This is a genomic window from Streptomyces sp. NEAU-YJ-81 (genome assembly GCF_017592595.1).
Taxonomy (GTDB): Bacteria; Actinomycetota; Actinomycetes; order Streptomycetales; family Streptomycetaceae; genus Streptomyces; species Streptomyces hygroscopicus_B.
In genome coordinates, this window is the sequence record NZ_JAGFNO010000023.1 from 1 (window position 1) to 112,170 (window position 112,170).

The following is a 112,170-nucleotide window of genomic DNA, read 5'->3' on the forward strand; positions in this document are numbered from 1 at the left end:
CATCACGGACGGCGGCATCACCGGTCCCGTGTTCTTCGACCATGTGCGTCGGAGCAGGCGGCCCATCCTCAACTCGCCCAAGGGCCAGACCACTCCACTGCCGCCCGATCTGGCCGCACGCCCCGTGATCGAGCCGCAGGTCTACTGGACCTGGTCACTCCTCTGGCGCCGGGACGAACTCCGCCCAGCCGTACTGAGCACCGTCGACGCCCTGACGGAAGGCGTCCGCGACTTCGGCATCCACGCGCCGGACGCATGGCTCCCTGACGGAGATCCACACAAGCGGTAGATCTCTTTACGCCGCTCTTCTGTCGATCACTCGCACGGCCTCTTCGAGCGTTGCCACGGTACGTCCGGCGACGGTCGTGGTGCGGTCGGTCGCGGCCAGCGCCGGTGACCGGTGGCGTCGTCAGGCGGTGGTTGCGGCGGCCGCGAGCATGTCGAGGGAGACCTGCCACAGGCGGGCCGCGTGCTGGGGGTTGAGGGCGTGGGCGGCCACTCCGCGCCGTACACCGGGCTGATGGGGTCCGGCTTCGTTGCAGTCTTCGAAGTATCGGCCGGTTGCGCCCTCGGCCAACGGGGAGGCGGCGAGCAGCGCGGAGGTCGCGGCGCCCTGCTCGATGTCCTTCCAGGACACGTCGGTGCTGGTGGGGTCGAACGAGGTAGGACTGTTGGAGATGTCTCCGATGTGGCGGCCGAGCCGGGTGCTGGTGATGCGGCCGGGGTTGAGGGCGTTGACGGCGATCAGGTCGGATGCCCAGCGGCGGCTCGCCTCGACGGCGAACAGGACGTTGGCGGTCTTGGACTGGCTGTAGGCCGCCCACGGGTCGTAGGGGTGCTGCTCGAAGTTGATGTCGTCGAAGAGCACGTCGCCGTTGACGTGTCCGACCGAGCTGACCGCGACCACACGTGCGCCGTGGGCTGCTGTCAGGGCGCTGTGCAGGCCGGTGGCGAGGGCGAAGTGGCCGAGGTGGTTGGTGGCGAACTGCATTTCCCAGCCCTCCTTCGTCCGCCGCAGGGGTGAGGCCATCACGCCTGCGTTGAGGACCAGGATGTGCAGGGGGCCGCGCCAGTCGGCCACGAAGGCGCGTACCGAGGTCTGGTCGGCGAGGTCGAGCATCGCGGTGCGCACCGTTCCCGGGCCGCTGACCGGGGCGATCTCCTCGGCGGCCAGTGTGCCCGCGGCCAGGTCGCGGACGCCGATGGTGACCTCCGCGCCGACGGCGGCCAGGACGCGCGCGGTTTCGCGTCCGATGCCGGAGGCTCCTCCGGTGACGAGGGCGCGTTTGCCGCTGAGGTCGACGCCGTCCAGTACCCCTGCGGCGGTTGTCTGGGCCCCGAAGGGGGTGGTGATGAGGTTGTCGGTCATGACGATCTCCATGCTGGCGGTGGAAATGGGCGGCGAGTACGCGGCTGGTGGCGCGATGGCGAGGGGTCGTCGTACGCTCGTATCCGGAACTGGTTCCGGTTTCGCTTTGCACAGTAAGCGGAACTGGTTCCGGTTGCAAGTGGCGGCGAGAAGGGACCCAGGAGTGACCGGCATCGAGGGGGACGCGGCGCGGCACCGCAGGCCGCTGCGCGCCGACGCGCAACGCAACGAGGACCGGCTGTTGGAGACGGCGGCAGCCGTCTTCGCCCGGGAGGGGGCGGGGGCCTCGGTCAAGGACATCGCCCGCGAAGCCGGTGTCGGCGTCGGCACGCTCTACCGCCGGTTCCCGTCCAAGGAGCTGCTGGTCGAGGCGGTCTACCGGCAGGAAGTGCAGCGCTTGTGCGAGGCGGCACCGCACCTCGCGGCCACGCTGCCACCGGTGGACGCACTGCGGGCATGGATGGAGCGCTTCATCGCCTTCATGGCCGCCAAGAGCGGTATGGCCGACGCGCTGCGGGTGGTGCTGACCGACGACAGCGAGCGGCTGCGGACCCGGGCTCTGCTCGCCGGGGCGATCGACCACCTGCTCTCCTCCGGGGAGGGCCGGTCAGCGGCGCGGCCGGAGGTCGAGGCCCAGGACGTGCTGATGGCCCTTGGCGGGATCAGTCTCATGGCCGCCAGCGAGGAGCAGCGTGACCTGGCCACCCGACTCATCGACCTGCTCCTGCGGGGCGTCGTGAGGAGCTGACACGACCAGGGGACTCCAGGCCGGGGAGTCGGCAAGCTGGGCCTTCTGCAGCGGCACTGGTGTGATCAAACCAGCACGCCGCCCGGCTCGGTCCGGCGGCCCGGCCGGCGGACGCGATGACCGCCGGTGGGGCGCTCAGGTGTTCGAGGGGGGGGGGAGCAGGATGCGGAAGGTGGCGCCCTCGTCCGGGCGCCATCGCCGACCGGCAGCTGGCCAAGCGCTGGTTCGGGCCGTCCTCGCGGATCTACCGCCCGGCCAGGGGCGCGAGCGGCAGTGCGTGCAGGTGTGCATCCCGTCCTGGGACGCGCTCGATGCCCGGCACGGCGCGCGGGCCGTCGGCCTCGCCGACGGCCACCGCGCGGTTGAGCCGGACGACCGGGCCGTCGGTCCGGCGCACGGGCACTCGGGTGTTCCAGCGGCGCGGCGGCGACTGGCAAATGATCCACCAGCACGCCTCCCACCCCTATGGCCCGGAAACCGGCGAGACGAAGACCGATCTGTGCCCCTAACCTTGTTCTTTATCTTCCGTCCGCGTCGTAGGGCGGGAACGGAAGGTTCCAGACGGCGTCTGACCGGCTGACGATCTTTCGAAGTTCGCGGGCGCTTCGTGGCGATATAGCCTGCATCACGGTGTCGAGGAGAGCTCGGGCTTCGAGAGGGTTGCCGCAGCAGTACCAGTGCACGTTGCCCCACTCGTAGTCGTGCCACAGATCACGCTCGGGCTGGTGGACGTAGTCCTTCCACAGGCCCACAGCCGCGCTGATGTCGCCTGGCTCCAGATAGTTGCGGGTGTGCTCGAGACGGATGATCTCGGACAGTGCACGCGAAGACAGGCCGTCGATGACTGGCCTTGCACCCGATGTCCGGTGGCCGCCGGGGGCGCCGGCACGGATCTGTCCTGGCCGTCTACGCGGCATGGACCTTTCGGTTCGTCGTCATGCGGTACATGGTGCCACGGTCTCGAATGGCGTCTCGAACGGATTCGCTCGCCTGGGGATTCGCCGGACGTGGGACGCTGTTGCTCGAGCACCGTCGTGGGCACGGAGCGATGTACGGCGGCCTGAACCACGGCCGGATCGACGTCGATCGGCTGCGGACGGTGGACGTCACCCGCCTGGCCTGGGTCCCGCGTGACCTGCCCGTCGAGTTGGTCGGCCGAGTCCGCCCCAACCGCGTCATGCGTCTGCCGAAACCACCCAGGACGCAAGGTGCCAACGGCCGGCCACCCAAGCACGGCCCGGAGTTCCGCTTCACCAAGCCGGAGACCTGGCCCGAGCCCGCGATCACCACAGTCACCGACACCACCAACTACGGCAAGACCGAAACCCAGGCATGGGACCGGGTCCACCCCCGACTCACTCACCGTTCCCCATGGCTCGAACATGGTGGTGAACTTCCGCTGGTGGTAGGAATGTTGATGCGGTTGAAGGTCGAGCATCTGTCGAAGGACCGGGATGCCCCGCCGGTGTGGTTGGGAGAAACCCGCCGCCTCCGACCGACTTACCCCGGCCCGGGTCCGCCAGGGGTTCGGGAACATCCGCGCTCACCGGGCGTCTCACGGTCCTGGCTCTACAACGAGCCGGACCTGAGAGCCGAGATCGAACGCCTCCGGGCCCGCCACCGTGTTCCCGCAGCGCGGCCGGTTCCCGACCGGCAACGAGCCTCCGACGCCTCCCTCCTGCGGCGCCTGGAGGCGGCCACCAAACGCAACCAGCAACTGGAAGCCGAAAACCGGGAGTTGCGCGAGGCGCTTGCCCACGCGCTCGGGGAACGACGCACCACCGACCTGCCAGACCGACCCCGCGACACGCCGAAGAAGAAATCTTCCGCCGTCATCGGACCTTGCTGAGGTCAGCGTCGAAGACACCGTCCACCACACATCGCCGCCCTGATCAGGCATGTGATGATCTTGGTGTGGGTGCGGTGGTGACGGCGGCTGAGCCGCATTGGGTGGACCTGTTCGCGGGACTGAACGGGCGGCAGTTTCGCAAGCTGGTCGGACTTGTGCGGCGGCGGGGCGGTGACAAGCCCACCGGCGGACGGCCATGGGCCCTGCCCCTGGAAGACCGCATACTGCTGGTGGCGGCCTACGGGCGGACGAACCTCACGACGCGGCAGCTCGGCCCTTTGCTCGGGATCTCCAAGTCGGCCGCCGACCGGGTCATCGACCACATCGCCCCGCTTCTCGCGCTGGCCCCCGTCCGGCGCCGACACCCGGCCGGCACGGTGCTGATCGTGGACGGCACCCTGGTCCCCACCCGCGACCGGAGCGTGGCCACCTCCAGCAAGAACTACCGCTACTCCACCAACCTCAGGTCGTCATCGACGCCAACACCCGACTGGTCGTAGCGGCCGGACGGCCCCTGCCCGGCAACCGCCACGACGCCCGCGCCTACCGGGAATCCGGCGTGCACCGTGCCGTGAAGAACGCGTCCGTCCTCGGTGACGGCGGCTATCGCGGCACCCCGGCCCTCGTCCCCGCACTGGCCGCGCGAAGACAGACCACTCACACCTGAGCAGCAGGCCGACAACATCGTCCTCGGCGTGGCCAGACTCCACAACCTGGCCCTCGCCGGGTAAGCCGGCACCCCGGCCCAAGCCCAGTCCAGGCCCAACACCCGCTTATGGGACATCGTTTAGTCGCGCGGGACAAATCGGCTGGTTATCGCTTGGACGTGTGGACAAAACTGCGCCGACTAACAGATCGAAGAGGACGGCCTGTTGGCCAAGCGCACAAACCATGCGCGGAATCCCTGGACAGGCACCGCATGCCCGCGGCCGGTCCATGCCCGATGCTGTGCGTAACCAGTTACGCCGTACGTAACCGCATTGAAGTAGGAGACGTGATGCGACGTAGGACAAGTGTTGTCGCGGCCTTGGCGGTCGTCGTCCCCCTGCTGGCCGCTCCCGCCGCGTCGGCCGCAACACCAGGTTGTGGCACAAAGCCCATGGAAAAGGCGCTGAAGGAACTGCGCGGCGTCGGCGCTTCGGGGATCAGCGTGACGGTGAAGAGCCCCCGCTGCGGCGTTCGGAACGACGGGGTCGGCCTCGCCGACCTGACGACGGGACGTGAGGTCGTCGGCAATGAGCACAGCCGCATTGCCAGCAACACCAAGACCTGGACGGCTACGGTCGTGCTCCAACTCGTCGGCGAAGGCAAGATCAAGCTCGATGACACCGTCGACCACTATCTGCCGGGTCTGATCCGCACCGAGCACTATGACGGGCGCAAGATCACGATTCGGCAGCTGCTGCAGCACACCAGTGGCCTGCCCGACTACCTGGAGGCACCATTCTGGGAAGACGAGGTTGCGCACCGCTGGGATCACATCGAGCCCCTGCAGACGGTCCTCCAGGCGTTGGCTCTGCCCCCGGCCGACGACAGCACTGCGCCCGGCTTCTCCTACTCCAACACCAACTACAACCTGGCCGGCCTGATCGTCACGAAGATCACTGGCCGCAGCATCGGCACCGAGATCAATGAGCGGATCATCCAGCCCCTCGGACTGCACGACACCTACTGGCCCGGCGACCGGACCACGCTCCCCAAGCCGGACCTGCGAAGCTACGTGAAGCGGTCCGGGAAACTGCTGGACTGGACGGAATGGAACACCTCCGGAGCCGACGCATCGGGCGCGCTGGTCTCCACCGGTGCCGACGTCACCACCTTCTGGACCGCCCTGATGTCCGGGAAGCTGCTGGCCCCGGCCCAACTGGCCGAGATGAAGCGAACCATTCCGGACCCCGAGGAGAGCGGCGGGCGCTACGGCCTGGGAGTCGAGCGCTATGAGCACACCCCAGGCTTCGTCACCTGGGGACACAGCGGCTTCATGGAGACCGGCCACAAGCTCAGGAACGCTGTCACCGATGACGGCCAGCGGGCCGTGACCCTGCTGATCGGCTCGGAAGAGTTCAAGGAGTCAAAGGTGGACTCCGTCCTCCGTGAACTCATCCGCGACCTCCGCTGACAGGGATCGGCCGTATGGGACCAGCTGACCAGGAGCACTCGGCCAGAGTCCTCAACTGCAGCCAGAGAACCAGCCGTTCATCGGGGTCCTCCAAGTCGATCCCGAGCTGCCGGCCGATCTGTTTCAGACGGTAGCGGCAGGTGTTGGGATGGACGGAGAGCGCCTTGGCCGCGCCCGCCACATCACAGCCCGCGTCGAACCAGGACACCAGGGTGCGGGCGTAGTCGGTGCCGTGCTCGGCGTCCGCCGCCAGCACCCGCCGCCAGGCGCCCGCCCTCAACCCCCGCCGCTCCCGCATCACATCGGAAAGCTGCAGCAGCGTCGCCCGGGGACGCACCTCCTCCACGGTGGCCACCGGCAGATCGTCGTCCAGCAGCCGCAGGACCATATCCGCATCCGCACGCGAGTCCGCCACCCCGTCGGAGCTGGGCACCACCTCGCCGAGCGCCGCCCGTACCGGCACCCGCAGCGACCGCGCGGCCTGGCGCACGGTGTCCTCCGCCAACTGCCGGTGCCGCCGGTCGTCCGCCCTCTGCTCCTGCGGCGCATGCCCTCCGCCGTGCTTCCCGGGCACGGGCAGCAGCGCGTACACCACTCCGTCCAGGAGCACACACGCATGCCGTCCGTAGCGGGCCTCGCACTGCAGGCGCACCACGTCCAGCAGCCTGAGCAGGGTCCGCTCGGCATCCGGCACGCTCGCCGCGGAATCCAGCACGAACGCGGCCACCCGGACCGCGTCCCACCCCAGGCGGTGTGCCGTCGAGGCATCCGCCGAACCGTCCAGCAACCGGCGCACCACGTCGATGTTCTGATCGCGAGCCAGCTCCTGGGCCAGGCGGGCCCGCAGCAGAAGCAGTGCCGCCGTGGAGGCGCCCTGAGCCAGGGTCCTCTCGGCGTCCGCGGCGAGCGTGCCGCCGTCAATCACCCAGATCGAGCCGAGAGTCTCGCCGCCGGCCCGCACCGCGACGGCGAGCCGCGGCAGTTCACCCTCGGCGAGCGGGGGGAGCCACACCGGTCCGCCCGAGCCGAACACCAGCCGCATCTGGTCCGTGTTCTCCACGCTGTCCAAGACTTGGAGGCCGAGGATGCCCTGGCGGCGGTCCTCGTCGACCGGCTGACCGGGCACGGTGGAGTAGGCCAGAATCCGCTTGCGCGGGTCCTCCACGGCCGTCGCCCCGCCGGTCGCCGCCGCGATCGCGTCGGCCAGCGCGAACAGGTCACCCAGCCCGCCACCGGGGGCGGACCGGGCGCCGGTCGCCGAGGCCAGCATCAGATGCACATGGTGCCAGGACGCTTCCTCGTCGACCGACAGCAACGCCACGCCATGTGTCTCGGCCTCCCCGACCGGCCCGTCCGCGCCCCGTACCACGACCCCGGTCATCCCGGCCTCCGCCGCGGCCCGCACCAGCGGCCCGGCCGCCGCCGGCCGCACGCCGACCGCGAGCAGCAGAGCCCCGGGTGCGTGCGGGAGCGGGGCGTGCGCGTCGTACAGCAACACCTCGGTGACCGGGGCGGCAGATCCGGCGGGCGCGGTGTGAAGCCGCAGGGCCAAGCTGCCGATGAGGTCGCCAAGCGTGCAGGCGTCCAAAAGTGCTCCTCACAGCCCCGGGGCCGGCCGGGCTGCGGCCCGGACAGCACAGTGCGTCCCCTCCCCCGCCGACCGGCCGACCCTACCCTCATGCCGACTGACCGGACCGCCAGACCTCGCCCCCGCACCGGCCCCCGCGGTACAGCCTCAGCACGCGCGCGTGAGGTGAAAACCCATATAGGCCGAGGTGAGGCCCGAGGCCAGCCAGAACGACCCGAGAGATACCGATGATGATCAGTACCGCCAGCGTGCTGTCCAACTTTTCCACCAGCGGGGAGGGCCGTCGGGGCTCAAGGTCGCAAGATTACACCCGTACAACGTATGTCAAGAAGTGGGCACGCGTGGTGCGGCACCCCCAAAGCCCACGCTCCTCGTTCGGCAGCGCCCCGCAGGGGCGCGGGGCTGTGTTGATATGCGGCTCCGCTGCACGGGCGCGACCAGCCACGATGGTGCCGCAGACGATTGACGGTGCAGCGCGGCACTTACAGCGGAGCGCTCAGCGGCTTCCTCTTCGCCGCCTTGGCCCGCGACTCTTCGACAGTCTCCTCAGTCGCCGGGCCGGGCTGCATGATCAACATCGTCGGACTTGCCGCCCGTCGTGAACGCCGACATGCCCGACGCCCACCGGCTCCGCCTCATCGGTCCGCCTTGGGTCAGCGGGTGTTGAGCAGGCCGGCGAGCAGTTGGAGTCGCTCGGCGTCGGGGCTGTCTTCGGCGGCGGTGCAGATGATGAGCACGGGGCCGGGAGCGCCCGGCATCGGGTAGGCGTCCCAGTCCAGGTTGAGTTCGCCGACCAGGGGGTGGTTGATGCGCATCTGCCCGCGGGTCGGTTCCTCCACATCGTGGCGGGCCCACAGAGCCGCGAACTCATCGCTGCGGACCGCGAGTTCACCCACCAGTTCGACGGCGCGCGGGTGCCCCGGATCGGCGGCGACCTGCGTCCGCAGCATCCCGATCAGCTCTGCGACCGTGGCCGCCCGCTCCGGGCATGCCTGGTCGGCCTCGGGGTGCAGGAGCAGCGACAGCAGGTTGCGCTGCTCCTGGGGCTGCTGGGTGAACTCGCCCAGCAGGGCACCGGCCAGCGGACTCCAGGCCAGCACGTCCAGGAAGCGACCGACCACCAGGGCGGGCGAGGTCATGGTGCGCAGCAGTCGTAGCGTGGTGTCGGGTACCTCCTCCGGCTCGTACGGACGCGGGCGGCGGGCCGGGGTACGCGCGGCGGCGGCGAGGCTGTGCAGGTGCCGGGACTCCTCGGCGGAGAAGTTGAGGGCGCGCGCGAGGGCGTCGAGGACCTGATCGGAGGGCCGTACGTCGCGCCCCTGTTCCATGCGCTGGTAGTAGTCCGCGCTCATCCCGGCCAGCAGGGCCAGCTCCTCCCGCCGCAGCCCGGCGACGCGCCGCCTGGGGCCGGGTTCCAGGCCAACGTCCTGCGGGCGCAGTCGAGTTCGGCGGGTTCGCAGGAACTCGGCGAGTTCGCGTCGGGGATCGTCGCTCATGGCGAGGGGGGCGTCGGTCACGGCGCCAGTATGCCGCCGACGCGACTCGTGAGGGTGGGTCTGCCAGTCCCAGGAAAAGGGGAACGACCGTGATGCCGCGTGCAAGGTCCAGCATCGGATCCACCACACAGCAGGCCGCGGAAGGACAGCGACATGAAGGCCGTTCAGATCACGAGTTTCGGTGCAGCGGACGTCCTGCGGGTCAATGACGTCGAGCGCCCCGTTCCCGGTGCGGGCGAGGTACTGGTGTCGGTCGAGGCGTCCAGTGTGAACGGACACGACGTGATCGTCCGGGCCGGGGAGTTGAAGATGGTGTCGGGACGCCGCTTCCCGATCGGTGTGGGGCTGGACTTCGCCGGCACCGTCGCCGCGAGTGGCGCCGATGTCGCGGGTTACCGGGTCGGGGACCGGGTGTGGGGCACGGTGCACCCCCGGCAGCGGCACACCACCGGTGGGGCGGCCGAGTACGTCGTGGTGTCCGCCGACCGCATCGCGCCCGCCCCGGCCGGCCTCTCACCGGCGGACAGCGCCTCCCTGGTCGTCGCGGGCGCCACGGCGTTGATCGCGCTGCGCGACAGCGTGCATCTGGCGACCGGGGAACGGATCCTGGTCCGGGGCGCGGCCGGCGGAGTCGGCACAGCCGCCGTGCAACTGGCACACGCCATGGGCTGCCATGTGACCGCGCTGGCCCGGGACCGCCACGCCAAGCTCCTCACCGACCTCGGTGCCGACGAGGTCCTGGACTACGGCTCCACCACCTCGGACCACATCGGCCCCTTCGACGTCATCGTGGACACGGTCGGCTCGCAACTGAACTGCTACCGGAGCCGGTTGGCCAAGCGAGGCCGGATGGTCACCGTGGGACTGTCCGCGTCGGCCCTGGCCGCGATCGCCGCGTCCAGCGTGCACGGTGCCCGCCGCATCCGTACCTTCAGTGCCAATCCCGACACCACCGTGCTGCGCGACCTGGCCGACCACGTCACGTCGGGTGCGCTGCGCCCGGTGGTCCACAGCGTGTACCCGCTCGCGGACATCGCCGCCGCGCACGAGGCGTTCGAACGCGGCGGCGTCGTGGGCAAGCACGTGGTCACGGTGGCCGCGTAACCCCGTCGTTCCCGTGGATCATCCGCTTCGGCGGACGCCATCACGACCGCATTGCAGCAGGACGGCCCTGACCGGCGCCATGGATCGCGGTCTTGCGGATGGGGTCCGGCCAGCGGGGAGTGGTGCGCAGGCCGATGCCTCGGCCATCGCGCCGCGCCGCGGCCTGCACATCCACACCATTGGCGCCCGAGGCGACATCCTCGACACCGGCGACCACGTCCGCAGCGCCTACGGGCTGTCGCCGAGCAGGGGGGTGACCGAGATACGTGTCAAAGGGGCAATGAGATGATCTTGGACGCATTGGTCTTCACCGCCCTGACCGGCGCCGGCACCGAGCAGGGCGACGGGGCGGCCGTGGACGGCGACGGTGAGGACGACGAAGACGATGTGGAGTCGGTGCTGGCCGACATCCCCCTCGAAGCGCAGTCGAGACCCGGTGGATCCGGCAGCAGCGCCACGTCGGCACGGTCACGGTCGGCGCCACGCTCGCCGAGGTGGGTCGGGTCGGGAGTGCCGGGAGCGTCAACTTCGCTGGCGTCTGATTCACCCTGCGCGGGGATGAGCGCGGGTAGTGCGACGGGCGCTTTCGGCCATGACCGGTGTGGTGGGCGAGAGCGGGGAGGGGTGTGTGGTGGGAGGGGTGCCGACCGGCGGCGTGTGGGGACAGCGGGGCGGGGGTGTCCGGGGCGGGGATCGCAAACCTGCTGCGCAGGGTTGGCCGGACTCAGTCGCTAATCACTTTACGTGTTTACATGAACGCGTTGTGCTACTCACTGTTTCGGCGCCGCCACGGCCCGGCGGTGCATTCCAGCAGCATCGACTCGAGGGACATCACCATGACCACACCTCCTGCTGCTCCGCTCCGGGTCGCCCTGTCCAACGGCAGCTTCGAAGAGCCCGCCGTAACCGGTGTGGAGATCCTGCCGGACGCCTCACAGACGCAGGCGGCCAAGCGGGTCCCGGGCTGGCTCACCACCGCCTCCGACCACAAGATCGAGCTGTGGCGGTCGGGCTTCAACGGTGTGCCGGCGGCTGAGGGCGCCCAGTTCGCCGAGCTCAACGCGAACCAGGTCTCCACGCTCTACCAGGACCTGCCGACCACGCCCGGCACGAAGCTGTACTGGCGGCTGTATCACCGTGGGCGCCAAGGCGAGGACACCATGGCGCTGGACATCGGCACGCCCGGCTCGGTGGTGGAGCAGAGGCGCTTCACCGACGGCAACACCGCCTGGGGTTACTACACAGGCACCTACACCGTCCCGGACGGCCAGACACTGACGCGCTTCGCCTTCCGTTCCATCTCTGCCGCCGGCGGCAACCGCAGCATCGGCAACTTCCTGGACGGCATCTTCTTCGGCACCGCTCCCTACCTGACGCTCGCCAAGACCGCCATTCCCGCAGGACCGCTGGAGGTGGGCGACGCCGTCACCTACCGCATCACCGCCAAGAACGAGGGCGGCGGCGGGGCCGAGAACCTCATCCTGACCGACGTCATCCCCAAGGGCACGACGTATCTGCCCGGTTCCCTGCGTATCGTCGAAGGCCCGAACGCCGGAGCGAAGAGCGACGCGAAAGGTGACGACCAGGCGTACTACGACGCCCAGGCGAACCAGGTCGTCTTCCATCTCGGCAACGGCGCTTCCGGCGTGGAGGGCGGCAGCCTGCCCAACACCGGGACCCTTCCGCCGGGGACCACGGTGGAGTACCGGGCCGTCATCGACCGGGCCAGCGGCGGCAAGCACATCAGCAACACCGCCACCGCCACCTACGAGAACCGGCTCGGCCAGACGCCGGAGCCCTTGACGGCCACGTCCAACGAACAGGTTACGGAGGTCAAGCCGGCTGCCGACCTGACCGTGGCGAAGGCAGCCGACGCGACCACCGTCACCGTCGGCCAGACCGTGACCTACCGCGTCACCGTCCACAACACCGGCCCGAACCAGGCCACCGGCGTCACCGTCACCGACCAACTCCCCGACGACCTCACCTTCCTGTCCGCCGACGGCACACCCGGAAGCTACGACCCGGCCACCGGGCACTGGACCGTGGGCGACCTGGCCGACGGCGCCACCGCCACCCTCGTGCTGCGGGCCAAGGCCACCAAGACAGGCCGGATCAGCAACACAGCCACCGCCACCGGCAACGAAAAGGATCCCGACACCACCAACAACACCGACACCGCCACCGTCTGCGTCGAACCCGCACCCTCCTGCTGCGACCCCTGCTCCCCCCGCAAGTAACCCACTCAGGAACACGCCGCGCCGCCTCCGCCAACCCCCGGCCACGCGACACGGTCGGGGGCACGGTTCCGGAAGGCGCTGCGGCCGAAGACGCGGCGCACCAGTTTGGCGGTTTTGCCCACGTCGTAGCGGGTGGCGGGGTGCCGGTTCCTCGAGCCGAGTGGCCTGCTGGGGCCGGGCCTAACCGCACCGGCCGACTGTGTGCATGTGCCGCAGCCCTTGCCGGTAGGAGTCGAGCAGCCCGGTCTCGGCGTAGGGGAGCTCGAGGTTGCGGCAGTGTTCCCGGACCAGCGGCTGTACGAGCCTGAGGTGGGGCCTGGGCATGTTCGGGAAGAGGTGATGCTCGATCTGGTAGTTCAGCCCGCCCAGGAGCCAGTCCGTGACCGGCCCGCCCCGGACGTTCCGCGAGGTCAGGACCTGGCGGCGCAGATGGCCCCAGCGCTCGCCCGCCGGGTCGGGCATCTCCATGCCCTTGTGGTTGGGCGCGAAGGCCATTCCCAGGTGGAGCCCGAAGAGCGCCTGGTGGAGCAGTGCGAACACGATGGCCTTGCCCACTGGCAGGCAGGTGAGCAGCAGGGCTCCGTAGCCGATGGCGTGCAGCGCCAGGAGGGCGCCTTCGACGGCCCGCTCACGAACGGGCTGCCGCCGCAGGTCCCGGACACTGCTCACCTTCAGGGCGATGCCTTCGAGCAGCAGCATCGGGAAGAACAGCCAGGCCTGATGGCGGGTCACCCAGCGGGCGAAACCGCGGCGCACAGCGGCCTGCTCGGTGGTCCACACCAGTGCGCCGGCGCCGACGTCGGGGTCCTTCTCGATGTGGTTGGGGTTGGCGTGGTGCCGGTTGTGCTTGTCGTTCCACCACGCGTAGCTCATACCCAGGAGCAGATTGCCGTGGAGGAGCCCGATGGCACGGTTCGCCCGGCGGCCGACAGCGATCTGGGCATGCCCGGCGTCATGGCCGACATAGGCGGTACGGGCGGACAGGACCGCGAGCGGCACGGCGAGCAGCAGCGACCACCAAGTGTCCCCGGCCAGGACGAACCCCGCCACCACAGCGGCCAGGGCAAGGAGATTCCCGCTGATCATCCGCGCGTACCAGCCCCTGCGACGCTCCAGCAACCCCCGTCCCCTGACCCTCCGCAACAGGGCAGTGAACTCACTCCCCTGCCGTGCGGTGGCGCCGACAGGCGCGGTGGACACAGACGGCGCGGCGGTCTGAGACATGGAGGGCTCCGGTCAGCGAATCGGGCAGCAACGCTCTGACCTGCTTAAACGTACGGACCGGAGACCATACGGCACCATGGCGTCAGCACCCCGACCACACGGGGGCCAGCCCCAGCACCCCAAAGGGGGGTCAGCAACACCCCCACCCCCACCCCCACCCCGCCCCCGGCCTCCAGCCGACCACCACACCGAAAAACCCAGGACACATCGCGCAGGAACCGCAGCCTGCGGCACCCGATGCCCTGGCCCACCGGCCCGGGGCGATCTCCAGCTCACGGCCGGCGAGCGGACCGCCCAGGAGCCGAACGCTCACCGCGGGACTCAGCGCCTCCGGCCAGGCGGGGGCTTTTCTGCAGGGACGGCAGCAGCTGGCAGCGGATGGGGGCGGCGAGAGCACGGCCGAACCGCGCGAGCACCTCGGCTCCGGGAACGATGGCCGGCACCCCAGGAGACTCGCGGTTTCAAAGGGGTCGCAGGTTCCTCGACTCTCCGGCCGGTGTGTTGCCGAGCGTGATCCGGTGGCGAAGTGGGGGTTGTGGCCACGGAGCGGTCGCTAGGTGACGGCCGCCCCCACCGCTTCCTTCGACATCTCCGACGCGACCACCTATACGAGGGGTGTGGTGACCTGGAACGACCGGTCCGTCACCGTGACCGGGGAACACTCCTCCCCGAGCGCGGACGACTGCCGGGCCACCTGGGTCTGTACCTTCGACATCGCCAGGAACAGACTGGGTTCCACGGTCTGTCTCGACGACCATGACCTGAACGATCTGAAGTGTGACTCCTTCTCCAAGCCCTGACCCACAGGCTGCCGGCGGACACGGACCCATACCTGGCCGAGAAGACCAGCCGGTCCCCGATACGCCGATCCGAACCAGGAGTTGAAGCCCGCATGGTGAACCTCTCCGCGCGGCGCGGTTGCCGGCGGCGCGCAGGGTGGTGTGACGGGTCGGCCCGGACCGACGGAATCCGTCGGTCCGGGCCGGGTGTGCTTCGCCTGGGTCCGTGCTTGTGCCCGCGGCCCTACCTGTCCAGGTGGGCGAGAATCAGGTTGGGGTCCTCGGCGGTGTTCCAGCCGGCGCTCAGCACGTAGACGGTGTCGCCGCGCAGGGCGATGGACGTGGGGTTCTGCAGACCGTCCACCGAGGTCAGCACGGTGGAATGGCTGCCATCGGGCTGGACGAGCGCGACTTCGTTCGGTCCGTCCAGGGCGGCCAGAAGCCGGTCGCCACGGCCGGTGAAGACGAAGTCGTCGATCCCCGGCATACCGCTGGCCCGAGTCTGGATTCCGCCCGCGCGTCCGTCCCGGAGGACGGGGATGCGCAGGATGGTGCCCTGGTCGAGATTGGTGGCCCAGACCGCGCCGTTGTGGATCTTCAGGCCGTTGGCGCCGAGGAAGCCGGTGGAGGCCAGTTCGGGAGCGGTGGACCAGGCGGTCGGGGTACCGCCGGTGGTGGGCACCGTCCAGATGGTGCCGAGCACGGAGTCGGCGACATAGAGGGTGTGGGTGCGCGCATCCAGCGCCAGACCGTTGGGCAGGCCGTCCGCCGGCAGCGCGGCGATCCGCTCCGGCCGGCCGCCGGGACGCATCCGCCAAACGCCGGTCAGGTCGGCGGTGCCGGTGGCATACAGGAAGTACAAGGTCCCGTCGTGGGCCCGGACGATCCCGGCAGTCAGCGGGAAGCCCATGGCCGGGGTGTGGACACCGCCGTCGGCGGGCCTGGGCAGGGTGGCCAGGATCCGGACAGTACCCCGAGGGGAGACCTCGGCGACCTGACGGCCCTTGGCGAAGGTGACGTACGCGCGGCCGCCCGGTGCCAGGGCGACGTTCTCCGGCATCTGCCCCCTGGCCAGGTCGAAGTGCGCGGCGATCCGCACGCTGCTCAACGGCGCGGAGACAGCCGAAGCCGGAGCGGGGCTGAGCGCCGAGGCAGCGGCCGCGGCCAGGACGACCGCCGCCACAGCGGACATGGAGAGCTTCTTGGACATGGTTTCCTTCTCGCTTTCGGGCATGCGGCAGCAACACACCGACGCATGGCTTGGGATACGTGGGTTCTTCCGGCGGGCGGCACCCCGCGACAGGGCCGGCCGCGGCCGTACCCGGGCGGGACGGGCGCCGGCTCCTCGCGGCAGCGCCCGGTGACGCTGTAGGGGGGTCAGTCCCTGACGGCGCGGGGCCGCGTCCGCGCCGCGTCCAAGGAGAGGCCGGCCTGCGTGGTGGCCTCGCTGGTGGCCTGGGCGAGCAGAGCAAGCGCGGCCCCCGAGGGCGAGCCCGCTTCCGTGGTGGCGACCACCACGACGGGACCCGGCCCGCTGCTCAGGGTCTGCTGGATGACGGTCAGGGGCCCGACCAGCGGATGGCGCATCTCATAGTCGGCGACGGTGCAGGCCTGGATACGGTGGTCGGCCCACATCGAGGCGAACTCAGCACTCTTCGCGGACAGTTCGCCCAGGAGCGCGTGCAGTGCCGTGTCCTGCGGCTGCCGGGCCGCCACCAGGCGCAGATTCCCGACCACCGCCCTGGCCTTGCTCGGCCAGTCCGCGTACAGATCACGGACATGGCAGTCGAGGAACACCAGCCTGGCCATGTTCGGACGCTGCGCCGGCAGGTCAGGGGCACCGGGGTCCAGATGCCCGGCGAACAACGCATGGCCCAGACGGTTCCACGCCAGCACATCGCTGCGCCGGCCGAGCACGATGGCGGGAACCTCGCCCAGCACGTCCAGCAACTGGTGCATCGCCTCCGTCACCCGTTCCGGCGCCGGCCGCCGACCCCGGGCGCGCTGCCTGCCCACTCGGGCCAGGTCGTGCAGGTACCGCCGCTCGGACTCGTCCAGCCGAAGAGCCCCGGCGATCGCATCCAGAACATCAGGCGACGCGCTCAGTGACTGCCCCTGCTCCAGCCGGGTGTAGTAAGAGGTGCTCACCCCCGCCAGCAGGGCCAACTCCTCGCGCCGAAGACCCGGCACACGCCGGCGCTCCCCGTAGGTGGGCGCCCCGACATCCTCCGGGCGCAGCTGGGAGCGCCGCGCCTGCAGGAAGTCCCCGAGCCGTGTTTTTCCGTCCATGGCGTTGAGTATGGACCGCCTCGCAGAACCCAGCCTGACCCAGCTGTGGATAGGCAACAGCGGGTCTGGATCCCCGCCGGCATCGCCGATGAAGTGGTGGCAGCCGAATCCGGCACCCCGCCCGCACCCAGGAGGCCGCCTTGAGTACCACCACCGACAACGACCGCTTCGAGGCTCTGGACGCGGCCGACTTCGCCTTCACCAGGCGCGCCTGGGTCGACGCCGCGCCCGCCCGCGTCTACGAGCTGGTCAGTGATGTGTCCGCGATCAGCCGCTGGAGCCCCAACGCCGACGACGTTGCCTTCGAACCAGGCGCCGGCCCCTGGGTCGGCGCCTGGTTCGGCGGCCGCAACCGCAGGAACGGCAAGGAGTGGACCACCCGCTCCCAGATCGTGCGAGCCGACCCCGGGGCGGCTTTCGGCTTTGTCGTCGGAGGCGCGGAGAACGGCATCGTGCGCTGGGAATGGACCCTCACCCCCCAAGGACACGGAACGGTCGTCCAGCAGTCCTGGAAACTACTCCGCCTCGACCCGGTGCTGGGCACTACACACACCGACCTGGACACACTCCGCCGCTACATGACCAACAGCGTCGAAATCACCCTCACCGCCCTCGCCCAATGGCTCGCCGAAGAACGCACAAGATGACACGCCATACACCTGACCAGCCACTCTGATCAGAACCTGACACAGCCCCCGCTCCGCTTGTGCCTCGCACCGATGCCTGTGCATCAGCATCGCCGCGGACCAGGGCAATCAGGTCCCTGACGACCTCGGTCTGGGCGTATACCCACACCCGGCGGCCGCCGGTGAGGGACGGGAAGTCGATCCGCTGAACACGGCGGTTCCAGCGCAGTTCGATCCCGTCGTGGACGAGGCCCTCGCGCTCCAGCCGCTCGGCCGCGCCGGACTCGCGCAGTACGTCGACGGTGCTCTGCTCGAGGATGCCGGCGCGTTGGCGCTCCTCGACATAGGTGCGGTCACGGCTCTCCAGACGACGCAGTCGATGCCGGAGTTGTGCAGGAGCCGGGCGAGCAGCAGGCCGGCGGGGCCGCCACCGATGATGCCGACGGTGGTGTGATCCATGGTGGCTACTTCATTTCTTCGAGGATACGGTTGGCGATCGCGAAGGCGGCGTTGGCCGCGGGCACACCGCGGTAGACGGCCTCACGCGTAGCGGGTGATGAATTCCCGGAAGTCGGCGGTGAAGTGGGTAGTTCGGGCGATACCCGGTCGGCGTACTCGTCGCCGAGGACGGTGCGGCGTACGGCCAGGCCGGCGCTGTGTCGGGAGGCGTCGTTGGCAAGGTGCGTGTCCGGGGCAGTGAAGTGTGCGAGCAGCGCTGCCAGAACAGGTACCGGACGCTCTGCGTTTGCCAGGTGTGCCGCTTGCGTCACCTCGGTCAGGGCCGCGTGGGGGGATACCGTCAGCCAGTCCCCGGGCGTGTGCGACGGGCGTAGCGGGGTCCTCTCGGCCGGCGAGGACAAGGGTCGGCGCAGTGATCCGCGGCAGTTCGGTACGAAGGTCGTATTCGACGAGGGCACCGCACAGCGCGGCGTAGACCTCGGGCACGGCCGCTGACAGGTCGTCGACCAGCTCTTCAGCGGCTGGCGCAGTCGCGAAGGACGGGGTGAACCAGCGGCCGGCGGCAGTGTCCACGAGCGGGCGGATGCCCCTGGCACGGACCAGCGCGACGCGGTCGAGCCAACCCCGCGGCCCGCTGAAGCGGGCTGACGAGCAGAGCACCGCGAGCAAGGTGACACGCTCAGGGTGGTGTACGGCGAGCCAGGTACCGACGGCGCCGCCGAGCGAGATGCCGGCGTAGGCGAACCGGTCGATGCTGAGGGTGTTCGCCGGAACGAGGACCAGGCGCTCGAGGTCGGCGACGGTGCCGCCGTCGGGCAGCAGGTTGGCCGGGGAGCCGCCATGGCCGGGCAGGTTCCAGCACACCACCCGGTGGGTGCGGGCCAGGGCGGGGGTCCGCTGGTCCCACACCGCGAGCGATGCCCCGACCGGGACGTCCGCCACAGCCCGCGCGGCGGAGGTGACCCGCTCGTCCACCACTCCCCCATGTTCGCCTGGTGAACTTAAGTTCACATCATGTTTCGGCGCTGATTCTGTGTTCCTCACGGCGGCCGTGTCAACGGTGCGGGGGTGCGGCTCCGAAGACATTCCGCAGCATGACCGCTGCTCCGTGTTCGCATGGCGCGCAAGAGAGGCATGTGAGCAGATCGACAACCCGGACATATGGCCGCAAGGGTGCCAATGACGGCGATTGGGCCCCGGGGCTGAAGATCACCGCGCCTCGGCAACGCCGAGGGCGCTCTCTTCGAGCAGGGCCCCTTGTGCGCCGCGTTCGGGGCCAAGAACGGCGACGGTGTCCCTCCGTTTGCGCGTGCACCCCTTGCCCGCTGCCTCCGCATTCTTGAGCGCTCGATCCAGATAGGTTACGGTGAGGTCATGGCAAGGACGCGCGAGTTCGACACCGAGGCAGCACTGAGCCGCGCGATGGAGCTGTTCTGGACGCGCGGCTACGAGGCGACCTCGGTGCGCGACCTGACTCAGCACCTGGGGATCGGGCAGGGGTCCTTGTATGCGGCGTTCGGCGGCAAGGACGGCCTGTACCGGGCGGCGCTGGAGTACTACCGCACCACCCTCGCGGCGGCCGCCCTGCGCAGCCTGGAAGAGGGGGCGGATGCCCGCTCCGCGATCCGTACGATGCTGGCCGAGCGGGTCCGCATCGCCGTTGCACATGACGGCCGGGGCTGCCTGGTAGTCAACGCCGCCTGCGAGCGCCTGCCAGAGGACCCGTCAATCCGGCGCTTCGTGCGGGAGGTGCAGGACGCCAGTCGTGACGCGCTCGCCGAGGTGCTGCGGGTCGCGGCGGAGCGGGGCGAGATCTCGACACAGCAGGACCCGCACACCCTCGCCGCCTTCCTCGTCACCTTCCTCAACGGGCTGCTGGTCTCCTCGAAGATCACGCCGGACGTCCGCACCCTCGAACCCCTCGTGGAAATCGCACTGGCCGCCCTCGACTGACTTTTTCATGCCCGGAATCTGTATCAGACGATCCAGAAAAGCCGTCGGATCCCGCGCGGGCACGGGATCCGACGACACCCACCCCTGCTTCATCGAAGACTTCGGAGGACCCATGCCCCCCGCACCCAGCCCGAGTACGCCCGCTCTCGGCGGCAGCCGCTGGAACACCTTCCCCGCGGCTGGCACCACCCTGACCGCCCGCGATTTCTTCACCGCCACCGAGCCGCTGCTGCAGGGCATCATCGATGACAACGCCCTCACCAGCGCCGACGGCGAGGTGCTGGAGGACCAGATCCACGCGGCACTCGCCCTCGGCACCCGGGAGACGTCCCTCCCGCTGGCCATCGGCCCCGACAGCGCCTCCGCAGCCCGCGAACTGGGCGCGCAAGCCGAGACCATCGGCCAGGAGCTCGCCTCGTGGTCGACCGAGGCACTGGAGAGGCTGCTCACCGATCCGGTACCGCTGCCCGCCGGCCCGCTGGTCGTCCGCAGCCACTGCTACGGCCACCTGCTCACTCCTCCCGCAGCCGACCTGCTCCGCGGCCGACGTGGCGGACCCGTCACAATGCAGCTCTACAACGAGTGGCTCCACCAGATCGTCCTGCTGCGCGACGCCCTGCTTCCCTTCACCAACTGGCAGGACGTCCCGCTCCTGATCACCCCAACCGGACTGCGGCACATCGAACCGGCCCGCGACGCGTTCCTCACCGAACTCCTGGTCCGCCAGATCCGGCACACCAGCATCGTGGCCTTCGCCCGCAACGTCGTCACCGGCACCTCCGGCCCGGCCGGCTACGGCTTCGAGGCGGGCGGCGGCACCGCCCTGCCCGCCGTCCTTGACCAGCCGCCCCTCACCGCACCCCGGCACCTGCTGACCTGGCGCCCCAACCCGGCCGCCGACGAAACTGCCACGTATGTCGCCGAGGTGCAGGACTACTACGCCGCACCCCGCGTCCGCACTGCGCGCACCGGGACTGGTGTGGACGGAAGCAGGCGACGTCACCCTGGACGCCACCGGCCAGGACGACCTCGTCGTCCTGGCCCTGCTCGGTCGGCTCTACCCCGAGAACGTCACCCCGCGCCCCGCTGGCCATTCCGCTGCCCGGACAACCGCGGACGGCACCGAACCGAGCCGTCTAGTGACCCTCGTCGACCCTCCGCAAGCCCACTGACACCCGCATCGCGAAGTTACACCAGGAAGGTTGGAAGACATGATGTACGACCATGACGGAACGCCCGTCCGCACGGGCCGCGCCACCGTCAACGGAACGAGTCTGCACTACCGCACAGCCGGGTCCGGCCCCGCAATAGTGCTGCTGCACGGCGTGCCCAAGACCAGCTACCACTGGCGCCACCTCGTCCCGAAGCTGACGCCCCACTACACCGTCGTCGTGCCGGACCTTCGCGGTCTCGGCGACTCCGCCCGCCCGTCGGACGGCTACGACTCCGCGACGATGAGCGACGACATCGCCGAGCTGATGACCCACCTCGGACACGAGACATACGCCGTGGCGGGCGAGGACTGGGGAGCGGTGATCGGCTACCAGCTCGCCGCCCGCCACCGCGACCACGTCACCGCTCTCGTGTTCGCCGAGGCCCTGTTCCCCGGATTCGGCTTCGAGGACCACACAGCCCTCACCCCCGAGAATGTCTCCAGCGGTATGCACCTGTGGCACCTGGGCTTCTACTTCCAGCCGGACATACCCGAGATGCTGATCGCCGGACACGAGCGCGAGCTGATCACCTACATGATCAAGTACGAGCGCAGCCACCCCGACAGCGCCACCCCCGACGCAGTCGACGAATACGTGCGCTGCTACTCCATGCCCGGCGGCATCCGCGCGATGCTCTCCATCTACCGGGCAATGCTCGTCGACGCCGAACAGAACCGGCAGACCGCACAGAAGAAACTGGACATCCCGGTCCTGGCCCTCGGTGGATCCGCGTTCATCGGCGACCGCAACGAGTCCCAGATGCGGCTCATGGCCCACGACGTCACCGGACACACCTTCGACGCCGGCCACGACCTCGCAGAGGAAGTACCCGACGAGATGGCCGACGTCGTCCTGCCGTTCCTGGCCACGCACCAGTAACCGCACCCGGCCGCCGAGGTCGGCGATCCGAAGCGGCCCGCCGGCCGAGGGGCCTCGTACCAGCGCCGGCGGGGGCGCTCCAAGCACTCCTCGACGAAACGAAATTGAGCACCATGCGCAACCCTGGAAACCCGGGAAAACACCGTCCCGCGCTGATCACTGCCGTGCTCTCCTGTGCAACGTTCACGGCCGGAGTCGCCGAATACGTCCTGACGGGACAGCTCGACCTCGTCGCCCAAGGGCTCGGAGTCAATGAGGCGGCCACAGGCCAGCTCGTCACCGTCTTCGCCCTCGCGTACGGGCTGCTGACGCCCGTTCTTGTCGTGATGACGGCGCGAGTCGAACGGCGCCTCCTCATATCGGCAGCTCTGCTCGTCTTCGCGGCCACGAACATCGCGTCCTGGCAGAGCCCCACCCTCCTGACGATCATGGCGCTCCGGGTCGTCATGGCAGCGAGTACCGGTCTCATCGTCGTCACAGCACTGGGCCTCGCGGTACGCCTCGCGCCTGCCGAGCGCCGCGCACGCGCGGTCTCGACCGTCGTGATGGGCATCACGGCATCCCTGGTCCTCGCAGTGCCGACCGGACGCACCATCGCCGAACACTGGGACTGGACAACCATCTTCCCCCTCAACGCCGCACTGGCGATACTCGTGGCGGGAATAGTGTGGATGGCCCTCCCCCGTACCGCCCCTCATGCCCCTGTGCCGCTTCGCCGTCAACTCGGCCTGCTCGCCAACGCACGCACCATCCTCGGCTTGACGGTCACATTTCTCTGGCTCGGCGGCTACGCGGTACTGAACACATATCTCGCCCCATACCTGCTCAGCGTCGTCGAACTGGACGGTGAAGCAGTGAGCCTCACCCTGCTCCTCTTCGGCGTCGCGAGTATTGCCGGCATACAACTCGGCGGATTCCTGACGGACCGCGTCGGACCTCATCGGACGCTGACCACAACCAAGGCTCTCCACGTGTTCGTGCTTGTCGCCCTCCCGGTAGTCGAGGCTGCGACGGGCAGCGCGATAGCCGGGATTCTGCTTTGGGGCACCGCCGCATGGGCGAGCACTTCCGCCCAGCAGATCCGCGTAGCCTCTCACGCCCCCGAAGCGTCCGACGTGCTGCTGAGCCTCAACCAATCGGTCATGCAAATCGCCATCGCTGTCGGGGCGGGAGCAGGTGGTCTTGTCGCAGCGCACACTCTGACCCAGTTGCCTTTGATCGCCGCCGCAGGCGTCGCCGCCTCACTCGTCCTCCTGCTTCTCACGCGCCGCCGCGACCGAAGTGCGCACAACTCATCAGCAGCGCTTACCGAGTGTCCGCAGCCATGACGCGATGACCCGTGGTGTGGCATACATCGGGTCCTGCTGGACTCCTGATCGCCGACGGCTGCAACAAACCAAGGCGAGCTCAAGCGGTCAGCGCATCACCACTCTTCAGGAGGTCAGCGTAGACCTCTGCCGGAGTGCGGTAGCCATGGGCCTTGCGCAGGCGATGGTTGAACTCATAGGCGATGGCGTCCAGGTCGGCCTGGCTGAACGTGCGGAGGTCCGCGCCCTTGGGGAGGTACTGCCGGAGCAGCCGGTTGGTGTTCTCGTTGGTGCCGTGCTGCCACGGGCTCCGAGGTCTGCATGAAGGCGTCACCGGGGAACTGATGTCGCAGCCAGCCCGCGATCTGCTCGGGCGGCCAGCACAGAGCTAGCTTGGCCTCCACCAGTGCGCGCGGAGAGGGCCGTTGGGCGAGCTTCGCCTGCTTGGGCCGGCGCCCACGCGCGTAGGCGGACGCGGCACGGTAGCGGTCCCGGCCGCCGCTGCGGGCGATCTCACAGGAGACGGTCGACGCCGATCTGCCCAGCCGCCTGGCGCTGCCGAGCAGATTCTCCGACGGCGATGCCGCGGGCTATCTCTTCGCGCTCGCCGCAGGTCAGATGCCGCTCTGACCGCTGCCGCGGAGCCAGGCGGACGCCGCCGCTCTGGTGCGGAAACCGGCGGATGACGATGATCTGGCGGCTCACCTCACCGCTCTGCTCGACCGTCCATAGCAAAACCGGGGCCCACAGCCGCGCCCGGCAGGTGACGATCGGGTTCGACTCGGTCAGGGAGCGGTGTCGGGGTCGATGCCCTGCGCACGCGCGAGAGCGAATAGGACTCGTTCGATCGTGCGCAGACGCTGGGCTATCGACCGATCCCCCGGCGCGCCGACGGCGTCGGCGAGGGAGTCGATGTTCCCGAACGCCGTACGCTGCTGCTCGCCGATCGTCGCCAGCTGTTCGCTGTGCTCCGCAAGCGTCCGGCCGGCGCAACGCTTCCGCTTCCAGGGCCCGCAGGTCAGCGCAGAGCGGTGCCCGTGCCCTCGGAACGGAGCGCCTCCTCGAGGAGGCTCGCACCAGGGCCCGCCAGCCAGCGGTCGAAGCGCAGCAGGAAGGGGAACTCCGCACGCAACGCGTCGAGGTTCGCGTTTCCCACCAGCCTGCCATTGTCGACAAGTGCTGCCGATTTGCCGAGGATCTCATCCTGCGCCAGCAGCGTCGTGGGCAGGCGGCTGTAGCTGATCGGCCGACCAGCGGCCTGGGTCAGATGCTCGGCCAGGGCCTTGCCGGTGAGAGTGTCCCCGGCGATCTCCACGGTGCGGCCGGCGTAGCGATCGGGTGAGCCGAAGACCGCGGCGACGATCCGGCCGATATCGCGTACCGCGATGAACTGCATGGCCTGGTCGGGGCGCATCAGGAAGGACATGCGTCCCCGGTCGAGACCCATTCCGGGGAGCATCAGGATCTCCATGAACGTGGCCGGCCGAATGATGGTGCTGGCGATGTCCAGATTCCGGACATGGGCCTCGACACGGCTCTTGGTGTCGAAATGGCCGATGCCCGTCGGTGTCGGGCCTGCAGCGACCGTCGAGCTGTAGACGAGGTGGGAGACACCGCAGCGCTCGGCGATCTCGGCCACCGTCGTGCCGAAGCGGACCTCGTCCTCGTCGGTCACGCCAGCGCCGGCCTGGCCTGAGCTCGGCTGGACACTGAAGACGCCATGGGCGTCTAAGAACGCCGCGCGGAGCGACTCCGGATCGCCGAGGTCACCGCGAACGGTCTCGACGCCAGCAGCGGAGAGGGACCGGGCCCGGTGGCCGGACGGATCGCGCACGACCGCGCGAACCGCCCAGCCGTCGGCCCGCAGTGCTGCGGCGACCGACCCTCCCTGCTGTCCCGTGGCGCCCAGGATGACGACGGTCTTGTTGATGTTGGTCATGCCGATCGCAACTAACCGGCCGTCAGTCCTATTCCTCCTCGACCTCGGCGGCGTCCAGGTCGCGGAAGGGGCGCAGGTCCTGACCGGGTCGGGCGGATCCGCCCGAAGCGACGATCCCCTGACCTGCAAGAACCAAGCCGGGGGATGAGAAACAGCTTCTATAGGCTTGTTCTTTAACCTTTCGACCTTTGTAGGGTGATCAGGGTCTTCTCTGGCTGCCAGTTTTGCCTGGTCTCCGTCTAGGGTGTCGAGGATGCCGCTTGTCGAAGTGACCTATGCGCCCACGGTGCCCGAGCCCCAGCTACGCGAACTCGGCTCGGTGCTGCCGCACCTGGTGTCCCTGGCTGTGGAGTGTCCCGAGGAGCCGTACGACGGCGAGCTGCAACCCGGGGATGTCGAGATCCGCTTCCGGCCACTGAGCCCGCTGGACCGTAGCGGCCTGACGGTGGTGATCGAGATCAAGTCGAAGTGGTCCACCAGCAGGGAAGCCAACCGCCAAGAGCGCGTGGATGCGCTGCACGCGGACATCCGCGCCGCAACCGGGCTCGTCGACTTCGGCGTCTACCTGTCGCTGCCGAGCGCCGCTTGGTCTCAGGGAGACTGAGCGCAGTCATGGCGGCAGGCAAGCCGGGGGCCGGTGAACGTCTTCGTCCACCCGCTGACACTCTCGTTCGAAGCGGTCGCGACCCTCTTCTCCTCCCGCTCGGTCAGAAAGCGCCGCCTCGGTGCCCAGCGCGATCGGCAGGTGGGACTTGCCGGTGCCGGAGTCGCCGATCAGGCAGAGCGGCTCTCCCTTCTTCACCCCTTCGCAGGTCGCGAGGGTGTTGACGCCGCGGCCGACGCGACGAAGGCCATGGTGTAGCCGGACTCCGTGGGGACCGCGGTGGCGGAGGCGGTAGTGATCACGGCCGGCGAGTATGCGCCTACCGCGCCACCGAGCGTGCGCAGCAGCGTGTTGACGCCCGTCGCCGCGCCCGTCGGGTCCGGACGCACCGCGTCCACGACCAGCCCGCCCAACGAGGCGAACGCGAACCCGTAGGCCACCCCGAGCGCCGTCCCGGCCAGGGCGAATGCAGAGCGCGCAGTGCGCCGCGCCAAGCGTCGCGAGCGTCACCGCGGCCAGGGCCGCGCCTGCCCGGAACGCGGCCCTGCTGCCGACGTGGGCCGCGAGCCGCGTGGGCAGCGGCGCCGCCACCAGGAGGAGGGTGCCGGGCAGGTCCGGCACCGTGCCATGCCGTCCGGTGCGCGCCGGGGCATCGCCGCGCGGGGGCCGGGTGAGCGCCCCGGCGAGGGCCAGGACGGTGATCAGCACGCACAGCAGGGACAGCGCGGCTGTGCCCGGAGTGCCGGCGAGCAGCCCCCGACGACTGCGGACCGCAGGGTGATCAGGGCTGGAGGACTTCCAAGCGGGCCGCAGCACCGCCCGCGCGGGCGGCGGGCCGACCGCGGCACCGCTCGGTCAGGACGGGTTGTTCGCGTGGGTGAGCGTCGTCCAGGCGTTGAAGTAGTTGTCCGTGCCGGACGGCCGGTGGGCCTCGGTGTACTTCTGGGTGTTGGACATGCTGATGCCGAGGCGGTTGTGGAGGGCGTTGAAGCCGACCTCGGTGACCTGGTCGAGGCCCGTCTTGACGGAGCCGCCGCACAGCCAGGAGGGCACGGTGGTCCCGTTCTCGTAGGCCGTGTGGAAACCCAGTGCGTAGCGCAGCCGGTCCTGGATCTTCGGATAGAGGTCCTGGCCCTGGATGCGGCTGGTCTCCGCGATGTCCGCGATGGAGGCGATGCCCCAGCCGGTGTGCCCGAAGTCGCGGCAGGTCTCCTGGGCAAGGCCGTCGGCGAAGGTGCTCTGGCCCTGCCAGTACTTGATGATCTCGGCCTCGGTGTCGATGCTGCTGTTCGCGGGCGGCTTGGGCAGGTCGCCGTCTGCGGTCAGGTAGACGTACGCGGGGACGCGGTCGAGGTAGGTGCTGACCGCCTTGTCGTAGGCGGAGCGGTCCTCGATGAACACCGAGATGCCGATGGCCGCCTCGGTCATCACCAGTTCCCAGTTGCCGTTCTTGGTCGCCGCGCCGTTGATCACCTCGGGGAGATATACATCCCGCAGCATGGTGGCGAAGCGTCCGGCGCCCGACCAGCCGCCGTCGTAGGTGTACTTGATGATCTCGGCGGCGCGCGGCCAGGTGGCACCGGACCAGCCGGACTGCAGCGGGGCGTTGCTGTTGGTGTGATCAGTGATCGTGGAGGACCAGGCGTCCATGATCTCGATCGACTTCTTGGCGTACCTGCTGTCCCGGGTGAAGTACCAGGCGAGCGCGTCGGTGTAGGCCGCGATGGCGTCCTGGCGCTCTTCGGTGCACCCGTGGTTGGGGTTGGACGACGAGCCGCACTCCACGACGGCGCGCGGTTGGGGGGTGCGCGACAGCGAGGCGTAGGAGCTGGCCATCATGTTGTCGTAGGCGGCCTTCCAGGGCTGCTGACCGGCCTGCACCTTCGAGCGGGCGTAGTCGAGTTGGGCCCGGCTCACCAGCACCCCGGGGTGGGTGAAGGCGGCCGGCGCGGCCGTGGCCCGTGGGGCCGGTCCGCTGAGCTGAAGGCTCAGCAGGCCGGCCAGCAAGGCGAGAACACTGAGTAACGCGGTTCTGGTTCGTGCCATCCGCCGACTCCTCAGTTCATGAATGAGAACATCGTTCCCACATACAGACGAGAATGGCCTGGACCATAAGGGTCATCCGTGAACATGTCAATATTCATGGCTGCGGATGACTGTGGGTCTTCTCCGCCGACGCGGAAGGTCTCGTCGAAACGGTCGGACTCGACGGCCAGTAGGCGGCGCAGTGCCGGCGGCAGCGCGGTGCCGCAGTAGTCGCCGAGTCCCTCGGTGGCGTCGCCGAGTCCCTCGGTGGCGTGGAGTCGGCCCGCGGGGAGTACCGGAACCGATTTCGACGGTAGCGCGGTGATCTCGGAGCCGAGCCGTGTGAGTCAGACCGGCCGAGGAGCGCTCCGGTGATCGCCGTCTCGGTGCCGATCCGGCGGGCGGGCATGGAGGAGACCGCGGGTCACGTCGAAGCCAGAATGCCGGCCCTGACGATCTGGAGTGGGCTCTGGCAGGTGAAACCGCCGGCGCCAGAATTGCCCCCGGCATGGACGGATCAGTGTGTGCTGACTCCTGGACCGGTCAAACGGGGGAAACTCGCGGGTTGCCAAGGTGCTGCGGACGTCGGCGCCATGCCCCGGTCTGATCCCGCTGACCTGGAACGAGATCCGGCACCTGTTCCTCGCCCTCGCCGTGTACGCTGCCCACGGCGCACGCCATCCGGTTCGCCAGGATGCGGACAGTACGCTCGGGCAGCGGGCGGTCGCGAGCCATGACTGGGGCGCATTGGTCTCGGCGTCGAGCACCGGTGACGTCCACTCGCCGCCCACCTGTCGCGCGGCGCGCACCTCCCGCTTGAACCGCCGCCGGAAGTCGGGCCGTTCGGCCAGCTCGCTCCGTACAAGCTTGATCGCGACGGTGCGCCCGCGCGGCGACTGCGCCGCGGGTGGGTCGCCTGTAGCGACTCCATACACCCCCCTGAGCCGTCGCGGTCAACTGGGACGGATCGTGCGCGGTTACGGAGCCGCCTCGGCATGTGGGCACCGGAGGCAGGCTGCCACCGAATCGGTCTCAGCTCTCGACCGCGCTGCCGAAGTGGCACGTCATCTGCCCGGCCGTCGGCCCGGTGATTCACCCGTCACGGTGTGCGGTGCAGGCGGATTGATGCCTTGCGTCGCGGAGCGGCAGCACGGGCGGGCGCCGGATTACCGATAAGGCCATTGCCTTCGGCAGGATGGGCGCCATGACCGAGATCCGCACACCCCGCCTCCTCCTCCGTCCCTGGCATGACGACGACCTCGCGCCGATGGCGGACATCAACGCGGACCCGCGGGTCATGCGCTGGATTGACGACGGCTCGGTGCGCGACCTGGACCACACGGCAGAGGCCATCGAGCGGTGGGAGGAGGAGTGGGACGAGGAGGGCTTCGGACTCTTCGCCGTCGAGCTGCTGGCCTCGGGTGAACTGGCAGGCTTCACAGGTCTGTCCGTGCCCGAGTTCCTGCCGGAGGTACTGCCCGCCGTGGCAATCAGCTGGCGGCTCGGCTCACAGTTCTGGGGCCAGGGATACGCGTCCGAAGCCGCCCACGCCACGCTGGAGTTCGCGCTCCAGGACCGCGGCCTCGACCGCATCATCAGCATCAACCGGGTGGGTGACGACGCCTCCGAGAACGTCATCCGAAAGCTCGGCATGGTGCCCGAGCGAGAGACGGCGCACCCGGTGTATGCCTATCCGCTGCGCGTTCACACCATCGATCTCACCGAGTTCCAGGCATGAACCGGCCGCGCCATCGATCATCACAGGACAGCCGACCGCTGTCCATCCGTCCCCCGACTGATCGCCACGAAGCGGTCACCCAGGCGAAGGGTGTTACATTTCCGTCGCTGACCTGCGCTTTCACGGAACTGCGGCCAGAGCCCGTCCTTCACCCTCCTGCGAACACGCATCCTCACATCGCGATGATCACCCTCTTCACGGAATCGCGGTCAGAACCAATTTCAAAGAGCCCTGTCAGGGGCCTGGTTGCTGGTGTTCGGCACGGCCCAGTCGATGCGGCACCATCTACAACAGGCGCTCGGCGTCACCCCGACCGCCTATCGCCGGACCTTCCGGGCCGGGGGCGACGGGATCGGAAGCGGCGGGACGGGAAGCGGCGGAGCCGAGAGTTACGGCAGTGTCGGCTCCCGGCGCTGAACGGCCGGCCCGGCGTACCTCGCCCCACCAGCCGACCCCCGTCAGCACCAGGGTGAGGCCGACTCCGGCCAGGATGGCCGTGGACGGTGCCACCGCCTTGAGGAGGGCACCGGCGAGCGACCCTGTCGCCGCGTAACCCGCGCCCGCCGCCGCGTACATCATCGAGTAACCCGCGGCCAGAGCGCCCGGCGGAAGTGCCTCACGCAGGGACAGGTTGCGGGTGAGCATCGCGCACGACTGGAGCGTGCCCCCCACGAACAGCGCGGCGGTGATCCCGGCGGGGTGAGGCGTCAGCGCCGCGAGGGCCACGCAGGCCGATGTCCCGGCCATCAGCACCACGCTGCGGGTACGCAGCCGTCCGGGCCAGGACCGAAGGCCGTGGACGAAGGCGCCGAGCCCCCCGCCCACCGCCATCCCGGTCAGCAGCGGACCGGACCAGCCGACGCCGACGCCGCGCTGTTCGAGCAGTGCCGGCAGCACGAGTTCGGCCAGACCGAGCAGGGCCAGACTGGCCGCGCCCATGACGTACACCGGCCAGGCGCCGGTCAGGAGTCGCAGCAGCGACGCGCCCGTCCGGTCCTCTCCGCCCGTGTCGTCCGCGCCCCAGTTGGCCGGAAGCAGCCACAGGCCCGCGACCGACGACGCCATCAGGGCGGCGCCGAGGAACAGCGGGACGGGCGGTGCGACACCGAGGGCCAGACCGGCAACCGCGGCCGGGGAGACGGCCCAGATGCCGGCTGTCAGTATCGACTCGACGGACAGCGCCTGCGCTGTCGCACGCTCCGGGACGAGCACGGTGAGCAGCGTGCGCAGGCCACCGGTGGCAGCGGCCGGGGCGGCACCGGCGAGACACGCAAACCCGGTGAGGACCGCCGGATACGCGTCGGGGAACACCCCGAGGCCCGCGAAGGCGGCGGCTCCGACCGCGAGCCCGACGGCCAGGTGAGCGCGGGCGTGGTCGGGACGCAGGCGCATTCCGAGGACGGGGGCGCCGGCGATCTCGCCGATGACGTAGGCCGCCGCGAGGATCGCGCCCAGGGAGTAGCCGCCGGGGCGTTCGCGCACCAGGAAGACCAGGGCCAACGGGGCCATGGCCACCGGCATGCGGGCGCCGACGGTGGTGCAGGACCAGATCAGGACCTGCCTCGAGGCGACGTCGCGGTAGCTCATGGGGCGACGCTAGAGGCCGGCACTGACAACACCCCAGGGGATTTCCGGCGCCTGTGGATATCTCGTGAGCACCCGAGAACTCCTGAGCACCCCCGTCAAAAAGTCAGCACCCCACGAGCCACCCGCCCCGTCGCCGCATCCCCCGCCGCCTTCTCGAAGTCCTCGACCAGGTACGTATCCGCCACCCACTCATCCAGCAGCAGCCGCCCAGCAAGTCGGCGGCCTGCCGGACGAGTTCGACCCGCCCGACGCATTCGAACGCATGGTCCACACCCGTCGGCTGAATGTCCCGCCCCGCATCCGTCAAGGTCAGGAAATGAGTCGCGCCGGATCGCTCGGGAGGGTGATCGCCCTTGACGTCATTGCGCAGTTCCAGCAACAACTCCAGCTCGGCTTCCTCAATCTCAAAGGCGGACTGCTGCTGGGCCCCCGGACCTGGGCTTGGTAGAGCTCTCACCGCAGCTCCTCGATGGCTGCGGCCAACCCGATCGTCGCCATAGCTACTCCCCGTCGACCGTGAAGTTCAGAAATGAGTGGTGCCAGTCCCAGTGGGCGATCTCAACTTGCTGCGGGTCTCGCAGCGTCAGTGCGGCCATGGCGTCGGTGTCGTAGGCGCCACGCTCGGCGGTGCTGGAGAACGTGGTGCCCGGCAGCTCGTGCACATCACGCTTCGGGGTGCCGATCAGCCGCTCGATGATCCCGCCGAAGTGCGGTTGCCCGGGCGGCCGGTAGCGCAGGTGCGCCTCCAGCCGACCGCAGCAGGCGGGTCGCCTCGCGCCCCTCTCTCGCGGCTGTCGAGGTGACGGGGTCCAGGCGCGCGATCCGGCGCGCCACCGTACCCCGCGAGGGAAGCCGCGGGCCGCGTACCCGGCGCTGACGCGCGATTTCCTTGCAGATGGCGGCCACCGAGCGGCGCTGCCGGGTCAAGTACCGCCTGTTCAATACATCCTGGACGATCGCCTCGAGGGCGATCTTCAGAAAACGAAGGCGGGCGCGGGCGGCTGGTGCGTCAGCAGTCTGCTTCGTCGGGGGCGATCGAGTCGCGTTGTGCGGTCTGGGCGACGCGGGATAGCAGGGTGCGCAGCTGGTGGGCGTCGTGGTCGTCGAGGTCGGTGAGCAGGCGGGCCTCGGCGGCGGCGAGGCTGTGGCGTACCTGGTCGAGGCGGGCGCGTCCGGTGTCGGTGATCAGGACCAGGCGGGCGCGGCGGTCGCGGGGGTCGGGCCTGCGGGTGACCAGCTCGTGGGCTTCGAGGTCGTCGAGGAGGTAGGTCATCACGGTGCGGTCCAGGCTGACCGCTTTGGCGAGGGCGAGCTGAGAGGGCGGCTCGCCGCCGGCGAGGGCGACCAGGACGAGGTAGGCGCGTGCGCCTCCGGGCAGGTCGGCGACGGATTCGGTGGCCACGCGGCGGAACGCCGAGGAGACCATACGGATCGCCCAGCCCAGATCGGTGTCCAGTGCCAGGTCCGCGGTCTCGCCGCTGGGCTTCTTCTCGGACATGGATGCGCTCACGCGCACAGCCTACCAGCATGAGCTTGCCAACAGATGTTCTTGTCGACAGAATATCTGCGATGCATAGTGGATTGGGTAAACGGCGTCGTGTGTGTGATCTACGCGGCGCGCCATGACCACTACCGCAGGGATTGATGATGAGCACCAGTACCGCTTTGCAGGGCCGTACCGCACTCGTGACCGGGGCGACCTCGGGGATCGGCAAGGCCGTCGCGCAGAACCTGGCCCGCCAGGGCGCGACGGTCGTGCTGCACGGCCGCGACCAGGCGCGGGGCGAGGCTGTGGTGAAGGAGATCACGGCCGAGGGCGGCGCCGCGCGGTTCGTCGCCGCCGACCTCACGGACGCGGACGACACGCTGCGCCTGGCCGCCGAGGCCGGGGCGGTGGACATCCTGGTGAGCAATGCGGGCCTGTACGAGTTCACCCCGACCGCCGCGACGGACGCGGCGAGCTTCGACCGTCATATCGCGGTCAACGCCCGCGCCCCGTTCCTGCTGGTCGGCGCGCTCGCGCCGGGTATGGCCGAGCGCGGGCAGGGTTCGATCGTGATCGTCGGTTCCAGCGCGGCCCGCCAGCCCGCCCCGATCGGCGCCGCCTACGGCGCGTCCAAGGCGGGTGTGGAGATCCTCACCCGTTACTGGGCCACCGAGTTCGGCGCATCCGGCGTGCGTGTCAACACCGTCTCCCCGGGCCCGGTCCACACCGAGGGCACCCAGGCGATGCTCGGCGAGCACATCGCGGCCCTGGACGCGACCAACGCGCGCGGCCGTGCCGGTGACCCGGCGGAGATCGCCGAGATCGTCTCGTTCCTGGCCGGCCCCGCCAGCTCGTATGTCAACGGTGCCGTGCTGTTCGCCGACGGCGGCGAGCGCAGCAATCTTCCGGCCTGACCGTCCGAGGTACCGCGCCATGAACATCTTCGTTATCGGTGCCACCGGCTTCGTCGGCGGCGCCCTCGCCCGCCACCTGGCCGCCGAAGGCCACACGGTCACCGGCTTGGCCCGCACCGAAACCGCCGCCGCCGGCCTCCGCGCCCAGGGCATCACCCCTGTCGCAGGAGACCTGGAGGAGCGCCGCGCGGCCGTCGTGGAGACGGCTCTGCAGGCGGACGGGGTCATCTACGCCGCCCAGGCCGGAGAGGAGCAGGAGACCGCAACCGTCCAGGACCTGACCCGCGCACTGGCCGGGACGGGCAGGACACTGGTCTTCCTGTCGGGCAGCGGGGTGCTGCTGCAGCGCACCGCGGGTGCCTGGAGCCCGGACGTATACGCTGAGCACGAGGCGTTCACGCCCGAGCCGCTGGCCGACTTCCGCAAGGCCGCCGAGGACGCGGTCCTGGCCGCCGCCTCCGAGGCGCTGCGCGCGATGGTCATCCGCCCCGGGCTGATCTGGGGCCCCGGCGACCACGGCCACACATCGATGATCTACCAGTCCGTCGCTGCGACCGGTGCGGCCTGCTACGTCGGCGAGGGGCTGAACACCTACAGCCACGTCCACATCGACGACGTGACCCGCCTGTTCAGCCTCGCGCTGGAGAAGGGCCGGCCGGGAGGGCTCTACCACGCGGTGGCCGGTGAGACCCCCAACCGCTGGATCGCCGAACGCGTCGCCGCCGACCTCGATGTGGAGGCGCGCAGCGTCACCCCCGGGGAAGCCGCCGGGGTGTGGGGGGAGTTCGGCGCCCTCATCATGGCCGCCTCCAGCCGCATCCGCGCCGTCAGCGCCCAGCAGGAACTCGGCTGGCAGCCCCGGCACACCGACATGCTGACCATGATCGGCGAAGACCGCCTGCGCCGCCTCGCCACACCCAGCGCCTGACCACGGCTTCCCCACCGCCGCGGAACAGCGGCGGTGGCCAAGTCCTCTGCCACCGAAGCCACCTCAATACCTCTCCCCCAGTACACCTCTTGATCACTTTCACCCTTGATGGAAGGGCCTCCTCGTGAGCACTGCCGACTGGCTTCCCGACGGCTTCCGCGTCCAGCGGATCGCCACCAACAACACTCGTCTCTCGGTCGCCGTCGGCGGCAGCGGACCGGTCCTGGTCCTGCTCCACGGCTGGCCGCAGACCTCCCGCGCCTGGGCCCGTGTCATGCCCGCCCTCGCCCAGAACCACACCGTCGTCGTCCCCGACCTGCGCGGCACCGGCGCCAGCGACCGACCCGAAGGCGGCTACGCCAAGACCAACCAGGCCCACGACATACGCGGCCTGCTTCACGCGCTGAAGCTGACCGGGCCGGTGGCCGTGGCCGGCCACGACATCGGATCCATGGTCGCCCTCGCATGGGCCGCCGCCCATCCCGACGACATCTCCCACCTGGTCCTCGTCGACTCCCTCCTGCCCGGCCTCGGCCTGGAAGAGGCCATGAACGTCGCCGAGGGCGGCATGTGGCACTTCGGGTTCTTCATGACCCCGCACGTGCCGGAGATGCTCTTCGACGGCCACGAACTGGAGTTCGTCACCGCCACGTTCACCGCCATGTCCAACCCCGGCACCTTCAGCGAAGCCGACCTCGCCGCCTACGCACACGAGTACACCGGCCGGGAGCGGCTGCGTGGCGGCTTCGAGCACTACCGCACCCTCCTGGAGGACGGACGCGAGAACCGCGCGCTGCTCGCCGAGAAGAAGCTGCCCATGCCCGTCCTGGCCATCGGCACCGCCCACTCCGGCACCTCCACCGCCCAGGCCCTGGCTCCCCACGCCGACAACGTGCAGGGCACAGTCGCCCCTACCGGGCATTTCGTCGCCGAGGAAGACGCCGACTGGTTCACCAAGACGGTGACCGAGTTCCTCACCTGATCGATCTTCCCGTCCGGCGGGCACTGCCCCGGGCCGGCTGTGCAGCAGTCCACCCGGGTCAGTGCGCGCCGTCGTCGTCCTCGCCCAGTTCCGGCGCGTCCGGGTCGCGCAGCGGGCGCAGTACACCGGGCCGCCGGCGTGGAGGCGGTGAAGCCGTAGCGGCCGAGCAGATTCACGTTCTCGTGCTCGAGTGGCGAGAGCCGGGCGATGTCCTCGACCGCGATCTCATGGCCCTCGGCGCGCAGCCGGGCGACGGCGGCGTCGACGCAGCGCGTCGTCCAGAGCACAATGGCGTTGAGGACCAGACCGAGCGCGCCGAGCTGGTCCTCCATGCCCTCCGCCCCGCTTGAAGCCGAAGTACTGGGGCGACGGCGCCGCCCTGACGGTCCGGACGGGGACGACGAACCGCAGCCCGTCAACGGACGCGAGCAGGCCCTCGCCCCAGAACCGGACGATGGGCACGGCGGCCTGGGCCTCGATGAGCCTCGCGTTCGCCGCGGCGATGGTGTCGGCGCGCAGGAAGTACTGGTCGACGTGCACGAGCCGGGCCCGGGTCAGAGCCTCGTAGCCCGGCCACCCTGCGTCACCACTGGCATCGCGCCTACTACCAAGCCCGCGAATGCAGTCCGGGCCGATATGCCAATGGCTGATGCGCGCTTCTTCAACGACGAGCCTTGGCCAGCCCTCGAAGCCCTGGGATGCGCACCCATCCGCCGGCGCCGCTTGCGAACCGCATCGCATCGCATGAGGAGCCTGGAGTCAAAGCCGGCCCGACCGCAGTGTGCGGGCGAAGTTCTGGAGGTCGGATGTGAACAGGCCGGGCTGCTCGAAGGCGGCGAAGTGGCCGCCGCGCGGCTGCTCGACCCAGTGCACCACGTTCCACTGGCGCTCGCTCCACCGGCGCGGTGACCGGGTCTTCTCCCGGGGATAGAGCGCGATGCCGGTGGGCACCTCCACCCTGCGGCCCCATACCTGCGAGTCGGAGCCGTAAGCCTCCGACTCGGCGTACAGCCGGGCGGCGGAGGTGGCGGTTCCGGTGAGCCAGTAAAACATGGTGTTGTCCAGCAGCCGGTCGAGCGTGAACGGCAGGCCATCGCGAGTGTCGGACCAGACGTGGAACTTCTCCAGCAGCCAGGCAGCCAATCCCGCGGGGGAGTCTTCCAGCGCCGGGCCAATGCTGTGCGGCCGCGTGGCCTGTTGAATGTAGTAGCCGTTGTCGGCGCCGTACACCCGGGTGTTTCGCTCCAACGTCTCGCGCTCCGCCGCTGTCACCCCGGCCAGAGGATCATCAAGGCCAGGCGGGGCAACCGCCCACGGAAAGTTGATGTGCACACCCAAGAGTCGACCGGGATACTCAAGGCCAAGCTGCCGGACGACGAAGGCCCCCCAATCCCCGCCCTGCGCCAAGAAATGAGGGTGGCCGACATCGTACATGAGGGCGGCGAACGCGTCGGCGATGGCGGCCACATCGACGCCAGGGGCGGCAGTCGGTCCCGACAGGCCGAACCCGGGCATCGAGGGCAACACAACGTGAAAGGCGTCCTCGGCACGTCCGCCATGGCTGGTCGGGTCGACCAGCGCGGGCAGGCAGTCCAGGAACTCCACCACCGAGCCGGGCCAGCCATGGCACAGCAGCAGCGGCGTGGCCTCCTCGTGCCGCGAACGCACCACGAAAGCGTGCACGCGCAGCCCGGCGAAGTCACCGACGACCTGAGGAAGAGCGTTCAACTCGGCCTCGGTGCGGCGCCAGTCGTAGCGGTACAACCAGTGCTCGACGAGGCGCCGTAGCCAGGGCTGTGGAGTCCCCCATCCCCAGTCCTCGCCCGGCAGGTCGTTCCGGAATCGAGTACGCGAGAGCCGCTCGCGCAGGTCGGCCAGCGCCTCATCGGTCGTGGTGATCTTGAAAGCTTGCATCGAGACATTCTGACCTCGTCGGGCACCGCCGCCAACGAATCACCCGACAGCTCCACCAGGCATTCCGCCAGAACTCCAAGCTTGATGTTCAACCTCGCCGCTGTTCCAAGCGGACATGTTCAGTCAGGTTTTCTCAACGACATCATCTACGCGGACGGGCGTGAGCCAGCTCAGGTATGAGCAGACGGGGCGGGCCGCACCCGGCTGCGGACAGACATAAAGCCCCTGGTAGGACAGGTCTCACCACAAGATCATGTCCATAACCACCAGAGGCTTCAGGTTGGTCGACCATGGTGCCACGCTCGACGTCCCGCGCCACGTAGTGGTGTACCTGTCCCGCCTGCTGGCCGCGTATCGCCGACGCATCAGCACTCCGCGCGGCAGCCGGGCCCTGGGCCCGTTCCGCCAGGCCGTGCTGGTCCTGCGCTGGTTCCGGACCCGCGCCTGCGTGCACTGCACGGCCCGGGACGCCGGGATCTCCCAGGCCATCGGCTACCGCTACCTCGCCGAGGGCATCGAGGTCCTGGCCCGCCGTGCCCCCGACATCCACACCGTCCTCGAAGACTGCCATCGCGCGGACATGAGCCACATCGTGCTGGACGGCACTCTCATCCCCAGCGACCGCACCGCCGGCCTGCGGGGCAACGGCAACGACCTGTGGTAATCCGGCAAAGCCAAACGCTTCGGCGGCAACCCCCAGTTCCTGGCCTCCCCCTCCGGCGACCTGCTGTGGGTCTCCGACGTCGAACCCGGCAGCACACCGGACATCACCGCAGCACGCCACCTTGCCCTGCCCGCCCTCTACCGGGCAGCCCGAGCAGAATCGGCACCATCGCCCAAGCCGCCCTCGTCCTCAACAATGCGTGGAAACAGACTCGTTGAAAGAAGCTGAGTGGCTGGTAGGGGGTGTCTGCCTTCTCTCTACCCTTCAGCCGAGTTGTGTGTCAGACCTCTCTCATACACTCCGGGCCCATGACAGCACTCGTTCTCTCCAGCCAGATCCCCTCCGGGGTAATCGACGACTTCGACCTTGTCACCGTCGACGGCCGCCTTCTCCTGTGCGCCGGCGACGGAAGCGGGGGGTACACCTGGGAGCCGTCCGAGGACCGATGGACGGAATACCGGCTGGACCTGCCGTACCGCCCCGCCGACTTTCGCGCGATGGTCGGGCACCTTCCCGCCGAGGATGATCACGGCTACCGGCTCTATTCAGTCTGTGCGGCGGTCGTGGACGGCCGGATCGTGGTCGGCGGGGGCAACTACGAGGAGCCCTTCGCGCAGTGGGATCTGGCCAGCGGCGCTGTCCGCGCGCACGCGAGGCCCGACGACGGCGGGACGGGGAAGACGACGACCGTGCGGCTGAACGGCCGGCCCTTCTTCATCAGTTGCGGCGCCTACACGTACCTGTGGGATGTGGAGCGTACGGACACCGAGCCAGTTCAGCTCCCCGGAGACCGGGACACCGTCGCGGGGATCGCGGCCGGAACGCTGAACGGCCGGCCAGTTGTGGTCTTCGGCGACTGCGGGGACGATCGCGTGGTGGTGTGGGACGTCGACACCCGGAGCGTCTTCAGGGAGTTCCCTTGTCCCGTCCCCGTGGCGGACGTCGGTCTGGCGATGCTGGACGGTCGTACCCGGGTGGTGGCAGCCGGCGGGAACCGAGTGATCCTGGGGGATCCCGACACCGGGGCATGGGAGTGGGAAGGGCCGATCGACGAGGAATCCATCGAGTTCGACGAGAAGGACGAAGAGGAAGAAGAGACGGAAAACTCCATTTCCTGCATGGATGTTGGCGTCGTGGGCGGCCGCCCGGTCGCGGTGACCGGTTCGGAGGACGGCCGGGTGTGCGTGTGGTCGCTGGAGGAGCGGCGTCTCATCCAAGGGCCGTTCACCCCCGGGCACGAGGGCGAGGTCAACGCCGTCCGTATCGCTGATCTGGACGGCCACACGGTCGCCGTCACGGCCGGGCAGGACGACCGGGTGCTCGTGTGGGACCTTGAGCGGAACTGACGTCGAGCCCGACGGCTCCCATCATGACCCGACCCAGCCAGCAGTGCCCAGATCAACCCGCTTCGCAGAGATCATTTCACTGAGAAAACCTCAGTGAGGGTTCCGGTTCGTTTCACAGGCTTCCCCGGTTCGTGTCCCGGGACTGGCGCGCGGTTTTTCGAGCCGGGTGGGCGCCCGGGCCCGGGCCGGGAGGCCATCGGCTCCACCGACTTGGGCCGCCGATCCAGCAGCCCGTGCGCATACGCCTGCCCCCAACGCCGCCGATCAGCGCGGAGACGTCGAAGAACAACTCCGCCGTGAACGGCCGTCCGTGTAGCTGCTCATGACCTGGTACGCAGCCCCTCATACAAGAGGTCGAGCACCCGGCCGAGCTGATCGCGATCCTCGAGTACGCCTGCGACCATGGCGATGCCACTGAGTGACACCACCACATCGTCCGGTTCGATCTCGGATCGCGTGAACCCCGTCGCCGCGGTTGCCGACAGCAGTGCGCCGACGGCTTCATCGAGTCGCTCGCGGCTTTGCGCGAACGGATTTCCGCCCGCAGCTACGACGGCCCGGATGGCCTCCGTCAGACCGATCTTGGTGGCCCAGTAGTCGACGAAGCGGTCCATCCAGATACGCAGAGCTTCGCGGGGCGGCACCTGGTCGAGCAACTCCCCGGCCGCAGCGCACACGGCGTCAAGCTCCGAGCGGTATGCCGCCTCGATGAGGTCTTCGCGCGCCGGAAAGTGGCGGTAGACGGTGCCGACACCGACACCGGCTGCTTTGGCGATCTCAGTGAAGGGGACGTCCGGGCCCCTCTCTATGAACAAACGCAGCGCGACCTCGAGGAGGCGCGCGCGATTGCGCTGCCCGTCCGCACGCGGTCTGCGCTGCGTTGCCTCGGTCACGACCACCCCTACTAAACGGAATGCATTCCACTTACATCATACACACAGGCCCTTGCGACCACTCAGTGGCGAGTCGGGCACATTCAAGCAACGCCCGCCGCGACATGGAACAGACCACCCAGCTCAGGCCACTCCCCCTCCCTCGAGACCGTCATCACCACAGGAAGACCATCCCCCACAGAGAGCGATCACCCCACCTCCTTGCAACCGGAATCCATTCCGGTTAACCTTCCATTACCGGAAGGGATTCCGGATAATGATGGCTCCCCCGCCGCGAGAGCGGACAGGAATCGACGGGGAGCGCCGACATGAACGGAGCCCACACATGAGCTCGCGCGAGCGCTTCACTACGCCCTACGGCTTTCACACCACGGCGAACGAGGTCATCGAGGGGGTCGACCTGACCGGCAAGCGCGTGATCGTCACAGGCGCCGCGTCCGGCATCGGCGTAGAGACGACACGCGCCCTGGCCAGTGCCGGTGCCGATGTCACCCTCGCCGTCCGCAACGTCGAGGCGGGCCACCGTGTCGCCCAGGAGATCGCGGCCAAGACCGGCAACTCCAAGGTGACTGCCGCGCCACTGGAGCTGACCGACCGAGCCTCGGTCGCGTCCTTCACCGACGCCTGGCGGGGCCCGCTGCACATCCTGGTGAACAATGCCGGGATCATGGCGCTGCCCGAGCTGCACCGCACCACCGAGGGCTGGGAACTGCAGTTCGCCACCAACCACCTCGGCCACTTCAACCTGACCCTCGGCCTCCACGACGCGCTCGCGGCCGCCGGTGGCGCGCGCATCGTCTCGCTCAGCTCCAGCGGCCACCTGTTCTCCCCGGTCGTCTTCGACGACATCCACTTCGAGCGCCGCCCCTATGAGGAGTGGGCGGCCTACGGCCAGTCCAAGACCGGCAATGTGCTGCTGGCCGTCGGGGCGGCCAAGCGGTGGGCCGACGACGGCATCACCGCCAACGCGGTCATGCCCGGCGGCATACGCACCGGACTCCAGCGCCACCAGGAGGGCAACACGACGCCGGAGGTCGAGGAAGCCTTCGCCAACTTCACCTGGAAGACCGTCGAGGAAGGTGCCGCAACCTCGGTGCTGGTGGCCGCATCCCCCCTACTCGAAGGCGTCACCGGTCGCTACTTCGAGGACTGCAACGAGGCCGAGCTCAACACCGACCCCAACCCCTACGCCGACAGCGGCGTGCGCCCCTACGCACTCGACACGGACAACGCCGAGCGGCTCTGGGACCTGGGCACCGCGATGCTCCGCTCCTGAGACGAGTCGTCGGAGCGGGTGATGGCGCCGGACAGAAGGCCGCGCCCCAGCGGGGAGCAGGCGACCGGGCCGACCCCCAGCCCCCGCAGGACATCGAGCACACCGTTGTGCTCGAAACCGCGCTCGAAATACTCCGTCTGCACTACCGTGAGCGGGTGCGCGGCGTCGGCACGCCGGATCGTCTGTGCGGACGCCTCACACAGGCCGACGTGGCGGACCTTGCGACTCCAACGCGACCAAGGCAGGTCTGCTCGACGCCGCCTTCACGGAATTCGCCGCTTACGGCATCGCCGGGGCCCGGGTGGACCGGATCGCCGAGACCGCGGGAGCGAACAAGCGGTTGATCTCCGTCCACCCGACCGAACCGCAGGTCTTCCCATCCTGACGTGCCGGTCGGGGTTCGCCGCAGCGCCTGCCGCGAACCTCGCCTGGGACAGAATTCCAAGGAGCCGTAATGAAAGTAGTTCTCTTCGGAGCATCGGGCATGGTGGGCCAAGGGGTGCTCCGCGCGTGCCTGGAGGACCCGGGGGTGACGGAAGTGATCGCCATCGTGCGACGGCCACTCGGCCGCAGTGCTCCCAAGCTTCGCGAAGTTCTCCACACGGACTTCGAGGACCTGACCCCGATCACAGCGGATCTCGCAGATGCTGATGCGTGTTTCTACTGCCTTGGCGTGTCGTCGGTGGGGCGCAGCAACGCGGAGTACGAGAAGGTCACTTACACCTACACGATGGAAGCCGCACGGGTCGTGGCCGCCGGCAATCCTCGGCTGACATTCGTATACGTGTCAGGAGAAGGCACCGACAGCACGGAGCAAGGGCGCACCTCCTGGGCCCGGGTGAAGGGCCGCACGGAGAATGCCCTGCTGGCCATGGACATGCATACCTACGCCTTCCGTCCCGGATGGATCCAGCCCATACACGGCGAGACTTCCGGAACGGGCTGGTACCGGCTCCTCTACCGGCTCACGTCCTGGCTCTATCCACTCCTGCGCCGCCTCGCCCCCCGGTACGTGACCAGTACCGAGCATCTCGGGCGCGCGATGATCGCTGTTGCGCGGCTGGACGGTACCGGACCTCGCATCCTGCACTCGCAGCAGATCACCCAACTCGACGCATAGGGAAGAGCCGGGAATTCACGGACGAGTCAGTCAGCGGGCGTGCCCGGGCCCGCCTGGCGCAGGCAGCGTTCGAGTCGTTGCAGGAATCCGTCGAAGGATTCGTCAGCGGGCCAGGTCTGGTAGGCGGTAGTGGCGGCGACTATCGCCAGGACTTCGGCTGCCGGCCCTCCGGCCAGGGGCCGGTCCGGCCGCGATGGTCATCCAGCGCGCAGGGCGCCGACGCCGCGGAGCTACCAGTCGTGGCGGGCTCTGGGGTCGATGGCGGTGGAGGCGCCGGGGGCTTGCGGGCGCTGGAGGTATCACTCGCGGACGACGCTGCGTTCGGCGTAGGCGTCCTGGGTCCACGGGATGAACTCGACCAGCGGCGGGGCGGCCGACAGGCCGACACCGACGAGGTGCTGGTGGAGCTGCGTCATGTCGCCGGCATGCGGCGCACCTCCAGGTAGGCGATCGTCAGCGTGACAGGCGTCCCCGCGCCGGACGCGCCCGGCGCACCGGGAAAACAAGAAGCGGTCACGGCATCCGCCGACCTCACGGCGCACCCTGTCGTCGGCGCATCACCTCGCAGGACACTCGGTGTGCTGCTGGTGATGTGCGGCTCGGTGATGTGCGTGCAGTCGCTCGTCGCCGCCATCAACCTCGCGATGCCCAAACTGTCGGCGAGCTGCCTGCACCCGTCGCCCACGCAGTTGCTGTGGATCGTCGACTCGTACGTCATGATGACGATCACTTCCACGGACTGGTCTGTGTTCATCAGGCATGTTCGCTCGCCCTGATGTCAGAGCGCGATCACCAGCACGGCGCCTTCCCCGTATTTGCCGCTACAGCAAACAGCTTTGCCTATGTTCTCGAGGCGAGCGCACCATCCAAACCATCGACAGCACCGGTCGGACCGCGACGGTCGGGCGTGCGCGGAGACGCGCCGCATGACGGCATGCGGCCTTGCGGCGACCATCGACCGGTCGTCGAACCGGTCGAGGTTCCCGGCCGGCGGTAAGTCCTGACGGCGGTCGCGGGTGACCGCCACCTTGGAGAGGAGAACACTGTGTCCAGCGATTGCTTCGATGGTGATGACGACGCGTTGACCGGGTACGACAGGTGGCGTCGGAGCCGCTGGGAGGAGATGGCGGGCCCGGACGGGAAGGCGGGCCGCATCGCCTATCGGCTGATCACGGAATCGGGCCAGGAAGTCCCCGAGGTTCCGGGGCGGTGGACGTCCACCGGCTTCTCGGGGAGCCTGACGCTGACCGCGGCCCGTGCGGAGGGCGTCTCCGTCGATGACCAGGCCGTCGACGGCGCGGTGGAACTGACCAGCGCCAGCCGCCTGTCCTTCCCCGGCGGGCGGCGCGGCACCATCGAGGAACTGCGGGGAGCCCATGTCCTGGTCGTGTGGGATCCGGCCGCGCCCACCCTCGTCGGCCTGCGCGGGATCGAGGCGTGGCCGTGGGACCCGGCCTGGACCGTCGAGGCGGAGTACCGTCCGGCGGATGCCGGACGCCTCCTGGAAGTGACCCGGCTGACCAGCCCGAGTATGCGGGACACCCTCCCGGCCCCTGGCGACTTCGTCTTCGATCTGCGAGGCGAGCGGCACACGCTCCGGGCGTTCGGTGTGGGCGGCGACACCCTGCTGATCACGTTCACCGACGGCACCAGCGGCACGGACACGCCCGGCATGGGCCGGTGGCTGATCCTGCCCCGGCCCAAGGACGCCACGGGTACGGCCCGTATCGACTTCAACCGGGCCGTCGTTCCCCACCACATGTTCTCGGCGGCCTTCCCCTGCCCCCTGCCGCCCCGGGAGAACCACCTCCTCCTACGCATCGAAGCGGGCGAACGCGCCCCCGTCTTCGGAGAAGAAGCGGCCGTCGGCACCACGACCGGCCCCGCCGTCTGACATCCGCCGCAACCGGCGCAACCGGCGCAACCGGCGCACCCCGAAAGGAAAGAACGATGACACCCGACCATGACCTTCGCGCAGCAGCGGTGGACTACCTCCGGCAGTGGGAGGTGCGGGACTACGCCACGATGCGATCCCTGTGCACCGACACCGCCACCGTGTGGCACAACGACGGAAGCGGTGACCAGCCGATCGACGAGAACATGGGACTGCTGAAGCAGTTGGCCGCCGACGTCGAGACACTTCGGTACGACATCGTGCGGCAGTTCCAGGACGGCGACGAAGTGCTCCAGCAGCAAGTACTCCACCTGACCATGACCGACGGGTCCCGCAGTGACGTACACGCGGCGATGTACTTCCGGTTCGACGGCGGCCTCATCGACCGCATCGAGGAATACTTCAACGTCGTTCCGCTCAACGAATCCATGCCGTCGTCCGGCTCGCCCGAACAGCGCTGATCGCGGCCGCTCCCGCCAAGCGGTCGGCTGAGGCAGGGCCCCGGACGCAGCACCGGCCCGGGCCCTGCCTTGTGCGAGGAGACCGCAACCTCGTCTGTGCCGACGCGTTTGCCACAGGCGGCAGCGCCGCTTGTGGCAAACGCGCCTCGCGCGCTCCCGGTCGAAGTGTCCACCGGGCCGCGCGGTCACGCCCGTTGACCGTGGCACAGATTCACGACGTCGCCCATGACATCGTTCGCCGAGCATCAGTCGGCCTTCCATCGCCGATGGCGGGCCTCCACTGAACAGCGCCTCGGGGGCAAGAGGCCGGAGCCGGTGTGCTGGTCCGACGTCCGGGCGGGAAGGCGGTGAGCGAGCGCCGGCTCGAAGAGCCGGCTGTTTCCTCAGCCGTTGACATCGTCGCCTGCTACACGGCGAAGATCCCCATCTCTTGCACCCGCGAGACCCCACCGAGTACCCGAGTTGGGTGAGGCGATACCCGGCAAGAGAGCTTTTCACCTTGGAATATCCCCCGGGGTACACCGTTCAAGAGGAGTCATAGTCGTGTTCTTCGTCGACATCCTGGAATTCGAGGGCCTCGGCAACCGCAGCTACCTGTCCGGCGGACCCCGTTCGGCGGTGGTCATCGATCCGCCGCGTGACATCGATCAGGTCATCGCCGCGGCGGCCCGGCGAGGGGTGCGCATTGCTTTCGTTGCCGAGACCCACCTGCACAACGACTACGTCACCGGCGGCCTGGAGCTGGCCCGGGTGACCGGGGCCTGCTACCTGGTGCCGGCCGCAGCGCACGTGTCCTTCGCCCGCACCCCGGTGGCCGACGGCGACACCGTGACGGTGGACGAGGGTCTGGTGCTGCGCGCGCTCGCCACCCCCGGGCACACCCCGCACCACACCTCCTACGTCCTCGCTGAGGACGGGCGCGGTGTGGCGGCGTTCACCGGCGGATCGCTGCTGATCGGCACGGTGGGCCGCCCCGATCTGGTCGAGCCGCGGCTGACCGAGCAGCTGGCCCGTGCCCAGCATGCCTCCGCCCACCGCCTGGCCGATGAGCTGGACGACGAGGTGCCGGTGCTGCCCACCCACGGCTTCGGCAGCTTCTGCTCCTCCTCACCGGCCGAGGGGGACGCGACCACGATCGGCCAGGAACGCGCCACCAACGACGCGCTGGCCCTGGACGTGGACACCTTCGTCGCACGGATACTGGCCGGGCTGGACGACGTGCCCGCCTACTACGCGCACATGGGCCCGGCCAACGCCGCGGGGCCCGCGCCGGTCGACCTCACCCCGCCGGGGCGTGCGGACGCCGAGGAGATCGCTTCCCGGCTGGCCGCCGGTGAGTGGGTGGTGGATCTGCGCAGCAGCATGGCCTTCGCCGAGGGGCACGTGGCCGGGTCGTTCAACTTTGAGGGCGAGGGCAAGCTCGCCACCTACCTGGCCTGGCTGATCCCGTGGGGCAAACCCGTCACCCTGCTCGCCGACACCCCTGAGCAGATCACCGACGCACAGCGAGAACTGACCCGGGTAGGCATCGACCGCCCGGCCGCCGCCGCCACCGGCGACCCGGGCACCTGGGTCCGCGCCGGCGAGCAGCTCGCTTCCTTCCTCCGCGCCCGCTTCGCCGATCTCGCCGATGCCCGTGAGCGTGGCAACGACGTGGTCGTCCTGGACGTGCGCCGGGACTCCGAGCGCGCGGGCGGTTTCATCGACGGCTCGGTCCACATCCCGATCCACGAGCTGCACGGCCGCATCGGCGAGGTACCGGCCGGGACAGTGTGGGTGCACTGCGCCGCCGGCATGCGCGCGGCGATCGCCGCCTCCCTGCTGGACGCCGCCGGCCGCGACGTGGTCGCCGTCGACGACGGCTTCGACGCCGCCACCGAGGCGGGACTGATGCTCACCCGCCCCGACGGCACCGACTGACCCGCCCTATCCCGCACCACCTGCACGAAAGAGATCAGACGATGTTCCCGCAACTTCACCGCGGCCCCGTCCGCCTCACCCCCCAGCAGGCCCACCAGCAGACCAGCGCCAGCCAGGCCGTGCTGCTGGATGTCCGCGAAACACCGGAGTGGAAGGCCGGGCACGCGCCCGGCGCGCTGCACCTGCCGCTTTCCCGCCTGATCACGGGCGCTTCCCTGCCAGCCTCCACGCAGGGCAAGCCGGTGGTCACGATCTGCCGCTCCGGTCACCGCTCCCAGCAGGCAGCCAAGCTGCTGGCCGGACGAGGCGTCGAGGCCACCGACGTCACCGGCGGCATGACCGCCTGGGCACGCCAGGGCCTGCCAGTCACCGGCGAAGGCGGCAGCAGCGGTGCCATAGCGTGAGCGCGCTGATCTTGGCCCTGATCTCCGGGGCCGTGGTCGGAATCGCCCTCGGCGCCCTCGGCGGGGGCGGCAGCGTCCTGGCGGTGCCCGCGCTGATCTATCTGCTCGGCTTCACTCCGGCCGCCGCCACCACCGCCAGCCTGATCATCGTCACCGCCACCTCGCTCACCGCCCTGTACGCCCACGCCCGCACCGGCAACGTCCGCTGGAGGGCCGGCGCCCTGTTCGCCGCGGCCGGACTCCTGCCCGCCGCCGCAACCGGAGCCGCCGCCTCCCGCCTGCCCCAACCGGTATTGACCGCCACGTTCGCCGCCATCGCCGCACTCGCCGCCGTCAAAATGCTGCGTCCCAGCCAGGCGAGCACCGGTCAGACGCCTGTAGTGCAACCCGCGAAGGCCGCCGGCACCGGCGCGGGGCTGGGTGCGCTGACCGGGCTCCTCGGGGTCGGCGGAGGCTTCCTCGCCGTCCCCGCCCTGGTCACCGTGCTTGCATTCGAGATGCAGGCCGCCGTCGGCACCAGCCTGCTGGTCATCTCGGCCAACTCCATGGCCTCCCTGGCCACCCGCGGCGCCACTACCGCCGGCATCGACTGGGCGGTGATCGGCCCCTTCGCGGGCACGGCAATCCTCGGCGTCCGGGACGGCAAACGCCTGGCTGCCAAGGTCACCGGCACCCTGCTGCAACGCACCTTCGCCGTCGTGCTGCTGGCCGTGGCCGCCTTCATGCTCATCGACGGCCTCACCTGAACCAGGCCATCCGGCGCCGGGCGCATACAGGTTCGGACAGCAGCACCGGTTTCTCCGGTCCGTTCCTGCTCCCACCCCAAGGGCGACCATCACATCAACATGCATCTGGGCCGGACGATCGGGATCGGGCCACTGGGGCGGCCGGAAACCGCCGACACGCTGAAAGGTCACGGTCTCCGTGCCCGTCGTGTTCGCGAGCACCACATAGTCAGACGAGTCCTCCACCCGCGGTAGCGACAGCAGGCTCTCGTAGAAGCTGGCGAGCTCAGATGGCGCAGGACAGTCAATGACGAGAGAGAACAGGCGTCCGATCATGTTGATCACACTATGCGCGCACGGAGGAAGAGGAAGAGGGATACGCGCATGCACGATTCACTGGGCTTTCCGTGCCTTCGCAGGGCGATGATCGAGCAGGCAAGTTCGAGCAGCCCCTGGTGCAGGTCGGCCCGCCGTTCGTAGCGGATCCGCAGGCGCTTGAACTGGTGGAGCCAGGCGGTTGGGTCGGCCGCGCGGTGAGGTGCTCGCCGTGGGGCGAGTCCTGTTCCGCGCGACCGACCCAACCGGCTGACTGACGCTCCACCGCCGCCTGGCCTGCGACTACGAAACTCTTCCCGCCCGCTCCGAAGCCATGATCCACCTCGCCATGACCGACCTCATGGCCCGCCGCCTGGTCCGGAACCTCGGCGTGAAGCCCTTATCGCTCGCCGCGATACTGAGCACGGCTCCGGCCTGGGGACCCAACGCCGGCTCGTGTAGGGCGCGTTCGCCCGCCTGCACTGGTTTCGCCGCCTGCGGATCCGCTGGCAGATACGCGACGACATCCATGGAGCATTCCACATCCTCGGATACGCACTCATTTGCTGGCGACGCCTGAAGTCATTGAGGTAGGAGTTCTCGCTGGACGTTCCAGCAGCGACCACTCCGGGGAGCTGCGGGATCGCGCCACCGGCCCGCACGGCCGTCCCGGCCTCAGCTACTGGGTCTGGCTCATTGGGCGCGCGGCACTGCGCATCAGTTCCTCGAGGCCGCGTTCGCCTGCCGGTGTCTGCGCCCGTTGCGCAGCCCTCGGCCCATCAACTGCTGAACGGCAGGCAAAGCGATCTGAGTGGCCCACGCCTCGTTCTCGCGGAGGAGTCCGTCCGTGATGTGTTCGGCAGGCAGTGCGCGCTTGGCCGCTTCGATGACACCGTCGGGCAGGGCAGCGATATTGCGGGCGATACGGTCGACGTACTCATCGAGTTGGCCGGCCGGCAGAGCCCGGTTGATCCAGCCGTAAGACGCTGCGGTCTCGGCATCAAACAGGTCTGCGGTGAGCACCGCTTCCAGTGCACGGTTGCGGCCCACGCGGTCACGGAGGTACTGCGTTCCGCCTCCGCCGGGGACGATGCCCATGAGCGCTTCGATCTGGCCGATTCCGGCGGTCTCGGCTGCGGCGAATGCCATGTCCGCCGCTGCTACGAATTCCGCCCCGCCTCCACGGGTCTTCCCGGCGAGCTTCACGATGGTCACCTGAGGCTGATGGCGGAGGAGCTCGCCTATGGCCTGGAACACATTGACGTCCGCCGGCGCCGACGCAGCGAGCTGCTCCAGAACGTCCATCCTCTCCCCGATCCGCATGTCCACATGCGCGAGGAAGAACTCCGGGTCGGCACTGGAGAAGACGATCACCCGGACCGATGAATCGCCCCTCAAGGCGTCCAGCGCCGTGCGGAGCTCGCGCATCATCCGGCTCTTCGTCCTCGCTGGAGGCGGTAACGGTCTCCTCGTCGAGGAGCGGATAGCCGTTGACCTGTTCAGTGGACGTGGTGGCCTCCCGGGTGCTGGTGGGTTGAGGGTCACGCGTCGAGGGCGGACCGTCAACGGCGCACGGGAGTTCGCGCTTCGCGGGAGCCGGCGCCGTGTCGCCGGGCTGGGGGTGCCCGGCCCCAGGTATGACGCGCCGTCTTGACCGCCCAGGGGGGTAATTGCCGCACATCAGTGCATCCTTGGAGACGCTGGTAGGGTCCTGATCATGTCCAGTCAACAACCGCCAGGATGGAACGACGCTGGTCAAGCGGGACCCGCTGGGTACGGCCCCGCCTCGTATCAGGCGCAGCCGCCCTATCAGCCGTATCCGAACGGCCCCGGTGTCCCGGGCGGCTACCACCACCTCCAGCCGTTGGCGATGCCGGGGCAAGTCCGGGCCGCGCAGGTGCTGTTCTTCGTAATGGGCGGGTTCGGCCTGCTCGCCATGGTGCTCGCCATCGTGAGGGGCGACGCGGAGGCGGCCGGCTCGATCTCCGTAACGTCCCTCCCGGCGTTCCTGGGCCTGATCTGCGCTCTGCGCTTTCCCAAGCGGAAGCCCAACTCACGGGGTACGGCGATCTTCCTCGCTTCGCTGATGCTCTTCATCGGGTTCGGCACCATGGGGCGGGGCCAACCTGTCGGGCTGGTCCTGTGTGCGGTTGGTGTCACCATCGTGATCCTGCTGTCCCAGCGGCAGTCCGGTCACTGGTTCCGCCGTCCAGTCCGCCCCTGACAGGCCGGAACCTGCAGAAAAACAGACGCTCTTTGCCTCAGCGGGCCGGCGCGGTCCGGTCGAGCCGCATCGCGGCACCCCAGGTACTGATGACGCGCCGCGCTCCTTATCCGCCACAACAGGCCCGGCAGGCGTCTCCTTTGCCGGGATCGCAGGGGGCGCCGCAGGCGCAGCGGGGCCGGCCTTGTGGCCGTCCCGTTCGGGAGACGGCCGTCCTCGGTTGCAGCTCCTCCTTTGACACTGCGACTGCCGCGTGCCGTCCTGGCCGGACGCACGCTTCCAGGGCACGCTTCAGGAGGCTTGGTCGTGGCGTCGGCGGGCGGCCCGGATCTCTTCGCGGTGGGTGTTGGCCCAGGTGTCCAGCGCCGTGAGGGGGGTCAGCAGGGTCCGGCCGAGGTCGGTCAGCTCGTAGTCGACCCGGGGCGGGACGGTCGCGTGCGGGGTGCGGGTGATGAGGCCGTCGCGGGCCAGCGCGCGCAGGGTCAGGGTGAGCATGCGCTGGCTGATCCCTTCGATGGCGCGGTGCAGCTCGGAGAAGCGGTGTGTGCGCCGGCCGAGGAGGACGACGATCAGCACGCTCCACTTGTCGCCGACCAGGTCGAGCACCTCACGGACGGCGCAGTCGTCGGTCGGCTTGATCGTCTCGGGCACATTCATGTTCGTGACTGACATCAAAGTGCCTCCTTCCGGTTCGTTCCATGCTGCCGCAGACTGAGGTTACGCACAATAAGTAACCCAAGGAGGATCCCATGAGCACCTCACTGGATGAAGCCCCCGGGCCCGGGGCGCAGCCGGGTCCTGCGCCGTCCGACGAGGAACCGGCCCCCGTCCCCGCCCCTGCCCTGGTCGTCGTCGGGGCCGACGACGCTCCCGTCTGCTCGGACGGGGTGTGCCTGCTGTGAGCGGGCAGCAGCGGTTACGGATCGAGGTGTGGTCGGACGTCGTGTGCCCGTGGTGCTACATCGGCAAGCGCCGACTGGACAAGGCACTCGACCAGTTCGGGCACGCTGACGAGGTCGAGGTGGTGTGGCGCAGCTTCCAGCTCGACCCCGCTCACCGTGAAGGCGTGCGGGAGCCCGTGTACGACGCCCTTGCCAGGAAGACGGGCGGCTCGCCGGCGCAGGTCCGTGCGATGACCGGGCAGCTTGCGGAGCTGGGGGCGGCAGAAGGGCTCGCCTACGACTTCGACCGGGCCGTCTTCGTCAACACCTTCGATGCCCACCGCCTGAATCAGCTGGGCCGTGCCCACGGCCTCGGCTCCCAGACGCACGAGCGGCTGATGCGCGCCCACCTGATCGAGGGCGAGGTCGTCGACGACGTCGAGACCCTCGTCCAGCTGGGGAACGAGGTCGGGATCCCGGCCGACGAGGCACGCAAGGTTCTCGCCGGTGACGCCTACGCAGCCGACGTCCTGGAGGACACCCGCGAGGCTCAGGCGCTCGGCGCGAGCGGAGTGCCGTTCTTCGTCCTGAACCGCACATACGGCCTCTCCGGCGCGCAGCCGGTCGATACCTTCCTGTCCGCGCTGCGCAAGGCCGCTGCCGCGCCCGGCACGGCAGCTCGCTGAGCGTCCACCTGCCGCAGCGGACAACCGCCCCGGCTCTGCCGGGGCGCCCCCGCACGCCGCTCATCACCTTCGGCACCCCGTGCCCGGCCGCTTCCCGGCCGGGAAGCCGGCACCCCGCTCGATTTCCTGAGGCAGTCCCTCGCGGGCCGCACCGTCCTCGGGTCCGAGAGCCGCGCCGTCCGAGAGCCGCGCCGTCCGCGTGCGCGTCGCACCGGGTGCCGACGCGCCTGCCCGTCCGTCCTGACACACACCGAAACCGAAAGAGACCACACAGCTATGTCATACCTGCTCCACATCGATTCCTCGGCCACTCCCGGCGACGGATCCGTCTCCCGCAAGGTCGCCCGGTCCTTCCGTGCCTCCTTCACCGGCCCCGTCATCCACCGCGACCTCGGCCTGGCACCGGTCCCGCACCTCACCGCCGAGAGCATCACCGCCCGCAGCACCGACCCCGCCCAGCACACCCCGGAGCAGGCCAAGGCGCAGGCCGTCCAGGACGAACTCATCGAGGAGTTCCTCGGCGCGAGCGTCTACCTGTTCACCGTCCCGCTGTACAACCTGACGATGCCCTCGGTGTTCAAGGCATGGCTGGACCAGATCATGATCTTCGGCCGAACCCTGGCCGTCGGCGCCACTCCGCCCACCGCCGGCCGCCCCGCCACCGTGATCACCGCCCGGGGCGGCAGCTTCGGACCCGGCACCCCCAACCACGGCATGGACCACCTCGTACCGTCCCTCGAAACCATCCTCAACCGGATGCTCGGCCTCGACCTGCGCATCATCCTGCCCGAGCTCACCCACGCCCCCCACGTCCCCGCGATGGCCGACCTCATCCCGCTCCACGAGACGGCCCTGGCCACCGCACACGAACAGGCCGCCCAGCAAGGCAAACTCCTCGCGAAGCGCTTCGCCGCCTGAGGCACACCCGCCCGCATGAGAACGCGGGCAGACCGCCCACCCCGCCCAACGGAGACCCACCCCAGCGCCTCCGTGTTGGCCGCCGCGATCAGCTTCGGCGCGCTTCAGAGCAGCTTGGTGCCGTAGGCCGGGGCGCCGGGGTGCCGTAGGCCGGGGCGCCGGGGACAACATCCAGGCGGCCGGTGTCCGCGTCGAACGTGACCACGCGTGCGTGCCCGGCCGGCTCGGGCACAACCGCGGCGCGGATGTCGTCGAACCGGACGAGGACGCCGCCGCCGACGGCCGGGGTGACCATGCCTCGCTCCGTCATCATCAGGGTGATCGCGGTGCCGAGTCCGAGCGGCTCGCGGCCGTCCCGTCGTACGACCTGACCGGTACGCCGCTTCGGCTTCCTCTTGCGGGTGGCGCTGTTCTTCGCCGCCTGCTCGCAGGCGGCGACCAGGGCCTGCCGTGCGAGGTCGACTCCGCTCAGCCCGGTGGTCATGCGATCACCGCCCCCGCCGTGTCGCCATCAAGGGGCCGGGCGGCGAGCTCGGGCAGGCGGGCCCGGGCCGGCCACGGCACGGGCGTAGCCGTCTCCGCGCGGGCCGCCGTCTGCTCGCGCAGCTGTTCCAGCCGCGTCGCCAGGAGGTACGGGGCGGTGCGCTCCCGGCCGGCGTCGGCGGCCTTCGTCGCGGCGGCAACCGCATCCGCGCCGTTCGGGTTCGCGTGGAACCGGCAGCGGTCCTGCCCGGTCGCGTACACCCGGCGCACGTCCGCCCCGGCTTCCTTGGTCCGGCCCAGCACCACCAGGGCGCACCACCAACCCTTGGGCGCCGCCAGCAGTCCGCCGTAGGAATGGTGTACACGCCGAGCGAGGATCAGCGCGCCGGGTTGTGCCCCGCTTCCGCGGGCAGGGGGTAGACGTTCTCCGTCGGAACCCGCATGCGTTCGGCGAAGGACCCGTCGTGCAGGTGTCGGGCGAGCCTGGCGCCGCCGTCGCCGCGGGAACTCCGGCCCAGCAGCGTGATGTCGGGGGTCAGCGCGTCGTCGCGGGAACGGACGGTGCTGTCGCACCACACCAGGTCGCCGACGCGCAGCCGGGTGGCGTCCGGGCCGACGCCGACGACCCGCCCCCGCCGCCGGGGCCGGGAACCACAGGGGTTTCGAGCGGGTAGTTCCGCCGGCCGCTGAAGACCTCATCGGCGTACGGCGGGACGCACGTCGACAGGACCTCGACCACCACCTCGCCGCCGCCCGCCCCCGGATCGGGTATCTCCCGCACCGTGAGCGGGGCACCGAACTTCGTCCGGACTGCTGCTCGCATCTGCCGACCTCCTTGATGGCTCGTTCCGAGGCTAGGGCCCTTCTGGCGGATCTCCGCGGCGTCGCGACGTCCGGCACGCCGAGAGCACGCACCGGACGCCGCTCCTTCGCCCACGGAGATCCGTCAGAAGGACCCTAGGAGCGCAGAGGGCATGCGCCAGGCGGCGGCGCTCGAACGGAGCGCAGGCGCCGTCCTGTTCGAGCGCCGTCCCGACGGGGTGCGGCTCACGCCCGCAGGCTTGGCCCTGCTGCGGCACGCCCGCATGATCCTGGACTCCGTCGCGGCGGCCGAGCGCGACCTCACCGGCTCCGCCTCGCAGAGCGAACTGGTGCGGGTCGGGGTATTCATGAGCGCCGGCGCAGTGATCCTGCCCATCGCGCTCACGCGGCTCGCAGCGACCAGCCCACAGGTCACCCTCACCACACGTGAGGGCACCACGCCCGCCCTGGCCCGGGCCCTGCGGGCGGGCTCGATCGACATCGCCATGCTGACGTCCCGCCCGCCGTACCGGCCCTTGGACGGTGAGTCACCCCGGCTGCACATCGACGCCGTCGAGGGCACCGAACTGCTCGTGGGAGTGCCGGCGGCCGACGTGTTCGCCGGCCGCGCCTCCGTACACGTCGACGAACTCGTCGATGCCCCCTGGATCGCGACCCCGTCATCGAACTCCGAGCCGCTGCTCGGCGTCTGGCCCGGCCTGCCCGGACGGCCGCGCATCGTCCACACCGCACGCGACTGGCTGACGAAACTGGAGCTGGTCGCCAGCGGTTTCGGCGTGACAACTGTCCCATCCCGCATGTCGACAGTGCTGCCGTCCGGCGTGAGACTGCTGCACGTCGACGGCGTGCCCCCGAGGTCCGCCGCGTTCTCGTGGCGCGGCTTCCCGGCAGACCGACCCCAGGAATCTCGGCCGTCACCCGAGCACTTGCCTCGACCGCCTGACCGTCGCCGCATCCCCCGACGGGGACACAAGCGCATACGGCCGCAGCATGACCAGGGCCTTTCGCCGCAATCACCTCGATGTGGATCTGGGCACCGAGACCGGGGTGGTGTCTCCATCGAGATCCCTCTCGGAGTGGTGGCCGCCTTCGAGAATTCGTGCGCCTCGGATGTCGAGAACGTCCGGCCGGCTCCGTCCCAGGTACACGAGCGGCCACGGACATGTCGCTCGACGACGCCGGCGAAGGAGCGATCACCATGCAACCGACCGAGATCACCGAGATCCTGAACCGACCGATCAGCCAGGAGCTGCTGGCCCGCGACCTGACCCGGCTGGCCTATGTCGCCAAGGATGGCACACCACGCAGTATCCCGATCGCGTTCACCTGGAACGGCTCGGAGATCGTCCTGTGCACCACGAAGAACGCCCCGAAACTGCCCGCACTGCGCAAGAACCCGGTGGTTGCCCTGACCATCGACACCGAGGTCCACCCACCGAAAATCCTGCTCATCCGCGGGCGGGCCGAGCTGGACGTCGTCGACGGCATCCCGGACGAGTATCTCCGGATGAACGGCAGCTACGAGATGACACCCGAGCAGCGCATCGAGTGGGAGGCCGAGGTCCGCTCGCTCTACGACGGCATGGTCCGGATCGTCGTCACCCCGACCTGGGCGAAACTCATCGACTTCGAAACCACCCTGCCCACTGCGATCGAAGAGCTGATCCGGCAGCGGGCCGAACGTCAGCACGCCTGAGATCAATGCGGCCAGAAAGGGCCTTACCACACCAAGGAAAGCCGTACCGGGCGGAGGGATCACCGCCCTGGGCACGATCAGCTACTCGCGGGCGAGAGCTGACCGCACCACGTTTCCGCGTCCGCCCACCGCCTGCCGCTGTACCGCTACGTCGGCGGAGTCGACGCCCACCTGCTGCCGGTGCCCATGACGGGGCGCACCCTTGCGTCGGCTGGGACGCGGCAGCCGGGTCCGGTCAGCGTCCCCGGCCCTGGGGGAACTGCCCGAGGTGAACCGCACGATGGACGACCACCGCCAGGCCCCGGAGGTCCTCGGTGAAGGCATCGACGCGGATCCGGCGTCCGCTGTGCAGCCGGATCTAGCACGTAGAGCCCATGCCCCGGGCGTCGGCGAGCGGCCGGCCGTCACCGCCAGCGGTACTCACCTGCGCGACGTCCTCCCAGGGGATCACGGTGGCGGTGCCCGCCACCCGGTGGGTGAACCCCCGCTCATGAATGTCGAAGCACTGCTCTCGGGTACGGAACGCTTGCACCAGGCGCCAGATCCCCAGACCCCACCCCACCAGGCCGACCCCGAGCAGTATCCCCGCCAGCCCCGGGGCCCCCTCGGTGGTGCCCACCGACGCGATCGCCACCGGCACCCCGAAGGCTGTGCCCACAGCCCCGGCCATCAGCCAGATACCAGCCTGCCGCAGGCGTCGCGCACCATCGGTACGGTGCTCCCGCACGAATCTCCCCAACTGCTTGGCGGCTTCCGTACGCCGCATCGGGCCCCCTCCCAGGTCGTGGACACCTCAAACTATGCCCCCCACCGCCGAGTGATGCACTCTTACTGCGGGCCTTGGGCAGCACCGAGGACGACGCAGACCAAGCGCGGGCGGCTCGATCTGAGCCGTCGCAATACGGCTGCTCCCCGCATCCATGTTCGCTCTCGCCTCTGTCAGCCTCTGCATCTCGCCCGCGCCGTCGCAGCGGATCTCAGGAACGACGGCGCCACGCCCTGGAGGAAGCGGAGCCGGCCGGGCGGCCAACAGACGCGAGGAGTGCTTCCAGCGCTGACCGGCCGGATTCACCCGCTCCCGCTGTCCAACAGGGCCTGGCGCAGGGGCCGATGAGCTTTCCCAGGCCCCGGTCGGACGGTCGGATCAGCGCAGTCCGGCGAAGAGATCGTTCTCCGGTACGGCCGCGCCGGTGGCGTCCTGGACACGTACGAAGGTCTCCATGCCCATCAACTCGCCGAACCTCTCCTTGCCCATCTTGAGGAAGAAGATGTTCTCGCCCTGACTGGCGTGCGCGGCCAGCGCGTCGAACTTCTGACCGCTGAATGCGGTGGTGTCCACCCACGTGGTGATCTCATCGTCGGGGAGGCCGATCTCGGCCATCGCGGCGGCCTCGGCAGGATCCGGCTCCGGCATGTCCTCATGAAACTCGCGCATGGTCTCCCCGAACCGCTGCATCATCGAGCGGGGCATCGTCGTCCAGTACACCTTCGGTGTCAGCGCGGTCATCTCCAGCGCCGCCATCGTGATGCGGTGGGCCTGGATGTGGTCGGGGTGGCCGTAAAAGCCGTTCTCGTCATAGGTGACGACCACATCGGGTCGGTAGTGCCGCATAAGTTCCGCGAGTCGGGCCGCGCCTTCCTCCACGGGGGTCTGCCAGAAGGATCCAGGGGCGTCGTTGCTCGGCCAGCCCGTCATCCCGGAGTCGGCATAGTCAAGCATCTCCAGATCGCTGACCTTCAGGACGTCACAGCTCGCCTCAAGTTCTTGACGGCGCATCAAGGCGACCGCCGCCGGATCGTGCCCGGGATCGCCCGGCTTGACACCCCCCGGTCCGTCACCGCAACCGCCGTCGGTACACGTCACGAGAACCGTGCGGATACCTTCCGCCGCGTACCGCGCGAGGACCCCTCCGGTTCCGGTGGCCTCGTCGTCGGGGTGGGCGTGCACTGCCATGAGCGTCAAAGGCCGGTCAGTCATGAAAAACAGTCCTCCTGCAGAACTACGTCTTGGTCCGAGTACGCGGCGGGCGTACCGCGATCCCGGGGCCCGGCCCCTGGCGGGCGGACGACCTTGTGGTCTCCGTGCTCCCCGCCCGTGCGGCGCCGGTGCCTCAGTTGCAACCGTGCCGGCCGGACCGGCTGTTCCCGGCCCGGCCGCTTGGCCTTCCAGGCGTCGGCATTTCAACGCTAACGAGGTACAGGCGCGACCCGCACGTCTCAGCGCCACGTCGGTTCCGACTTCCAATCGGCACCAGCCGTGAGATTCCGACACGAAATTTGAAACTCTACAACGGTCCCGGGACCCATTTCGCCGGGGGGCAGGCAGGAAGGGCCCACGAAGGACTGGCCATGCAGGGGCCCGACGCCCTCGTCTTCGTGGGGGAGCTGGGTGCGGCCCTCCGGACACCACCTTCGGCCGGAAACGGCGCACGGCCCGTGACGCGGTCGGCATGCCGAAGGAGTTTCGCTTCTACGACCTGCGGCACACCCGCAACACCCTCGCCGCCGACACCGGCGCCAGGCTGAACTGATGGTTCGCGCGGGCAGTTCTCCGAGCGGGCGCAGCTGATCTACCAGCACCTCACCAAGGAACACCAGCGCAGGCTCGCCGACGCCAACGACGCGGTCGTCCGCCGCCGACGCACGTCAGCTGACCCGGTATCTGGCGTCGGCTCGGTCAGCGCCGCCAACCGACTCGTGTCCCCGCTCCCGGCTCCCGAGGCGCTGCCCAGTGGCTAACCTGACGCCTCGTTAGCCTCGCGCTTATCCACGGGTCCGCGTCGAGGGCGGGGGCTGTGGGGTGGTGTCCCAGGCCGGGGCCGTGCTGCTGGTACCAATGCCAGAGAAGACGGACGGGCTCAAATGTTGATCACGGTCTTCCCGATCGTCCGCCTGCTCTCGGCCAGTTCGTGGGCTGCTCTCATCGTGTCCACACTCAGGCCGCTGAGCACCGTCGTGGCGATGGGACGCAGCCGGCCCGCGCCGACATCCGCTGCCAGTTCGGCGAGGATTCTGCCCTGGCTGGCGATGTCGCCACCCGCCATGATCTTGCTGAAGACGGTTTCGGTGTGCAGCGACACGGACTTACCGGCGAGCGGTCCAAGATCGAGGGGACCGTTCAGATCGATGACGGCAAGGTGACCGAATGGCCGCAGGATCTCGGCGATCCAGCCGACATTGCCGATGGTCCCCGAAGTGGACAACACCAGGTCGATCCGGTCGACACCGGCGCCACGCAGTTGCCCAGGCACGTTTCCGGTGTGGTCGACGACCACATCCGCTCCCATCCTCGTGCACCACTCGCGTGATTCTGTACGCGAGGCCGTGCTCGCCACCAGGGCCGAGGCCCTGCTCTTCAGCAGCTGTGTCGCCAGCGTCCCCACGCCGCCGGCGCCGCCGACGATCAGCACCCGGTCGATTCCCGCCGCCAAGCTGTCATGATCGCGGAACAGTGCCTCCCAGGCCGTGAGGCCGCCGATGGGCAAGGACGCGGCGTCGGAGAAGGACAGCTGGTCCGGAATCCTCGCCACCACACGATGGTCGACCGTGAGCCGCTCCGCCCAGGCGCCGTCTCGTGTCATGTCTCCGGTACCCATGACGCGATCGCCGACTGCGAAGCCCGTGGCTTCCGGTCCCACGGCTTCCACCACCCCGGCGAACTCCCACCCCAAGATGATTCGTCCGCCCGGTTCAGCGCTGCGCATCTGCCGGATCGCCGCTTCACCCGGATTGATTCCCACGGCACAGATCCCGACGAGCAGATCCGTGTCGCGCAGCCGTGGTTCCGCGGCGTCGATGAGCTCGATGGCGAACGCGTCGAGCGAGTGGGCCTTCTCGTAAGCGAGGGCTTTCATGTGATGCCCCTGTCGTGCTGGGTCATGATCTTCTCCGTTCAGTCCTGTTTGAGAGCGTGCAGGGCCGAGAGCAGGCCGCCGCCGACCTGCATCAACCGGCCGCCGACACGTCGGCCAGCGCGGCAGGGATGTCCGGCCACCTGACTGCGAGGAACACCATCTCGGCCGCGGCTGCCTCGGCGACTGTTCCGGCGATGGCCAGCGGCCCCAGCCGCGCCACCGTGTCACTCAGTGCGTCCGGGCCGCGCCTGTTGCTCAGGACGACGCGATGACCTGCCGTCACGAGATGCCCGGCGATGCCCTGCCCGATCGTGCCCGCTCCGATAATTCCGAAGTCCACCAGCGTCTTCCTCGCGAAGGTGTTCAGGAGGTTCGCGGCCTTAACCCGCCTCTTTGATGTCGTTCACCATCAAAATTTATGATGGTCAGCAGCATCATTACTTGTCAAGCCGGAGAGCGCGCGTGGACACCTTTTTTGATGTCAGGTATCATTGCAACGGGCGAGATGTCGGCCTTGGCCCGCACGCAGCGGTGCCGTCTTGTCGAGGAGGTGTCCGAGGTGCCACGCATCACCCAGGAGCAGAAGAAGCTCAACCGCGAAAAGATCGTCCGGGCGGCAGGCGAAGGCTTCAGACTGCACGGCATCGACGGGATCGGCATCGAGGAGCTGATGAAGACCGCCGGGATGACGCACGGAGGGTTCTACAACCACTTCTCCTCGAAGGAAGACCTCGCCCTCGAAGTCTACCGTCAGGGCTTCGCCGACTCGCTCAACGCGCTTGCCGCCATCCGCAAGGCACATCCCCGCTCCGCCCGGGCAGCCCTGCACGACATGGTCGACGTATACGTGACGGCCGCCCACCGTGATCACCCGGAAACCGGCTGCGCCTCAGCCGCCCTGGCAGTTGATGCCGGACGCCACGGCGCCGCATCTCAGGCCGAGTACCGACGCGGGCTTGAGGGATACTTCAGCGCCATCACCGAGATGGTGCTCGATCACGCGCACCAATCCGGCACCGAACCGACGGCGGCAGAAGCCCGCGAACAGGCAGTGGCGCTGTTCTGCCAGATGGTCGGCGCCCTGGTGGTCTCCCGCGCTGTCGTTGAGGCCGACCCTGGACTGTCCGACGAAATCCTGACAGCCAACCGCAAACAGCTCAGGCAGAGGTAAAGCAGAGACTGGTGCAGGTCCGACGGGCTGGAAACGTTCCTCCGGCCGGACGGCCTCTCGCCCACCGAGCGCCCAGACAGGCCAGCTCGAATTCGTTGAAGCGACCTCCCGCGCCGTGTCCTCGTCGGCCTGGGTTCGCGTTGTTCTCGCGAGTGGCGGAGGGGCGTCGACGATGCGGGCGAGCCGGTGAAGAAGCGTATCGGGTCCTACCCGCATGTCCGCGTCGGGGGCGGCGGTCGCGGGGTCGTCTCGCAGGCCGGCTCGGTCCTGCTGGTGGAGACGGTCCGCAAGACCGGCCTCGACCGGGCGATATCTGCGGCACTGGCGCCCGTGGCGGAAACCGCGGGTCGTCCATGATCCCGGGAAGGTTCTCCTGAACGTCGCGCTCGCGGTCGCGTTGGGCGGGGACTGCCTGGCAGATATCGGCATGCTGCGGGCCGAGCCGGCTGTGTTCGGACCGGTCGCTTCCGACCCGGCGGTATCCCGCCTGGTCGACGCCCTCGCCGCCTCCGAGGAGACGGCCCTGCGTGCGATGCGCACCGCGCGGGCTCAAGCACGCGAACGCGTCTGGCGGTTGGCCGACCGGAAAGCGCCTGACGCGGACGGGTCGGCGACCGTTGACCTCGACGGGGTGCTGGTGATCGCGCACTCGGACAAAGAGGACGCTGCACCGACATGGAAGAAGACCTACGGTCACCCCCCGTTGATGGGGTTCGTCGACCACGGACCGGGCGGCACCGGGGAGCCGGTGGCGACCCTGCTCAGGCCGGGGAACGCGGGCTCGAACGCGGCCGCCGACCACATCACCGCCGCCCAACTGGCCCTGGCCCAGCTCCCGAAGAAGTACCGGCGCGGGCGGCAGACCCTGATCCGCGCACCGACTCCGCGGGTAGCACCCATGACTTCGTGGCCTGGCTGGCCCGGCAAGGACGGTGGTTGTCCTACTCGGTCGGCATGGTGCTCACGGATGCGATCCACGAGCACGTGCTGAAAGTTCCGGCATCCGCCTGTACACCGGCCGTGGAGGGGGACGGCGAGATACGTGACGGCGCATGGGTCGCCGAACTCACCGGCGACACCCTGGAGGGTTGACCGAAGGGGATGCGGCTGATCGTCCGGAAGGAACGGCCGGACCCGGGAGCCCAGTTGAGGCTGACCGATACGGACGGCATCCGGCTTACCTGCTTCGCCACCAACACCTCCGGCCGGCCAATCGCGGAGCTCGAACTCCGTCACCGGCTGCGGGCCCGGGCCGAGGACCGCATCCGGGCCGCCCGGGCCACCGGGCTGCGGAACCTCCCCCTCCACCGCACCGCCCAGAACCGCAACTGGCTGGACTGGGTCTCATAGCCACCGCATGGCTGCCTCGACGCTGTCGCCGATGCTGGTGTTGAACGCGATAGCGGCCCCCGGTGCATGCTGCCGGACCAGGTTCACGACCTGCTCGAAGAACGTCAGCAGAGGTTCAGGCTTGCGTATCCCACCCCCGATGACGACGACGTCCCAGTCTCGTTCGGACAGCGCCGCGACCACCATGGACTCGGCTGATTCGTCCGGCGCAATCAGCGTCACGGAAGCATCGACGGCATGTTCGCCAAAACGGGCCAGTTCCTTGTCCAGGACCGCGCGCATGGCGTCCCCGTCCATACCAGGCACTGCGTGCGGGTCGAAACCAAGAATGAGAGCAGAAGGCATGCTCTGCATGACGATCAGCTGCCCGTGCCGGTTCCCGTTGCATGAAGCTGCCATCTGGGTGGTGACATCACCTGAGACTCCAGGCCCTACCCACGTCGGCGACGACCCCGCATGAGGCGGGAACTTCGCTCACAGCCTCGTAAGTGGCCAGGACCACCACCCCGATATGGCAGATCGTCCAACGCATCGAAAGCCTGCAGACCGAGCGCGGCCGGGCCGATACCGAGTAGCGGCCGAGAGGATACTCAGTGCCCTGGCGGGGGCCTCAGTCGCTATGGGCGACCGGCTCGGGATCGGCGTCGAGCGCATCGAGCACCGCGTCGCCGTTCGCCCTCGCCCACTCGGTCAGCATGTGGATCGGATCGATCAGCGTCGCCCCGAGCGGGGTGAGCTCGTACTCGACGCGGGGCGGCACCTCGGCGTAGGCGTGGCGGCGGATGAGTCCGTGCGCCTGGAGCCGTCGGAGCGTCTGGGTGAGCATCTTGCGGGAGATGCCGCCGATCAGGTCGATCAGCTCGCCATGGCGCACCGGGCCCTGGCTGAGGCCGTAGAGCACGACCGCCGTCCACTTGTCGGCGATCAGCTCGACCGTCAGACGCGCCGGACAGTCGGCGAGAAAGGGATCACCGGGACCGAAACCGCTCATGGCGCCAACGGTACCTGCTGGTTCCTATCGGAAACATAGCCTGGGTTCTCTCCCCCCCTCCAAAGCCAGGAGAGTCATGCGAGTCATCACCCAGCAGTCGCTCGGCGGTCCCGAGGTGCTCACCATCGTGGACGCGCCCGAGCCCCAGCCCCTCCCGACCGAGGTTCTCGTCCGCGTCAAGGCGATCGGGCTGAACCCGCTGGAGGCACTCCTGCGCGCCGGCGAGTTCCCCCCGATGCTCGGCCGGCCGCCGTTCGTCCTCGGCTGGGACATCAGCGGCGTGGTCGAGGAGGGGTCGCTGACGTATCGGTTCAGGCCCGGCGACGAGGTGTTCGGGATGCCGCTGTTCCCGCGGGCGGCGAGCGCGTACGCCGAGGTCGTGGCGGCGCCGGCGTTGCACCTGGCACGCAAGCCGGCGTCGCTCTCGCACGTCGAGGCGGCGGCGCTGCCGGTTGTCGGGCTGACGGCGTGGCAGGGCCTCGTCGACCTCGGCGGCGTGACCGAGGGCGACCGTGTCCTGGTCCACGGCGGTGGCGGCGGGGTCGGCCACGTCGCGATCCAGATCGCGAAAGCACTCGGCGCGCACGTGATCGCGACCGCCAGCGGGAGCAAGCGGAAGTTCGTCGAGGGGTTCGGCGCCGACGAGGTGATCGACTACACGGCGGTCGACTTCGCCGAGGCGGTTCGCGACATTGACGTCGTGCTCGACACGATCGGCGGCGACACCGTCGAGCGGTCGCTCGAAGTGCTCCGCCCGGGCGGTCACCTGGTGACGGCGGTCGCCGAGGGGGATTCGGAGCTCGTCGCCAAGTACGAGGCGGCCGGCATGCGCTTCAGCGGCATCGCGGTCGACCCCGATCCGGTCGCCCTGCGAGGTCTCGTCGAACTCGTCGAACAGGGCAGGCTCCGGGTCCACGTGCAGGAGACGTTCCCGTTCGAGCGCGTCGCCGACGCGCACCGGCTGCTCGACGGCGGTCACCTCCAGGGCAAGCTTGTCCTCACCGTCTGATCCCGTCGTGGGGCCTCGCGTGAGCGAGGCCCCAGTCCGCCGTCCCGTTCCAGGAGATCGCGGACTCCGGCGACGGTCCCGAGACCAAGCTTCGTCGCTTCATCGCTCTCCGGATCTCGCAGCCCAATAACCCGCCAACGCTGTCGGTGAGCGACTGCAGAGTCCTCGGGGCCTACTGCCGAGGCCGGCCACCTCGGCTTGACCGGCATGAGACGCGCTCCGCTGGCGATCACCATGTCCGCCGAGACCGTAAAACGGTGGACAGCCCTCCCGTGCTGGGCGAGCATCTCCGCGATGAATAACGAACCTCTACCCATCCCCAAACGCGTCCGCTTCGTCGAGCTCAGCGCAAAGGCGCTGCGGGCGCTTGCCGGCGGTGACCTCGCCGGCGGCAGCGCCGAGGCCGGGGTCGCCCTTGACGAATACTTCGTCTGCGACCGGGCTCGCTGGGTCTTCGGCTATCGCGCTGACCAGCTCGCCGCGGACCCGTCCGCCGCGCCCTGGATCACGCGGATCGCGGTGTCCGAGCCGGACGAAGCTGTCGTCGGCTACGCCGGGTTCCACGGACCGCCGGACGAGGCCGGCATGGTCGAGGTCGGCTACACCGTCGTGCCCGGATACCGCCGCCAGGGCTACGCCCGCGCCATGCTGACGGCACTGCTCGTCAGGGCCGTCGCCGAACCCGGCATCACGACCGTGCGAGCCACTATCAGCCCCGACAACAACGCCTCCCTGGCCACCATTGCGGGCTTCGGTTTCACGCGCGTCGGCGAGCAGTGGGACGAGCGCGACGGGCTCGAGATCGTCTTCGAGGTCCCGGTAGACGCGAGTCAAGCCGAGCAGCTTTACGGCCTCGGCGGACATGGTGATCGTCCCGGTCGAGCCGTGACAGGAGAAGGGCCGCGCGGGTCGGGTGAGTTGTGAAGCTGACCTGACGGCCGGACCTCTTCAACCGCCTCAACCGAGGCAGTCACGTCACTCCTCAGGTGCTACTTCCATGATCGGGAGTTACACCGGTACAGACCCGCCTCGGGCCGCGGCGTTCATCCGGCGGTGTCGGATGCCGGTGTCGGCTGGGGCTGGGGCTGGGGCTGGGGCTGGGGCTGGGGCTGGGGCTGGGTGAGGTTGTCCATGATCAGGCCGAGGGTGAACTCGAACCGGTCGTGTCCGGTGCCGGAGGTCAGCTCAGCGGCATAGCGTCGGGTCTGCGGAAACGTGTCGGCCGGCAGTGCGGTGAACCGGCGGATCAGCTCCTCGCGGCCAAGGACCCATTCCTGGTCCGGGTGTCTGCGCCGCTGCTGGACCAGTGACTGCTCCAAGGCGTAGGCGCTGACGTAGAGGGACAGAGCATCCAGCACCCAGGCGGCGTTCTGCGGTTCGATTCCGCCGGCGAGCAGGATCGCCAAAAGCCCTTCTCTGACCCGCAACGTGGAGAGGTTGGTGGGGACTACGCCCAGCGCGGCCCGGGAGACTCCGGGGTATTTCAGGTACTGGTCGCGGATCTGCGCGTACACGTCGAGGGTCTGCTTGCGCCACGTGGCCGGGTCCGGTTCGGGCAGCACGACCTCGGAGCAGAGCCGGCCGACGAGCAGATCGTCGATGTCCTCTTTGCTGACGATGTGCGCGTACAGCGACGACGGCCCGGTGCCGAGTACCGCGGCGACTCGACGGATGGTCAGTGCGTCGTAGCCCTCGGTGGCCACGACCTGCAGGGCGGCGTCGGTGATCCGGTCGACCGTGATGGGCTTCTTGCGTGGTGACGCCGCTGCGGGCTCCCCAGCGGGCTGGGCGTGACGAGCTGCTCGGCGTTGCCGGGGATCGGAGGGCATACCGATCACTATAGCTTGACACGATCTAAGTTCTCTCAGTAGATCTTAGATCGTGCATGCAGAACTAAGTTCGTATCCGCGTGGTTCGCGTACCCCTGCTCAGGTCCTGAGCAGGGTTCGGAAAGTCTGTTCAGGAGGTGTGTGATGCGAGTTTCCGTGGTCGGAGCCGGTCTGGGAGGTCTGTGCTTGGCACAGGGTCTGCGTGGTGCCGGGATCGAGGCCGACGTGTACGAGCGGGACCCGGCGATCACCGCGCGGTTCCAGGGCTACCGGCTCGTGCTGAGCCCGGTGGGGTTCGAGGCGCTGCGCGGCTGTCTGCCGCCGCGCTGGCACCCGCTGCTGGACGCGATCGTCGGTGACGCCCACGCCGAGCGGCTGATCCTGGACCCGCAGCTGAACCGGATCGGCGAGCTCGGCCCCGGCAAGACCGGGATCGTGATCGACCGGCAAGTGCTGCGGCACCTGCTGGTGACCGGACTCACCGTGCGCACCGGGGCCGCGCTGACCGGCTACGACGTGCTGGACGACGGCAAGGTCGAAGCCCGGTTCGCGCACGGCGACCCGACCACCGCCGACCTGCTCGTCGGGGCGGACGGGGTCGGCTCCGCCGTCCGCGCGGTGCTCTCGCCGCAGACCACCGCGACCGACACCGGCGCCCGGTTCGTGATCGGCCGCACGCCGCTGACCGAGCGCTTTGCCACCCTGGCGCGGGCCTTCGGCTCGAAGATCGCCGGGGACGGGGTGAGCCTGATGCTCGGAGCGATGCGTTTCCGTACCCCGCCGAAGCAGGCGGCCGAGGAACTGGCACCCGAGGTGACCCTCCCCGATATCCGCGACTACGTGCGCTGGGCCATGCTCCTGCCACCGAACGGCTCGCTCGGCGCCCCGACCGCGCAGGAGGCCGTGCTGTCCAGGATGGAGGGCTGGCATCCGGACCTGCGGGCGCTCATCGAGCAGGCCGACCCGGACAACAGCACCCTGCTGTCCATCCGGGTGGTCGAGCCCCGCGAGCGCTGGGCGGCCGGTCCGGTCACGCTGCTCGGAGACGCCATCCACGCCACCTCCCCGACCGGCGGCAACGGCGCGAACACCGCCCTGCGCGATGCCGACCTGCTGCGCCGCTGCCTGATCGAGACCGTCGAGCGCCGCCAAGACCTCCTCGGCGCGGTCGGCGACTACGAGCGGCAGATGTTCGAGTACGGGGGCGAGGCCGTGCGCCACAGCCTCGCCGCGCTACCCGCCTTCGTCCCGAACCCGGAACGACCCGAGCCGGCATAGGTTCAGAACCTCCCAGCCACGCCCTCAAGGCCGAACGGCACGTTTCCGGCGTGTTCCGGCTGGTCTCCCTGTAGGTGGTCGCCAACCGGGTTCTCCTGACCGGCCGCCCTGTCGTCAAACGAATGACGACAGGCGCGGCCTGTGTCCAATGAACCCGGACTTTCCGGGGCCCGACGACGGCGCAGATCCCATCAGATCCGTTGGAAGCTGATGACAGGGTTTGCTGACAGCCAGGGTCGAATGCGACCACCACCACGGGGAGCGGCATGGCCAACCTGGTCTACCAGCGGGTGTCGACCGGCCAGCAGTCGACCGACCACGAGCGGACTGTCAGCCCAACCGTCACGATCACGGCCCATTTCCGGGCGACTTCCCGTGCTGCCCCGAGGCCCCCAGTTGTCACTCAGAGTCGCCGCTGCACGGAAGCTGAGCCAGAACCGATACTCATCGACAAACGCTGCCGCCGAACGTGAACGAAGCCACTCTGGAGGCCGCTGTGGGCGAGCGCGGTGAGGCGATGCGGTCGGAGACGGCGATCGGAGCCCGCTGGGACAGGCCGTACTGGCGGGTGCTCGGGCAGCGGCGCGGTGCAGCCCGAGCACCCTGGGACGTGCGGGTCAGCCGCCCTGACCGATGCCCCCGATCGGGCCGACCTTCACCGGGGAGCCGGCACCGTCCGTGACGGGCAGTGTGCCGCCGCCCGGCCAGTCGAGGGTGACCGACTTCGTCTCGTTCGGCGGGGTCACCACCAGCCCCGTGACGCGGACGCCGGAGCCGCCCGACTCGTTGATCGGGTAGTTGACGCCGAAGTACGTCGACTCCCCGTCCTTGAGGATGTGCGGGTCGGCCGGCTCACCACTGCGCTTCGCGGACAGCGCCCCCTCGCTGGTCTTCAGGTCGACGCCCGCGAACCCGGAGATCGTGCAGTCCCGGCCGCCACCGTTCTTCAGCGTCACCGCGACGGTGCCCTCGCCGTCGCCGCCGATGGTGCGGTCCGCCGCCGTGACCTCCAGCTCGTCAGTGCGGCACTTGCCGACCTTGCCGTTCTCGTTGGAGCCGGTCCCGGCGGCCGTGCCCTGCCCGCCGGAATCCTTCCCGGCGGAGTCCTTCCCGCCGCCCTGATCCGAACCGCCCGAGCCCGAACCGCCACCCGAGGAAGACGCACTGGACGCGGAGGACGACGGGTCACTCTGTCCCGAGCCGTCATCGTCGTTCTGGCAGGCCGTGAGCGAAAGACCCGCAGCCACGACCAGGGCCGCGAAGGTGAGCTTGTGAACGCGCATCGTTTCTTCCTCAGTATCGGTTGGGGGTGCCGGCCGCTCGGTACACGTCGGTACGAGCGAGCGTTTCTGATCAGCAGGAGCCGCCCGGCCCGGCGCACGTTCCGCCCAACCGCCCCTCTGATACATCCCTGTTACACGCACAGCCAGGCGCAACGCGGACCACCACCGGTCACACCCCGCCCGCACAGCCCCTCCCGCACCCCTCCCCCGCCGCCGTCCGGCGCGGGAAACGGGGCCCGAACACAGGGCGCCACAATGCTCCGGGGCACTCCGCCGACTGGCCGGGAGGGCGGTTCCTGCCACCGTTCCTCACCTGTTCGCGGCCGCCGCCCGCTGGGACGGACCTGTAACCCGGCGGATCTTGACCACAACAGTGGGCATACCCATCGAGCGAAGCGCACCGCCCACGAGCCGGGTGCCGAACGCGCCCACAACGGACCGCCCCCGATGGACCCGCTGATCCCGCGCCACCCGGCGCTTCCAGGCACCCGGTACGTACGCCAACCCGGCACGCTTCCGCCCCTGTTCGATCCGCTCCATCGCCTCCCGCGGTCCTGCCGTCATCGCGCGGGCCCGCGCGATGACGGACTCCGCTATGCCCGGGCGAGTTCGCGCACTGTTGCCATGTCGCTGAAGGGAAGCAGTTTTTCACCGACGATCTGGTGCGGCTCGCTGCCTTTGCCGGCGATCAGGACGATGTCGTCCGGGCCCGCGGCGGACAGGGCGAAGGCGATCGCGCGACGGCGGTCGGTGAACCGTTCGAACGGTGTGCCGGTTGCCGTGAGACCTGGGGTGATCTGGTCCAGGATCGCCTCGGGGTCTTCGTTGCGGGGGTTGTCGGAGGTGAGGATGCACAGGTCGGAGTGGGTCCCGGCGATCTCGCCCATTTCGGCCCGCTTGGTGGTGTCACGGTCCCCGCCACAGCCGAAGACGGTGATGACACCGCCGGGGGCGAAGCCCCGGATGGTGGTCAGGACCTTGTCCAGGGAGTCCGGTGAGTGGGCGTAGTCCACGATCACCGATGTGCCGCGCGGGGTCTGAAAGCGTTCGAACCGGCCCGGGACCGGGGGCATCCGGTCGAGCGCGGCGACCAGGCCGCCCAGGTCGTGCCCCAGGGCGTGGCAGGCCGCCACGGTGGCCAGCGCGTTGGCCACCGAGTACCGGCCCGGTACGGGAATCGCCGCCGGATACTTGCGGCCGTCGTGGTGCAGGACGAACCGCGTGCCGGAAGCATCCACGGTGAGCTCGGTGGCCCGGTAGTCCGCCGCCTCGGTGTCGAGGCCGTAGGTGGTGACCGCGCCGGGCATCATCGCCTGGATCCCGGCGCCCACCGGATCGTCGGCGTTGACCACCGCGCGCCGGCACAGGCCCTGGAACAGGCGAAGCTTGGCATCCCGGTAGTTCTCCATCGTTCCATGATCGTCCAGATGATCCTGCGTCAGGTTGGTGAAGACCCCGACGTCGATGAACGCGCAGTCCACCCGGTGCGTCAGCAGGGCCATCGACGTGGCCTCCAGCACCACGCTGCCGGCCCCGCGGTCGCGCATACAGCCCAGCAGGTACTGCAAATCCGGCGACTCAGGCGTGGTCAGTACCGACCTCGGCATCAAGATCGGCTCGTCACCGATCCGGCTGCCGGCCGTCCCGATGACCCCCACCGTCGCGCCCTCGGAGAGCCGCAACACTGACTCGACCATGTACGACACCGACGTCTTCCCGTTGGTGCCGGTGATCGCCACCATGTCCATCTGCCGCCCCGGCTCGCCAAAATAGCGGGAGGCGACGACAGCGGCTGCCGTCCGGGTATCCGGCACCCGCACGGCGCACACACCCGCCGCCGAGATCGGAAGATCGGATGCCCCGCCGTCGACAAGGACCGCCGCCGCGCCGCGCGCGAGGGCCGGTCCGACAGAGCCGGGACCGCCTTCGCGGTGCCCGGGCACCGCGATGAACAGCGAACCCGGCGTCACCCGGCCGGCATCGAAGGTCGTGCCCGCGGTGATCCACGTTGTCTCCGGGTCGCCCTGGAGAATGTGGTGGTCGTGCCCGGCCAGCAGCTCGCTCAGCTTCACAATGATCCCTTCGAAGGTGGCTCGGCCCGGTCGCGCGGCCGTCGCCAGGCGGCAGCACCGACGGAGCGCCGGGAGCTGCGGTGATGACGTGGAGCAGTGGGCGGGGACATGCCCGATGAGAGCCGGACGCGCCAGCTCAGCCCGGCAGGCGACGTCCTGCGGTGTTCTTGGAAGTGCGGCGAGCCAGGGCGGGGGCCGTGAGAATCGCTAGCCGTGGCCGTGCAACGCGCTGCGGCCGGTCTGTGGCGCCCGGGCATCAGCCGCGGTCGCCAAGCCGACGGCTGCCGGACCCGAAGCGGCCGGGCACAGCGCACCGGTGGCCTGCTGCAGGCACTCCCTCACGGCACGTGTGCGACCCATGAGCCGAGTGTACGTTCACTCGAGCGGCTCGAAACCCGCCTCCGGGGCGCCGCCGGGCCGGTGGCCCGCTCGCCACCGTCTACGACGCGGCGGAAAACCCAGCCGACTGACCGGCCGAGCGGTTCGGCCCGCTGGCGGACCAGCGCGATCTGTAGCCCCCTTGACGCGTGCGCCACGAGAGCGCCCCGCACACATCAAGCAGGTCCACGCTTTTGCTCGCAACCACCGACGAAAAGGACATCTGTGTCAGAAGCTATGATTTCCCCGGTCCGCATCGTGCTGGTCCGGCTGATGGCCGTGGTCACGGCCGGTGGTCTGTTGGCCGCCCTGGGCGCCGCCCGCACCTCTACAAACGTGGAGCCTCCGCCAGCAAGACAACGGAGGCTCATGAACGATCGAGTCTAGTGAGATACGGGCCAGCCGAGGACATTGCGCTCAAGTACATTGATCCATCGTGAGCATGACTGAGCGACAGGGGTCGTCGGACGATGTGCATTCCGACACATGGCTGTGGACTCTGGAGGCCGATGGGCCGACGGCACTCCGAGGCCAGGTAAGGATACTACTAGATTTCGCGTCGAAGAATCCAGGGCTGTCTCCTGCCGAAGTAGGCGCGGCACTGAGTCGGCGGCTCTCGTCGCCGCGACGTCCGGCAACGTTGTCACCGCGCCGGGCGGCGGTGACGGGAAGTCAACTGTCGGAACTGCGTGCCGGTTTGACCGCACTGGCTTCCGGGCGCGGCGCCGTCGGCCTCGTACACGGTCGTCCGACAAGTGGGCGCACCGCGTTCGTCTTCCCTGGCCAGGGTCCGCAATGGCCGGGCATGGCAGCGGAGTTGACCACACGGTCACGCATGTTCCGCACCACGATGGACGATTGCGCCGCAGCTCTGGAGCCGTATCTTGACTGGCCCCTCCTCGACGCGCTGAGCCCGGACTCCGGGCTGCCTCTTGACCGCGCCGATGTCGCCCAGCCGGCCCTGTTCGCCGTGATGATCTCGCTGGCCGCCACATGGCGATCGTGCGGGGTCGAACCCGATGCCGTCATGGGGTACAGCATCGGCGAGATCGCTGCCGCCGCGGTGTCCGGCGCGCTCACGTTGGACGACGCCGCGCGTGTGGTCACGAGTTGGGGACACGCGGAGGCCACCCTGACCGGCCGGGGCGGCATGCTCTCGGTCATGGCGCCGGTGGCCGACGTCCGCTCCCGGCTCACCTCCTACGACGGCGAGATCACGGTCGCCGCCGTCAATTCGCCGAGGTCGGTGGTGGTCGCCGGGGAGCCTCACGCCATACAGGAGCTACAGGCCCGTCTCATCGCCGAAGGAACCGTGGTGAAGAGGGTCGCGATGGATCTGGCCGCGCATTCCCCGCATATCGACCGGGTGCGGCAGGCGATACAGCGGGATCTGATATCCATCCGACCCGAGCGGGGAAGAATACCGCTCTATTCGAGCTTTTCCGGTGGCCGCGTCGAAGACACCTCACTGCTTGACGGGAACCACTGGTTCGAGGTGCTGCGCGGTGTGATGGACTTCCGCGCAGCCGTTGAGGCCGCTGTTTCCGACGGACACTCGTTGTTCGTCGAAACCAGTCCGCATCCGGTGCTGACGTCGGCTCTGCAAGAGAACTTCCAGGACGGCGGCGTCGACGCGATCGCGGTCGGCTCGTTACGCCGTGACGAGGGAGGCCCGGCCAGGTTCCTGGCTTCCCTGGGCAGCGCCTTCGTCGCGGGCGCGACGATCGACATCGGCGAGCTGACCCGGGACCCGGTCGAACCGATATCGCTACCCGACCTCGACAGTCCTCCGCCGAGCGGCTCCGGGCAGGACACGGTGCGTACGGAGCTGAACGGACTCGGCCCGAGCGCCCGTCGGCGCGTGCTCGCGGACCTGATCTGCCACGAAGTGGTGAACAGGGCGCCCTCGACCGAACTGATGGATCCGCGACGGCAGTTCCGCGACGCGGGCATCGATTCGGCGACCGGCCTCGACATGGTCAACAGCATCGCGAAGAGCCTGGAGGTGCCGCTCGCGGCGACCGCGTTATTCGATCACCCGACTCCTCAGCTCCTGGCCCAGCACATAGACCTGGAGCTCTGGGGGCAGGACGGCCCGCAGGGCGGTCGGCCCGGCCGCCGGTCCGGCACGGACGACCCCGATGACCCTGTCGTCATCGTCGGCATGGCCTGCCGCCTCCCGGGCGGGGTGAGCGGCCCACAGGACCTGTGGCGGTTGTTGGTCGAGGACGTCGATGCGACGACCGACTTTCCCGCTGATCGTGGATGGGAGCGCCAGGATCGGCACGGTGCGGTTCGGCACGGCCCGAGGCGAGGCGGGTTTCTCACCGGCGCGGACCGGTTCGACGCGCGCTTCTTCCATATCTCGCCGCGCGAGGCACTCGCGATGGATCCGCAGCAGCGGCTGTCGCTGGAGACCGCCTGGGAAGCGATCGAACGTGCCGGAATCGACGCGCACGGGCTGCGCGGGACCCGAACGGGCGTCTTCATCGGAGCGATGCCGGCCGACTACGGACCGCCGCTGGACGCCGGCTCCGACATGGCCGGTCACCTGCTGACCGGAACCACGACCAGCATGCTCTCGGGCCGCGTCGCCTACACGCTCGGCCTCGAAGGGCCGGCCCTCACCGTCGACACCGCGTGCTCCTCGTCGCTGGTGGCGCTGCACCTGGCCGCTCAGGCGCTGCGGTCCGGGGAATGTGATCTGGCCCTGGCCGGCGGTGTCACGGTCCTGTCCACTCTCGGCATGTTCGCCGAGTTCGGGAAGCAGGGCGCTCTCGCCCCGGACGGCCGGTCGAAGGCGTTCTCCGCACAGGCCGACGGATTCGGCCTGGCCGAAGGCATCGGGATGGTTCTGGTCGAGCGGCTGTCCCACGCCCGGCAGCACGGCCACGACGTACTGGCCGTGCTCCGCGGGAGCGCCGTCAACTCGGACGGCGCGGCCAACGGACTGACCGCTCCCAACGGAACGTCACAGCGCAACCTGATCCGCCAAGCACTCGCCAGTGCCCGGCTACGGCCCGGTGACGTGGACGTGGTGGAGGCACACGGCACCGGCACACGACTGGGCGACCCCATCGAAGCCAACGCGTTGCTCGCCGCGTACGGCGACCGGCGAGACCGCGACCGGCCACTGCTTGTCGGATCCATGAAGTCGAACATCGGCCACACCCAGGCGGCCGCGGGACTCTCCGGCGTCATCAAGATGGTGCTGGCCATGCGACATGGCCTCGTGCCGCGGACCCTGCACGTGGATCAACCGTCCCCGCACGTCGACTGGCAGGCGGGCGGCCTTGAACTGGTGACCCGCCGGCAGGCCTGGCCGAGCACAGGGCGGCCGCGTCGTGCGGGCGTGTCCGCTTTCGGTATCAGTGGCACCAACGCACACGTGATCCTCGAGCAGGCGCCAAAGGACGCGTGCCTCCGGCCGCAGGCTCGTGCCACGACGTACGGACCGGTCGCGATCCCGGTCGCGGCAGCGTCGGAGTCGGCGCTGCGTACCCAGGCGGCGTGTCTGCTCGACTATCTCGACAGCTGTCCCGACAGTGCCGATCAGGCTCAGGAGGACATCCACGTCGTTCTCGGGCACTCCCTGGCCACCGGCCGGGCGGCGCTGGACCGGCGGGCCGTGATCGTGGCCGACGACGCCAGGGATCTCCGCGACGCCCTGACGGCACTGGGCAACGGCGATCCGCATGCCCGCCTTGTCACGGGCGACGCCACCATCGCGGGGCACACGGCCTTCGTCCTTCCCGGCCAGGGGAGCCAGCGGCCGGGCATGGGCCGGGAGCTGTACGAGGCCAACACCGTCTTCGCGGAGGCCCTCGACGAGGTCTGCGCCGAACTCGATCGGCACCTCCCTCAGTCCCTGCGCACGGTGATGTGGGCGGAGCCGGGCAGTCGCGAGGCGGCGCTGCTGGACTCCACTCTCTACGCCCAGCCCGCGCTGTTCGCCGTCGAGACCGCTCTGGTCAGGCTGTTCGAACGGTGGGGCGTGGTTCCGGACTACCTGATCGGGCACTCGCTCGGGGAGATCTCCGCCGCGCACGTGGCCGGCGTGCTCACCCTTGCCGACGCCGCCTCGGTGGTGACCACGCGGAGCGCGCTGATGCACGAACTGCCGCCCGGCGGCGCCATGTTCGCCGTACAGGCCGAGGAGCACGACGTACTCGCGCACCTGGCCGAATACGAGGGCGCGGTGACGGTGGCCGCCGTGAACGGTCCCTCCTCGGTGGTCGTCTCCGGCGACGAGCGGGCCACGGCCGACCTGGCGCGGCAGTTCGCCGAGCGAGGAGTCATGACCCGCCGGTTGCCGGTCGGCCATGCGTTCCACTCCGGTCATATGGATCCGATGCTGGACAGGTTCCACACGGCGGTGGGCAGGGTCGTCCTCGGGGCTCCGAGGATTCGCATGGTGTCCAATCTGGACGGCCAGGTCGTCTCGGCAGACCGGATCCGCACACCGGACTACTGGACCGAGCACGTGCGGCGCCCAGTCCGGTTCCATGACGGGATTCGCGGTCTGATGGAGTCGGGTGTCACGACCTTCATCGAACTCGGCCCCGGAGCGGCGCTCACCGCGAGTGTGCGGGACATCCTCGGCGGAAGCGGCGACTCCGCGCGTCGCGGCAGGGCCGCCGCAGTCGCGACCCTGCGTCGGGGCCACCCGGAGACCCGCTCGGTGCTCACGGCCGTCGCGGTCGCCCAGACCCGGGGGGCCGAGGTCGACTGGCAAGCGGTGTACGCCCCGGCCGGGCCGACGGTCCTCGACCTGCCGACGTACCCGTTCGAAGGCGACCGGTACTGGCTCATGCGAGACCGCGCGCAGGAACGACCGCCGGAGCGCGAGGAGACCACGGCGGACGGATGGCGCTACCGGATCGAGTGGGAACCTGCTTCACCGGTCGACGCCCCTGGTAAGCGCGGAGCATGGCTGGTAGTGCTGCCGGCCGGCGATGAACATCGTGAACTGATCGGTCTCTGCCGGCAGATGCTGGGTGAGGACTTCGCCGACGCCCGGATACTGAGGCTGGACGAGACACCGGCCGACCGCGCGACCCTGGCGGACATGCTGGACCAGCAGGCCGCCGACCTGGGGAAGCCCGTCACGGGTGTGCTCTCCTTGCTGGCCCTCGACCCGGCCGAGCGCGGCAGTCGTGCCGGTCTGGGCCCGGGACTGACCACGCTGGTTCTCGCCCAGGCGCTCGCCGACGCCGCTCTGCCCGCGCCCTTGCGGTTGGTCACTCGATGCGCTGTCAAGACAGGCCACGGCGACGAGCGGATCGATCCGCTCCAGGCACGGATCTGGGGATTCGGCCGGTCCGTCGCCGCGGAGCACGCCGACCTCGTGGCAGGCCTGATCGATCTGCCGGCGGCCTCCACGTCGGTGGATCCGTCCTGGCTACGGCAGGTTCTGAACGGCTACGGGAGCGAGGATCAGCTTGCGATCCGGCCCGAAGGCGTTCGCGCGCCCCGGCTGGTGCCCGCCCCTGTCCGCGCTTCAGTCCCGGAACGCGGACAGCCGACCGGTACCGCGCTCGTCCTGGGCGGCACCGGGGCGCTGGGCAGCCACGTCGCGCGAGATCTGGCGAAGACCGGAGTCGACCGGCTGGTGCTGCTCAGCAGGCGTGGACCGCGGGCACCCGGCGCGGCACGGCAGATCGCCGAACTCGAAGAACTGGGTGTGTCCGTGCATGCCGTCGCCTGCGACATGGCGTCCGAAGAGGAACTGGCCACCGTGGTCCGCCAGGAACAGCGGGCGTACGGGCCCATCCGGACCGTGGTCCACGCCGCCGGTAGTGATCGTCGCGCAAGCCTCACTGACTGCACGGCGGCCGGGTTCGCCGAGATCCATGACAAGGCGGTCGCGGCTGCCCACCTGGACCGCATATTCCAGGACGAGCCCGTGGAGTTCGTGCTGTTCTCGTCGATGACGGCGGTGCTCGGCGGCCCCGGGCAACATGCCCAAGCCTCGGCCGACGCGTTCGTCGACGCCGTGGCCGAACAACGGCGCGAACGCGGGCTTCCGGCCATCTCACTGGAGTGGGGTGTCTGGGAGGGGCCCGGCATGGGCGGCGCGGCTGAGGAGCTGGACCGGCTGCGCCGCGACGGCGTTCGGCCCATGGCCGCGGACGGTGCCCTGTCCGCCCTGCGGCGCTCTATGGCCGGGGACGACGGCGTGCTCCTCATCGCGAATGTCGACTGGTCACGGTTGGTGCCGGCCTATTCGGCGGCACGGCATCGGCCGATGCTCTCCGGGCTGCACGGCTCGGCGACATTCTCCGGGCCGCATGGCTCGGCGACCGAGGTGGGCGAGCGGTCGTCCGGGACCCGCGAGCCACAGTCGGGCAGTCTCGCGATGGTCCGCACCCACGTCGCGGCGGTGCTGGGTTTCCGCGAGCCCGGCGACATCGATCCCGACCGGTCGTTCAGGGATCTGGGGCTCGACTCGATGGGATCGGTGGACCTCTGTCTGCAACTGAGCGAGGCCGCAGGCATTGAGCTGCCGATCACCATCGTCTTCGACCACTCCACTCCCGCTGCGCTGGCCGAGCACTTGGTGAGCCTCCAGGCATCGCCGCCGCATGAGCCTGATCTGCTCGAAGCGGCGCTGGCGGCGGCGTCCGAGATGGTGTTGGACGACGAGCGGCGCGACCGGATAGCGGCGTGGCTGCGGGAACTCTCGGACCGGCTGCGGATCGACGTGGAGGGCGATTCCCCGCTCGACCTGCGCGGCGATTCCCCGCTCGACGCGAACGGTGAATCCCCCTCCGACGCGAACGCGGACTCCCTGCTCGACGCCAAGTCCCTCACCGACGCCGAGCTCTTCAAAGCCGTAGACGAACTGACCTCCTGACCCGAGCACCACATTTCCAGCGGAGCACCACGATGACGGACGACGCCATGCTGCGTGAATACCTTGTCAAGGCGACCAATCAACTGCGGGTCACCCGCGAACAGTTACAGAAGGTGGAGGCAGCGGGCCGAGGAGACGGGGCACACCGTCGACGCGGACGACCCGCTGTTCGACGACGCCGCGCTGCTCGGCCAGCTCGACCTGGTGCACAAGGGCATCGGCCTCACCGAGGGCGCCACTCACACCGAATTCAAGCTGACCGGCCGCGGCCCGAGGCTCGTCGAGATCAACGCCCGCATCGGCGGGGACTTCATTCCGCGGCTGGGCATGCTGGCCGGCGGCAGCGACCCGATCCTCGCGGCGGCGCGGATCGCCGTCGGGCAGACCCCACCGCCGCGCGTGGTCCTTCGACGCACCGCCGCCATCCGATTCCTCTATCCGGCCGCCGACTGCGAGGTGGTCGACACCGTCGTACACGACGACCGGTTCGGCCCCACGATCCGCGAAGCCCTCGGCGCCGTCGCTACGGGGACGAATCTCTGGCTGCCCCCGCACGCCTACCAGACGCGATCCCGATACGGGCACGTCATCGCGGTCGGCGCCGACGCCGGTCAGGTAGCAGCAGACCTGGACGGCGCGGAAGACCTGGTCACACTGCGGAGCAAGCCGCAGAGCACCTAGGCGGCCGGCTCCGCTACTCAGCGATCGGATCGCAATTCCTCATCAGCAGCCGAGTCGTCGCGGGGTGTCGGGCGGCGCATCCCGCCTCTCCCTGCCAGTGGTGGAGGCCGTGCCGGGCGGCGAGCGTGTCGGCGTGGTCGGCGCCCTGCACCTTCCGCCGGTCCTCGATCAGATCGGCGAAGCCCTGGGTGGCGGCGCGCGAAGTGGTCGACGGCGTCTGCCACATGGCCGGCCTCGCCGAGGACGGCTCGCGCAGCAATCGTCGCAACTGGGCTGTATTTCATGAGATGCAGACCGAGCACGACCTCGCGGAAGCGCTCGGCAGCGGTTCGATCTTTCCGGATGGCATCTGTCGCGTCGACGTGCCGCGGGCATGAGACCGCACTTCCGCGATACCTGCGTCGTCTCGGCGCACACAGAGTCGTCTCGGCGCACGCAGAAAGGAACATCGGCAACAAGAAGTACTTCGGCATCGTCTACGGCATCCCGGGTTCCCGTTGCGAAGACGTCGGTGTTGTCCTGGCTGCTGCGTCGCAGCAGTGACCAGATGCCCTCGACGTGCTCTGCACGGCTGCGGTGCCGGCGCGCCCCAGCACCTGTCACGCTCATCTTCGGCTGAACACCCCGCCTCGGGGGAAGGTCGCCGATTTCGGTCGGGTAAAAGCCGGGTTTCCTGCGGTCGAACCCCTTCACCCCTGCCGTGCATCCACTGTATACACAGTATATGAACCGAGAAGACAGAGGTCGTCGCGGTGACGCCATGGCGCCGGACGCGCTCACAACCGAGCTGCGCCGGCTGATCGTCGAGGGCGTCTACCCGCCGGGTCACCGACTGGTCCAGGACGAACTCGCCGACCGTTTCGGAGTCAGCCGCATCCCGCTGCGGGAGGCCATGCGCACCCTCGCGAGCGAGGGCCTGCTGCGCTCGACCCCGGGCCGCGGCACGTTCGTGACGGTGCTGGACCTGGACGAGATCGACGAGATCTACAACCTGCGGCGGCTGATCGAGCCGAGCTTCGCCGAGCACGTCACCGAGCGGGTCTCCCGGCGCGACATCAGCCGATTCGAGGAGATGGCCACCGCGATAGAGCAGGCTGCCGGGACCGGCGCCGACGTCTGGTCGCGCACGAACCTCGCCTTCCACCTGGACATGTACCGGCTGTCCCGGCTGCCCATGCGCTACGAGATCATCTCGCAGATGTACCACCGGCTGGAGCCGTACTCCCGCTTCTACGTCCACGGCACCTCGGCGTACGGCCGGGTCCACCACGAGCACGCCGCGATGGTCCAGGCGCTGGCGGACGGGGACGCGGAGGAGCTGGCCCGGCAGATCACGGCCCATATCGACGGCGGCCAGGAGGGGCTGCACGCGGCCTGGGAAAACAGCAGCGGCGCCCTGCAGGCGTACTGGGCGGAGTCGGCCCAGTGACCGCGCTCGCGCTCAACACCGATGTGGGCGAGGGGTTCGGGGTCTGGGGACCGGCCGACGAGGGCGAGTTGCTCGACCAGGTCACCGCGGCCAACGTGGCCTGCGGGTTCCACGCCGGCGACCCCGACATCCTGCGCCGCACCTGTGAGGCGAGCGCCGCCCGGGGCGTGGCGATCGGCGCTCAAGTCTCCTACCGCGACCTGGCCGGTTTCGGCCGCCGCTTCATCGACGTACCGCCGGCCACACTGGTCAACGAACTGCTGTACCAGATGGGCGCGTTGGAGGTGTTCGCACGTCTCGCGGGCGGTCGCGTCGGCTATGTGAAGGCCCACGGCGCGCTCTACAACGCGGCGGCCCGGCACACCGGGCACGCGGCCGCGATCGTCGAGGCGGTCGCCCTGTACGACCGCGGGTTGCCGCTGCTGTGCCAGCCGGGCACCGCCGTGTGGGAGCGGGCGGTGGAGGCCGGGGTGCGCCCGCTGGCCGAGGGGTTCATCGACCGCGGCTACACCGACGATGGGCTGCTGGTGCCCCGCTCCGCGCCGGGCGCCCTGATCACCAACCCGGCCGAGGCGGCCGAACGCGCCCTGCGGATGGCGGAGTCGGGGACGGTGGTCTCGGTTACCGGCGCTGTCGTACGGATCGCCCCCGACGGCGGGGAGCTGGCCGCGCTGTGCGTGCACAGTGACACGCCCGGCGCGGCCGGGCTGGCCGCCGCCGTACGGGAGGCGCTGGCCTCGGGCGGGATCGCGGTGGGCCCGCCCGGTGCCACCGCCGGCCGTCAGGTGGCGGAGGCACGGTCATGACGCCCGCCGAAACGATCCTTCGGCGCGCCGGTGACCGGGGCTGGCTGATCGAGTGCGCGGGCCTGCACCCCGCCGAGGTCGCCACCTCGATCCGCGCCCAGCCCTGGGCGTCGGGGCTGCGGGAGGTCGTGCCCGCCGCCACGACCGTGCTGGTGGTGGCGGAGACCGCCACCGGGATGGGGAAGCTCGCCGCCGGGCTGCGCACCGTGCTCGACGAGTCCGGCGCTCACCGCGCCGGACCGCCGCCGGGCCGACGGATCGTGATCCCGGTCCGCTACGACGGACCGGACCTGCCCGAGGTCGCCGAACGCCTCGGACTGGCTCCGGAGGAGGTCGCGCGGCGGCACGGCGCGAGGGAGTACCGGGTCGGCTTCTTCGGCTTCGCGCCCGGCTTCGCCTATCTGGACGGCGTACCGGAGAGCCTCCGGCTGCCCCGGCTGCCCAGCCCGCGGCCGAGGGTGGCCGCCGGGGTGGTGGCCATCGCCGGGAACCAGACGGTCGTCTACCCGGGCGGAACCCCCGGCGGCTGGCACCAGATCGGCGTCACCACCACCCGGCTGTGGGACGTGACCGCCGATCCGCCGAACCGGCTCGCGATCGGCGACCGGGTCGTCTTCGAGGCGGTGACGCCATGACGGTCACCTCCGCCGCCCCGGGGCGCCGGGCCCTCCCCCGGCACCGTCCGCCCGGCCCCGGAGCCGGCCCGGAGCCCGCCGTGCTGACGGTCGTCGAGGCGGGGGCGGCGACCAGCGTGCAGGACCTGGGCCGCCCGGGGATGGCCCATCTGGGCGTCCCCGCCTCCGGCCCGGCCGACCGGCGCAGCTTCCGGCTCGCCAATCGGTTGGCCGGCAACCCGGAGAACACCCCGGCCCTGGAGGTGACCCTCGGCGGCCTCGCGATCGCCCTCTCCACCACCCGCCATGTGGCGGTCACCGGGGCCCCGGCGCCGCTGACGGTCGACGGGGTGCCGGTCGACGGCGCGCCGCGGCTGCGGCTGCGCGCCGGATCAGTGCTCACGATCGGCCGCCCCTGGGCGGGCTGCCGCAGCTACCTCGCCGTCTCCGGCGGGATCGAGGCGGACCGGGTGCTGGGGTCGGCCTCGCGCGACTCCCTCACCGGGCTCGGCCCCGCCCCGGTGCGCACCGGGGCGGAGTACGGACTGGGTCCGGTACGTCCGGTCCCGGCCATCCCGCTGGAACTGGCGTTCAGCGTCGTCCCGAGCGGCGGCCCGGTCACCGTCCGGTTCCGCTGGGGTCCGCGGCACGAGCTGTTCGACGCCGCGGACCGGCACCGGCTCACCACCACGCCCTGGCAGGTCTCCGCCCAGTGCGACCGAGTGGGCGCGCGGCTGACCGGACCGCCGCTGGCCATCGGCTCGGTCGACCTGCCCAGCGAGGGTACGGTGCGCGGCGCCATCCAGGTGCCTCCGTCGGGCGAGCCGATCGTCTTCCTCGCCGACCATCCGGTCACCGGCGGCTACCCCGTCATCGGGGTGGTCACCGACGCCGACATCGATCTCGTCGGCCAGACCCTCCCCGGGGACGGGCTGCGGCTCGCCCCCGTGCACTGAAACACCCTGAAACCCCTTGAGGAGATACCGAACATGACCGCTCAGTCCCCCTCCCTCGTCCCCTTCCACCTGGCCATCCCGGTGGACGACATCGCGGCCGCCCGCGAGTTCTACGGCAAGGTGCTCGGCTTCGCCGAGGGCCGCTCGGACACCAAGTGGATCGACTGGAACTTCGGTGGCCACCAGGTCGTCACCCACCAGGTCGGCGACGGCCCGTCGGGGACGCCGCGCGACGGCATCGCCGGGACCAACCCGGTCGACGGCCACCAGGTGCCGGTGCCGCACTTCGGCCTGGTGCTCCCGGTACCGGAGTTCAAGAAGCTGGCCGAGCGGCTCACCGAGGCGGGCACTCAGTTCGTGATCGAGCCGTACGTCCGCTTCCAGGGCGAGCCCGGTGAGCAGTGGACGATGTTCTTCCTCGACCCGGCGGGCAACGCTATGGAGTTCAAGGCGTTCGCCGACCTCGGACAGCTCTTCGCCGTCTGATTCTTCGCCGTCCTCGCCGTCCGACCGGCGAGCGGCGCCCGGCCCGGAAGGACGACGGTCATCAGCAGGAGGACTGGTCCCGCGGATGACCGTCGTGCGGGCCCCCGGCGCCGCACCAGCGGCACTGACAGCACATCCCAGCCATAGGACATGTCAGACCCGGAGGAACCCATGACGAGCGTATCAACGGCCCCCGGAAACACCGGGGACGCGGCCGCCACGGCCGCCGTGACCGCCGCGGCGCGGGGCGGTCCGCGCCGGGCGGCGCTGGCGGCGGCCGCCGGCACCGCCATCGAGTACTACGAGTTCGGCGTCTACAGCTATCTGGCCGTGGTCATCGGCCCGCACTTCTTTCCCGGGGACGACCCCACCGCCGCCCTGCTGGCCACACTCGCGGTGTTCGGGAGCGCGTTCCTGATGCGGCCGCTGGGCGGCATTCTGCTCGGCCGGTTCGGAGACCGCGTAGGCCGCAAACCCGTACTGATCCTCACCGTGACCGGGATGGGCGGCGCCACCGCCGCCGTCGGGCTGCTGCCCACGGCCGAGACCGTCGGCATGGCCGCGCCCGCCGCGCTGCTGGTGGTGCGGCTCGTGCAGGGGTTCTTCGCGGGCGGTGAGGTGACCGGTTCGGCCACCTACCTCGCCGAGTCGGCCCCGGCAGGGCGGCGCGGCTTCTTCGGCGCCTTCACCCCGGTCGGGGTGGCACTCGGCGGCGGAGCCGCGGCACTGGTCGCGGGCGTCACCACGACCGCGCTGAGCGAACGCCAGCTCGACGCCTGGGGGTGGCGCATACCGTTCCTGCTCTCGCTCCCGCTGATCGCCGTCGCCCTCATCGCCCGCAACCGGCTCGCGGACTCCGAGAGCTTCCTCGCGGCGAAGTCGGAGCAAGCCACCGCCAAGGCGCCGCTGACCGAGGTGTTCACGCGGCACCGCGGACCGGTGCTGAAGGTGACCCTGCTGGCCATCGGCTCCAACTGCGGCTACTGGGTCGGCCTGATCTTCATGAACATCTACCTGACCACCGACCTCGGCTACCCCAAGGACTCCACTTTCTGGATCATGGGCGGAATCAGCCTGTTCGTGGCCGCCCTGATGCCGGTGTGCGGGGCGCTGTCGGACCGGTGGGGCCGCAAGCGGCTCATCACCATCGGCTTCGCCGGATACGCGATCCTGGTCCTCCCCGCCATGCTGGTCATGGGGCTGGGCAGCTTCCCGCTCGCCGTCGCGGCCATGGTGGTGCTGGCCCTGCCGATGCCGGTCGTACAGTCCGTCACGTACCCGACGTACGCCGAGATGTTCCCGACCCGGGTGCGGTACACCGGGCTCTCGTTCAGCTTCAACATCGGCACCATCGTCGGCGGTGGGCTCAGCCCCTATCTGGCCACCTGGCTGATCTCGGCCACCGGCAGTCTGCTCGCCCCGGGCTTCCTGCTGATGGCGGCCGTGGTCGTCGCCCTGCTGACGCTGCGCACCGTTACCGAATCCAGCCGAGGGGAACTGGCATGACGGCCGCCGTGCGGCCCGGCCCCGCCCCTTCCGGAGATGGCCTTCCCGGGGACGTCCCCGCCACCCCGGCGGCGTTGCGGCGCCTGGTGGCGGACGGCCGGTGGACCGGGCCCACGGCCGGTCTGCTGGACGGCTACCAGCAGGCCAACCTCGTGATCGTCCCGCGCGACCTCGCCTTCGACTTCCTGCTGTACTGCACCCGCAACCCCGCGCCCTGTCCCGTCCTCGCCGTCACCGAACCCGGCGACCCGGTGGTGCGGCTGGGCACCACGGTCGCCGACCTGCGGACGGACCTGCCGCGCTACCGGGTCTGGCACAACGGCGAACTGACCGCCGAACCGCACGACATCACCACCCACTGGCGCGCGGACGCGGTCGGCTTCCTCCTCGGCTGCAGCCACACCTTCGAGGGACCGCTGCGCGCGGCGGGCGTCCCGGTCCGGTACGCGCCGGAGTCGGCGGCGCCGCCCGTCTACATCACCGACATGGCCACCCGCCCCGCCGGGCGGCTGTCCGGACCGTTGGTAGTCAGCATGCGCGCGATACCGGCCCGGCTGGTGGCGCGCGCCGTCGAGATCACCGCCCGTTATCCGGCCGGACACGGGGCGCCGGTGCACATCGGCGATCCGGCGACGCTCGGCATCGCCGACCTGGCCCGGCCGGACTTCGGCCCCTCCCCCGTCGTCGAGGAGGGCGACGTCCCGGTGTTCTGGGCCTGCGGGGTGACACCGCAACTGGCGCTCCCCGCGGCACGGGCGCCGTACACCATCGCCCACTACCCGGGCCATATGTTCGTATTCGACCACACCGTCGACGCGGGCCCGGAGCCGGAGGTGCCCGACGGGGCGCCACGGCGGGCGCCACGGCGGGCGCCGCGGTAGCGCCGGAAGGAAGTCGCCACGTCGCGCGCAGTCAGCACCGACTACCAGACCCTCGGCAGCGAGCCCGGGCGCTCCCCGCTTCCCCGCCCTCTTCGACAACCAGCCGATCGTCCTCGACAGGGTCCAGGCCGCCGAGGCCGCCCACATCCTCGGCGCCCGCCGCGTGGCCCCGTCCACTACGACAGCCGGGCCCACTTCACCGAAGGCCACGACGACCTGACGGCCGCCTTCACCGCCGCCGGGCTCACCGACCGCCTCGACCGGGGGCACAACTGACCCGGGGTGCCTGGAGCAACAGTGAAAGCGGCGGAATCTCTCCCGCGCCGGTCACAACCCACCGGGGCCCGGCAGGCGGCCGGGCCCCGCCCTGGAACCGCGTGAGAGTCGGTGCGACCGGGGCCGGTGGCCATGGTTTCCGGCGCGAGCCGGCTGCCGACGTACTCCATGGCCGAGGAATTCAACCCTGCCGGGCCCCGCACCTGCGCGGGAAACGGCTCAGACGACCACGACCCGGCGTCCGCGCGTGTGACCGGCCTGGCTGTCGATGTGCGCCGCAGCCGCCTCGGCGAGCGGGTAGGACTTCTCGACCGGAATGTGGAGCTTCCCTCGCGAGATGAGACCGGCCGCCTCGGCCAGCGCCTCCGGCACACTCCCGGCCACACCGGAGAACCGGACGCCGAACTCCGGCGCACCGAGATCCGCGATGGAGATCACCTTCCCCGGATCCCCGGTCAGCTCGACGAGTTCACGGATCACACCCGAACCGGCCAGATCGAGCGCCGCGTCGACACGGCCGAGCCGGCGCACCCGCTCCACCCAGCCCTCGCCGTACGTCGTGGCAGCGGCACCCAGACTCCGCAGATAGTCCTGGTTCGCCGCCCCGGCCGTGCCGATCACCGTGATGCCGCGCTCACGCGCGATCTGCAGCACCGCCGATCCGACTCCCCCGGACGCACCGCTGACCAGCAGCGTCTGCCCGGACTCCACACCGACCTCGCGAATGATGCGCAGCGCGGTCTCCACCACGGACGGGTACCCGGCCGCCTCCTCGAACGACAGACCCCCGGGCATCCGGGCCCACGCCGACAGCACGGCGAACTCGGCATAGGTGCTCGACCCTTCGCCGAACACGCGGTCACCGACCCCGACCCCTTCGACCCCCTCACCGACCTCGTCCACCACCCCGGCGGCATCCAGCCCGACCCCGGCGGGCAACTCGACCGGATGGGCCCCCAGGATCTGGCCCTCACGGATCCTCCAGTCGACGGGATTCACACCCGCCGCCCGCACAGCGATACGCACCTGGCCGGGACCCGCGTGGGGCTCCTCGGCGTCCACGAGTTGCAGAACATCCGGACCGCCGAACTCGGCGAAGCTCATTCTCTTCATGCCGCCGACCGTAGCACTAACGGTTAGCGTTTAAGAACTGTTTCGGGTTCGTATCTGATAGCGTCAAGGCATGACCGTGCCGACCGGACGCCGCGAGCGCAAGAAGGCCGCGACCCGCCAGAAGATCGCCGACACCGCCCTGCGGCTCTTCCTGGAACACGGATACGACACGGTCGGCATCCGCGACGTGGCCGCCGAAGCCGACGTCGCCGTCACCACGCTCTTCTCCCACTTCGCCTCGAAAGAGGCCCTGGTATTCGAGCAGGACGAAAACTTCGAACAACGCCTCACACAGGCCGTCACCGGCCGGGCCCCGCACGAGCCCCTCATCCCCGCACTGCACCGCGAGATCCAGGCCCTGGTACGACACTGCACCGCGGACAGCGCCGCCCCCATCTGGCACATGATCGACACATCACCCGCCCTGCGGGAATACGAGGAATCGATGAGACTGCGCCACGCCGAGTCACTGGCAACAGCCATCGCCACCGACCCCGACCTGACACAGACCACAACCGCCTGCCGCGCCATCGCACGGTTCGCCGTCGACGCCTTCTCACTGGCCCGCGAGGCCGCCGACCCGCAGGCCGCCGTAGACGAAATCTTCCACATGATCGAAGCCGCCTGGGAGGCCACCAACCCGTCCCCAGGTGCGCCGGGAACTGTTTCCTCCAACTAGGACAAAGACCCGCCGTGAGGAGCTCCAGCCCGCCCGCCGGAACGCTCCCCGCCTCCCGCGCACCACCTCCGGCACGCAACACCGTGCACCAGCAGCAACCCACTACGCTCAGCCCAGCCTCGTGGCGGCCGCACTCCAACAGCGCCCGCCGGGCACCCGCGAGCCGGACCACCCCCACACACCACCCGTCAATGGGGGCCAGTGAGCACAGCCCGACCCTCGGAGCGAACATGCGCGAGTCGAGCTCCAAACCCACAGCCCCACCCGCCCCAGACAAGGAAAAGCCGATCGCGGCCGTTCACCACCCGGCGAGTGTGCGGTGACCGGCATGCTCGGCCAACTGCCAGAAGGGGGCCGCGTGACCGCGGCCCGGGCGCGAGGTGCCGAAGTTCCGCCATCCGCCCATCGACGGCACGCTGTTACCTCGCCATCATGTGGCCACCAAAGCACCATCACATGGGGCCGCGATCCTGACGCCATGAAGGATTCGAATGATCTTGCCGGAGCGTACGAGGCCGGTCCGGCGGCATCCTCGCGCAGGCGGCGCACGGTCCGCCTTACCTATGCGTCGGCGGCCGGTTTCCTCGCCACGTCGCTTCTGACGGTCCCGCAGTTCGCGTGGTCGAGCACGAGCGACAAGCCGAGCGCGGCCCCGGCGCCGACGATCCACTGGTCGGCCTGTCCGAAGGCCGAGCCGCCCATGCCCGACCCGAGCAGGCGAGCGGAGTGCGGCACGGTGCGGGTGCCGGTCGACTGGGCGCAACCGGACGGACCGACGATGAAGATCGCGGTCGCCCGCCAGAAGGCCACCGACCCCGGCATGCGGATCGGGGCGCTGCTGTCCAATCCGGGCGGGCCCGGAAGCACGGGTCTGGACGACGCCTATTACGCCGACAGCCCGGTCGAGGGCTACCCCAAGAGCATCAGGGAACGGTTCGACATCATCGGCTTCGACCCGCGCGGTATCGGCCGCAGCGGAGAGCTGCGGTGCGATGACCGGCTGGCCCGGAAGATTCCCACCCGTCCGAAGAACGCCTCCGAGTTCCACCGTATGCGCGACCTGAACAAACGGCTGGCGGACAGCTGCCGCGAGCGCAGCGGCCCCGTCGTCGGCCATATGGACAGCGAAAGCGTTGCCCGCGACATGGACGCGATCCGTGCGGCCCTCGGCGAGCGGAAGATCAGCTTCCTTGGCCATTCCTACGGCACGCGCATCGGTGAGCGCTACGCACGTCTCTTCCCGCGGAATCTCCGGGCACTGGCCCTCGACAGCGCCATGGACCCCTCCCGGCCCGGAGTCGAGCGCTTCCTCATGGACGGCACCGCCGCCGCCGACAGCGCGCTGCGGGAACTGGCCAAGTGGTGCGACAAGGATGCCTCGTGCGCTCTGAAGGGCAAGGACGTGGCCGCCGTTGTCCGCGGGCTGTTCGCCCGTGCGGACGCGGGCACGCTGTTCGAGCCCGGGCCGCACGGCCCCACGCGGAAGAAGGTCACCGCCCACCAGCTGTCCGGCTTCCTCTACGGCTACCTGAGCAAGTGGAATCCACAGCCCACCGCTGAGCAACTGGCCGCACTGCACAGCGGCAAGGGGAAGGTGTACTGGATCGACGATTCCTCCCCGGAGCTGGCCTGGCGCTCGGTGATCTGCCGCGACGACAACCTCCGGCTGCGCGACTACGCCCACTATCGCGCCCTGCTCCACCGAGCCGCCGCCGAGCACCCCAACGTCCGCTACAACGCCCAGGCCCTGGATATGATCCTCGGCTGCCAGGGGTGGCCGGTGGAAACCAAGCCGCAGCCGGCCCGGAACAAGGGCACCCTCCCACCGGTCCTGGTGGTGAACGCCGGACACGATCTCGCGACTCCACTGGCGGGTGCCCGGCGTATGGCACGGGAGTTCCCGAAAGGAAGGCTCGCCGTCCTTGACGGGGTGGATCACTGGCTCTACCGCAAGTGCCAGTCGCCCCTCCCGGCACGGGCGATCGACACCTACCTGCGGACGCTGAAGACCCCGCCCCCCGGCACGGTGTACCCCCCTCGAGGGCGTTGAGCCGAGCGCGCGCCTGCGGCACCGGGCGCTCCTGGTTGCCGCAGGCTCCTCGGCCGGGGTCACCGGCCGAGGAGGAGCTCGGCCTGCCGCCGGACTTCCCCGGGGTCTGCCCCGCGGCAGCGCCCCTGTGCGTGGCGCGGGCCGCCGCACCGGAGATGGGCGGCATCCGGTGCGGCGGCGGTTCGGGAGAGGGCGGTCAGCCGACCCGGACGGTCCTGGACATTCCGGGGGCCACGGAAACGACGGCGTAGGTGTAGGTCACGCCGTCCACCGTCTTGGTTCGTACCGTGCGCCTCTTCCCGTCGACGGTGATCCGGCTGTGCTTGCCGGGGAATCGGGCCTCCCAGGTGTAGGCGGCGCCTCCGGAGGTGTGGGCGAGGGTGGAGGAGGTGGTGCCGTCGTGACGCAGGCTGAAGGTGCTCTTGCCGATGCGCAGATGGTCCAGCTTCAGCCAGTCCATCCCGCTGGGCAGCCGTGACTGGGTGGTCAGGGAGCGACGGGGCGCGTCGGGCGCGACGCCCATCAGTCCCTGGACCGTCTGGCTCAGGAGGGTGAAGGACACCTCGGGGTAGTCCCCGTTGGGGCCCTGGCGGGTGACGGTGTGCTGGGTGTTCCGCTGGTCGTAGATGTGGCGCATCCACTTCCAGGCCGTGTCCGCGCGGTTGTGCCGGAAGAAGGTGTCGGGGAGGTAGGTGAGGGCCTCGATGTTCACCGGCCTGCCCGAGCCGCTCGCCTGCTCGTCGATGTAGTCGAGGTAGGCGTCGTTGCGGGGTCCGGGGTCGATGATGCCCTTCATCGGCATGAACCAGCTGTTCTCCTTGCCCCAGCCGGTGAGCGGCGTGCCATCGGTGCGGTAGGCGCGCACCATGGACGCACCGGATCCGCTGCCGCTCCAGGTGGCGTTGAAATACTCCTTGAGCCGCTCGGCCCGTGCGGCGGACGCGGCCGCGAGGGCGCGGTCGCCCTTGTCGCGTGCGAGCTCCGCCAGCGCGCGGTACGCCTGGTACTGCGCCGCGATGCCGTCTCCGGCCTCGGCGAGGTGTTCGTTGCCCTCCTCGTTGTAGCTGGCGGCTCCGGCGAAGATGCCCTTCCCCGTGCCCTCGGCCACCTTGACCTTCCCGTTGTCCTTGGTGCCGTCGTGCAGGTCGACGAACTCCTCGGTCGCGTGGCGGTAGTAGTCCCAGAAGGCGGTGTCGTCGAGGTAGGCGCGGTCGCCACTCCAGCGGTAGGCCTCATTGGCCTTCTCCACCAGTTCGAAGGTGGCGGGCACCTCGCGGACGAAGTCGTCGGGGCCGTGGTAGTCGATCGCATGCGCGGTGCTGGTGTCGAAGTTGAGCGACCAGACCGGGTAGTAGCGGTGCTCGGCCGTGGCGGAGGCGGCATAGGAACGGAGCATCGCCTTGTTCTCGGCGCCGAGCCCGAGGACGGCGGCTCCGCCGAGCTGGTGGGCGAAGTCGCGCGAGTAGTACGCGCTGCGGTGGGCGTAGCCCGCCCAGTAAGCGGGGCCGTAGGTACCCGTGCCGGTTCCCGACCGGTGGTTCTCGTCGACGTTCAACGGGCCGGTGGTACCGGGGAGTTGCACCCAGCTGTTGGCCTTCCGCTTCGACCAGGTGAACATCTCCACGATCCTCGGGTCCGAGGAGCTGACCGTGGGGTCCACCGGGGATGACGGCGACACCATGACGTCATCGGCGTTGACCCAGCCGTCGCCGGACTCGAAGGCGATCTCCAGCTGGTCGTCGGGGGTCAGGGCGACCCGGCTGACGGTGTAGCGAGCGTACGTCGGGCGGCTGGGCAGCGCGACGGAGTCCATGACCTTTCCGTTCACCCGCACCGTGAAGTGAGCGCCGGGCCCTCCGGTGGCGATCCACGCGGAGAAGTCGTAGGTGCCGGAGCGGCGGGCCGTGATGGTCTGGGACGCCTTCTTGTCCGGGCCCGCGTCGAGGTAGAGCAGCCGATTGCCGCCGTGGGGCAGGTTGGTGGCGGTTCCCGCGCCGGAGGTGAGGGTCCAGCCCGCGCCCTCCTGCTCGAAGCCGGGGTCGGTGACGGTGAGCTGGGCCGGTGGGGTGGCCGCGGCGGGCGCCCCTCCCGTCGGCAGAAGCGTTACGGCGAGCACGCTGAGCGTGGACAGCACGGACAGGCGGGAAGGTCTCATCTTTCTTTTCTCCCGGTCGTCATCGGCGTGGACGGGAGCCGGGCGGCCCTTGGGGCGGTGACGCTAGCAATCGGTCATCAGGCTTGCAATGTGTGTGCGCACACTTTCTTTAGTGACCTCAAGAAGCAAATTAAAGTGTGCAGAAAGATTGCAGTGAATCTTTGCAAGTAATACGTTCCTGGCATCACCCCTCGTGCCACGGCGCGGCTGTGCGCGCAGCCGCAGACAGGGATCAGCCATGAACGTCTCGCCCGTGAACACCCCCCTCGGCATCGACCGCCGAAGACTCCTCCAGCTCGGCGGCGCGCTCGCCGCCGCCACCTCACTCTCCGCGTGCTCCGGCTCCGGCTCCGCCGGGACCGGCAGCGCGGGCGACAAGAACAAGGGCTCCATCACCGTCTGGAGCTGGCAGGGACCGGCCACCGCGTTGAAGGCGCTGGTGCCGGAGTTCCGCAAGAAGCATCCGGGCATCGAGGTGACCGTCCAGGACATCGGGAACCCGGCCATCTGGGACAAGATCACCACCGCCATGGCGGCCGGAGGCGAGGGGCTCGCCGATGTGCTGCACATCGGCGTCGACTACCTCCCCGGCTACGCCGAGAAGTTCCCGGACGGACTCGCCGACCTGGACGAGCTGGGCGCGAACAGGTACCGCGGGGCCTTCGCCCCGGGCCTGTGGCGCACTGTCTCCCCGGACGGCAACCGGGTCAACGCCCTTCCCTGGGAGGCGAATTCGGCGGGCTTCTGGTACCGCGCGGACCTCTTCGAGAAGGCAGGTGTCGATGCGGGCGCCCTGGCCACCTGGGACGACGCCATCGAGGCCGGAAAGAAGATCAAGGCCGACACCGGCACTCGCCTGATCGGCATAGACAAGCCCGCTTCCCAGGCCGACGCCGCCAACTTCTTCCAGATGCTCCTCCAGCTCCAGGGCACCTTCTACTTCAACGCCGCCGGTGACATCACGCTCGACTCCCCGGAGGCGGTGCGTGCCATGGAGATCATCAAGCGGCTGAACGACGCCGGGCTGGTCAGCGACTTCTCCGGCGGCTGGAACACGATGGTGAGATCGCTGAAGATGAGCACCGTCGCCGTGCACGCCTCGCCCACCTGGTTCGGCGGTGTCATCGAGCGCGAGGTGCCCCAGCAGAAGGGCAAGTGGCGCGTCCAGCTGCCGCCGGCTGTCCGCCCCGGCGGCTCCCGTTCGGCCACCGTCAACTCCACCCACCTCGCCGTCGCGGGCAGCAGCCCCCACCAGGCCGCGGCCTGGTCCTTCGTCGAGTACGTCCTCACCCGCCCGGCCTCACAGGTGAAGATCTACCGGGACCAGGCCATCGCCCCGGCCCTGATGAAGGCGTACGACGACGCCGCCTTCCACGAGCCGTCGGCCTACTTCGGAGGGCAGAAGCGAGGAGAGGTCTTCGTCAAGGCGCTCAAGGCGCCCTCCCCGGCGTTCAACTACTCCGCCGACTACGCCCGCGTCCTCAAGGTGGTCACCGACGCCCAGACCAAGGTGCTGCTCAAGGGCGCCGACCCGGCCGACGTGCTGGGCGATGCCGCCGACCAGCTCGGCAAGCAGACCGGACGGAAGATCGTCCGATGAGCGCGGTCCTCCACAAGGCGCCGGCGGCAACCGCCCCCGCCAGAGCGGCCCGAGCGAGGAGAAGCCGACCGCGCGGGCGCCTCGCCCCCTACCTCTTCATCCTGCCCGCCCTCGCCCTCTTCGCGGCGTTCAAGCTCTACCCCATCGGCTGGTCCTTCGTGCTCAGCCTCCACAAGACGGTGGGTGGCGTCGACACCTTCGTGGGCGGCGACAACTACCGGCGGCTGGTCGACGATCCGCTGTTCTGGACCGCGCTCAAGAACACCGCCGTGGTACTCGCCGTCCAGGTCCCGGTGATGCTGGCCCTCGCCACCGGACTCGCCGTCGCGCTCAACTCAGCGCTTCTGCATGCGCGTTCGGTCTTCCGGCTGGGCTTCTTCCTGCCGATGGTCACCGGCCTGGTGGCCTACGGCATCGTCTTCTCCGTCCTCCTCCACCAGGAGTACGGCCTGGTCAACTGGTTCCTGGAACTCCTCGGCAGCGACGGCGTCCCCTGGCTGACCGACCCCCTCTGGGCGAAGATCTCCATCGGCCTCGCGCTGACCTGGCACTACACCGGCTACAACGCGGTGATCCTGCTGGCCCGGCTGCAAACCGTACCGAAGGAGCTCTACGACTCGGCCGCGGTGGACGGAGCGGGCCCCTGGCAGTCCTTCCGCCATGTGACCCTGCCGGGGATCCGCCCCGCACTGCTGCTCACCACGGTCCTCTCCACCATCGGCACCCTGCAACTCTTCGACGAGCCGTACATCCTCACCGGGGGCGGCCCGGACAACGCCACCCTGACCATCGGTGTGTACCTCTACCAGACCGCCTTCAAGTACTTCGACTTCGGCTACGCCTCGGCCATCGCCTATGTGCTCGCCGTCCTCATCGGGATCCTCGGACTGATCCAGTTCCGGGTGCTGGGAGACAAGTCATGAGGCCCGCACAGCGCCGCCACGGCATCCTGCTGACCTCCTCGCTCGCCATCACCCTGGCCGCGGTGGTCATCCCCCTCTACTGGCTGGTCATCGCCAGTACCCACAGCAGCCACGAGATCTTCAACAGCCCCCCGCCCCTGCTGCCCGGCGGCGACCTCGCGGAGAACCTCGACACCCTCCAGCGGACCGCGTCCTTCGGCCGCGTGGTGCTCAACTCCACGCTGATAGCGGCCATTTACACGCTGTGCGCCGGCGCGGTGTGCACCCTGGCCGGATACGGCTTCGCCAAGTACCGCTTCAGGGGACGCGAAGCGCTGTTCGGACTGCTGATGCTCGGGCTGGTGATCCCGGTCCAGGTGACCCTGATCCCGCTGTTCAAACTGATGGCGCAGCTGGAGTGGCTCAACACCTACCAGGCCGTGGTCATGCCGAATCTGGCCCTGCCGTTCGGCATCTTCCTGATGCGTCAGTCGATGGCCGCCCTCCCCGACGAGCTGCTCGACTCGGCACGGATGGACGGCTGCGGCGAGCTGCGGCTGTTCTGGAAAGTGGTCCTCCCACCAATGAAACCCGCCCTCGCGGCACTCGCCATCTTCCTCTTCCTCTACCAGTGGAACGACTTCATCTGGCCGCTGATCGTGCTGCGCGACAGCCAGTCGTTCACCATCCCCGTGGCACTCGCCGCCCTCCAGGGGCTCAACAACACCGACTACGGGGCCATCCTCACCGGTACCGCCGTCGCCGCGGTGCCGATGGCCGTCGTCTTCCTCGTGCTGCAACGCCACTTTGTCTCCGGCCTGCTGGCCGGTGCCGTGAAGGAGTGACCATGTCCCACGCGACCCACCAGGCCGTCACCACCGCGGAGTTGGCTCCCGCGGCCTGTGAGCCGCTGCTCGACGGAGTGAGCATCGCCGTGCCGGCCCGCGGCGCGGATGTCTCCTGGGACCTTGTGGAGGAGCCCGGGGGGCCCAGCATCCTGTGGCTGCGGGCCGAGGGCGCCCCCATCGAGGTGCGGTTCTCCGTACCGCTCGGGGACGCCGCCGGATACTGGCATCCGCGCGTCGGATGGCATCGCACCCTGCTCGCCGACTGGGAGGGGCGGTCGGTGGCCTCCCTGGTCGACGGACACGCCGCGGGGTGCCTCTACGACCACTCCGGCGCCACTCTGCTGACCTTCGCGGCCGTCGATCCGGTCCCGGAGACCGCCCTGCGGTTCGGGGTGTCGGAGGAGAACGGCACCTATGTCGTCCATCTCCATCTGCCCGCGTCGAACGGCCCGCACCGGTTGCTGCTCGTACCGCGCGCGGAGTCGGTCGCCGCGGCGCTGCGCGTCCTGCGCGCCTGGTTCACCGCCGAGGTGGCGGCGCTGCCGGTGCCCGACAGCGCCCGCACACCCGTCTACTCCACCTGGTACGCCTTCAACCAGCAGGTGGACGCGGTATCCGTGGAGACCCAGGCCCGCCTGGCCGCCGAACTCGGCTGCGGAGTCCTGATCCTGGACGACGGGTGGCAACGCCACGGCCACGGGCGCGGCTACGCGGGCTGCGGCGACTGGGAGCCGGACGGGGCCAAGTTCCCCGACTTCACCGCACATGTCGCCCGGGTCCGCGGCCACGGAATGCGCTATATGGTCTGGATCGCCCCGCTCCTGCTGGGCCCACGGGCCGCATGCCACCGGCAGTGGGCACCGTACGCCACGCGCCCCGCCACGGTCCCCGGCGCCGCCGTCCTGGACCCCCGCCACCCGGAGGTGCGCTCCCGGATCGTCGAGAGTTGCGTTCGCCTGGTGCGCGACCACGGACTCGACGGTCTGAAAGTGGACTTCCTCGACCAGGCCATGGTGTACGCGGGCGACGGCGCCGGGGACGTCGGAGCGGCCATGGCTCTCCTCCTGGCCGACCTGCGGTGCGCGCTCCAGACCGTCCGCCCCGATGTGCTGCTGGAACTGCGCCAGCCGTACACCGGTCCCGGTATGGCTCCGTACGGCAATATGATGCGCTCCCTCGACTGCCCTGCGGACGCCACCGCCAACCGGGTCCGCACCCTCGACACCTCACTGCTCACCGTCGGCGGTGCGGTCCATTCCGACATGCTGCTGTGGGATCCCGCCGCGCCGGTCGAGGCCGCGGTGCGCCAGCTCATCGGCACCTTCCACTCCGTACCGCAGCTTTCGGTGCGGCTGGACCGGCTCCCCGCGGGCCACCGTGAGGCGATCGGTTTCTGGCTCGCCGAATGGAGCCGTCTGCGTCCGCAGCTGCTGGACGGAACGGTCGAACCCGGGCGCCCCGACGAGCTCTACACGCTGGTCCGTTCGGCGGCCGATGGAGTGTGCGTCATCGATGTGCACAGCGATCGCGTCGTGCCGCTGCGGCCCGCCGGACAGCACGAGATCGTGCTGGTCAACGCAACCCCGGCGGACCGGCTCACCGTGGCGGCAGGGGAGGACTCCCACACCGCGGACATCACGGTGCACGACCCCCGTGGCCGTATCATCGACCGGTGTCGGCGTGTGCTCACACCCGGCTTGCACACGGTCCCCGTACCGAGCATGGGACTGGCCACACTCCGGATCAGGGAAGGCGGCACACAGTGAAGGTGGGGATCACCGAGGTCGCCACGCGGGCAGGGGTCAGCGAGGCGACCGTCAGCCGTGTGATCAACCGGCGGCAGGGCGTCTCCAAGAAGACCCGCGACACCGTCGAGCAGGCCATGGCCGAGCTCGGCTACGAACGCCCGACCCAAGGCCAGCTGGTCGCCCTGCTCACCGAGCACGTGTCCAACCCGTTCTTCGCGGACGTGGCCGAGCGGATCGAGTCCTCGCTCGCGCCCCACGGCCTGAAGACGGTGGTGTGTCCCGCGTTCCCCGGCGGTGTCCAGGAGCGCGACTTCATCGCCTCCCTGGTGGACAAGGGCATCGCGGCAGTGGTGTTCCTCTCCGCGTCGAACACCGTCGAGGGAGCGGACCTCGAGACCTACGAGATGCTGCGGACGCGCCGTATTCCCTATGTGGCCATCAACGGGGAGTTCGCGGACGGTGTGCCCGCGCCCGTGTTCTCCACCGATGACGTCCTGGCCGCCGAACTGGCCGTCGACCACCTCCACCGGCTCGGACACCGCAGGATCGGCATGGCCTCCGGTCCGGTGGGCAACCACCCGGCCGACAAGCGGGTCGAGGGATTCCGCACGGCCATGGCGAAGCGCGGCATCGATGACCCCGAGCGCTGGGTGATCCGGCAGTCGTACACCGTCGAGGGCGGCCAGTCGGCCGCCACCACCTTGCTCGGCCTCGGTGCCACCGCGATCGTCGCGGCGAGTGACTACATGGCGCTCGGCGCCATCCGCGGGGTGCGGCGCCAGGGCCGCTCGGTGCCCGAGGACATCTCGGTGGTGGGATACGACGGGACGATGATCACCGAGTTCGTGGACCCTCCGCTCACCACGGTGCGTCAGCCCGCCGACCGGCTCGCGCTGGAAGTCGGCCGTACAGTGCTGGCTCTGGTCAGCAATCGCGATGTACCTACCGGTGAGCTGCTGTTCGACCCCGAGCTGGTGATCCGCGCCAGCACGGGCCCGGCTCCCTCCTGACCGCGGCCACCATGCCTCAGGCCACCGTGCCGTCCGAGCTCCGCGCACTCGCCCGCGGCACCGCGCCAAAGGGGAGCGAGTTCGCTCCCCTCCTGAGGGAGGTCAGGAGGCAGGGGCTGCTGGAGCGCCGCAGGGGTCGGTACACGCGGATGATCACCGTGAACCTCCTCGCCCTGGCCGCCGTGGTGACGGCGGGTGAACTGGACGCTCTGCATGAGCGGTTCGTGCACAGGTTCAACCGGGTAGGTGGTGGCCTTGTCGGTGCTCAGTCGTGGCGCTGGAAGTCAATCACGAGGAGAAGGCCAAGAAGAAGCACGCCAAGAAGAAGGCGCACGGCCACTCTCGCTGAAGCGGCACCGCACCGACGCGGCCCTGGAAGCAGCACTCGCTTCCAGGGCCGCGACCGCGTCCGGACGGACGGGTCAGGTGGCGCAGCCCACGAGGGCCGGGACGCAGTTGTTCGGGTTGTTGCCGGTCACGTTCGTCGCGATCACCGACACCGCACCGCCTTCGGTGAAGATGCCGCCGCCCTGACCGCCATTGGCCGTATTGCCGGTGATGTTGTTACCGATGATCTGCGCGTTTCCCGCGTGGTTGAAGAGTCCGCCGCCGTTCAGGGTGGCGATGTTTCCGGACACCGTGGTGGACTGCAATTGCAGCGCGCTGCCGAAGTTCGCGAGACATGCGCCGTAGCTTCCCGTCCTGTTTCCGGTGATGGGTCCGCCGCTGAAGGTCAGATTCCCGATGGACGTCCAGATACCCCCGCCCTCGAAACTGTTGGCGCGGTTGGTACCGATCGTCACGGCACTCAGGACGGAATTCCCGAAGTTCGCGAGGGCGCCGCCGGTGCTGTCGGCGGTGTTGTCGGTGCACGTGCTGCTGTTGGCGGTCAGCGAGGCCCCGTATCGACGTGCATGCCACCGCCGTCGTTGGCGGTGTTGCCCGAGACGTTGCTCAGGGTCAGACTGGCCGTGGCGCCCGGGCCGACCTGGATGCCGCCGCCGATGCCGCTCGCGACGTCCGCGGTGACCGGGCTCTGGTTCAGGGTCAGGGAGCCCAGGTCGAGGATTCCGGCCCCGTCCACCGCCCGGCCGCCCGGCCGCCCGAGAGGGTCACCCCGCTGACGGTGAGCTGTCCGCCGGGCGCGATCTCCGCGATGCGGAAGTCCGGTGCCGAGGGGCTGCGTCTGATGGTCGCTCCGGTGCCGGTGAGGGTCACGTTCCCGGTGATGACCGGCAGCCCGTCGGGGCCGTTGGCGCCCGTCGCCGCCACCGAGCTGAGGGTGTAGACGCCCCCGGCGGCCAGGCTGACGGTCCCGCCCGAGGCCGCCTGACCCACCGCGGTGACCAGCGCCGCCGCGTCCCCACAGGGCGCGGTGGCCTGGGGCGCGTCCGCACCGCCCGCCCTGCTTGAGCGGGGCTGACGCTGGTCACTACGGGGGCCAAGATGCTCGCTCTTTTCTTCCTTCTCGTTCCTCTTGGACGGGCCGCGCCCTGGCCGGCCGGTCGGCCAGGGCGCGGTGGGACGTAGCCGCCCGTACGCGACAGCGCGGGCGGCGACTTGATGGTCGTGCCGTCGGTGCCCCGTTGCCCCGGAGGGTTAGGTGATCGTGAAGGCTTGAGCGTTGGAGTTGCCGCCGCACGTGTGGACCGTGATGGTCCCGGCGCCGGTGGCGAGTCCGCCGGGCACGGTGGCGACGAGCTGGGTGTCGCTGATGGGGGTGAAGACCGCGAGGGCGGTGGCGGCGGCGCTGTCGGTGAAGGTGACGGTGTCGACGCCTACGAAGCCGGTTCCGTTGATGGTGACCGAGTCTCCTGCCGTGCCCGTGGTGGGAGCCGTCGAGGTGACGGCCGGGGCGAGGTAGTAGTCGATCAGGGTGGTGCCCGATGCGCTGGAGCCGCCGGCCGTGGTGATCGTCACCGGCTGGGTTGAGACCGTGCCGACCTGGCCCGGGTTGGCCGGTGCGGTGAAGGTGACCTGGGCGGCCTGGGTGGGGGTGACCGCGACGTTGCCGACGGCGCCCACCACGACCTGTGTCCCGGTCAGGAAGTTGGTGCCGAACAGCGTCACCGCGCCACCGGTGGCGGCCGGAACGCAGGTGACGCTCAGCCCCGTGGTCGTCGGTGTGCCGATGACGAAGAACGGCAGTGCGTTGCTGGTGGCGCCGGTGTTGCTGGTGACGCTGATGGAGACCTGTCCGGAGCAGGGGGCCGTGACGGGCACGACGAAGGTGACCAAGGTGGCGGTGACGGAGGTCGGAGTGACCGCCGCCGAACCGAAGTTCACCCTCGTCGTGGTGGCCATAGCAGTGCCGTTGATCTGGACGGTGTCACCGGGTTTGCCTTGGTTGGTGGTGGTTGTCGTATCGACCACCGAGGTGATGGTTGCCATGATCATTCTCCTTCGGTCGCATCGCTCTGGCAGTTCGGGGAGCCTGCGGATGGATGAACGCGGCCCCACAACCGCAGAAGGAATCCCGGTGAGACGGGAGGGGCTCGCGTGAAGACCCGTTGCCTCGGGACTGGCACCTGGAGGCGGGTCGTCCATGGGAAAGCGACTCGGCGCCATCACATGGGCACCGTCAATCGCACTCACCTTGAGTTAAGCGACCGAACAAAAGGGGCGGAAGGTGGAACAGGAAGAATCAGGAAGTCATATGTAGATATGGTTAAGACTCTCCTACGTCCGTCGCGCGCCGCGTCTGTTCGGGTGATGGCGGGTCAAGACTGCTGAGTCCCGTCTCCGGCCGGTGCGTAACTGGTGACGCCCGACGCGGTGGACAGCCCGTCCTTCCTGGAATCGGAAAGCACCGTTGCAGTATTAGGGCGCGTATCGGGTCGTGATCAATGAGCGGGTTCTCCCCTCGGGCTGATCTTCGATCCGATAGATCGTCTTGCCTGACACGTGCGCAACTGACCGATATGGAGTGGGAGTTCATCGAGCCGTACCTGCCGATCGGCGAGTACGGTCCGTACCCGGTGCGGCTGCGGCAGCAGTTCGAAGGGGTGCCGTGGCGGTTCCGGATGGGCGGGCAGTGGCGGGAGATGCCCGCCGAGTCCGGCGCCTGGTCGACTGTCCACAACCATTTCCGGCAGTGGCGCGACGCCGGCGTCTTCGAGGCGCTGCTGGAGGGGCTGATAGCAGAGGCCGCGAAGCGGGGCGTGGTGGACCTGTCGCTGGTCAGCGTCGACTCCACCACGTCCCGAGCCCACCACGGCGCCGCCGGGATGCACCTCGATCCCGGTGTGCTCGACGTGCTGGAGAAGGCCGCTGAGGAGGAGAAGCCCGGGCCAAAGGGGGCGATCGTGAAGAGCAAAACGGGCGGAAGACGGAAGACGATCCCGGACGGGAAGAGCGACGACGCATCCGGCGCCGTCGCAAACTCCGGCTGAAGGCCGCCCTCCTGGGACGCTCCCGGGGCGGGCAGACCAGCAAGGTCCACCTCGCCGCCGACCGCAGGTGCCGTCCGCTGGCGTTCGTCCTGGCTGCGGGACAGGCCGCCGACGGCCCGCAGTTCATCCCCGTGCTGGACAAGGTGCGCGTCCGCGGGATGGTCGGCCGTCCCCGCACCCGCCCGGACGCGATCGCCGGGGACAAGGCGCACTCGTCCCGCGGCAACCGCGCCCACCTGCGCAGGCGCGGCATCTAGGCCGTCATCCCGGAGAAACGGGACCAGGCCGCCAACCGGAAGAGGAAGGGCCGCAAAGGAGGACGCCCCGTCGACCACGACGCCGAGCTCTACAAGGAGAGGAACACCGTCGAGCGCCTGATCAACAAGCTCAAGGCGTGGCGGGGCATCGCGACCCGCTACGACAAGACCCCGGAAAGCTACCTCGCCGGGCTTCAGCTGCGTGCCTCGGTGATCTGGATCAAAGACCTCACCCGAACCAGAGCCGAGAGCCGCGCAGGTCATCGAGGGGCGTGGCTTGTCGGGATCGCAGCGGCAGGGCCGCATTCCCGGATGTCGGGATTTCGGTGGCCTGCTGCCGCCCGGGGAGTGGGGATTGTGCGCCACCAGCGCGGTGTCGGCCCGCGGGCTCAGGTGAGGGCGGCGACCAGCAGGGCGAAGGCGGCGATGATCACGGCGACGCGGACGTAGTGGAAGCGGTCCCAGCGGTTCATCTGCTCCTTCCAGTCCTCGGGTCGGTTCTCGGGGGTCCATGTCTTGCCCCGGTTGTTGATCGGGACGAGCAGCAGGAGCGACATGATCACGCTGAGGATCAGCAGCGCGCCGGCGGTGACGACGAGGCCGGTGCCGTGGTGGTGCCATCCGGCGATGGCCCAGACCGCGACGAGGACGAGCGAGGTGATGTACCAGACCGGCATCACGGCGCCGAGCATCCGGCCCCCGTGGGCGCGGCCGAGTTGGCCACTGTCACCGGGGAGTGCGTTGAGGATCGGGTTGATGACGAAGGCGACGGAGAACTCCACCCCCACCATCACGCCGACGACCACGGTGGTGAAGACCTCGAGTGCGTTGAGCATGATGCCCCCTCCTGAGATCTAGCATTGATAGCTGATACGGCAACGCTAGTAGTACTGCTGCTCGCTTGTCTAGCGATGATAGGATTCGATTATGTCGGTACAGGAACGCAAGGAGCGCGAACGGGCGAGCCGCGAACGCCTCATCGTGGCGACGGCCCGCGAACTCGCCGAGCAGCAGGGCTGGGACGCGGTCACCACCCGCCGGCTCGCGGAGCGCATCGAGTACAGCCAGCCCGTCCTCTACAGCCACTTCCGCGGCAAGCGCGAGATCATCGGCGCCGTCGCGCTCGAGGGCGCCGCCGAGATGGCCGCCGCGGTGCGGGCCGCGGCCTCCGCCGCGGACGGCCCGCGCGCCCGGGTCGCCGCCCTCGCCCGCGCCTACCTCGACTTCGCCGCGCGCAATCCGGCGGTGTACGACGCCATGTTCCAGTTGGACGGCGGCCTGGCGTTCGCGGACGAGGACACCCCGGCACCGCTGAAGGACGCCTTCGCCGCGCTGCTGGAGAGCCTGGGCGAGGTCGCCGGGGACGGTGTCCATCCGGGGCTGTTCACCGAGACGTTCTGGGCGGCCCTGCACGGGCTCGCGACCCTGGCCCGGGCCGGGCGGCTGCCGCCGGGGGACACCGAGCGGAGGGTGCGGCTGCTGGTGGACCGGCTCGCCGTGGTCTGACGCACCGTCCCGGCGGGCACGCAGCCGGGGTCCCCGGGCCCCGCTGCCTGCCTGCGGCATCGCTTCCGGTCACTCGCGCCCACACGGCGCAGCCGCAGATCGCCGGGCCCCGTACCCCAGACGGGCACCCGCCCCGCAAGCTGCGATGGTCATTGACCACGACCCGATACGCGCCCTCGTGCCCTGAACCGTAAGCGGCGGAGCACACCACACCCCTCGGCCCCGCCCGGCTCGATCACGGGCGGGGTGCCGCCTTGCCATCACGGTGAAACAATCGCCAGATAGCTTTGTCATTGCCCGATGACATCCATCAATGACATGCAGACATGCGAGTGTCCGGAGGAATCCCACAGCATGATCGGAAGCCGCGAGAACTCCCGCCCGCGCAAGCGCCTCCGCAGCCGCGCGGGGTGTCCCCCGATACTGCTGCCCTCGCTGATGTTCACGGCCCTGTCGGTGTCCGTGATCAGCACACTGGGGGCGCCGATGGTGCCGACCATCGCCCGCGAACAGCACGTGTCCCTCAGCGCCGCCCAGTGGGTCCTGACCGTGACATTGCTGGCCGGGGCGATATCCGGCCCCGTCCTCGGCAGGCTCGGGGACGGGCCGCGCCGGCGCGGGGCCATCCAAGGAGCCCTGGCCGGCGTGTTCGCCGGAAGCGTCCTGGCGGCGATGGCTCCCGTATTCGGGCTGCTGCTCGTGGGACGCGCCCTGCAAGGTCTCGGGATGGGCCTGATGCCGCTCGCGATCGCCGTCGCCCGCGACCACCTTCCAAAGGAGCGCATGCGCTCCGGCATCTCCTCGCTCTCCATCACCACATCGGTCGGAGCGGGACTCGGCTATCCCGTCACGGGGATCATCGCCCAGCATCTCGACTACCGTGCGGGCTTCTGGTTCGCGGCGCTCCTCAGTGCCGTCGCTCTGGTGGTGGTGTCGTGGGTGGTGCCCGTGGGTTCATCGGTTCCGCGACGTCCGCTCGATGTGACGGGGGCGGCGCTGCTCTGTTCGGGGCTGGGTGTGATCCTGCTGGCCCTGAGCCAAGGTGTGGCCTGGGGGCTGTCCTCGCCCGCCACCCTCGGGAGTTTCGGTGCGGGAGTCGTGGTGCTCGTCCTGTGGGTGCTGCAGGCCCTGCGCGCACGGCACCCTCTGGTCGACATCCGGCTGATCCGCAACCGCGCGGTCCTGGCCGCCAACACGACGGCCCTGCTCATGGGCATCGGCATGTACGGCGTGCTGTCCCTGGTCAACCTCTACACCCAGGTCCCCGCCGCTGCCGGATACGGCTTCCACCTGTCCCTCACCGCTGCCGGCCTCGTCCTGATGCCGATCTCGCTGGGCAGCCTCACGGCGAACCGCGTCGCCTCGGCTCTGGTGGCGCGGGTCGGGCTCTACCGCGTGCTTCCGCTGGGCGCTCTCGTGGTCTGCGTCGACCTCGTCCTGCTCGCCTTCTGCCGCGACGACGTGGCCGTCCTCGTCCTCGGCACGTTCCTGCTCGGCAACGGCGTGGGGGCGGCGTACGCGGTCATGCCCCTGCTCATCGTGCGACATGTACCGCCGTCCGAGACCGGCAGCGCCACCAGTTTCAACCAGGTACTGCGAACGGTCGGCGGCTCCATGGGCAGCGCCGCCATTTCCGCGATCATGCTGGCCTACACTCCGGCCGGCGGCGACCTGCCCCGCGGCACCGCCTACACCACGGCCCTCCTGGCGACCGCGGCCGCGTCCTTCCTCGGTGTCATCGCCGCCGTCGTCCTTCCGCCGCGCCGAGGCACCGGGTCCGATGCGGCGCCCGCCGTGGCGGCAGGGAGTCCGGCCGTGGACACACTGTCGGCGGGACCCGGTCGGGTATCGTCCGCCGTGGTTCCCGGCAGTGACGGGAACCAGGCCGGAAAGGACGTTTGATGGGCTCGGGGACGGATCACTCGCGTGGCAGGAAGCGAGACTCGGACGCCACGCGTGCCGCCTTGCTCACCGCCGCCCGCGATCTGTTCGGCCGCCACGGGTACGAAGCCGTGACGCTGAAGGACATCGGTGAGCGCGCTGGTGTCGACGCCTCTTTGATCGCGCGGTACTTCGGCAACAAGGCCGCCGTCTACAGGTCGGCCGTGGCCGAGGACAGCCGTGAGGTCAGCGCCCCGGCGGAGACCCTGGACCTGGGAGCCTTCACCGCGTACGCACTGCACCGAGCGGACCGCAGAGGGGCACCGGGGCCGCTCGTCCAGGCTCTTCTCTCCCGAAGCAGCGCCCCGGAGGTACGCGCCTCCGCGGCCGACGAGATGCGCAACCGGCTCATCTCACCTCTCGCCAACCGACTGGCGGCAGGAGGCGCCGACGATCCCGTGGGCCGGGCCGAAGTCCTGATCTCCTGCCTCATCGGCGTCATCGCGCTGCGGTCGAGCAACCTCTTCGACGGACTGTCGGCCATGAGCCCCGAGGCGATCGGCGCCATCCTCGAGGCCGCCGTGCAGGCACACGCTGAGCAGGCTCCGCACGGCACGTTCGGCAACGACATCGGTGGCGCCGAAGTCCAGCCGACCTCGTCCCAGGACGAAACCACGTCGTCTTCCCCCTGACCCCACGCCGTGAGTGCTGTCCACGACGCTGGTCAGGACTGTGTGCGAGGTCCATGCCGCGGCAGATGATGCGCCGGGTCGGCGCCGGGGAGGGCTCACCGGATCCGGTGGGGGGTGGCACATCGGACTCGGGCAATTCGTCCGCCAGGCACCTGACCGGCCGCCCCGGGAGACGGCCGGTCCAGGGTCGCTCAGACCTGGGGTGCGTCCCCGAAGTCGGGGATTTCCAGCCGGGCCCCGCCCTGCCGCGCGGATTCGTGCGCCACGATGCCCGGCAGGGTGTAGCGGGCCGCGACCCATGCGTTCACGGATGGAAGCGTGCGGGTGTTCACCGCGGTCACGAAGTCGTCCACCAGGAAGTGGTGGCTTCCTTCGTGCCCGTTGTGCAGGTAATCGAACTCCCGGGGCAGCCGCGACCGGTCGTGCACGGGCGCGGAACCCGAAGTGAAGGCGGCGCGCAGGGCAGGCGCGATGTGCTCGAGTGACGGGTCATCGGGAGCCAGTGTCGGCTTGGGCTCCAGCAACTCGGTGATGTCCTTGACCCCCTTCTTGTCCTGCCAGAAGCTCACCGTGGCGAGCTGTTCCATGCTGGCCTCCGTCCCGAAGAACCGGAACCGCGACTCGCGGATGTGCGAGGGATAGCCGACCCGCCGGAACTCGTTGGTACGGAACGATCCGCCGCCGGACACCTCGAACAGCGCGGTGGCATTGGAGACGTCATTCCCGAACTGGCTGATCTCCTGGTCGAATACATTGTCCCCGCGGTCGTCCTTCACTCCGATCGCCGACACGCTCACCGCGTGCGTCTGCCAGGCTCCGAGGACCCCGCCGACGGAGTGCGTCGGGTAGAGCAGCGGCGGATAGCTGGCGGTCGCCTTCCAGTTCTCGCCGCCGCTGTACTGATATGCCTCATAGAAGCCGAGATCCATGTCGTGAACGTAGTCGCCCTCGGCATAGAAGAGCCGCCCGAAGGCACCCTCGGCGATCTGGTCGCGGGCGTGCACGGTCGCCGGGTTGTACTGGCTCGTCTCACCCATCATGTACGTCAGGCCGGTAGCGCGTACGGCCTCGATGATCGCCGCTATCTCCTCCCGGGTGATCGCCATCGGCACCGCCGAGTACACATGCTTCCCGGCGTTCAGGCCCTGGAGTACGAGGGGGCCGTGTGTCCAGCGCTGGGTGAAGATGGCCACCGCGTCGACCGCCTTCGACTCCAGCATCGCCTCGTACGAGGGGAAGGTTCCCGCCAGTCCTTCCGCGGCGGCCAGTTGCTCGGCACGCTCGGGCAGCAGATCGGTGACGTAGACATCGCTGACACCCGGGTGGGCGAGGAACAGCTTGGCGAACTGGCCGGCGAACTGCCCGGCGCCGACGATGCCGAGTGAGAACGTCATGTGGCAATGCCTTTCGATGGTTTACCGCTGCTGATGGGCTGGTCGAGCTGGTGCCGGTTCACTGGTTGAGAAGGAAGTTGATCTGGCGGTTGGTCTCGTCGAGGCCGCTCACGGGCGCGTCGTTGGCGTAGAGGTCCTGCATCGCGGGGCGCATGAGCGCGTACACGTCGGCGGCGTAGTTGGTGATCGGGAAAGAGAAGGTCGTGAAGTCCTTCTTGTCGGCCACCGGTTGGGTGAAGGCCGTGGTGTCGACGCCCTGCTTCTCATAGGCGGCGACGGCGGCCTTGGTGCCGGCCCGGGTGGCGGGGAAGACGATCCCGTACTCGCCGACGAGGGTCTGGCACGCGTCGGAGGCCAGATACGCCACCCATTTCCTGGCGCCTTCCTTGTTACGGGCGCCCTTGGAGACCGAGTCGGCCAGGCCGTTCATCATCGTGGCCCGCTTTCCGGTCGGGCCGACCGGGGTGCGGGCGGTGCCGACGTCGAGGCCCTTGGCCCCGTAGTACGTGGAGAGCAACCAGGCGCCGTCGAAGGCCGTCGCGGCCTTGCCCGCGGCCATCTGCGCGTTGGGCGGATTCGCCGTATCGCCATAGACCTCGAGCGGTGCCAGGTACCCCTTCTTCGCCAGGCCGAAGTACCAGTCGACGATGGCCTGGAAGGTATCGCTGTCGTAGTTGTACTTCGTGCCCCACCGCTTCTTGTCGGTGTAGGACCAGCCGGCGGAGCCGGTGAAGGCGCTCCACTGGATCTGGCCGGAGCCGTCGCCCGCGCCACCGGTGGCCAGACCGTAGACCTTGACATTGTTCTTGTCGAAGCCGGGTTCGTCGCCGCGCCTGCCGTTCTTGTCGACGGTGAGGTGCGCGATGGCCTTCTCGAACGTGCCGCCGTCCCTGGGATTCCAGGAGAGGGTGTCGAACTGCTCGGCGGAGATCCCGGCGGCCTTGGCCATCTTCCTGTTGTAGAAGAGGGCGACCGTGTCCCAGTCTTTCGGGGCGCCGTAGCGGTGGCCGTCCTCGCCGATCCAGTTGTCGGCGAGCCCCGGCTGGTAGTCGGACGCCTTGATGCGCAGGTTGTCGAGCGGCTCCAGCACTTTCAGGTCGCTGAACTGCCCGAACTTCTGGATGTGATCGGTGAACACGTCCGGCTGGGTGCCCGCGATGAAGCTCGCGGTGAGCTTGGTCCAGTAGTCGTTGTAGCCTATCTGGGTGATCTTGACCTTCAGGCCCGGATTCTCCCTCTCGAAGCCCTTCGCGCAGGCCCGGTAGGCGGGAAGCTGGTTGGCGTCCCAGAGCCAGTACGTCACCGTATTCGCGGACGAGCCGGCGGATCCGCCCTTCGCGCATCCGGTCACCAGGGACAGCGCCAGCGCTCCGATCAGCGCCACGACCGTACGAAATCGCATCAATGTCCCCTTACTTGATCCCGGTGAAACCGATGGAGCTGACGATGCGGCGTGCGAAGAGGCCGAAGAGGCCGAGCATCGGGAGCGCGGCGATGAGGGTCGCCGCCATGAGCCCGGCCCAGTCGGTGCCGGTCTGCGGGGTCTGTGCCCGGAAGGTGGCCAGCGCCACGGTGAGGACACGTGAGCTGTCGCTGTACGACACCATCAGCGGCCAGAAGTAGTCGTTCCAGGACGTGATGTAGGTCAGGACGGCCAGGGTGACGATGGGGGTGGACGCCATCGGCAGGAGCACCCGGAAGAAGATCCGGACCTTCCCGGCGCCGTCGAGGAGTGCCGCCTCCTCGACCTCTCGGGGCACATTCATGAAGAACTGCCGCAAGAAGAACACCGCGAACGGGGTCATGAACATCGTCGGCAGGGCGATCCCGAGCAGTGTGTCCACCAGGCCGAGTTCCTTGATGAGCACGAAGTTCGGCAGCAGGGTGAAAATGGTGGGCACCATCAGACCGGCCAGGAAGAGCCCGAACACCTTGTCCCGGCCACGCCACTTGAGGCGCGCGAACGCGTACGCGGCCATGGAGGAGCAGAAGATCTGGCAGCCGGTGATCAGGGTCGAGAGCATCACCGAGTTGAGCAGATAGCGCCAGAAGACCAGCCCGCCGCCCGCACCGCCCTGCGCGATCGCCTCCTCGGTGGACTGCAGGCCGAGGGCCCGTTCGAAGCCGCCGCCGGTGAAGCCCACCGGCAGGGGGTTGGCGGGATCGGTGGCCAGTGCGGTGTTGGAGGAGAGCGCGGTGCGCAGGATCCAGTAGAAGGGCAGCAGGGTGATGAGGATGATCAGGCCCATCACGGTCCAGGCCACGGCCCGTCCGAAGGAGAGCCTGCGCCGGACGCTCGGCGTCGCTGTTGTCATGGCAACCATGCCGGTCGGTCCCCTCTGTCAGCCGAGATCGGTCTGGCCGGCCCGGGTGAGCCGGTACTGGACGATGGTGATCACGCTGAGCACGACCAGGAGGGCGACGGACATCGCGGACGCGTAGCCGAACTGGAAGCGGCTGAAGGCCGCGCCGTAGATGTAGTACTGCAGGACGTTGGTCGCGTTCGCGGGACCACCCGCGGTGGTCACCGCGACGGTGTCGAAGACCTGGAACGAACCGATCACGGTCATGATGAGCACGACCGCGAGCACCGGCCGCAGCAGCGGCATGGTGATCCGCCAGAACATCCGCCACTCGCTCGCGCCGTCGACCTTGGCCGCCTCGTACATGTCGTTCGGTATCGCCTGGAGTCCGGCGAAGAGGAGCAGGGCGGTGTAGCCGACGTGCCGCCAGACGTTGATCAGGGCGATGGCGGGGATCGCCCATGCCTCGTCGGCCAGGAACGGAACGCGGTCGAAGCCGAGACCCTGGAGGATCTCATTCCCGATGCCCAGCTGGGTGTCGAGCATCCACAGCCAGACGAGGCCGGCGACGACGTTCGACATCAGATACGGGGTGAGCACGATGCCCCGCAGTACGGCCGACCGCGTCAGCCGCTGGAGCAGAACCGCGATGGCGAGGGCCGCGACCGTCTGCACACCGATGTTGATGACCACGTACTCGACCGTGACCGCCAGCGAGTGCCAGAAGACCGGGTCGCGGATCATCCTGTCGTAGTTGTCGAGGCCCACCCACTCGGCCGGAGTCAGCAGGTTGAAGCGCGTGAAACTCAGGTAGATGCCTCGCAGCGTCGGCCAGAGGAGGAAGACCAGGAAGCCCAACAGGGCAGGAGCGATGAAGACGGCCGCGAGGGCTCCGTCGTCACCGGCTTCTCGGGCTTTGCGGATCTTGAGTTTCGGTGTGGCTCCCTCGGCGCGGCGCGGGCGCAGGCGCGAAGGAGGGCTGCTGGAGGCGACGGTCATCAGGAGAGACTCTTTCGTCTGCGGCTCATCCTCGGGCAGCACTTACTTTTGACGCGAAAGAATCCTGGCGTCAAGGGTCATGCAAACATCTTTCCGATGCGACTCCTGCGCCATAGAGTGGACATCATTACTTCCGACACGAAAGAAAACATCGAGGAGCCCGCCCTCATGACCACACTTGACGCCAGTTGGCTGCCGCTGAGTCCCGGGGAACGTGCGGTGGCGATCGAGGTGCTCGTGCACGGTCCGCTGTCGCGCGCCGAACTCGCCCGTCGGCTGAACCTCTCGGCGGGCAGCCTCACCCGGCTGACCAAGCCGCTGATCGAATCGGGTCTACTGGTCGAGCAGACCACCGAGGGCACCGCACCGGCGGAGGTGCGGCAGGGGCGACCCTCGCAGCCGCTGGACATGGTCGCCGAGTCCCGGTTCTTCATCGGCTTCAAGATCACCGAGGACACGGTCTACGGGGTTGTCACCACGCTCCGCAGCGACATCATGGCCCGCGCCGAGCGGCCGCTCACCACGCACGAGCCCGCGTTGGTCGCCGATCTGCTGCGCGAGATGACGGAGGAGTTCACCCGAGCCCATCCCCGGCCGGCCGGGATCGGCATCGGAGTGGGGGCCGGTGTCCGGGACCGCTCGGTCGTCATCCAGTCACCTTTTCTCGGCTGGGACGAGGTGCCGCTGGCCGAACTGGTCGAGGAGCAGACGGGGCTGCCGGTGGTCGTGGAGAACGACGTGGTGGCGCTGGTCGAGGCCGAGTGCTGGTTCGGCGCGGGCCGCGGTCTCGATCGGTTCGCGGTGCTCACCATCGGGGCGGGGCTGGGTTACGGACTGGTCAGCGGCGGCAGGCGGGTGATCTCTTCCGAGGACGGCCTGAGCCTCGGCCGGGGACGGCACTGGATGGTCAATCCCCACGGCCCGCTCACCCCGTACGGAGAACGCGGCAGCGCCGTCTCCCTGCTGACCATCCCCAGCATCCGCTACCAGCTCCAGGCCGCCACCGGCCGGGAGATGACGTACGCGGAGATCCTCGGCCTCGCCGCCGATGGCGAGCCCATGGCCGCCCGGGTCGTGGACGAGGCGGCCCGGGCGCTGGGCACCATCGTGTCCCAGATCGCCAACTTCGCGATGCCCCAGAAGATTCTGCTGGCCGGCGAGGGAGTGGGCCTGCTCGACGTGGCCGGGGCGGCGGTGGAAGAGGCCATCCTCGCCAACCGCCATCCCCAGGCCGACAAGGTCAACCTCGAGACCAAGGTTTCCGACTTCCACGACTGGGCCCGCGGGGCCGCCGTCCTGGCCATCCAGGTGCTGGTCCTGGGCTCGGCGGAGGCATGACGCACGCAAAGGCATCGGAGGAGACAGTCAATGGGAGAGCCCGGCCAGCCGCGGCAAAGCCCGCTTCGCGAGCTCCTCATACGCACTGTGCCCTCTTCAGCCGGGACGCGCCGTCTCACACCCCGTAACCTCCATCGACGTCGAGCATCTGACCGGAGATGAACCCGGCTCGGTCGGAGGCCAGGAAGCACACGGCCTCGGCGATGTCGCTCGCGGATCCGAACCGCCGCAGGGGGATGTTGCCGCGGGTGACCTCCAGGGCCCGTTCGTCCAGGTCGCCCGAACCGATCAGCCGGGCGGCCATTCCGTCGAGCAGCATTCCGGGGCCCACGCAGTTGGCACGCACCCCGAACCGGCCCTCCTCCGCCGCGAATCCCCGTACCAGCGCTTCGACGGCCCCCTTCGGCCCGGCGGAAAGGCCGTCCCGGACCGGGAATCGACGGGTGGCGGCCGTGGTGACCGCGACGATGCCGCCCCTGGTCGCGCGCAGCCGAGGCAGGGCCGGCTGC

At 69.5% G+C, this 112,170-nt stretch carries 101 protein-coding genes and 17 pseudogenes (1 of these 118 only partly in view); 65 read left to right on the plus strand and 53 right to left on the minus strand.

Annotated features, from left to right (window positions below):
- Window positions 1–289: pseudogene (locus J5X86_RS34995) on the plus strand (LysR family transcriptional regulator); the annotation flags it as partial.
- Between the two features lie 120 nt (window positions 290–409).
- Here the strand turns inward: J5X86_RS34995 and J5X86_RS35000 are convergent.
- Complete coding sequence (locus tag J5X86_RS35000) at window positions 410–1,369, minus strand: SDR family NAD(P)-dependent oxidoreductase (protein WP_208520717.1); 960 nt, start codon at window positions 1,367–1,369, stop codon at window positions 410–412.
- 163 nt (window positions 1,370–1,532) lie between these two features.
- Here J5X86_RS35000 and J5X86_RS35005 point away from each other — a divergent pair, with 163 nt between their 5' ends.
- The gene (locus J5X86_RS35005; protein ID WP_308124810.1) at window positions 1,533–2,117 is read left to right on the plus strand and encodes a helix-turn-helix domain-containing protein; all 585 of its coding nucleotides are present in this window, start codon (window positions 1,533–1,535) and stop codon (window positions 2,115–2,117) included.
- Window positions 2,118–2,397: 280 nt separating this feature from the next.
- Here J5X86_RS35005 and J5X86_RS35010 read toward each other — a convergent pair.
- Window positions 2,398–2,514 (minus strand): annotated as a pseudogene (locus J5X86_RS35010) (RNA polymerase subunit sigma); the annotation flags it as partial.
- A 705-nt stretch (window positions 2,515–3,219) separates the two neighbouring features.
- Between J5X86_RS35010 and J5X86_RS52600 the strand changes: the two are divergent.
- From J5X86_RS52600 to J5X86_RS35025, 3 genes and pseudogenes are all read left to right on the plus strand, one after another.
- Window positions 3,220–3,603 (plus strand): annotated as a pseudogene (locus tag J5X86_RS52600) (transposase); the annotation flags it as partial.
- 428 nt (window positions 3,604–4,031) lie between these two features.
- A pseudogene (locus tag J5X86_RS35020) lies at window positions 4,032–4,697 on the plus strand (transposase).
- A 266-nt stretch (window positions 4,698–4,963) separates the two neighbouring features.
- On the plus strand, window positions 4,964–6,085 hold the full coding sequence (locus J5X86_RS35025; protein ID WP_243982286.1) for a serine hydrolase: 1,122 nt from the start codon (window positions 4,964–4,966) through the stop codon (window positions 6,083–6,085).
- Here the strand turns inward: J5X86_RS35025 and J5X86_RS35030 are convergent.
- Complete coding sequence (locus tag J5X86_RS35030) at window positions 6,066–7,673, minus strand: CdaR family transcriptional regulator (RefSeq protein ID WP_208520718.1); 1,608 nt, start codon at window positions 7,671–7,673, stop codon at window positions 6,066–6,068. The two genes, J5X86_RS35025 and J5X86_RS35030, sit on opposite strands and share 20 nt — an antisense overlap.
- Before the next feature lie 653 nt (window positions 7,674–8,326).
- Window positions 8,327–9,190, minus strand: coding sequence for a helix-turn-helix transcriptional regulator (locus J5X86_RS35035; RefSeq protein ID WP_308124811.1), 864 nt, complete (start codon window positions 9,188–9,190; stop codon window positions 8,327–8,329).
- A gap of 132 nt (window positions 9,191–9,322) precedes the next feature.
- Here J5X86_RS35035 and J5X86_RS35040 point away from each other — a divergent pair, with 132 nt between their 5' ends.
- On the plus strand, window positions 9,323–10,273 hold the full coding sequence (locus J5X86_RS35040; RefSeq protein ID WP_208520719.1) for an NAD(P)-dependent alcohol dehydrogenase: 951 nt from the start codon (window positions 9,323–9,325) through the stop codon (window positions 10,271–10,273).
- A gap of 40 nt (window positions 10,274–10,313) precedes the next feature.
- On the opposite strand, the gene J5X86_RS35045 is transcribed toward J5X86_RS35040, so the two are convergent.
- Window positions 10,314–10,490, minus strand: a complete 177-nt coding sequence (locus J5X86_RS35045) for a hypothetical protein (RefSeq protein WP_208520720.1) — start codon at window positions 10,488–10,490, stop codon at window positions 10,314–10,316.
- 619 nt (window positions 10,491–11,109) lie between these two features.
- Between J5X86_RS35045 and J5X86_RS35050 the strand changes: the two genes are divergently transcribed.
- Window positions 11,110–12,513 (plus strand): CARDB domain-containing protein, encoded by a 1,404-nt coding sequence (locus J5X86_RS35050; protein ID WP_208520721.1) that lies wholly within the window; start codon window positions 11,110–11,112, stop codon window positions 12,511–12,513.
- Between the two features lie 180 nt (window positions 12,514–12,693).
- Here the strand turns inward: J5X86_RS35050 and J5X86_RS35055 are convergent, their stop codons facing one another.
- Window positions 12,694–13,737: an acyl-CoA desaturase gene (locus tag J5X86_RS35055; RefSeq protein WP_208520722.1), complete on the minus strand. Its 1,044-nt coding sequence runs from the start codon at window positions 13,735–13,737 to the stop codon at window positions 12,694–12,696.
- Window positions 13,738–14,294: 557 nt separating this feature from the next.
- On the opposite strand from J5X86_RS35055, the gene J5X86_RS35060 reads away from it, so the two are divergent.
- Complete coding sequence (locus J5X86_RS35060) at window positions 14,295–14,537, plus strand: hypothetical protein (protein WP_208520723.1); 243 nt, start codon at window positions 14,295–14,297, stop codon at window positions 14,535–14,537.
- 223 nt (window positions 14,538–14,760) lie between these two features.
- On the opposite strand, the gene J5X86_RS35065 is transcribed toward J5X86_RS35060, so the two are convergent.
- Complete coding sequence (locus J5X86_RS35065) at window positions 14,761–15,726, minus strand: hypothetical protein (protein WP_208520724.1); 966 nt, start codon at window positions 15,724–15,726, stop codon at window positions 14,761–14,763.
- 167 nt (window positions 15,727–15,893) lie between these two features.
- The gene (locus tag J5X86_RS35070) at window positions 15,894–16,805 is read right to left on the minus strand and encodes a helix-turn-helix domain-containing protein (RefSeq protein WP_208520725.1); all 912 of its coding nucleotides are present in this window, start codon (window positions 16,803–16,805) and stop codon (window positions 15,894–15,896) included.
- 140 nt (window positions 16,806–16,945) lie between these two features.
- On the opposite strand from J5X86_RS35070, the gene J5X86_RS35075 reads away from it, so the two are divergent.
- Window positions 16,946–17,452 carry an SRPBCC family protein gene (locus J5X86_RS35075; protein ID WP_208520726.1) on the plus strand — a complete coding sequence of 169 codons (507 nt, stop codon included), beginning with the start codon at window positions 16,946–16,948 and terminating at the stop codon, window positions 17,450–17,452.
- Between the two features lie 100 nt (window positions 17,453–17,552).
- Here the strand turns inward: J5X86_RS35075 and J5X86_RS35080 are convergent.
- Together J5X86_RS35080 and J5X86_RS35085 are read right to left on the minus strand one after the other, a co-directional pair.
- Window positions 17,553–17,890 (minus strand): annotated as a pseudogene (locus tag J5X86_RS35080) (FAD-dependent monooxygenase); the annotation flags it as partial.
- Window positions 17,891–17,971: 81 nt separating this feature from the next.
- The gene (locus tag J5X86_RS35085) at window positions 17,972–18,868 is read right to left on the minus strand and encodes an alpha/beta hydrolase (RefSeq protein WP_308124812.1); all 897 of its coding nucleotides are present in this window, start codon (window positions 18,866–18,868) and stop codon (window positions 17,972–17,974) included.
- Window positions 18,869–19,264: 396 nt separating this feature from the next.
- Between J5X86_RS35085 and J5X86_RS35090 the strand changes: the two genes are divergently transcribed.
- The 4 genes and pseudogenes from J5X86_RS35090 (at window position 19,265) to J5X86_RS35105 (ending at window position 23,264) form a co-directional block, all read left to right on the plus strand.
- Window positions 19,265–19,843: a TetR/AcrR family transcriptional regulator gene (locus tag J5X86_RS35090; RefSeq protein WP_208520727.1), complete on the plus strand. Its 579-nt coding sequence runs from the start codon at window positions 19,265–19,267 to the stop codon at window positions 19,841–19,843.
- A gap of 112 nt (window positions 19,844–19,955) precedes the next feature.
- Window positions 19,956–21,015: pseudogene (locus J5X86_RS35095) on the plus strand (hypothetical protein).
- A 39-nt stretch (window positions 21,016–21,054) separates the two neighbouring features.
- On the plus strand, window positions 21,055–21,936 hold the full coding sequence (locus J5X86_RS35100; protein WP_208520728.1) for an alpha/beta fold hydrolase: 882 nt from the start codon (window positions 21,055–21,057) through the stop codon (window positions 21,934–21,936).
- 113 nt (window positions 21,937–22,049) lie between these two features.
- A complete protein-coding gene (locus tag J5X86_RS35105; RefSeq protein WP_243982316.1) occupies window positions 22,050–23,264 on the plus strand; it encodes an MFS transporter in 1,215 nt (404 codons plus the stop codon).
- Between the two features lie 79 nt (window positions 23,265–23,343).
- Here J5X86_RS35105 and J5X86_RS51165 read toward each other — a convergent pair.
- From J5X86_RS51165 to J5X86_RS35115, 3 genes and pseudogenes are all read right to left on the minus strand, one after another.
- Window positions 23,344–23,559, minus strand: a pseudogene (locus J5X86_RS51165) (transposase); the annotation flags it as partial.
- Window positions 23,560–23,756: 197 nt separating this feature from the next.
- On the minus strand, window positions 23,757–23,948 hold the full coding sequence (locus J5X86_RS51170) for a hypothetical protein (protein WP_243982289.1): 192 nt from the start codon (window positions 23,946–23,948) through the stop codon (window positions 23,757–23,759).
- A gap of 313 nt (window positions 23,949–24,261) precedes the next feature.
- The gene (locus J5X86_RS35115; RefSeq protein ID WP_243982291.1) at window positions 24,262–25,182 is read right to left on the minus strand and encodes an NmrA/HSCARG family protein; all 921 of its coding nucleotides are present in this window, start codon (window positions 25,180–25,182) and stop codon (window positions 24,262–24,264) included.
- 253 nt (window positions 25,183–25,435) lie between these two features.
- Between J5X86_RS35115 and J5X86_RS35120 the strand changes: the two genes are divergently transcribed.
- Complete coding sequence (locus J5X86_RS35120) at window positions 25,436–25,786, plus strand: hypothetical protein (protein ID WP_201883055.1); 351 nt, start codon at window positions 25,436–25,438, stop codon at window positions 25,784–25,786.
- Window positions 25,787–25,806: 20 nt separating this feature from the next.
- Here the strand turns inward: J5X86_RS35120 and J5X86_RS35125 are convergent.
- The 3 genes and pseudogenes from J5X86_RS35125 to J5X86_RS35135 form a co-directional block, all read right to left on the minus strand.
- Window positions 25,807–26,011 (minus strand): annotated as a pseudogene (locus J5X86_RS35125) (ATP-binding protein); the annotation flags it as partial.
- Window positions 25,981–26,280, minus strand: a complete 300-nt coding sequence (locus J5X86_RS35130; protein ID WP_208520872.1) for a hypothetical protein — start codon at window positions 26,278–26,280, stop codon at window positions 25,981–25,983. The pseudogene J5X86_RS35125 and the gene J5X86_RS35130, both read right to left, overlap by 31 nt.
- A gap of 361 nt (window positions 26,281–26,641) precedes the next feature.
- Complete coding sequence (locus J5X86_RS35135; RefSeq protein ID WP_208520730.1) at window positions 26,642–27,832, minus strand: alginate lyase family protein; 1,191 nt, start codon at window positions 27,830–27,832, stop codon at window positions 26,642–26,644.
- Between the two features lie 1,183 nt (window positions 27,833–29,015).
- Here J5X86_RS35135 and J5X86_RS35140 point away from each other — a divergent pair.
- Window positions 29,016–29,549, plus strand: coding sequence for a GNAT family N-acetyltransferase (locus tag J5X86_RS35140; protein ID WP_208520731.1), 534 nt, complete (start codon window positions 29,016–29,018; stop codon window positions 29,547–29,549).
- A 285-nt stretch (window positions 29,550–29,834) separates the two neighbouring features.
- On the opposite strand, the gene J5X86_RS35145 is transcribed toward J5X86_RS35140, so the two are convergent.
- The 4 genes and pseudogenes from J5X86_RS35145 to J5X86_RS35155 all read right to left on the minus strand — a co-directional run bounded on the left by J5X86_RS35145 (window position 29,835) and on the right by J5X86_RS35155 (window position 32,646).
- Window positions 29,835–31,136, minus strand: coding sequence for an MFS transporter (locus tag J5X86_RS35145; RefSeq protein WP_243982293.1), 1,302 nt, complete (start codon window positions 31,134–31,136; stop codon window positions 29,835–29,837).
- Between the two features lie 95 nt (window positions 31,137–31,231).
- Window positions 31,232–31,464, minus strand: a pseudogene (locus J5X86_RS51180) (Zn-dependent alcohol dehydrogenase); the annotation flags it as partial.
- A 172-nt stretch (window positions 31,465–31,636) separates the two neighbouring features.
- Complete coding sequence (locus J5X86_RS35150; protein WP_208520732.1) at window positions 31,637–31,798, minus strand: hypothetical protein; 162 nt, start codon at window positions 31,796–31,798, stop codon at window positions 31,637–31,639.
- A 347-nt stretch (window positions 31,799–32,145) separates the two neighbouring features.
- Complete coding sequence (locus J5X86_RS35155; RefSeq protein WP_308124813.1) at window positions 32,146–32,646, minus strand: MarR family winged helix-turn-helix transcriptional regulator; 501 nt, start codon at window positions 32,644–32,646, stop codon at window positions 32,146–32,148.
- Between the two features lie 137 nt (window positions 32,647–32,783).
- Between J5X86_RS35155 and J5X86_RS35160 the strand changes: the two genes are divergently transcribed.
- The 3 genes from J5X86_RS35160 to J5X86_RS35170 all read left to right on the plus strand — a co-directional run bounded on the left by J5X86_RS35160 (window position 32,784) and on the right by J5X86_RS35170 (window position 35,446).
- Entirely contained in the window at window positions 32,784–33,536 is a 753-nt protein-coding gene (locus J5X86_RS35160) for an SDR family NAD(P)-dependent oxidoreductase (protein ID WP_208520733.1), read from the plus strand.
- Window positions 33,537–33,555: 19 nt separating this feature from the next.
- A complete protein-coding gene (locus J5X86_RS35165; RefSeq protein ID WP_208520734.1) occupies window positions 33,556–34,464 on the plus strand; it encodes an NAD-dependent epimerase/dehydratase family protein in 909 nt (302 codons plus the stop codon).
- Between the two features lie 124 nt (window positions 34,465–34,588).
- The gene (locus J5X86_RS35170) at window positions 34,589–35,446 is read left to right on the plus strand and encodes an alpha/beta fold hydrolase (protein ID WP_208520735.1); all 858 of its coding nucleotides are present in this window, start codon (window positions 34,589–34,591) and stop codon (window positions 35,444–35,446) included.
- A 58-nt stretch (window positions 35,447–35,504) separates the two neighbouring features.
- Here the strand turns inward: J5X86_RS35170 and J5X86_RS35175 are convergent.
- A pseudogene (locus J5X86_RS35175) lies at window positions 35,505–36,016 on the minus strand (Tn3 family transposase); the annotation flags it as partial.
- Window positions 36,017–36,205: 189 nt separating this feature from the next.
- Window positions 36,206–37,360: an epoxide hydrolase family protein gene (locus J5X86_RS35180; RefSeq protein WP_208520736.1), complete on the minus strand. Its 1,155-nt coding sequence runs from the start codon at window positions 37,358–37,360 to the stop codon at window positions 36,206–36,208.
- Window positions 37,361–37,613: 253 nt separating this feature from the next.
- Here J5X86_RS35180 and J5X86_RS35185 point away from each other — a divergent pair, with 253 nt between their 5' ends.
- A complete protein-coding gene (locus J5X86_RS35185; protein WP_208520737.1) occupies window positions 37,614–38,024 on the plus strand; it encodes a hypothetical protein in 411 nt (136 codons plus the stop codon).
- A 308-nt stretch (window positions 38,025–38,332) separates the two neighbouring features.
- A complete protein-coding gene (locus tag J5X86_RS35190) occupies window positions 38,333–39,370 on the plus strand; it encodes a WD40 repeat domain-containing protein (protein WP_208520738.1) in 1,038 nt (345 codons plus the stop codon).
- Window positions 39,371–39,690: 320 nt separating this feature from the next.
- On the opposite strand, the gene J5X86_RS35195 is transcribed toward J5X86_RS35190, so the two are convergent.
- Window positions 39,691–40,263, minus strand: coding sequence for a TetR/AcrR family transcriptional regulator (locus J5X86_RS35195; protein WP_208520739.1), 573 nt, complete (start codon window positions 40,261–40,263; stop codon window positions 39,691–39,693).
- 325 nt (window positions 40,264–40,588) lie between these two features.
- On the opposite strand from J5X86_RS35195, the gene J5X86_RS35200 reads away from it, so the two are divergent.
- Window positions 40,589–41,539: an SDR family NAD(P)-dependent oxidoreductase gene (locus J5X86_RS35200; protein ID WP_208520740.1), complete on the plus strand. Its 951-nt coding sequence runs from the start codon at window positions 40,589–40,591 to the stop codon at window positions 41,537–41,539.
- On the opposite strand, the gene J5X86_RS35205 is transcribed toward J5X86_RS35200, so the two are convergent.
- Complete coding sequence (locus J5X86_RS35205; RefSeq protein ID WP_208520861.1) at window positions 41,473–41,784, minus strand: aldo/keto reductase; 312 nt, start codon at window positions 41,782–41,784, stop codon at window positions 41,473–41,475. The two genes, J5X86_RS35200 and J5X86_RS35205, sit on opposite strands and share 67 nt — an antisense overlap.
- On the opposite strand from J5X86_RS35205, the pseudogene J5X86_RS52605 reads away from it, so the two are divergent.
- The 8 genes and pseudogenes from J5X86_RS52605 to J5X86_RS35250 all read left to right on the plus strand — a co-directional run.
- Window positions 41,724–41,885: pseudogene (locus J5X86_RS52605) on the plus strand (TetR family transcriptional regulator); the annotation flags it as partial. The gene J5X86_RS35205 and the pseudogene J5X86_RS52605 sit on opposite strands and share 61 nt — an antisense overlap.
- 108 nt (window positions 41,886–41,993) lie before the next feature.
- Window positions 41,994–42,659 carry an NAD(P)H-binding protein gene (locus J5X86_RS35215; RefSeq protein WP_208520742.1) on the plus strand — a complete coding sequence of 222 codons (666 nt, stop codon included), beginning with the start codon at window positions 41,994–41,996 and terminating at the stop codon, window positions 42,657–42,659.
- Window positions 42,660–43,117: 458 nt separating this feature from the next.
- Window positions 43,118–43,435, plus strand: a complete 318-nt coding sequence (locus tag J5X86_RS35225) for a hypothetical protein (protein ID WP_208520873.1) — start codon at window positions 43,118–43,120, stop codon at window positions 43,433–43,435.
- A 269-nt stretch (window positions 43,436–43,704) separates the two neighbouring features.
- The gene (locus J5X86_RS35230; protein ID WP_208520743.1) at window positions 43,705–44,553 is read left to right on the plus strand and encodes a DUF1684 domain-containing protein; all 849 of its coding nucleotides are present in this window, start codon (window positions 43,705–43,707) and stop codon (window positions 44,551–44,553) included.
- 56 nt (window positions 44,554–44,609) lie between these two features.
- A complete protein-coding gene (locus J5X86_RS35235; RefSeq protein ID WP_208520744.1) occupies window positions 44,610–45,014 on the plus strand; it encodes a nuclear transport factor 2 family protein in 405 nt (134 codons plus the stop codon).
- Window positions 45,015–45,557: 543 nt separating this feature from the next.
- A complete protein-coding gene (locus tag J5X86_RS35240; RefSeq protein ID WP_208520745.1) occupies window positions 45,558–46,934 on the plus strand; it encodes an MBL fold metallo-hydrolase in 1,377 nt (458 codons plus the stop codon).
- Window positions 46,935–46,975: 41 nt separating this feature from the next.
- Window positions 46,976–47,338, plus strand: a complete 363-nt coding sequence (locus J5X86_RS35245) for a rhodanese-like domain-containing protein (RefSeq protein WP_208520746.1) — start codon at window positions 46,976–46,978, stop codon at window positions 47,336–47,338.
- Window positions 47,335–48,084 (plus strand): sulfite exporter TauE/SafE family protein, encoded by a 750-nt coding sequence (locus tag J5X86_RS35250; RefSeq protein ID WP_208520747.1) that lies wholly within the window; start codon window positions 47,335–47,337, stop codon window positions 48,082–48,084. The genes J5X86_RS35245 and J5X86_RS35250 overlap by 4 nt, the downstream gene beginning before the upstream one ends.
- A gap of 96 nt (window positions 48,085–48,180) precedes the next feature.
- On the opposite strand, the pseudogene J5X86_RS53015 reads toward J5X86_RS35250, so the two are convergent.
- Window positions 48,181–48,399: pseudogene (locus J5X86_RS53015) on the minus strand (VOC family protein); the annotation flags it as partial.
- A gap of 253 nt (window positions 48,400–48,652) precedes the next feature.
- On the opposite strand from J5X86_RS53015, the pseudogene J5X86_RS51190 reads away from it, so the two are divergent.
- Window positions 48,653–48,754 (plus strand): annotated as a pseudogene (locus J5X86_RS51190) (IS5/IS1182 family transposase); the annotation flags it as partial.
- Window positions 48,755–49,095: 341 nt separating this feature from the next.
- Here J5X86_RS51190 and J5X86_RS35265 read toward each other — a convergent pair.
- Window positions 49,096–49,806, minus strand: a complete 711-nt coding sequence (locus J5X86_RS35265; protein ID WP_243982295.1) for an enoyl-CoA hydratase/isomerase family protein — start codon at window positions 49,804–49,806, stop codon at window positions 49,096–49,098.
- A 289-nt stretch (window positions 49,807–50,095) separates the two neighbouring features.
- Here J5X86_RS35265 and J5X86_RS35270 point away from each other — a divergent pair, with 289 nt between their 5' ends.
- Window positions 50,096–50,602: a hypothetical protein gene (locus J5X86_RS35270; RefSeq protein WP_208520748.1), complete on the plus strand. Its 507-nt coding sequence runs from the start codon at window positions 50,096–50,098 to the stop codon at window positions 50,600–50,602.
- Window positions 50,603–50,893: 291 nt separating this feature from the next.
- Here J5X86_RS35270 and J5X86_RS35275 read toward each other — a convergent pair whose 3' ends face one another.
- Window positions 50,894–51,274 (minus strand): helix-turn-helix domain-containing protein, encoded by a 381-nt coding sequence (locus tag J5X86_RS35275; RefSeq protein WP_208520749.1) that lies wholly within the window; start codon window positions 51,272–51,274, stop codon window positions 50,894–50,896.
- A 77-nt stretch (window positions 51,275–51,351) separates the two neighbouring features.
- Here J5X86_RS35275 and J5X86_RS35280 point away from each other — a divergent pair, with 77 nt between their 5' ends.
- From J5X86_RS35280 to J5X86_RS35290, 3 genes are all read left to right on the plus strand, one after another.
- Entirely contained in the window at window positions 51,352–51,504 is a 153-nt protein-coding gene (locus tag J5X86_RS35280; RefSeq protein WP_208520750.1) for a hypothetical protein, read from the plus strand.
- Window positions 51,501–52,169 (plus strand): DsbA family oxidoreductase, encoded by a 669-nt coding sequence (locus tag J5X86_RS35285; protein ID WP_208520751.1) that lies wholly within the window; start codon window positions 51,501–51,503, stop codon window positions 52,167–52,169. The genes J5X86_RS35280 and J5X86_RS35285 overlap by 4 nt, the downstream gene beginning before the upstream one ends.
- A 276-nt stretch (window positions 52,170–52,445) precedes the next feature.
- A complete protein-coding gene (locus J5X86_RS35290; protein WP_208520752.1) occupies window positions 52,446–53,087 on the plus strand; it encodes an FMN-dependent NADH-azoreductase in 642 nt (213 codons plus the stop codon).
- 88 nt (window positions 53,088–53,175) lie between these two features.
- On the opposite strand, the gene J5X86_RS35295 is transcribed toward J5X86_RS35290, so the two are convergent.
- The 4 genes from J5X86_RS35295 to J5X86_RS35305 form a co-directional block, all read right to left on the minus strand.
- The gene (locus J5X86_RS35295; protein WP_243982297.1) at window positions 53,176–53,571 is read right to left on the minus strand and encodes a hypothetical protein; all 396 of its coding nucleotides are present in this window, start codon (window positions 53,569–53,571) and stop codon (window positions 53,176–53,178) included.
- Window positions 53,568–53,876 carry a hypothetical protein gene (locus J5X86_RS35300; protein WP_308124814.1) on the minus strand — a complete coding sequence of 103 codons (309 nt, stop codon included), beginning with the start codon at window positions 53,874–53,876 and terminating at the stop codon, window positions 53,568–53,570. Before J5X86_RS35300 ends, J5X86_RS35295 begins: the two co-directional genes overlap by 4 nt.
- Before the next feature lie 71 nt (window positions 53,877–53,947).
- Window positions 53,948–54,148, minus strand: coding sequence for a hypothetical protein (locus J5X86_RS53020; RefSeq protein ID WP_374229320.1), 201 nt, complete (start codon window positions 54,146–54,148; stop codon window positions 53,948–53,950).
- Window positions 54,106–54,393, minus strand: coding sequence for a hypothetical protein (locus tag J5X86_RS35305; RefSeq protein ID WP_374229323.1), 288 nt, complete (start codon window positions 54,391–54,393; stop codon window positions 54,106–54,108). Before J5X86_RS35305 ends, J5X86_RS53020 begins: the two co-directional genes overlap by 43 nt.
- 151 nt (window positions 54,394–54,544) lie before the next feature.
- Here J5X86_RS35305 and J5X86_RS35310 point away from each other — a divergent pair, with 151 nt between their 5' ends.
- Together J5X86_RS35310 and J5X86_RS35315 are read left to right on the plus strand one after the other, a co-directional pair.
- Window positions 54,545–55,621 carry a LysR substrate-binding domain-containing protein gene (locus J5X86_RS35310; RefSeq protein ID WP_308124815.1) on the plus strand — a complete coding sequence of 359 codons (1,077 nt, stop codon included), beginning with the start codon at window positions 54,545–54,547 and terminating at the stop codon, window positions 55,619–55,621.
- Window positions 55,591–56,088: a pyridoxamine 5'-phosphate oxidase family protein gene (locus J5X86_RS35315; protein WP_208520753.1), complete on the plus strand. Its 498-nt coding sequence runs from the start codon at window positions 55,591–55,593 to the stop codon at window positions 56,086–56,088. Before J5X86_RS35310 ends, J5X86_RS35315 begins: the two co-directional genes overlap by 31 nt.
- 358 nt (window positions 56,089–56,446) lie before the next feature.
- On the opposite strand, the gene J5X86_RS35320 is transcribed toward J5X86_RS35315, so the two are convergent.
- The 4 genes from J5X86_RS35320 to J5X86_RS35335 all read right to left on the minus strand — a co-directional run bounded on the left by J5X86_RS35320 (window position 56,447) and on the right by J5X86_RS35335 (window position 60,282).
- The gene (locus tag J5X86_RS35320; protein ID WP_243982299.1) at window positions 56,447–56,854 is read right to left on the minus strand and encodes a hypothetical protein; all 408 of its coding nucleotides are present in this window, start codon (window positions 56,852–56,854) and stop codon (window positions 56,447–56,449) included.
- Window positions 56,855–57,232: 378 nt separating this feature from the next.
- On the minus strand, window positions 57,233–58,066 hold the full coding sequence (locus J5X86_RS35325) for a PIG-L family deacetylase (RefSeq protein WP_208520754.1): 834 nt from the start codon (window positions 58,064–58,066) through the stop codon (window positions 57,233–57,235).
- An 880-nt stretch (window positions 58,067–58,946) separates the two neighbouring features.
- Window positions 58,947–59,942: an alcohol dehydrogenase catalytic domain-containing protein gene (locus tag J5X86_RS35330; protein WP_208520755.1), complete on the minus strand. Its 996-nt coding sequence runs from the start codon at window positions 59,940–59,942 to the stop codon at window positions 58,947–58,949.
- A gap of 91 nt (window positions 59,943–60,033) precedes the next feature.
- Complete coding sequence (locus J5X86_RS35335) at window positions 60,034–60,282, minus strand: NAD(P)-binding domain-containing protein (protein ID WP_208520756.1); 249 nt, start codon at window positions 60,280–60,282, stop codon at window positions 60,034–60,036.
- Between the two features lie 78 nt (window positions 60,283–60,360).
- Here J5X86_RS35335 and J5X86_RS35340 point away from each other — a divergent pair, with 78 nt between their 5' ends.
- Window positions 60,361–61,113, plus strand: a complete 753-nt coding sequence (locus tag J5X86_RS35340) for a TetR/AcrR family transcriptional regulator (RefSeq protein ID WP_243982301.1) — start codon at window positions 60,361–60,363, stop codon at window positions 61,111–61,113.
- Between the two features lie 186 nt (window positions 61,114–61,299).
- Window positions 61,300–62,448 (plus strand): annotated as a pseudogene (locus J5X86_RS35345) (IS1380 family transposase); the annotation flags it as partial.
- 9 nt (window positions 62,449–62,457) lie between these two features.
- On the opposite strand, the gene J5X86_RS35350 reads toward J5X86_RS35345, so the two are convergent.
- Together J5X86_RS35350 and J5X86_RS35355 are read right to left on the minus strand one after the other, a co-directional pair.
- Window positions 62,458–62,808: a hypothetical protein gene (locus J5X86_RS35350; RefSeq protein WP_208520864.1), complete on the minus strand. Its 351-nt coding sequence runs from the start codon at window positions 62,806–62,808 to the stop codon at window positions 62,458–62,460.
- Window positions 62,809–63,073: 265 nt separating this feature from the next.
- Entirely contained in the window at window positions 63,074–63,454 is a 381-nt protein-coding gene (locus tag J5X86_RS35355) for a helix-turn-helix domain-containing protein (protein ID WP_208520757.1), read from the minus strand.
- Between the two features lie 76 nt (window positions 63,455–63,530).
- On the opposite strand from J5X86_RS35355, the gene J5X86_RS35360 reads away from it, so the two are divergent.
- Both J5X86_RS35360 and J5X86_RS35365 read left to right on the plus strand, forming a co-directional pair.
- The gene (locus J5X86_RS35360; RefSeq protein ID WP_208520758.1) at window positions 63,531–64,463 is read left to right on the plus strand and encodes an NADP-dependent oxidoreductase; all 933 of its coding nucleotides are present in this window, start codon (window positions 63,531–63,533) and stop codon (window positions 64,461–64,463) included.
- A 234-nt stretch (window positions 64,464–64,697) separates the two neighbouring features.
- Window positions 64,698–65,387, plus strand: coding sequence for a GNAT family N-acetyltransferase (locus J5X86_RS35365; RefSeq protein ID WP_308124816.1), 690 nt, complete (start codon window positions 64,698–64,700; stop codon window positions 65,385–65,387).
- A gap of 119 nt (window positions 65,388–65,506) precedes the next feature.
- Here J5X86_RS35365 and J5X86_RS35370 read toward each other — a convergent pair whose 3' ends face one another.
- Entirely contained in the window at window positions 65,507–66,292 is a 786-nt protein-coding gene (locus J5X86_RS35370) for a TetR/AcrR family transcriptional regulator (RefSeq protein WP_208520759.1), read from the minus strand.
- A 144-nt stretch (window positions 66,293–66,436) separates the two neighbouring features.
- On the opposite strand from J5X86_RS35370, the gene J5X86_RS35375 reads away from it, so the two are divergent.
- Complete coding sequence (locus J5X86_RS35375; RefSeq protein WP_208520760.1) at window positions 66,437–67,570, plus strand: NAD(P)/FAD-dependent oxidoreductase; 1,134 nt, start codon at window positions 66,437–66,439, stop codon at window positions 67,568–67,570.
- Window positions 67,571–68,187: 617 nt separating this feature from the next.
- Here J5X86_RS35375 and J5X86_RS35380 read toward each other — a convergent pair.
- Window positions 68,188–68,853 carry a DUF4232 domain-containing protein gene (locus J5X86_RS35380; RefSeq protein WP_078646437.1) on the minus strand — a complete coding sequence of 222 codons (666 nt, stop codon included), beginning with the start codon at window positions 68,851–68,853 and terminating at the stop codon, window positions 68,188–68,190.
- 593 nt (window positions 68,854–69,446) lie between these two features.
- On the minus strand, window positions 69,447–70,925 hold the full coding sequence (locus J5X86_RS35385) for a UDP-N-acetylmuramoyl-L-alanyl-D-glutamate--2,6-diaminopimelate ligase (protein ID WP_208520761.1): 1,479 nt from the start codon (window positions 70,923–70,925) through the stop codon (window positions 69,447–69,449).
- A gap of 820 nt (window positions 70,926–71,745) precedes the next feature.
- Here J5X86_RS35385 and J5X86_RS35390 point away from each other — a divergent pair.
- Both J5X86_RS35390 and J5X86_RS35395 read left to right on the plus strand, forming a co-directional pair.
- Window positions 71,746–78,159 (plus strand): type I polyketide synthase, encoded by a 6,414-nt coding sequence (locus J5X86_RS35390; RefSeq protein ID WP_243982334.1) that lies wholly within the window; start codon window positions 71,746–71,748, stop codon window positions 78,157–78,159.
- Between the two features lie 63 nt (window positions 78,160–78,222).
- A complete protein-coding gene (locus J5X86_RS35395) occupies window positions 78,223–78,840 on the plus strand; it encodes a hypothetical protein (RefSeq protein WP_208520763.1) in 618 nt (205 codons plus the stop codon).
- Window positions 78,841–78,853: 13 nt separating this feature from the next.
- Here J5X86_RS35395 and J5X86_RS35400 read toward each other — a convergent pair whose 3' ends face one another.
- Window positions 78,854–79,066: a hypothetical protein gene (locus tag J5X86_RS35400; RefSeq protein ID WP_208520764.1), complete on the minus strand. Its 213-nt coding sequence runs from the start codon at window positions 79,064–79,066 to the stop codon at window positions 78,854–78,856.
- On the opposite strand from J5X86_RS35400, the gene J5X86_RS35405 reads away from it, so the two are divergent.
- The 9 genes and pseudogenes from J5X86_RS35405 to J5X86_RS51195 form a co-directional block, all read left to right on the plus strand.
- Window positions 79,065–79,217: a hypothetical protein gene (locus J5X86_RS35405; protein ID WP_208520765.1), complete on the plus strand. Its 153-nt coding sequence runs from the start codon at window positions 79,065–79,067 to the stop codon at window positions 79,215–79,217. The two genes, J5X86_RS35400 and J5X86_RS35405, sit on opposite strands and share 2 nt — an antisense overlap.
- Before the next feature lie 347 nt (window positions 79,218–79,564).
- Window positions 79,565–80,269, plus strand: coding sequence for a GntR family transcriptional regulator (locus J5X86_RS35410; RefSeq protein WP_208520766.1), 705 nt, complete (start codon window positions 79,565–79,567; stop codon window positions 80,267–80,269).
- Window positions 80,266–81,075, plus strand: a complete 810-nt coding sequence (locus J5X86_RS35415; protein WP_208520767.1) for a LamB/YcsF family protein — start codon at window positions 80,266–80,268, stop codon at window positions 81,073–81,075. The genes J5X86_RS35410 and J5X86_RS35415 overlap by 4 nt, the downstream gene beginning before the upstream one ends.
- A complete protein-coding gene (locus J5X86_RS35420) occupies window positions 81,072–81,710 on the plus strand; it encodes an allophanate hydrolase subunit 1 (RefSeq protein WP_208520768.1) in 639 nt (212 codons plus the stop codon). The genes J5X86_RS35415 and J5X86_RS35420 overlap by 4 nt, the downstream gene beginning before the upstream one ends.
- A complete protein-coding gene (locus J5X86_RS35425; protein ID WP_208520769.1) occupies window positions 81,707–82,645 on the plus strand; it encodes a biotin-dependent carboxyltransferase family protein in 939 nt (312 codons plus the stop codon). The genes J5X86_RS35420 and J5X86_RS35425 overlap by 4 nt, the downstream gene beginning before the upstream one ends.
- A gap of 33 nt (window positions 82,646–82,678) precedes the next feature.
- Entirely contained in the window at window positions 82,679–83,131 is a 453-nt protein-coding gene (locus J5X86_RS35430) for a VOC family protein (protein WP_078646429.1), read from the plus strand.
- 171 nt (window positions 83,132–83,302) lie between these two features.
- On the plus strand, window positions 83,303–84,637 hold the full coding sequence (locus tag J5X86_RS35435) for an MFS transporter (RefSeq protein ID WP_208520770.1): 1,335 nt from the start codon (window positions 83,303–83,305) through the stop codon (window positions 84,635–84,637).
- A complete protein-coding gene (locus J5X86_RS35440; protein ID WP_208520771.1) occupies window positions 84,634–85,518 on the plus strand; it encodes a putative hydro-lyase in 885 nt (294 codons plus the stop codon). The genes J5X86_RS35435 and J5X86_RS35440 overlap by 4 nt, the downstream gene beginning before the upstream one ends.
- Before the next feature lie 67 nt (window positions 85,519–85,585).
- Window positions 85,586–85,794 (plus strand): annotated as a pseudogene (locus J5X86_RS51195) (MBL fold metallo-hydrolase); the annotation flags it as partial.
- Between the two features lie 219 nt (window positions 85,795–86,013).
- Here J5X86_RS51195 and J5X86_RS35445 read toward each other — a convergent pair.
- The gene (locus J5X86_RS35445) at window positions 86,014–86,907 is read right to left on the minus strand and encodes an NADP-dependent oxidoreductase (protein ID WP_208520772.1); all 894 of its coding nucleotides are present in this window, start codon (window positions 86,905–86,907) and stop codon (window positions 86,014–86,016) included.
- Between the two features lie 70 nt (window positions 86,908–86,977).
- On the opposite strand from J5X86_RS35445, the gene J5X86_RS35450 reads away from it, so the two are divergent.
- Complete coding sequence (locus tag J5X86_RS35450; protein WP_208520773.1) at window positions 86,978–87,586, plus strand: TetR/AcrR family transcriptional regulator; 609 nt, start codon at window positions 86,978–86,980, stop codon at window positions 87,584–87,586.
- 478 nt (window positions 87,587–88,064) lie between these two features.
- Window positions 88,065–89,636 (plus strand): alpha/beta hydrolase, encoded by a 1,572-nt coding sequence (locus J5X86_RS35455; RefSeq protein WP_243982303.1) that lies wholly within the window; start codon window positions 88,065–88,067, stop codon window positions 89,634–89,636.
- Between the two features lie 196 nt (window positions 89,637–89,832).
- Here J5X86_RS35455 and J5X86_RS35460 read toward each other — a convergent pair whose 3' ends face one another.
- Window positions 89,833–91,791, minus strand: a complete 1,959-nt coding sequence (locus tag J5X86_RS35460; protein WP_208520774.1) for a hypothetical protein — start codon at window positions 91,789–91,791, stop codon at window positions 89,833–89,835.
- Between the two features lie 238 nt (window positions 91,792–92,029).
- Here J5X86_RS35460 and J5X86_RS35465 point away from each other — a divergent pair, with 238 nt between their 5' ends.
- From J5X86_RS35465 to J5X86_RS51205, 6 genes and pseudogenes are all read left to right on the plus strand, one after another.
- The gene (locus J5X86_RS35465) at window positions 92,030–93,391 is read left to right on the plus strand and encodes a sugar ABC transporter substrate-binding protein (protein WP_208520775.1); all 1,362 of its coding nucleotides are present in this window, start codon (window positions 92,030–92,032) and stop codon (window positions 93,389–93,391) included.
- Window positions 93,388–94,314 (plus strand): carbohydrate ABC transporter permease, encoded by a 927-nt coding sequence (locus tag J5X86_RS35470; protein WP_208520776.1) that lies wholly within the window; start codon window positions 93,388–93,390, stop codon window positions 94,312–94,314. Before J5X86_RS35465 ends, J5X86_RS35470 begins: the two co-directional genes overlap by 4 nt.
- Window positions 94,311–95,138, plus strand: coding sequence for a carbohydrate ABC transporter permease (locus J5X86_RS35475; protein ID WP_208520777.1), 828 nt, complete (start codon window positions 94,311–94,313; stop codon window positions 95,136–95,138). The genes J5X86_RS35470 and J5X86_RS35475 overlap by 4 nt, the downstream gene beginning before the upstream one ends.
- 2 nt (window positions 95,139–95,140) lie before the next feature.
- Entirely contained in the window at window positions 95,141–96,907 is a 1,767-nt protein-coding gene (locus tag J5X86_RS35480) for a glycoside hydrolase family 36 protein (RefSeq protein WP_208520778.1), read from the plus strand.
- 2 nt (window positions 96,908–96,909) lie between these two features.
- Window positions 96,910–97,899 carry a LacI family DNA-binding transcriptional regulator gene (locus tag J5X86_RS35485; RefSeq protein ID WP_237299541.1) on the plus strand — a complete coding sequence of 330 codons (990 nt, stop codon included), beginning with the start codon at window positions 96,910–96,912 and terminating at the stop codon, window positions 97,897–97,899.
- Between the two features lie 11 nt (window positions 97,900–97,910).
- Window positions 97,911–98,090 (plus strand): annotated as a pseudogene (locus J5X86_RS51205) (acyl-CoA desaturase); the annotation flags it as partial.
- A gap of 231 nt (window positions 98,091–98,321) precedes the next feature.
- On the opposite strand, the gene J5X86_RS35490 reads toward J5X86_RS51205, so the two are convergent.
- From J5X86_RS35490 to J5X86_RS35505, 4 genes are all read right to left on the minus strand, one after another.
- Window positions 98,322–98,702, minus strand: coding sequence for a hypothetical protein (locus J5X86_RS35490; protein ID WP_208520779.1), 381 nt, complete (start codon window positions 98,700–98,702; stop codon window positions 98,322–98,324).
- Between the two features lie 86 nt (window positions 98,703–98,788).
- Window positions 98,789–98,983 carry a hypothetical protein gene (locus J5X86_RS35495; RefSeq protein WP_208520780.1) on the minus strand — a complete coding sequence of 65 codons (195 nt, stop codon included), beginning with the start codon at window positions 98,981–98,983 and terminating at the stop codon, window positions 98,789–98,791.
- Entirely contained in the window at window positions 98,947–99,237 is a 291-nt protein-coding gene (locus tag J5X86_RS35500; protein WP_208520781.1) for a hypothetical protein, read from the minus strand. Before J5X86_RS35500 ends, J5X86_RS35495 begins: the two co-directional genes overlap by 37 nt.
- A 261-nt stretch (window positions 99,238–99,498) precedes the next feature.
- A complete protein-coding gene (locus tag J5X86_RS35505) occupies window positions 99,499–100,290 on the minus strand; it encodes an IPT/TIG domain-containing protein (RefSeq protein ID WP_208520782.1) in 792 nt (263 codons plus the stop codon).
- Between the two features lie 506 nt (window positions 100,291–100,796).
- Here J5X86_RS35505 and J5X86_RS35510 point away from each other — a divergent pair.
- Window positions 100,797–101,788 (plus strand): annotated as a pseudogene (locus J5X86_RS35510) (IS5 family transposase); the annotation flags it as partial.
- A gap of 149 nt (window positions 101,789–101,937) precedes the next feature.
- On the opposite strand, the gene J5X86_RS35515 reads toward J5X86_RS35510, so the two are convergent.
- Window positions 101,938–102,384, minus strand: coding sequence for a DUF1772 domain-containing protein (locus J5X86_RS35515; RefSeq protein WP_208520783.1), 447 nt, complete (start codon window positions 102,382–102,384; stop codon window positions 101,938–101,940).
- Window positions 102,385–102,475: 91 nt separating this feature from the next.
- Here J5X86_RS35515 and J5X86_RS35520 point away from each other — a divergent pair, with 91 nt between their 5' ends.
- From J5X86_RS35520 to J5X86_RS35530, 3 genes are all read left to right on the plus strand, one after another.
- Entirely contained in the window at window positions 102,476–103,054 is a 579-nt protein-coding gene (locus tag J5X86_RS35520) for a TetR/AcrR family transcriptional regulator (RefSeq protein ID WP_208520784.1), read from the plus strand.
- Between the two features lie 354 nt (window positions 103,055–103,408).
- Entirely contained in the window at window positions 103,409–104,956 is a 1,548-nt protein-coding gene (locus tag J5X86_RS35525) for an MFS transporter (protein ID WP_208520785.1), read from the plus strand.
- On the plus strand, window positions 104,956–105,627 hold the full coding sequence (locus J5X86_RS35530; protein WP_208520786.1) for a TetR/AcrR family transcriptional regulator: 672 nt from the start codon (window positions 104,956–104,958) through the stop codon (window positions 105,625–105,627). Before J5X86_RS35525 ends, J5X86_RS35530 begins: the two co-directional genes overlap by 1 nt.
- 191 nt (window positions 105,628–105,818) lie before the next feature.
- On the opposite strand, the gene J5X86_RS35535 is transcribed toward J5X86_RS35530, so the two are convergent.
- From J5X86_RS35535 to J5X86_RS35550, 4 genes are read right to left on the minus strand one after another with little or no spacing between them, the layout of a single operon-like run.
- The gene (locus J5X86_RS35535) at window positions 105,819–107,021 is read right to left on the minus strand and encodes a Gfo/Idh/MocA family protein (RefSeq protein ID WP_208520787.1); all 1,203 of its coding nucleotides are present in this window, start codon (window positions 107,019–107,021) and stop codon (window positions 105,819–105,821) included.
- A gap of 58 nt (window positions 107,022–107,079) precedes the next feature.
- The gene (locus tag J5X86_RS35540; protein WP_208520788.1) at window positions 107,080–108,423 is read right to left on the minus strand and encodes a sugar ABC transporter substrate-binding protein; all 1,344 of its coding nucleotides are present in this window, start codon (window positions 108,421–108,423) and stop codon (window positions 107,080–107,082) included.
- Between the two features lie 10 nt (window positions 108,424–108,433).
- Window positions 108,434–109,345, minus strand: coding sequence for a carbohydrate ABC transporter permease (locus J5X86_RS35545; protein ID WP_208520789.1), 912 nt, complete (start codon window positions 109,343–109,345; stop codon window positions 108,434–108,436).
- Window positions 109,346–109,363: 18 nt separating this feature from the next.
- A complete protein-coding gene (locus tag J5X86_RS35550) occupies window positions 109,364–110,323 on the minus strand; it encodes a carbohydrate ABC transporter permease (RefSeq protein WP_208520790.1) in 960 nt (319 codons plus the stop codon).
- A gap of 168 nt (window positions 110,324–110,491) precedes the next feature.
- Between J5X86_RS35550 and J5X86_RS35555 the strand changes: the two genes are divergently transcribed.
- Window positions 110,492–111,661, plus strand: coding sequence for an ROK family transcriptional regulator (locus J5X86_RS35555; RefSeq protein WP_208520791.1), 1,170 nt, complete (start codon window positions 110,492–110,494; stop codon window positions 111,659–111,661).
- Between the two features lie 115 nt (window positions 111,662–111,776).
- Here J5X86_RS35555 and J5X86_RS35560 read toward each other — a convergent pair whose 3' ends face one another.
- Window positions 111,777–112,170, minus strand: partial view of an SDR family NAD(P)-dependent oxidoreductase gene (locus J5X86_RS35560; protein WP_208520792.1) — the 3' portion only. 377 nt of this gene lie beyond the right edge of the window; the window shows 394 of its 771 coding nt (coding positions 378–771); its start codon lies off the right edge, out of view; it ends in the stop codon at window positions 111,777–111,779.

Coding starts and splice junctions, on each gene's coding strand:
- J5X86_RS35000 (WP_208520717.1), bottom strand. CDS start 1,369: ATGACCGACAACCTCATCACCACCCCCTTCGGGGCCCAGACAACCGCC.
- J5X86_RS35025 (WP_243982286.1), top strand. CDS start 4,964: ATGCGACGTAGGACAAGTGTTGTCGCGGCCTTGGCGGTCGTCGTCCCC.
- J5X86_RS35040 (WP_208520719.1), top strand. CDS start 9,323: ATGAAGGCCGTTCAGATCACGAGTTTCGGTGCAGCGGACGTCCTGCGG.
- J5X86_RS35050 (WP_208520721.1), top strand. CDS start 11,110: ATGACCACACCTCCTGCTGCTCCGCTCCGGGTCGCCCTGTCCAACGGC.
- J5X86_RS35055 (WP_208520722.1), bottom strand. CDS start 13,737: ATGTCTCAGACCGCCGCGCCGTCTGTGTCCACCGCGCCTGTCGGCGCC.
- J5X86_RS35065 (WP_208520724.1), bottom strand. CDS start 15,726: ATGTCCAAGAAGCTCTCCATGTCCGCTGTGGCGGCGGTCGTCCTGGCC.
- J5X86_RS35070 (WP_208520725.1), bottom strand. CDS start 16,805: ATGGACGGAAAAACACGGCTCGGGGACTTCCTGCAGGCGCGGCGCTCC.
- J5X86_RS35090 (WP_208520727.1), top strand. CDS start 19,265: ATGGCAAGGACGCGCGAGTTCGACACCGAGGCAGCACTGAGCCGCGCG.
- J5X86_RS35100 (WP_208520728.1), top strand. CDS start 21,055: ATGATGTACGACCATGACGGAACGCCCGTCCGCACGGGCCGCGCCACC.
- J5X86_RS35105 (WP_243982316.1), top strand. CDS start 22,050: ATGCGCAACCCTGGAAACCCGGGAAAACACCGTCCCGCGCTGATCACT.
- J5X86_RS35115 (WP_243982291.1), bottom strand. CDS start 25,182: ATGACCAACATCAACAAGACCGTCGTCATCCTGGGCGCCACGGGACAG.
- J5X86_RS35120 (WP_201883055.1), top strand. CDS start 25,436: ATGCCGCTTGTCGAAGTGACCTATGCGCCCACGGTGCCCGAGCCCCAG.
- J5X86_RS35135 (WP_208520730.1), bottom strand. CDS start 27,832: ATGGCACGAACCAGAACCGCGTTACTCAGTGTTCTCGCCTTGCTGGCC.
- J5X86_RS35140 (WP_208520731.1), top strand. CDS start 29,016: ATGACCGAGATCCGCACACCCCGCCTCCTCCTCCGTCCCTGGCATGAC.
- J5X86_RS35145 (WP_243982293.1), bottom strand. CDS start 31,136: ATGAGCTACCGCGACGTCGCCTCGAGGCAGGTCCTGATCTGGTCCTGC.
- J5X86_RS35160 (WP_208520733.1), top strand. CDS start 32,784: ATGAGCACCAGTACCGCTTTGCAGGGCCGTACCGCACTCGTGACCGGG.
- J5X86_RS35165 (WP_208520734.1), top strand. CDS start 33,556: ATGAACATCTTCGTTATCGGTGCCACCGGCTTCGTCGGCGGCGCCCTC.
- J5X86_RS35180 (WP_208520736.1), bottom strand. CDS start 37,360: ATGCAAGCTTTCAAGATCACCACGACCGATGAGGCGCTGGCCGACCTG.
- J5X86_RS35185 (WP_208520737.1), top strand. CDS start 37,614: ATGTCCATAACCACCAGAGGCTTCAGGTTGGTCGACCATGGTGCCACG.
- J5X86_RS35190 (WP_208520738.1), top strand. CDS start 38,333: ATGACAGCACTCGTTCTCTCCAGCCAGATCCCCTCCGGGGTAATCGAC.
- J5X86_RS35200 (WP_208520740.1), top strand. CDS start 40,589: ATGAGCTCGCGCGAGCGCTTCACTACGCCCTACGGCTTTCACACCACG.
- J5X86_RS35215 (WP_208520742.1), top strand. CDS start 41,994: ATGAAAGTAGTTCTCTTCGGAGCATCGGGCATGGTGGGCCAAGGGGTG.
- J5X86_RS35235 (WP_208520744.1), top strand. CDS start 44,610: ATGACACCCGACCATGACCTTCGCGCAGCAGCGGTGGACTACCTCCGG.
- J5X86_RS35245 (WP_208520746.1), top strand. CDS start 46,976: ATGTTCCCGCAACTTCACCGCGGCCCCGTCCGCCTCACCCCCCAGCAG.
- J5X86_RS35265 (WP_243982295.1), bottom strand. CDS start 49,806: ATGCGCGAGCTCCGCACGGCGCTGGACGCCTTGAGGGGCGATTCATCG.
- J5X86_RS35270 (WP_208520748.1), top strand. CDS start 50,096: ATGTCCAGTCAACAACCGCCAGGATGGAACGACGCTGGTCAAGCGGGA.
- J5X86_RS35275 (WP_208520749.1), bottom strand. CDS start 51,274: ATGTCAGTCACGAACATGAATGTGCCCGAGACGATCAAGCCGACCGAC.
- J5X86_RS35280 (WP_208520750.1), top strand. CDS start 51,352: ATGAGCACCTCACTGGATGAAGCCCCCGGGCCCGGGGCGCAGCCGGGT.
- J5X86_RS35290 (WP_208520752.1), top strand. CDS start 52,446: ATGTCATACCTGCTCCACATCGATTCCTCGGCCACTCCCGGCGACGGA.
- J5X86_RS35295 (WP_243982297.1), bottom strand. CDS start 53,571: ATGACCACCGGGCTGAGCGGAGTCGACCTCGCACGGCAGGCCCTGGTC.
- J5X86_RS35305 (WP_374229323.1), bottom strand. CDS start 54,393: ATGCGAGCAGCAGTCCGGACGAAGTTCGGTGCCCCGCTCACGGTGCGG.
- J5X86_RS35310 (WP_308124815.1), top strand. CDS start 54,545: ATGCGCCAGGCGGCGGCGCTCGAACGGAGCGCAGGCGCCGTCCTGTTC.
- J5X86_RS35315 (WP_208520753.1), top strand. CDS start 55,591: ATGCAACCGACCGAGATCACCGAGATCCTGAACCGACCGATCAGCCAG.
- J5X86_RS35320 (WP_243982299.1), bottom strand. CDS start 56,854: ATGCGGCGTACGGAAGCCGCCAAGCAGTTGGGGAGATTCGTGCGGGAG.
- J5X86_RS35325 (WP_208520754.1), bottom strand. CDS start 58,066: ATGACTGACCGGCCTTTGACGCTCATGGCAGTGCACGCCCACCCCGAC.
- J5X86_RS35330 (WP_208520755.1), bottom strand. CDS start 59,942: ATGAAAGCCCTCGCTTACGAGAAGGCCCACTCGCTCGACGCGTTCGCC.
- J5X86_RS35340 (WP_243982301.1), top strand. CDS start 60,361: ATGATGGTCAGCAGCATCATTACTTGTCAAGCCGGAGAGCGCGCGTGG.
- J5X86_RS35350 (WP_208520864.1), bottom strand. CDS start 62,808: ATGCCTTCTGCTCTCATTCTTGGTTTCGACCCGCACGCAGTGCCTGGT.
- J5X86_RS35355 (WP_208520757.1), bottom strand. CDS start 63,454: ATGAGCGGTTTCGGTCCCGGTGATCCCTTTCTCGCCGACTGTCCGGCG.
- J5X86_RS35360 (WP_208520758.1), top strand. CDS start 63,531: ATGCGAGTCATCACCCAGCAGTCGCTCGGCGGTCCCGAGGTGCTCACC.
- J5X86_RS35365 (WP_308124816.1), top strand. CDS start 64,698: ATGTCCGCCGAGACCGTAAAACGGTGGACAGCCCTCCCGTGCTGGGCG.
- J5X86_RS35370 (WP_208520759.1), bottom strand. CDS start 66,292: ATGCCCTCCGATCCCCGGCAACGCCGAGCAGCTCGTCACGCCCAGCCC.
- J5X86_RS35375 (WP_208520760.1), top strand. CDS start 66,437: ATGCGAGTTTCCGTGGTCGGAGCCGGTCTGGGAGGTCTGTGCTTGGCA.
- J5X86_RS35380 (WP_078646437.1), bottom strand. CDS start 68,853: ATGCGCGTTCACAAGCTCACCTTCGCGGCCCTGGTCGTGGCTGCGGGT.
- J5X86_RS35390 (WP_243982334.1), top strand. CDS start 71,746: ATGACTGAGCGACAGGGGTCGTCGGACGATGTGCATTCCGACACATGG.
- J5X86_RS35405 (WP_208520765.1), top strand. CDS start 79,065: ATGGCCGGCCTCGCCGAGGACGGCTCGCGCAGCAATCGTCGCAACTGG.
- J5X86_RS35400 (WP_208520764.1), bottom strand. CDS start 79,066: ATGTGGCAGACGCCGTCGACCACTTCGCGCGCCGCCACCCAGGGCTTC.
- J5X86_RS35410 (WP_208520766.1), top strand. CDS start 79,565: ATGAACCGAGAAGACAGAGGTCGTCGCGGTGACGCCATGGCGCCGGAC.
- J5X86_RS35420 (WP_208520768.1), top strand. CDS start 81,072: ATGACGCCCGCCGAAACGATCCTTCGGCGCGCCGGTGACCGGGGCTGG.
- J5X86_RS35425 (WP_208520769.1), top strand. CDS start 81,707: ATGACGGTCACCTCCGCCGCCCCGGGGCGCCGGGCCCTCCCCCGGCAC.
- J5X86_RS35430 (WP_078646429.1), top strand. CDS start 82,679: ATGACCGCTCAGTCCCCCTCCCTCGTCCCCTTCCACCTGGCCATCCCG.
- J5X86_RS35435 (WP_208520770.1), top strand. CDS start 83,303: ATGACGAGCGTATCAACGGCCCCCGGAAACACCGGGGACGCGGCCGCC.
- J5X86_RS35440 (WP_208520771.1), top strand. CDS start 84,634: ATGACGGCCGCCGTGCGGCCCGGCCCCGCCCCTTCCGGAGATGGCCTT.
- J5X86_RS35445 (WP_208520772.1), bottom strand. CDS start 86,907: ATGAAGAGAATGAGCTTCGCCGAGTTCGGCGGTCCGGATGTTCTGCAA.
- J5X86_RS35450 (WP_208520773.1), top strand. CDS start 86,978: ATGACCGTGCCGACCGGACGCCGCGAGCGCAAGAAGGCCGCGACCCGC.
- J5X86_RS35455 (WP_243982303.1), top strand. CDS start 88,065: ATGAAGGATTCGAATGATCTTGCCGGAGCGTACGAGGCCGGTCCGGCG.
- J5X86_RS35460 (WP_208520774.1), bottom strand. CDS start 91,791: ATGAGACCTTCCCGCCTGTCCGTGCTGTCCACGCTCAGCGTGCTCGCC.
- J5X86_RS35465 (WP_208520775.1), top strand. CDS start 92,030: ATGAACGTCTCGCCCGTGAACACCCCCCTCGGCATCGACCGCCGAAGA.
- J5X86_RS35470 (WP_208520776.1), top strand. CDS start 93,388: ATGAGCGCGGTCCTCCACAAGGCGCCGGCGGCAACCGCCCCCGCCAGA.
- J5X86_RS35475 (WP_208520777.1), top strand. CDS start 94,311: ATGAGGCCCGCACAGCGCCGCCACGGCATCCTGCTGACCTCCTCGCTC.
- J5X86_RS35480 (WP_208520778.1), top strand. CDS start 95,141: ATGTCCCACGCGACCCACCAGGCCGTCACCACCGCGGAGTTGGCTCCC.
- J5X86_RS35505 (WP_208520782.1), bottom strand. CDS start 100,290: ATGGCAACCATCACCTCGGTGGTCGATACGACAACCACCACCAACCAA.
- J5X86_RS35515 (WP_208520783.1), bottom strand. CDS start 102,384: ATGCTCAACGCACTCGAGGTCTTCACCACCGTGGTCGTCGGCGTGATG.
- J5X86_RS35520 (WP_208520784.1), top strand. CDS start 102,476: ATGTCGGTACAGGAACGCAAGGAGCGCGAACGGGCGAGCCGCGAACGC.
- J5X86_RS35525 (WP_208520785.1), top strand. CDS start 103,409: ATGATCGGAAGCCGCGAGAACTCCCGCCCGCGCAAGCGCCTCCGCAGC.
- J5X86_RS35530 (WP_208520786.1), top strand. CDS start 104,956: ATGGGCTCGGGGACGGATCACTCGCGTGGCAGGAAGCGAGACTCGGAC.
- J5X86_RS35535 (WP_208520787.1), bottom strand. CDS start 107,021: ATGACGTTCTCACTCGGCATCGTCGGCGCCGGGCAGTTCGCCGGCCAG.
- J5X86_RS35540 (WP_208520788.1), bottom strand. CDS start 108,423: ATGCGATTTCGTACGGTCGTGGCGCTGATCGGAGCGCTGGCGCTGTCC.
- J5X86_RS35545 (WP_208520789.1), bottom strand. CDS start 109,345: ATGGTTGCCATGACAACAGCGACGCCGAGCGTCCGGCGCAGGCTCTCC.
- J5X86_RS35550 (WP_208520790.1), bottom strand. CDS start 110,323: ATGACCGTCGCCTCCAGCAGCCCTCCTTCGCGCCTGCGCCCGCGCCGC.
- J5X86_RS35555 (WP_208520791.1), top strand. CDS start 110,492: ATGACCACACTTGACGCCAGTTGGCTGCCGCTGAGTCCCGGGGAACGT.